Source organism: Azospirillum mesophilum (genome assembly GCF_053470405.2).
Window position 1 is genome coordinate 1 of sequence record NZ_JBPXMQ020000019.1, and the last position, 110533, is coordinate 110533.

The window sequence follows — 110533 nt, forward strand, 5'->3', positions numbered from 1 at the left end:
CGTGGCCGTCACGTGCAAACATCCCAAATCTAGCTCATTAACCACGCACGCTAAATCAATGCTTTAGCGGCAATCCATGTGCAGATATTTTTGTCTACCGACAACTACTGCAGAAATTGGAAAAGCATTTCTGTATTCGAAATAAGGCCGGAACAACGGCGAAGTATTGCGGTGCTTCGTGCGGTGGGTGGAGGTGGCCCGCGACGACGGTCCGCCGAGGGATCGTTTGGAAAGGCGCCGGTGGAGTCGACGCTCCCCCGGTTCCTTCATCCACAGCAAAGGCGCTAAGGCATACACAGATCTCGCAAGCACGGTAAGTAGCTGATCGAGCGCTCAAAAGCCCCTCTCCCTTGAGGGGAGAGGGGTTGGGGTGAGGGTGGCAGCCGGTGAAGCCGGCCGGAACTCATCTTTCCGCCCTCCGGGCGTAACGACCCCTCATCCCAACCCTTCTCCCCCAAGGGGAGAAGGGCCTCTCTTGCGTCCGGCCATTTCCGGTAATGTGAGGGACGGGGTGGAAACAGGTGATTCCAAACGATCCGATCAGCGCAGGAAGAACTGCACGGGGATCAGAAGTTCCACCGGGCTGCGGGGCACCTCGGGCGGTGGTGGGGGCAGGGGGGATGCGCGCTCCACCATCGCCAGCGCTTCCTCGTCCAGGAGGGTGTGGCCGGCGCTCTTCACTAGGCGGGCCGACAGGACCCGGCCCTGCCGGTCGAGCGTGACGTGCAGCTGGGCGACGCCTTCCTGCCGGCGCGCCTGAGCGGTGCGCGGATAGCGCTTGTGCCGTTCCAGATGGCCGAGCACGAGGCCCTGCCAGTTCGGCATGGCGGTGCTGACCGCAGCCGGAGAGGGCGCGGGAGCGGCGGCCGGGGCCGCCGAGGCGGGCGCCGCCGTGGAGGCGGTTTCCGTCACGGGCTTTGTCGCCGGCTGTGGCTTGGGATGCTCGACGTGTTGGAGGGCGGGCTTGGGCGCGTCCTTGGGTTTGGGCTTCGGGGCCGGCTTCGGCGGTTCGGGCAGGGCCACCTCGGCCTTCACCGGCGGCGGTTCGGGCAGGGGTTCCGGCTCGACGATTGGCTCCGGCGGCGATTCCGGTTCCGGGAGCATGGATTCCAGGGGGGGCGGGGGCTCCGGCGCCGGTGTTGGAGCGGGTGCCGGCTCCGGCTTGGGGAGCGGGGCGAGGTCGAGCATGACGGCGGCGGGGGGCGGCGCGCTGGCCTCCTCCATGGGGATGCGCCAGGCCAGCATGCCCGCCGCGACACCCGCGTGCGCGCCTAGCACAAGCAGCAGGCTGCCGCCCCAGCGGATCAGGGACAGGCGGGACGGGAAAAGGCTGGGGCGGTCGTCGAACCCGTCCGCCGCGCTCACGGGGCGGCTCCGCCGTCCAGCCCGACCAGCGCAACCTTCAGGTAGCCGGCGGCGCGAAGGGCGTTCATCACCTCGGTCAGGGCGCCGTAGTCGACGCTGCGGTCGGCGCGCAGGAAGACCCGCGCCGTCCTGTCGCCGCCAGTCACGCCGTCGAGCGCCCCGGCCAGCGCCTCGCGCGCCACCGGCTCCTCCCCGACGGCGAGCGTCTTGTCGGCGCGGACGGTCAGGAACAGCGGCTTGTCCGGGCGCGGCTGCGGCTGGGCGGTGGAGGCGGGCAGGTCCACCGGCACGTCCACCGTCGCCAGAGGCGCCGCCACCATGAAGATGATAAGGAGGACCAGCATCACGTCGATGAAGGGCGTGACGTTGATCTCGTGGCTTTCGGCGAGATCGTCGCCGTCGTCGAGCCGCGCGGCCATGCCCGTTACTCCGCCGCGGCCTTGCTGCCGGCGCGCGGCAGCGCCTGCCGATCCATGTCGCGGCTCAGCAGCCGCAGCACCGCCGCCGAGGCATCGCCCAGCTGCGCCCGGTAGCCGCCGATGGACCGCGCGAAGGCGTTGTAGACGACCACTGCGGGGATGGCCGCGACCAGACCGATGGCGGTCGCCAGCAGAGCCTCCGCGATGCCCGGCGCCACCACGGCGAGGTTGGTCGTCTGCGTCCGGGCGATGCCGATGAAGCTGGTCATGATGCCCCAGACCGTGCCGAACAGGCCGATGAAGGGCGCCGTGGAGCCGATGGTGGCGAGGATGCCGGTGCCGCGCATCATGCGCCGCCCGGCCGCCGCCTCGATCCGTTCCAGCCGGGAGGCGGCGCGCTCCTTCAGCCCGTCGCGGAGCGGCGCGTCGGCCGACTGGTGCGCCTCCGCGATCACCGCGCGCAGCATGGCGACGGCCGGGCCCTGGCCGAAGCCGACCTGTTCCGCCGCCTGGGTCAGGGACCGGACCTGCTCCAGATCCTTCAGCGCCAGGGCGGCCTTGCGCTTGGCCGTGGACAGTTCCAGCGATTTGGCGAGGAAGATCGTCCAAGTGGTGACCGAGGCCAGCGCCAGCCCCACCATCACCGCCTGCACGACGGGGCTCGCCGCCAGGAACATGCCCCAGGGGGACAGGTCATGCGGCAGCGTGCCTGTGGCGGCGGCCGCCTGGGCGCTCTCCTGGGCCAGAGCAGTGCCCGCCGTAAAGAGGGCGCCCGCGCTGGCGATCGAGGTGGCGGCCAGAGCGGCAGGCCGCGGATGAAGCGCGTTCAGCATCGGCAAGGAACTCCCCCGGCTTTGGTGTCGTCGAGCGACCATACTGCAAATGACTCGCAATCGCACTTATAAAGCGCAGGCCGGCCCCGAAACGGGTGCCGGCTTGCGCTGCGCGATTTAGAACTTGGTGTTGAGGGACACGAGGAAAGTGCGCGGCGCGCCCGGCGAGATGTTGTTGTTGCCGCTGGCCGTCGCGTAGTACTTGCGGTCGAACAGGTTCTGCACGTTCAGCTGGGCGCGCACGTTGTCCATGACGTTGGCGTAGACCGCCGCGTCGAACCGCGTGAAGCCCGGCAGGACGACCGCGTTGTCCACGGCGGCGTACATGCTGGTCTGGTGGATCACGCCGACGCCGGCGCCCCACACCGGCGTGAACTGATACTTGTTCCACAGCGAGAAGGTCTGGCGCGGCACCAGCGCCACAGAGGCCCCGGCGGCGGCGGCGGAGGTCTGGCTGGTGATCTCCGCGTCCTGCAGGGCGTAGCCGCCGGCGATCTGCCAGTCGTCCGTGATGTTGCCGCTGATGCCGACCTCGAGCCCGCGGGTGCGCTGCTTGCCGGTCTGCACGGTGAAGCCCGGGTTGTTCGGGTCCGGGGCCGCCGTGTTGGAGCGCTCAAGCTGGAACAGGGCGGTGGTCAGGTACAGGTTGGGCTGCACCTCCCACTTGGCGCCGACCTCCAGATTCTCGAACTTCTCCGGCTTCAGGTTCGTGGTCGTCGTGGTCAGGGAGGAGAACTGGTCGCCCGAACTCGGCAGGTAGGACACGCTGTAGCTGGCGTAGAGCGACAGCGGCTTGATCGGCTTGAACACCAGCCCCACGCGCGGCGACAGCAGATTGTCCCGCCGGTCCAGATCCTGGCCGTTGCGGTTGTTGTGGAAGTCGATGTCGAAGCTGTCGAAGCGCAGGCCGCCGATGACCTGCCACTGCTCGTTCAGCTCGATCTGGTCCTGGACGTAGGCCGCCGCCACAGTGCCGATGGTGCGGGCGTTCGCGTCTGTGGCGCTCTGCCGGAAGGTCACCGGCGCGAAGGAGACCGGGTTGGCGATCGGAACGGTCAGCGACGTCGCGTTGCCGGCGAAGAAGGCCGTGTTGCGGAAGCTGTCCGTCTCCTGGCGGCCAAGCTCCACGCCCGTCAGCAGCGTGTGCTTCACCGGCCCGGTGGTCAGCTTGGTGATCAGGTCGGTCTGGTTGAAGAGGTTCGTCCGCTCCATGGAATTGTTGTAGCCGGAGAGCGCGACGGTGGTGCCGGCCGCGTTGACCGCGCCGGGGAAGATGTTCTGGTAGAACTTGTCGTAATGGGCGAAGCGGCTGCGGTTGCGCAGCGTGACGCTGTCGCTGATGTCGTGTTCGATCAGCCCGTCGACGGCGTGGGCGTCCACCTCGGCGTTGCTGAGCTTCGGGTTGCCGAAGAAGGTGGAGATGTCGGTGTCGAGCGGCCGGCCGCGGTAGGACGGCACGCCGCGGTCGGCGGTCCGCTCGTCGCGGAAATATTCGTAGCCGAGCTTGATCCGCGTCTTGTCCGTGGGCGTGAAGGACAGCGTGGGGTTGATGCCCATGCGCTCCAGCTTGCCGTAGTCGCGGAAGGTCTTGGAATTCTCGTACATCGCGTTCAGGCGGGCCGCGAAATCGGCGGTGAGGGCCTGACCCAGGTCCACCGTGGCGCGCTTGTTCTCGAAGGAGCCGGCCTGGACGCCGATCTCGCGGATCGTGGAGCCGTCGGCCTCCTTCAGCGCGCGGTTGACCACGCCGCCCCCGCCGCCACGGCCGAAGATCATCGCGTTGGAGCCCTTCAGCACCTCGACCCGGTCGACGTTGTAGAGGTCGCGGAAATACTGGGCGTCGTCGCGCACGCCGTCGACGAAGAAGTCGGCCGTGGTGCTGTTGCCGCGGATGACCAGCTGGTCGCGGTTGTTCTCGCCCTGGCTGGCGGTGACGCCCGGCACGTAGCGGACCACGTCGGCGATCCCCTGCATGGCCTGATCCTTGATCAGAGCCTCCGGCACGACGGTGATCGACTGCGGCACGTCGGTCAGCGGCGTGTCCGTCTTGGTGGCCGTCGTCGTGCGCTTGGCGGCGTAGCCCTCCGTCGCGGCGGCGGGAGCGGCGCTGCCCTGGACCGACACCGGCCCCAGCGTGAGCGGAGCACCCTGCGTGTCGTCCGCCCGCGCGGCGGTGCCCAGGCAGAGGGTGACCAGCGCCGTCGCCACCGTCGTCGCCACCGTCGTCGCCAACGTGGTCGTCAGCGCCGTCGTTGCCCGCAGGCTCGCCGCGCGGCGCCCTTCCATGGTCGCTTGGTTGCGATGCCCGCCAGCCCCGCCGAAATAGCCTTTCATGCCCAGCCCCTTGTTCCGTCGTCAGCACATGACCGTTCGCCGAAAGCCCTCCCGCGGTGTCCGGCCGGAACCGGTCCGCAGGCAGAGCTTGAGAATGCGAACGATTCTCAATATGACGGTGTGCTTACGGCATAAGGGGGGACGAACGCAACCTTTTTTGCGAATAATTCTCAACCGCAAATGTGGCGGGTGCGGAAGGATGCGGTCCTGCGGGGGAACGGCGATCGCCGGCGGCCGGGGGCTTCTGGAGATGTCAGCTCACCCTTCCTCCAATTCCCTATCCATTGATCAAACCGAACCGGTTTGCAGAATGGCGATGAGTTCGGATTCGACCTCGCCCGGCAACGCGAGGGTCCGAAGCTTTTCCACCGTGGCTTCAACCGGATACCGGAACGACCGCAGCTCGAAGCGGCCGTCCTGCCAGACGGCGTAGCTGGCGAGCGGGGCGCCGGTCCGGGGCTGTCCGAGGCTTCCCGGGTTCAGCACCAGCTTGTCGCCGATCCTGTGGAGGAATGGCGCGTGGGTGTGGCCGACAAGAAGGACGTCGGCCGAAAGCGCGTCGAGTTCCGCGGCCCACCCCTCCGCCGACTGTCGGCCATAGAGCGGGTCCGAAGGCGTCGCGTGCGTCAGGTGGAACCTGAGGCCGTCGCGCTCGGCCTGCGCCTGCAAGGGAAGACCGCGGAGGTAGGCTTTCTGCGCGTCGCTGAGGACGGAGGACGTGTACCGCCGGGTCGCTTCCGCTATGGGGCGATAGCGCGGGCTCCAGCGTGAATCGTCGTCGTACGCCACCGCGTTGTCGTGGTTGCCTTGCACGACCAGCGTGGCCTTCTCCATCACCTCCACGACGACCTCCCTCGGCTGCGGCCCGTAGTTGACGAGATCGCCGAGCACCCAGAGTTCGTCGTAGTCCTCCGGCAGGGCGCGCAAGGCGTCGTGGTTGCCGTGGATGTCGGAGATGATCACCAGCTTCATCATGGCCTCCGGGCGCTACAGGCGGATCAGAACGACGCCCAGGATCAGGGCAACTGCGCCAGCCAGCCGGGAAGGGCTGACCGGGTGATGGGGAAGCCCGAGCAGACCGAAGTGGTCGAAGGCGAGCGAGCCGAGCATCTGACCGACGACGATCAAGGCGAGAACCGTCGCGGCGCCGAGGCGAGGGACCATGAGAATGGCGGTCCCGATGAACAGCGCGCCGAAAAGCCCCCCGGTCCACGACAGCCACGAGGTGGACCCAAGGAGCGTGTCGGACAGCCGTGGCCCCGGGGACGTCAACGCGACCGCCAGCATCGCCAGCATGCCGACCGTATAGCTGACGAAGCCAGCCCACCAGGGCGACCCGAGTTCGGCCCGCAGGTTGGCGTTCAGAACCTGTTGCAGGGCGACGCTGACCCCGGCGCCGACCACCAGAAGGTATGAGAATGCGGTCCAGGCTGCGGTCATGCCATGCTCCCCAAATAGCTCCTGGCCGTATGGATAGCAGGCGTGGGCCGCCGCGGTCTGGAACGGATGTGACCGACCCCGCCCGTTATCGACCGCCCCGGTACCGCCCCGGAGTGACGCCGAACGCGCGCCGGAAGCAGCGGCCCAGATGGCTCTGGTCGGAGAAGCCGGTCTCCGCGGCAACCGCCGCGATGGTCTCGCCCGCCCGCAGCAGTCGCCGGGCGTCATTCAGCCTCTCCAGCAGCCAGAAGGCGTGCGGCGGCATGCCGTGACGCCGGCTGAATCGGCGGGAAAAGCCTTCGCGGCTCATTCCGGCCCGTTGCGCCGCCTGGCCCACCGTCTCCCACGCTGCGCCGTCCGTCGGCTCACCCGCCGGGCTCGCGATGGTCTCGGTGCATTGCCTGTGATCTTCGGCAATGATCGAGAGGTCATGCCAGCGGATTTGCCCCGACCTGCGCCAATGGCTGGCCAGACTGGCGATCAATTCATCCGCCGCGTGCGCTCCCGATGGCGTGTACAGATTGATGCAGATGACCGCCGACGGCTCGGATAGCGAGCCGTGGGGCGTCCCGGCGGGGATGTGGATGCCGTGGCCGGGGGCGACGTGGAACACGTCATCGCCCATGACGAAGCGTCGTCTCCCCGACAGGACGAACGTCACCTGGTCTTCTTCATGGAAATGCGTTGGCAACGCCACATCGAGACCGTGCACCGTTCCCAGTTCGACGACGCTGCCGCCGGATGGCCGCCAATATTCCCAAATCCCCTGCGACGTCGCGGCGGGATGTGGCTTCATCGGGAACAGAAGCGGTGCCATCAGCGCGTTGCCCCGTATCGTTCAAAGCCCGAAAACGAGAAGGGCGAGCCCTGCGCGGCCCCGCCCCGTTTCATTGTGTGTGCGCCAAGACATGTGGTTCAACCCATAACGTGGGACTTGACGTTCCGCAAATCCTTCCTATTCGAAGCGGATGTGACGGAAAACGTGAGATTTGGTTCTCCCATAACCCGAGAACAACACCATCTGTGCAGCCATTACCTGAGATTATCGCGAAACACCCCCTTTGCAATTCGGAATGTGAGCGGGGCGTTTGGCCAACAGGAAGTCGCTCGTTCGAAGGCCGCTTGAACAACCATTTGAAACACCAACGCTTTTTCATCTGATCGCTCCCATATTCAGACGGAGCTATGCGGGAAAGCGGGTGATGACGGTCTGAAGAAGGCGGCGTATTGAGGCGGGTAACAAGCCAACCCAGGCCCTTCCGAAAGAGCGGTACGCCACGAACGGGGACAGCAACGCTGTCGAACTCCGCCGTTCACAAAGCGGTCAGCCCGATGACGATCAGCACGCCCCCGGCGGCACGCGAGAGACGGTGCAGGCCCGGGACGTACATTTCCGCCAAGCTGTACAGCGTGAAGGCGGCCATCCACGCGACACTCATGGCGCCAACGCCGACCATGAAGACCATCAGTGGCCAGCAGCAGCCCACACAGTACAGCCCGTGCCGTGCGCCCATCGTCACCGCACCCCACGCGCCGTCCCGCCAGTGCGACAGGAAGTAGGTGGCGGGCGATTCGCAGTGCTTCAGGCAGGACTCCTTCAGAGGGCTCCACTGGTAGGCGCCCACCAGCAAAAACAGGGCAGCGCGCACCGGCCCGTCTTCCAGGATCAGAGACGGCGCCAGCAGGCCCGACGCGGCAAGGCCCCCTTGCACCGCCGTGGCGCCCGCCGCGAACAGCAGCCATGTGGCAAAGTAGCCGGAGAGGAAAACCAGCGCCATCCGGCCGGACCCGATCCGGGCGAAAGCGCGCGCCCAGGGGAGCGCCACCGGCACCATCATGGCGACCATCATCACCATCCACATGGACAGCGCCCCCCAGACCGCAAAGCCCCCAATAGAGTCTCCCGTGGAGCCGGCCCCGTGGTGATGCGCGGCAACCTCCACCCCCGGCGCGGCGATCTCCGCGTAGGTAGTGAGGCAGAGGACAACCCAGACGACCACCGCCGCCCCCACCAGCGCCGCCCGGAACGCCGGCAGCCACGGGTTCGCCCCGCCGGGAAACATCGGTCGCACGCTCATGGTCAGAGCCGCCCGCGCCAGGAAAAGTCGGAATGCAGCGCGTGCGTGTTTGTCGTGGTCAAGGCGTAGGGCGCGTCCGTGTATTCGGTGCTGCCCATGTCCAGCACCTGCGTGGCGTTGTGGATCTGGTTGTAGGAATTCTCCAGCCGCACCGTGCCGTCGCGGTCGCGGCCCTTCAGCCAGGATATGGCGCTTTTGAAGAAAGTGCCGGCCGTCAGGGTCTTGACCTTGCCCTGGTCCTCGAAAGCGATGGGGACCAGCCGTGTCGGCTTCCGCTCCGTCACGAACTGGGCGAGGATCTTCCAAGGGCCATTGGCCTCGCCGCTGATGATCCGCTCGATGGCGGCTTGCTGGCGCGGGGTCGCCCGGTCGTCGATGTAGGTCGTGAGGATCCAGTTCCCCGACGCCATGTGCCGGGGCGTGTCGTAGATGATGATGGCGTGCCGCCCGGCCAGGGATTCGCCCGCGAACACGCCGTCGTGAAAGTTGATGCCCCAATAGCCGATGCAGCGCTCGTGCGTGCACAGCTGGGTGAAGTGGAAGTGACCGGGGCAGACGATCTGGCAGTTGCAGTTCTCGAACAGAAGGCCCTTCGCCCACCAGTCGGTCTCGCTGTCCGATGTCATCGGGACTTGGGCGGGGATTTGGGCGGGGCTCTGCGAATGGTGGTTCGGCACCGGCGGCTCCATGGTGCAAATGGGGGGGTGCAAATGGGGGGTGCAAATGGCTGTGGCCGCCAGTGTTCAAGAAGGCCGAACCCCTGACAAACGGGATAAATTCGCCCTTGGGTGAATTCAATTCACTCACGCGGCGTCGGCGAGCGCTCCCCGGATCCAGGCATTGAAGGCGGCGACCTCCGGCCGGGCCAGGAAGTCCGGGCTGGTGACCAGCCAATAACCGGTTGCGCAGCGGACCGGCGGGCCGAACAGCGGCACGAGGCGGCCGGCGGCAAGGTCCGCCGCCGCCACGGGCAGGCGGCCGATGGCGACGCCCAACCCCTGGGCGGCGCTCTCCAGCGCCATGTTGACCGTGTCGAACCGCAAGCCCCGGTCGAGGTCCACCTCTGCCACCCCGGCCAGCCGCGCCCAGGCCGCCCAGTCCTCCGACACCTCGACCACATGCAGCAGGGTGGCCTCCGCGAGGTCTTCCGGCGCGCGCAGCGACGCGGCGAGGGACGGCGCGCACACCGGCACCAGCTCCTCCACGGCCAGGCAGGCGGCGTGCAGCCCCGGCCAGTCGCCGCGCCCCATGCGGACCGCCACGTCGACGCCGTCCTGCGGGAAGCGGACGTGGTGGTGCCCGGTGTCGACGGTGACCGCAATGTCCGGATGCTTTCGGTTGAAGGCCGGCAGGTTCGGGATCAGCCAGCGCAGGCCGAAGGTCGGCGGCACGCTGACCGCCAGACGCCCGCCCGGCCGCCGTCCGGGAAGCGTTTCGGTGGCGAGCGCCAGCCGGTCAATTGCCTCGTGGACGTGGCGCAGATACAGGGCGCCGGTTTCGGTCAGGGCCAGGCTGCGGTGGCTGCGCTGGAACAGCGCAAGCCCCAGCCACTCCTCCAGCGACTGAATGCCGTGGCTGACCGCGCTGGGCGTCAGGTTCAACTCCTCGGCGGCCCGCTTGAAGCTCAGATGCCGGCCCGCCGCTTCGAACAGGCGCAGCGAATTCAGGGGCGGCAGTCGGTAGGCCATGGCAAGGCGGGTCCCGGCATCGGTGGAGCGCCCCAGAGTACGCCGGACCATCACCACGCCCATAGCGTGTTCGACGGCTCTTGACCGGTATCGGGAAAACGAATATTCCATAAACATGGAAATATGAAAATGGCTGCGCATCGACACCGCGCGCCTTTCCAAGGAGTCCCGATGGAGAAGAAGGCCGTCCTGTCTGCGCTCGCGGCCCTGTCGCAGGAGACCCGGCTGGACATCTTCCGTCTGCTGGTCCAGGCTGGCCCTGAAGGGCTTGCGGCGGGGGCAATCGCCGAAAGCCTCGGCGTGGCGCCCGCGACACTGTCCTTTCATCTGTCGAACCTCAGCCACGCCGGGCTGATCGCGCAACGGCGCGAGAGCCGTTCGCTCATCTACTCCGCCGACTACGACCGCATGAACGCCTTGATGGCCTTCATGACCGAGAACTGCTGCGGTCGTCCCGTCAATGCCGCCGTATGCGCGCCGGTCTGCGCACCGACCCCAGGCGCGGCCAACAGCGAAGCCCCCAGTATCGAAAATCAGGGAGAAGCCAGCCATGAAGCGTCTGCACGTCCATGTCGCGGTTGCTGACCTCCGGCAATCCGTCCAATTTTATTCGACCCTGTTCGCCGCCGAACCGACGGTCCTCAAGGACGACTATGCCAAGTGGATGCTGGAGGACCCGCGCGTGAACTTCGCCATCTCCGCGCGCGGCGCCTCGGTGGGCATCGAACACCTTGGCATCCAGGTCGAGGACGAGACTGAGCTGGCCGAGGTCTACGGCCGTCTCCAGCAGGCCGAGGGGCCGGTTCTCGACGAAGGTGCCACCACCTGCTGCTACGCCCAGTCGACCAAGTCCTGGATCTCCGATCCGACGGGCATCGCCTGGGAGGCGTTCCTGACCACCGGCGAGCACACGACCTACGGCGACAGCGCCCTCATCAAGCGCCCCGAAACCGGCCGCCCCGAAACCGGCCGCCCCGAAACCGGCGAGGTCACCGCCTGCTGCGGTCCCAAGCCCGACTTCACCGCGGTGAAGACCGCCGAACCGGCCGCGAAGCCCTGCTGCGGCTGAGCGGCGGTCGTCCATGACCGGGCTGCCTGATATCTCCCGGGCAGCCCATTCCCGCCGATCTCCGGAGCGAAGAATGGCCGAAGAGCGTGTCTACCACGTGCTGTTCCTGTGCACGCACAACAGCGCGCGCAGCGTCATGGCGGAATGCCTGCTGAACCGCGAGGGAAAGGGCCGCTTTCGCGCCTACAGCGCGGGCAGCCAGCCGTCCGGCCGGATCAACCCCTACGTTCACAACCTGCTGGACCGGCTGGGGTTTTCCACCGCCGGTCTGCGCTCCAAGACCTGGGATGAGTTCGCCGCGCCGGACGCCCCCCGCATGGATTTTGTGTTTACCGTCTGCGACAACGCCGCCGGTGAAGTCTGCCCGGTCTGGCCGGGGCAGCCGGTGTCGGCCCACTGGGGCTTCCCCGACCCGTCGTCCGCGGCGGGGACCGACGCCCAGAAGGCGGCCTTCACCGCCGACGTGTTCCGGCAAATCCAGCACCGCATCCAGGACTTCGTCGCCCTGCCCATCGCCTCGCTGGACCATCCAACGCTCAAGCGCCGTCTGGCAGAGATGGCCCGGGACGATGGGGAACGGGCATGAGGCCGACCATCACTCCCCTGGCCGACGGTGAACGCCCGTCCCTGGACCGGCTGCTGGCGGCGGAGGGCCTTCCGACCGACGACCTGACCGCGCCGGGGCGGCGCTTCTGGCGCGTGGCGGACGAGCGCGGCCTGCTCGGCTATGGGGGTCTGGAGCCCTACGGAGCGGACGGCTTGTTGCGCTCGGTCGTCGTTCCGCCGGACCGGCGCGGCGGCGGAGCCGGGCGGGCCGTGGTCGAAGCGATGGGTGAGGAGGCCCGCAGGCTGGGCGTCGAACGGCTCTGGCTGCTAACCACCGGTGCCGCCGGTTTCTTCGAACGCCTGGGGTTCCGGCGCACGGAGCGGGCCTCCGCGCCGCCGGACATTGCCTCCGGCGCCCAGTTCGCCGGGCTGTGCCCGAGCAGCGCCACCTGCATGCGCCGCGACCTTCGACCGCCGGTCGAACCCACCGACTCAAAGACGGAAGCCATTACGCCATGACGGCGATCACCATCTATCACAACCCGGCGTGCGGGACGTCCCGCAACACGCTGGCGCTCATCCGCAACTCCGGTGTCGAGCCGACGGTCATCGAGTACCTGACGACGCCGCCCAGCCGCGAGCAGCTGGCCGACCTGATCCGCCGCATGGGCGTGCCGGTGCGCGCCGTGTTGCGCGAGAAGGGCACGCCCTACGCGGATCTCGGGCTCGACGATCCGTCGCTGACCGACGACCGGCTGCTCGACGCCATGATGGCCCACCCCATCCTCATCAACCGGCCCATCGTGGTGACGCCGCTCGGCGTCCGCCTGTGCCGCCCGTCCGAGGCGGTGCTGGACATCCTCCCCGACCCGCAGCGCGGCGCCTTCACCAAGGAAGACGGCGAGCGTGTGGTGGACGAGGCCGGAAACCGCATCGGCAAAGCCTCCCGACAGGACTGAACGACATGACCGCTGACCTCCCCCTTGGAGACCCCATTGGAGACGAGGGGGCCGCCCAAGCGGCCCGCCCGGCCATGGGCACCTTCGAGCGCTACCTGAGCGTCTGGGTGGCACTGTGCATCGTGGCCGGCATCGCGCTGGGCCACTGGATTCCGGGCTTCTTCCACGTCGTCGCGGCGGCCGAGGTGGCCAAGGTCAACCTGCCGGTGGCGGTGCTGATCTGGCTGATGATCGTGCCGATGCTGCTGAAGATCGACCTCGGCGCCCTCGGGCAGGTCAAGGAGCACTGGCGCGGCGTCGGCGTGACGCTGTTCATCAACTGGGCGGTCAAGCCCTTCTCCATGGCCCTGCTCGGCACCCTGTTCGTCGGCCACCTGTTCGCGCCACTGCTGCCGCAGGACCAGATCCCGTCCTACATCGCCGGGCTGATCCTGCTGGCCGCCGCCCCCTGCACGGCCATGGTCTTCGTCTGGTCGAACCTGTGCGAGGGGGAGCCGCACTACACGCTGAGCCAGGTGGCGCTGAACGACATCATCATGGTCTTCGCCTTCGCGCCGCTGGTCGGCCTGCTGCTGGGTGTGGCGTCGATCACCGTGCCGTGGGACACGCTCCTGCTGTCGGTGGTGCTCTACATCGTCATTCCCGTGGTTGCGGCCCAGCTCTGGCGCCGCCGCCTGCTGGCCTCCGGCGGCGAGGCCGCGCTGACGTGGACTCTGGGCGTGCTCCAGCCGGTTTCGTTGATGGCGCTGCTGGCGACCTTGGTGCTGCTGTTCGGCTTCCAGGGCGGACAAATCCTGGCGCAGCCGCTGGTCATCCTGCTGCTGGCGGTTCCCATCCTGATCCAGGTCTATTTCAACGCCGGGCTGGCCTACTGGCTGTCGCGCCGGTTCGGCGTGGCCTGGTGCGTGGCCGCCCCGGCGGCGCTGATCGGCGCCAGCAATTTCTTCGAACTGGCCGTCGCCGCGGCGATCAGCCTGTTCGGCCTGAGCTCCGGCGCCGCCCTGGCCACGGTGGTCGGCGTGCTGGTCGAGGTGCCGGTGATGCTGTCCGTCGTACGCATCGTCAAGGCAACAAAGCCCTGGTACGAGCGGCGGCCCGTGTAACTGAGCTGATGTGGTGGACAGCCCTTCCACCTTCTTGAAACGGTGGCAAGCTGAGGTCGTCGAAGAAACCATGTGTGGACGGCCCCTCCGGCGCAAGAGGGAAATCCGCACTGACTGGCCGAGAAGGATGCATCCATGTGTCCGGCCTGTTGCTGCAGCCGCTGGCTGCTGGCCTTGATGAATTCTGCGGATCGACGCCCAAATCAGCTCATCGCGCTCGGTGGCGCTTGGTCCCCGTGGGTTTGGCCGATCCCCGGCCCTGCCGGTTCGTCATCACGTCTCACCACCCTTGCCCATCCGCCCCGCCGAGCCATCCGACGCCGGCGAGGCGAACGCGGTCTACGCCGCGCTCGGCGCCGCGTAGGTCACTCCCCGCGTCATCACCACCCACGCGATGCGCGCGGTCTTGTTGGCCAGAGCCACGGCGGCCAGCTTTGCCGGTTTGCGCTCCAGCAGCTTCGTCGCCCAACTGCGGCTGGCGTTGTCCTTGCGGGCCAGCCGCATGACCGCCGTGGCGCCGACGACGAGCAAGCGCCGAAGGTAGCCGTCGCCCTGCTTGCTGATGCCGACGTGGCGTTCCTTGCCGCCGCTGCTGTGGGCTTTCGGTGTCAGACCGAGCCATGCGGCGAACTGCCGGCCGGAACGGAACAGCGTGCCGTCCGGCACGGCCGCCGCGATGGCGCTCGCGGTGATCGGTCCAATGCCGGGAATGGTCGCCAAGCGCCGGCTGACCTCGCTGGCCCGATGCCAAGCGAGGATGCGCTTCTCCAGCCGGTCGATTTCGGCCTCAAGCTGCCGAAGTTGATCGACGATGCCGTGCAGCGCCAAGCGCGCCAGTTCGGGCAGACGATCCTGTGCTTCATGGAGGGCTGCGGTCACCGCCTTCACGCCTTCTGGCCCTTTGGCCGCGATGATTCCGAATTCCGCCAAGTGCCCGCGCAACCCGTTGATCAGCATCGTTCGCTGCCGTACCAGCAGGTCGCGGGTCTTGTGCAGCATCAGCGCGGCCTGCTGGTCCACCGTCTTGATGGCGACGAAACGCATGGTCGGGCGGGTGACCGCTTCGCAGATGGCCTCGGCATCGGCGGCGTCGGTCTTGCCCCGCTTCACGTAGGGTTTGACATAGGCGGGCGGCATCAGCTTCACCGTATGCCCCAGGGCCGCGATTTCCCGCGCCCAGTAATGCGCTGTGCCGCAGGCCTCCAATCCGACCAGACACGGCGGCACGCTCTGGAAGAACTTCAAAACCTCGCCTCGACGCAGTTGCCGACAGACAAGAACCTTCCCATCCGCGGCAATCCCATGGACTTGGAAAACGTTCTTCGCCAAGTCCAGACCGATCGTCACCACCTCTCCCATGGACGGCCCCTCTGAGCTGGTTTCTTCGACGACCTCAGCTTGCCACCGTTTCAAGAAGGTGGAAGGGCCGTCCACCACATCAGCTCAGGTGGCAAGTGTAGTTCGACGAGTGGTCTCCGCTCCAGATCCAGAATAGGAGGAGCTGAGCTGTAAAAGTATGCACTTGATCAGGCGAAAACCGGGGCTCGCTAGGCGTCCCGAAATTCAGCGACTGTCCCGCGAGCTCTTTTTCCTTCTGCGGAGAATCGAACGACCAGCATAAGAAATGGGCGGGGCCTCGCGACCCCGCCCAGCCCCATTTTATGTGTCCCGAGTCTCACGTTATGAGGCGAACCACGCGAACCACAATCACACGTCCAGGTTCGCCACCTTGAGCGCGTTTTCCTGGATGAACTCGCGGCGGGGTTCCACGATGTCGCCCATCAGGGTGGAGAAAACCTCCTCCGCCTGGTCAGCGTGGTTGACCTTCACCTGCAGCAGCGAGCGCTTGGTCGGGTCCAGCGTGGTTTCCCAGAGCTGGTCGGGGTTCATTTCGCCCAGCCCCTTGTAGCGCTGGATGGTCACGCCGCGGCGACCCAGTTCCATCACCGTGTCGAACAGGGCGACGGGGCCGGTCAGGCTGCGGGTTTCCTTCTGCTTCTCGAACGCACGGCCCGGTTCGGCGAAGACGCGCTTCAGGTCGGCGGCGATGGCGTCCAGCTTTCGGGCTTCGACGCTCTTCAGCAGGTCGGTGTCGAGGGTGTGGCGGTGGGTCACGCCGCGGCGGGTGCGCACCAGCGCGTAGCCGCCCTGCGGCAGCGACTCGCCGCGCCAGCCGCCTTCCGGGTCCAGCGCGTTCAGCCGCTCCGCCACGGTCTGCGCGGCCTGGAGCGCCTGGGCGGGGTCGTTGGCCAGGGCCGGGGACAGGCCGCCGGTCACCGCCGCCTGTTCCGCCACGTTCAGGCTGCCGGCCTTGCGGGCGAGCGCCTCGATCTGCTGGCGGGCGGTGCGGGATTGCTCGACCAGATCCTTCAACGGGGCGCCGGTCAGCAGGGAGCCATCGGACAGCCGGACCGTCAGGTCGCCCAGCGCCGCCTCGATCAGGTATTCCTCCAGCGCCCGGTCGTCCTTCAGGTACCGTTCCTTGGCGTTGCCGCGCTTGATGCGGTAGAGCGGCGGCTGGGCGATGTAGAGGTAGCCGCGCTCGATCAGCTCCGGCATCTGCCGGAAGAAGAAGGTCAGCAGCAGTGTGCGGATGTGGCTGCCGTCCACGTCCGCGTCGGTCATGATGATGATCTTGTGGTAGCGCGTCTTGTCCGGGTTGAACTCGTCGCGCCCGATGCCGGTGCCCAGCGCCGCGATCAGCGTGCCGATTTCGGCCGAGGACAGCATCTTGTCGAAGCGCGCGCGCTCCACGTTCAGGATCTTGCCGCGCAGCGGCAGGATGGCCTGGAACTGGCGGGATCGGCCCTGCTTGGCCGAACCACCGGCCGAGTCGCCCTCCACGATGAACAGCTCGGACAGGGCGGGGTCACGCTCCTGGCAGTCGGCCAGCTTGCCGGGCAGGGAGGCGATGTCGAGCGCGCCCTTGCGCCGGGTCAGCTCGCGCGCCTTGCGCGCGGCCTCACGGGCGGCGGCGGCTTCGACCACCTTCTGCACGACGCGCTTGGCGTCGGCCGGATGCTCCTCGAAATACTGGGCGAGGGCTTCGCCCACCACCGCCTCGACCACCGGGCGGACTTCGGAGGAGACCAGCTTGTCCTTGGTCTGGCTGGAGAATTTCGGGTCGGGGACCTTCACCGACAGCACGCAGGTCAGCCCCTCGCGCGCGTCGTCGCCGGAGAGGTTGACCTTTTCCTTCTTCGCGATGCCCGACTCGGTGGCGTAGTTGTTGATCGCCCGCGTCAGCGCCGCGCGGAAGCCGGCGAGGTGCGTGCCGCCGTCCTTCTGCGGGATGTTGTTCGTGAAGCAGAGCGTCGTCTCGTGGTAGCTGTCGTTCCACTGGAGCGAGCATTCCACGGTGACCGTGCCGCCATGCTCCGTCGGGCGCTCCGCCTTGATGGCGATGGCCGGCTTGTGCAGCGCCACCTTGGAGCGGTCGAGCCAGTTCACGAAGGCCTCAAGCCCGCCTTCGTAATGCAGGTCGTGCACCTTCGGCTCCACGCCGCGCGCGTCGGTCAGGACAAGGCGCACACCGGAGTTCAGGAAGGCCAGCTCGCGCAGCCGGTGTTCCAGCGTCGCGAAGTCGAATTCCGTGTTGGTGAAGGTCTCCTTGGACGGCAGGAAGGTGACCTCGGTGCCGCTCAGCAGCTTCTGACCGCCCTGGTTGTCGTCCACCATCGGGGCGGCGCCGACGTCGGCGAGGCCGGCCTCCGGCACGCCGTGGCGGAAGCGCATGAACCATTCGCGGCCGTTGCGCCAGATGCGCAGCTCCAGCGTCTCCGACAGGGCGTTCACCACCGACACGCCCACGCCATGCAGGCCGCCGGACACCTTGTAGGAGTTCTGGTTGAACTTGCCGCCCGCGTGCAGCTGGGTCATCACGACCTCGGCCGCCGAGACGCCTTCCTCCGGATGGATGTCCGTGGGGATGCCGCGCCCGTTGTCGCGCACGGTCACCGAGCCGTCGGCGTTCAGCTGAACCACGACCTTGTCGCAGTAGCCGGCCAGCGCCTCGTCGATCGCGTTGTCCACGACCTCGTAGACCATGTGGTGCAGGCCCGAGCCGTCATCGGTGTCGCCGATGTACATGCCGGGACGCTTGCGCACGGCGTCCAGCCCGCGCAAGACGGTGATCGATTCCGCGCCGTAGTCCTGCTGCGGGAGGTCGTTCTTCAGTGCTTCCTGTGCCATGCTTCGACTATAACAGACTGCGTTGCGGTTTCGGCGGATTACCGTGCTGCGGTATGCGTTTTTTTGGGCATTTCTAGGCCGGAGTCACGGTCGCGTCCTCGATGTGGAAGCGTTTCGTGGCCGACCCCAGCGGAGCGAAAACGCTGTCGTCGGTTCCGGTCATCCAGGCCTGGGCGCCCAGCGCCAGAATCTCGTCGAACAGGGCCTCGCGCCGGTGCGGATCCAAGTGCGCCGCGACCTCGTCCAGCAGCAGGAGCGGGGCGGCACCCCGTTCGGCCGCCAGCAGGCGCGCGTTGGCCAGCATGATAGCGATCAGCAGCGCCTTCTGTTCGCCGGTGGAGCAGAGTGCGGCCGGCATGTCCTTCTGGGTGTGGCGGACCACCAGATCGCTCTTGTGCGGGCCGACGGCGGCCCCGCCCGTGTCCGAATCGAGGCGGCGGCTGTCGCGCAAGGACCGGCGCAGCGCGTCCTCGGCGGCCAGCGCGGGGCTCTCGTCCAGCCAGCGCTCCACCGTGCCCTGGACGGTCAAATCGGCGCCGGGGAAAGGCCCCACAGCGCGGCCGCAGGCGGCGCGCAGGCGCTGCACCACGTCGCGGCGGGCGGCGGCCACGGCGATGCCGGTGGTCGCCATCTGGTCCTCCAGCCCGGACAGCCAGCCATCGTCGGCGCCCCAACTTCTCTGGCCGTCGCGCAGGACACGCGCGCGTTCGCGCAATGCGTGCTCGTAGCGGCTGAGGCGGCCGGCGTGGGCCGGGTCGAAACCGAAGACGAGGCGGTCGAGGAAGCGGCGGCGCCCGCTGGAGCCTTCCAGGAACAGCCGGTCCATCTGCGGGGTCAGCCAGACGATGGCGACATGCTCGGCCAGCACGGTCTGGCCCTTGGCCGGGTGGCCGTCCACGCGGACGACGCGGCGGTCGCGTTCGTTGTTGCCGGATCCGTTGGTGCCAACTTCACGGCCCGTGCCGATCTCCACGGGGCCGGTCGGCGTGTCCACGACGGCGGCGACGGCCCAGCCGGACCCGGACGGGGCGCCGATGCGCTCCACCTCCGACAGCTTGGCGCCGCGCAGGCCGCGGCCGGGGGCGAGGAAGCTGACGGCCTCCAGCAGGTTGGTCTTGCCGGCGCCGTTCGGACCGGTCAGCACCACCGGCCGGTGGTCGGGCTCCAGGCGCGCGCTGTCATAGCCGCGAAAGCGGGTCAGGGTCAGGCGCGTCACCGCCAGGGCTTCCGGCGTGCTGGAACCGGCGGTCAGGGGAGCGTGGGTCTGTCTGGCTTCGAGCAACTTGTCCGTTCCGAGTTGCAGGGGAACATCCCCTGCACCCCACCCCGGGGCTGTCCAAGGGGGGCCGTCAGGCCCCTGGACGGCGTCCACGGGGCCGGTCACACACGCATCGGCATCAACACGTAGAGCGCGGTTGCGTCGGCGACGTCGCGGATGATGGTCGGGGACGCCGCGTCGGCCAACGAGAAGCGGGCGCCTTCGCCCTCGATCTGCTGCGTGATATCAAGGAGATAGCGAGAGTTGAACCCGATTTCCAGGGGGCCTTCCTGGTAATTGACCTCCAGCTCCTCGGTGGCGCTGCCGGCCTCGGGGCTGGTGGCGGACAGGGTCAGCGTGCCGCGCGTCAGCGACAGCTTCACCGCCCGGCTCTTCTCCGTGGAGATGGTGGCGACGCGGTCCACGGCGGCGGCGAACAGCTTGGCGTCCACCTCCATGGTCTTGTCGTTACCGACCGGGATCACGCGTTCGTAATCCGGGAAGGTGCCGTCGATCAGCTTGGAAGTCACGACCACCGAATCGAAGGCGAAGCGGATCTTGTTGTCGGACATCGACAGCTCGATGCGGTCGGCGGCCTCGTCGATCAGCTTGCGGATCTCGTTCACCGTCTTGCGCGGCACGATCACGCCCGGAATGCCGGAGGCGCCGTCGGGCAGCGGCATTTCCACACGCGCCAGCCGGTGGCCGTCGGTCGCCACGGCGCGCAGCACCGGCAGCTCCGCCCCGCCGGCCTTGGCCTTGGCGGCGTGCAGGTAGATGCCGTTCAGGTAATAGCGCGTCTCTTCGGTCGAGATGGCGAAGCGCGTGCGGTCCACCAGCGCGCGCAGGTCGCTGGCCGCCAGATCGAAGCGGTGCGGCAGGTCGCCGCCGGACAGCTGCGGGAAATCCTCCACGGGCAGGCAGGACAGCTTGAACTGCGACCGGCCGGCGCGCAGCGTCAGGATCGTGCCGTCGCCGCCGATGTCCAGCTCCACCTGGCTGCCGTCGGGCAGCTTGCGGACGATGTCGTACAGCGTGTGGGCCGGGGCGGTGGTGCCGCCCGCACGGCCGACGGTCGCCGGCACCGTCTCCACGATCTCCAGGTCCATGTCGGTGGCGGCCAGCGACAGTTCGCCGTCACTCGCCTTCAGCAGGACGTTGGAGAGAATCGGAATGGTGTTCCTGCGCTCCACCACACTCTGCACGTGACCCAGGGACCGAAGGAGGGCGGCGCGTTCGATGATGATGTTCATGCTGGTCGTCGTCTCGGCAGGTCGTTTTTTTGGTGCGATTCGCAGGACTTCCTTTGCCGATCCGGCCGCAAGGCACGACGCGGAACGGGGTCGCATGATACCACAACACCGCTTTTGCCGAACCAAATTCGTGCGGCGAGTGGGAAAAGGGCCCGGATTACCGCTCCCGCGATTCGTACAGCTCCAGAATGGCGACCAGTTCGGCGCTCCGCCAGTGGCGGGAGCGGCCCAGCTCCTTGCGTACGGCCTCGATGAAGGCGTCGATGACGGCTTGGGGCCCCGGCGCGATGGACTCGACCACGTCCAGGTGATGTTCCACGACTCGGTGCAGGCCCTGGCTGAGCGGGCTGATCCACGGGCCGATGCCCTCGCCGACGGCGGCCAGCAGCCGGTCGATGCGCAGCAGGTGGTCCATGCGGCGGGGTACGTCCTCCTCGTCGAAGACCTTGGTCGCCTGGAGGAAGGCGGTGTGCCCGTCGTCCAGCAGGCGGGTGCGCAGCGCCTGCAATTCGGGGTTGGCGTAGCCGACGCCGTTCAGGATGGCGCCCCAGCGGACGACGAACTCCAGCAGCCAGACCACGTCCCCATGGTCGGGTGCCGGCCCGCCGCGGGCGTTCATGGCGGCCTGCGCGCGCTCCGCCGCCGCGGGCATGGCGACGGCGGTCAGGACGCGGCTGACCTCGGCCAGCATGGTGCGCAGGCGCGGGCCGGTCTGGCGGCTGGCCAGCATGCCGGTGCCGGACAGGGCGGCGAGCGAGCCGCCGAAGCGGGCGACGGCACCGTCCAGAAGGTCGCGCACGGGCCGTTGCAAACTCAGCGCGCCGCCCTCCAGCCCGGCGCCGTCGCCCAGCGCGGAGCGGAAGACCTGGACGATGGTGGTGCAGCAGGCCGTGAAATGGCCGAACAGGGCCTCCTGCACGGGGTGGTGCTCGTCGATCAGCGGGCCGCCATACTCCCGCACGTAGCGCAGCACGACATCGTAGCGTTGCTTGATGTTCAGCGCGCACAACGCCGGCAGCCACGCCACGGGGTCCGCCGAATCGCGGCCGGGGCAGGCGGCGCGCAGGTCCCGCCCGTAGCCGACCAGCATGGCGGCCTGCCCGTCCACCTCCGCGTCGCGGAGCGCGCCGGCCGCGGCGGTGGCGGCGATGTCCTGGCGCAGCGCCTCGCCCAGCGGCAGGAGGGCGGCGCTGTCCTCCAGGATCGCCTGGACGAAGGCCAGCACCTTCAGGTCGACGGGGGCCTTGGCGGTCAGGTAGGGCGCGCGCTGGCGGGCGTCCTTCAGGGACTCGCGGTTGGCGATCAGCAGGAACTCCTCCGCGGCCCGCCGGCTGCGCGGAAGCTGGGCCAGGAAGCGCGCCGCCTCCGCCCGCATGGCGTCGCGCATCGCCATGGCCTCCGGCCCGTTCAGCACCTGGTCGAGGATGGCGTCCTGCGACAGCTCGTCCAGACGGTTCTGCACGTCCATGGCCAGCGTCGGGAATCCCAGGCGCGACAGGGCCTGCCAGATGCCGCCCATGTCCACGCGCTGGATCAGGCCCGGCACCGTCTCCCGCGCGCGGTAGAGCACGGGATCGTCGACCAGGAACGGCTCGAACAGGCTGGTGAACAGGCGCCGCGCCTTCATCGGACGCAGGCGGTTGAAATGCTCCACCAGCGCCTCGCGCAGGTGGCGGGCGCGCTCGCCGTTGGCGGTGCTGGTGTTGTCGATCTCGTCGATCACCGCGCGGATGGCGTGGCGCGGCACGCGGGCGACCAGCTCGTCCACCCGTCGCCGCAACGCCATGGGGTCCGCCGTGGAACTGGGGCCACTGGACCCGCTTCCACCCTCGGCCGTTTCATCCGGATACCGCGACATTTCCTCCCCGGACCCTCCCGGCCCCTCCCCGGCGCGCCATGGCATCGGGCCGGGCGCTTGGCGATTATCAGTTCGGATCATTATGGGGCACAACCGGACCGAAAGTGACCGGGCGTTTGGTCGCAGATTGCTCGGATCGGGATGTTTTGTTGCGTCAATAAGCCGCTTGGCGCGGCGGGGTGCCCCATCTACAGTTTCAGCGCAAGCGGAGCGGCGTGAGGAGGCCGGGTTGGAGGCCGACATGGGGGGCGGATTCGACGAGGCGTGGAGCGACGTCTGGGGCCTCGGCCACGCAGAGATCGACGCGGAGCACCGCAAGCTGTTCGACCTCTGCACCGCCATCCGCGCGTCGCTGGAGCGCGGGCAGCAGCCCGACTGCGACCTGCGCACCGTGTGCAAGGACCTGATCGCCGACACGGCCGAGCATTTCCGCCGTGAGGAGGCGATGATGGAGGCCGCCGACTACCCCGACCGCGAGGCGCACCGGAAGCTGCACCAGTCCTTCATGAGCCAGATGGACGAGATCTGGACCTTCGTGCGCGAAGGCGACGACCCCGACGACTATCTGGGCCGCTTCCTGGTGCTGGGCTTCGTCGGCAAATGGCTGTCGATGCACATCGCGGTGGTGGACCGGAAGTTCGCCGACTTTCTGAAGATGCAGACTCCTGGGGCGTGACCGCGGGGGCGTGATCAGCGGGGCTTTTCCGCCGCCCGCTGGGCCTCCAGGCCGGCGCGGTAATCCGGGTGTTTCAGCACCACGCCGAGCTGGCGCTTGATGCGGTCGTTCTTCACGCGGCGACAATCGGCGTAGAAGCTGGCGGCCATCGGCGACAGGTCGGCCTGTTCAAAGGGCACCAGCGGCGGCGGCTCCACCCCCAGCAGGCGGCAGGCGTACTCCACCACCTCGTGCGAGGGGGAGGGGAGGTCGTCGGCCACGTTGTAGACCGCCCCCAGATTGGGCTGCGCCATGGAGGCGCGCAGGGTGCCCGCTATGTCCTCCACATGGATGCGGCTGAAGACCTGTCCGGGCTTGTCCACCCGTTTGGCGGTGCCGTCGCGCACGTTGTCCAGCGCGCTGCGGCCGGGGCCGTAGATGCCGGCCAGCCGGAAGACGTGCACCGGCACGCCATACTGCCGGTACAGGTTCAGCCAGCCGCGCTCCGCCTCCACGCGGCGCTTCTGCCGGTCGCCGGTCGGGCGCAGCCAGGCGGCCTCGCCCACCCATTCGCCCTTGGTGTCGCCGTAAACGCCGGTGGTGGACAGATAGCCGGCCCAGTCCAGCGTGCGCAGGTCGGCCAGATCCATCGCGTGCTGGTCCAGCACCACGTCGCCCTTCCCGTCCGGCGGGATGCTGACCAGCAGGTGGGTCGTGCCCTCCAGCGCCGCCTTCGCGTCGGCCAGCGGCCGGCCGCGGTCGAACAGGAAAGCCTCGATCCCCTCCGCCTCCAGGGCTGCGCGCTTGTCCTCGCTGCGGCAGGTGGCGGCGATCCGCCAGCCTTCGGCCCTCAGCGCGTCGGCGAACACGCGGGCGGTGAAGCCCAGGCCGAAGACGAACAGACGGGGTGCGGTCATCTCTCTGCGATCCTTGCGTCGGAAGCGGCAATGGCGGAGTGTAGGGCTGTCATGACCCAAAGCAACGCCTACGTTCTTGTGACCGTGCTCGCGCTTCTGTCCGCGGGACCGGCTCACGCCGCCACCATCGACCACAACAAGGAATTCCGGGCCTGCCTGACGCTCGCCGAGCAGAAGCCGGCCGAGGCCTTCGAAAGCGCGCTGACCTGGCAGGACCGGGGCGGCGGCGATCCCGCCCGGCTGTGCCAGGCGATGGCGCTGTTTCACAAGGGCGACTTCAAGGCGGCCGGCGCGCGGCTGGAGGAGCTGGCCCCCGTGCTGGGCAAGGACGACCCGAAGGCGGAGGCCTCAATCCTCGGGCGGGCGGGCTGGGCGTGGCTGCGCGCCGGCGACGACGCGCGGGCGGAGCGGCTTTACAGCCAGGCGCTGCAACGCCAGCCGGACGATGTGGACCTGTACATCGACCGCGCCTTTGCGCGCGGCGAGGCGGAGCGCTACTGGGACGCCATCGCCGACCTGGACACGGCGCTGGCCAAGGACCCGAAGCGGGCGGACGCCTACCTGTACCGGGCCGGCGCGCACAAGGCGCTGGCCAACGACCGGCAGGCCATCGCCGATATCGACCGCGCGCTGCAATTGAAACCGAACGACCCGGACGCGCTCCTGCTGCGCGGCAACATCAAGGCGCAGGTCGGCAACCTTCCGGGCGCCAAGGAGGACTGGTCGCTGGTGCAGCGCCTCGCCCCCGAGACTCCGGCGGCGCGGACTGCTCAGGGGAACCTGGACCGCGCGGCGAAGCTGGAGGCGGCGACCGGGCCAAAGGCCAGCAAGCTTCCGGAATCCAAGGGCGCGGGGGACGCGCCGAAGCGGTGAGGGGACGCGGAGCCGCGCGTCAGCGCGGCTGCGTGGTGAGCGTCGCCAGGATCAGCTCGATCTTCCGGTTCAGTTCGGCGTGATTTTTGTTCATCACGGCGATGATCGACTGCTGTCCGACCTCAAGGCTTTCCTGTCCGGCTTCGAGTTTCCTCTGACCGGCTTCAAGGTTCTTCTGCCCGACCTCAAGGTTGTCGAGGCGCCGCTCCATGGACTCCTGCCGGCCTTCCATGGAGGTCATCCGCTGTTCGAGCGCCTTTTGCCCAGCTTCCAGCGCCTTCTGGCCTTGCTTCAGGTCCTCCTGACCTTCCTCAAGCTTCACGAGGCGGCGGTCGATGGAGTGGCCGAGCGTGCCGATGGCCTCGATCACCGCGTCCTTGGACGCGTATTCGGTTTCCCGGCCGGCCGGGGCGGCCGGCTTGCGGGGAGGCGTCGAGGGGCGGTGGGGCGTGAAGGGCATGCATGCACCCCGTTGGACGGGCGGTGAGCGGGTGAACTTGAGCGGGTGAACTCTGTACGGTTGTATGCCGGGAGGGCTTAGAAGTCCAGATCCGCGTAGTGCCGGGGCGGCGGGCAGCCGGGGATGCTGTCCGCCAGCAGGGACCGGAAACTCGGGCGCGACTTGATGCGGGCGTACCAGTCCTTGGCTTCGGGGATCTTGTCCCAGGGCACGTTGTCCACGTAATCGACGCAGGACAGCGCCGCCGCCGCCGCGATGTCGGCCACGGTGAAGTGGGGGCCGGCGAGCCACGGGCGCCGTTCCGACAGGAAGGCGATGTATTCCATGTGGTAGGAGATGTTCGCCAAGCCCGCGCGGATCGCCGGGGCGTAGGGATGGCCCTGGCCGGACAGGCGCTTGATCAGCTTCTCCCCAACCAGATTTTCCACGACCTCGCGTTCGAACTTCTGCGTGAACCACGCGACGACCCGGCGCACTTCGGCGCGCGCGGCGATCTCGCGCGGCATCAGCGGGATGTCCGGATAGGCCTCCTCCAGATATTCAAGCACGGGGTAGCCGCCGGCCACGACGGTGCCGTCCTCCTCCACCAGGACCGGCGGTTCGCCGGCGGGGGTGAGGGCCAGGAAATCCTCGCGCCGTTCCCACGGCTTTTCGATCACCGCGTCGAAGGGAAGACCCTTCTCGGCCAGCATCACCCGCGCGACGCGGGACAAGGAGTGCAGGGGGTGGTGAAAGAGTATCCGCATGCCGGGCCGGACTGTAGCGCAAGGAAAGCCCGGAAAACAGTCTGCGCTTCGGCCGGTGCCTATTCCCCTTCGGCTGGGGAAGCACCCCGGCCGAGGGAGGCTATAGCGCGGATTTGCGATAGACGACCAGGGGCTCGCTCTCGCTGCCCCGCCCGGCCCCGGGCACGGGCGTCCAGCCGTGATGCTCGTAGAAGGCGCGCGCCGCCGCGTTCCGGGCGGCACAGGTGAGTTGGGCCGAGCCTTGCAGCAGGGCCAGCGCCTCCTGCAGCAGCGCGGTGCCGATCCCCCGGCCGCGCCAGACCGGGTCGATGAACAGGTTGTGGATGAAGCGTTCCGGCAGGTCGATGGAGATGAAGCCGACCACGGCGCCGTTCATCTCGGCCACCAGCACCTCCTCACCCTCGACGCAGTCGTAGTAATCGTCCAGGCCGAAGCGGTCCTCAGGCTGCCATGGAAAGGCGTTGCGGCGCCCGTGCAGGAAGATCTCGGCGCAGCACGGCCCGTCGGCCGGGCTGGCGAACCGGATCCTGATGCGCAAGCCGCCTTCTGCCGGCATGACACCCTCCCTTCTGGCTGCGGATGCCTCCAGGCCGTCCTGACAACCATCCACTCCAAAAATATTCCGAGACGCCCGTTCTGGATAGGACGTCCGTGCAACAGCCGGGACAAAAACAACCGGCCGGCAGGCGCTATTCCTAAACGAAAACGGCGGCCCGGATGATCCGGACCGCCGTTCGTGTGCGCACAGACTGGAACCGTTACTCAGCCGGGATGGCCTTGGGCAGGGTCACCGGGACCTCCAGGCGGCTCAGCATCTCCTTCGGGACGATCTGCCAGAACTTGGTCGCCTCGCGCGCCCAGTCGTTGAGGATCTCGGCGGCGAAGCGGCTCTGCGTCTCGGCCACATGCTCCTCGATCAGGCTCTTCAGCTGGTGCTCGTAGTGGGCGACTTCGATGCGCTGGAAGATGACGCTCTCGTCGTTGATGTGCAGCGGCAGGCTGTCTTCCGGATCGTAGACGTAGGCCATGCCCCCGGTCATGCCGGCGGCGAAGTTGTCGCCGACCTTGCCCAGGATGACCGCCGTGCCGCCGGTCATGTACTCGCAGCCGTTGGAGCCGCAGCCCTCGATCACGACCGTGGCGCCGGAGTTGCGGACGGCGAACCGCTCGCCGGCCTGACCCGCGGCGAACAGCTTGCCGGCCGTCGCACCGTAGAGGACCGTGTTGCCGATGATCGTGTTCTTGTTCGTCTCCAGCGGGCTGGAGGTGGTCGGCCGCACCACGATGGTGCCGCCGGACAGGCCCTTGCCGACATAGTCGTTGGCGTCGCCCATCACCTCAAGCTTGATGCCCTGCACCGCGAAGGCGCCCAGCGACTGGCCGGCCGTGCCGCGCAGGCGGACGGTGATGTGGCCGGGCTGGAGCCCGAACATGCCGAACTTGCGCGTCACCATCGAGGACAGCCGCGTGCCGATGGCACGCTGCGTGTTGCGGGCGTTGTAGGCGAGCTGCATCTTCTCGCCCTCCTCGAACAGCGGGCGGGCGTCCGCGACGATGCGGGCGTCCAGCGTGTCCGGCACCTCGTTGCGGCCCTGCAGCGTGCAGTAGCGCGCGTTCTCGCCCGGATCGACCTGCGCCAGCAGCGGGTTCAGATCGAGGTCGTCGAGGTGTTCCGCACCGCGGCTGACCTGGTGCAGCAGGTCGGTGCGGCCGATCACCTCGTTCAGCGAGCGGAAGCCCAGGCCGGCCAGGATCTCGCGAACCTCTTCGGCCAGGAAGGTGAACAGGTTGACGACCTTCTCCGGCGAGCCGACGAACTTCTCGCGCAGCTTCGGATCCTGCACGCAGACGCCGACCGGGCAGGTGTTGCTGTGGCACTGGCGCACCATGATGCAGCCCATGGCGATCAGGCTGGCGGTGCCGATGCCGAACTCCTCAGCGCCCAGCATGGCGGCGATCACGATGTCGCGGCCGGTCTTCAGGCCGCCGTCGGTGCGCAGCCGCACGCGGTGGCGCAGGCGGTTCAGCGTCAGGACCTGATGCACCTCCGACAGGCCCATTTCCCACGGCAGGCCGGCGAACTTGATCGAAGTCTGCGGGGACGCACCCGTGCCGCCGCTGTGGCCGGAGATCAGGATCACGTCGGCGTTGGCCTTCGCCACACCGGCGGCGATGGTGCCGATGCCCGACCGGCTGACCAGCTTCACCGTCACTTTCGCATCCGGATTGATCTGCTTCAGGTCATAGATGAGCTGCGCCAGATCCTCGATCGAGTAGATGTCGTGGTGCGGCGGCGGGCTGATGAGCATCACGCCCGGCGTCGAGTGACGCAGCCGCGCGATCATCTCCGTCACCTTGAAGCCGGGGAGCTGGCCGCCCTCGCCGGGCTTGGCGCCCTGGGCGACTTTGATCTCCAGCTCACGGCACTGGTTCAGGTACTCGGCGGTGACGCCGAAGCGGCCCGACGCCACCTGCTTGATGGCGGAGTTCCAGTTGTCGCCGTTCTTATCCGGGCGGAAGCGCGCCGGATCCTCGCCGCCCTCGCCCGAGTCGGACTTGGCGCCGATGCGGTTCATGGCGACGTTCAGCGTGCCGTGCGCCTCGGGCGACAGGGCGCCCATGGACATGCCCGGCGTGATGAAGCGCTTGCGGATGGAGGTGATGCTCTCCACCTCGTCCACCGGCACCGGTGCCTTGGTCGAGCGCAGCTCCAGCAGGTCGCGCAGCTGCATCGGCGGGCGCTTGTTCACCTGCTCGGTGTACTTCTTGAAGGTGGTGTAGCTGTCGTTGGTCACCGCCTGCTGGAGCGTGTGGATCACGCCACCCTCCCAGCCGTGGCGGTCGCCCGACTTGCGGAACCGGTAGAAGCCGCCGACCGGCAGGGCCACGACTTCCTCGTTGTAGGCGGTCGCGTGCTGCTCCAGCACCTTCTTCTGGATGCCGTTCAGGCCGATGCCGGAGATGCGGCTGACCATGGCCGGGAAATGCTCGGCGACCAGGGCGCGCGACAGGCCGATGGCCTCGAAGTTGCCGCCGCCGCGGTAGCTGCTGATGACCGAGATGCCCATCTTGGACATGATCTTCAGCAGGCCGTCGTCGATGGCCTTCTTGTAGTTGGCCATGCCCTTTTCCAGCGGCAGCGAGCCGAACAGGCCGCGGCGGTGGCGGTCGGCGACCGCTTCCTGCGCCAGATAGGCGTTGACCGTGGTGGCGCCGACGCCGATCAGCACGGCGAAGTAATGGACGTCCAGACCCTCCGCCGTGCGCACGTTCAGCGAGGTGAAGGTGCGCAGGTTGGAGCGGATCAGGTGCGTGTGCACCGCACCGGTGGCGAGGATCGCCGGGATGGCGGCGCGCTTCAGCCCCATCGCCTCGTCGGTCAGGATGACGTGGTTGGCGCCGCCGCGCACCGCGTCCTCCGCCTCCTGGCGGATGCGGCGCAGGGCATCGCGCAGGGCGTCGGGGCCGCCGTCCACCGGGAAGGTGGCGTCGATCTCGGCCGCCGTGTCGCCCATGTAGTCGCGCATGGCGCGGAATTCGGCGGTCGTCAGGACCGGCGATTCGAGCTGCAGCAGGCGCGTCTGGCCCTCGTCCTCCTCCAGGATGTTGCCGAGGTTGCCGAGCCGCGTCTTCAGGCTCATCACCCGGCGCTCACGGAGGGAGTCGATGGGCGGGTTGGTGACCTGGGAGAAGTTCTGGCGGAAGAAGTGGTGCAGGCCGCGGTACTTGTCCGACAGCACGGCGATGGGGCTGTCGTCGCCCATCGAGCCGATGGCCTCCTTCCCGTCCTCCACCATCGGGTGAAGGATCAGCTCCATGTCTTCCATGGTGATGCCGAAGGCCATCTGGCGGCGGCGCAGCTCGGCCTTCTCCATGTCCGACGGCTCGCCCTTCTGCGAGGCGGTCTTGACCAGCTCGTCCAGGTGCGTGGTGTTCTTGACCCACTTGCCCCACGGCTTCAGCGTGGCGAGGTGGTCCTTCAGCTCGCGGTCGTGGAACAGCTTGCCGGCCTGGAGGTCGACGGCGATCATCTCGCCCGGGCCGAGGCGGCCCTTCTCGACAACCTGCGTCTCGTCGATCTTCACCATGCCCGTCTCGGAGCCGGCGATGATCAGGCCGTCCGTGGTGATGGTGTAGCGCATCGGGCGCAGGCCGTTGCGGTCCATGCCGCCGACGACCCAGCGGCCGTCGGTCATGGCGAGTGCGGCCGGGCCGTCCCACGGCTCCATGACGGAGTTGCAGTACTGGATCAGCGCCTTGTGGTTTTCCGGCGTGGTCTGCGAGCTGGTCAGTGCCTGCGGCACCAGCATCATCTTGACCATCGGGGCCGTGCGGCCGGCGCGGACCATCACCTCGAACACGGTGTCGAGCGCGCCCGAGTCCGACAGGCCGACGCCGATGACCGGCTTCAGGTCCGCCATGTGGACGCCGAAGGCCGGATGCTCCATCCGGGTCTCATGCGCCTTCATCCAGTTGACGTTGCCCTTCAGCGTGTTGATCTCGCCGTTGTGGGCGAGCATGCGGAAGGGCTGGGCCAGCGGCCAGGTCGGGAAGGTGTTGGTCGAATAGCGCTGGTGGTAGATGGCGAAGTCGGATTCGAACCGCTCGTCCAGCAGGTCCGGGTAGAAGGTCGTGAGCTGTTCGGCGAGGAACATGCCCTTGTAGATGATCGAGCGCGCGGACAGGGAGCAGATGTAGAAGTCGTTGATCTGCTCGCCCTTCACCGCCTTTTCGATGCGGCGGCGGATGACGTACAGGTCCAGCTCGAACTGCTCGTCGGACACGCCCTTGCTGTTGCCGATGATGATCTGCTCGATCTCCGGCCGGGTGGCGTTGGCCTTCTCGCCGATGATGTCGACGTTGATCGGCACCTGACGCCAGCCGTAGATGTAATAGCCGAAAGACAGGATCTCCGTCTCGACGATGCAGCGGCAGGCTTCCTGCGCGTCCAGGCTGATGCGCGGCAGGAACACCTGACCGACGGCCAGCTTGTTGTCCGGCGCACGGTGGCCGATGACCTTGACGTGGTCCTTGAAGAACTTCTGCGGGACCGCGACGTGGATGCCCGCACCGTCACCCGTCTTGCCGTCGGCGTCCACCGCACCACGGTGCCAGACGGCCTTCAGCGCCTCGATGCCTTTTTCCACCACCGAGCGGCGGGGCTTGCCGTCGATCGCGGCGATGAAACCGACGCCGCAGGCGTCATGCTCATCCTCCGGGTTGTAGGCGTTGGCAGTGGTCAGCGCCGCGGCGTTGGCGCGGTATTCTGCGACGAACTGCTCACCCTGGTTCAACTCGGTGGTCATCGGTGGACCCTTTCCGTCTCGCTGGACTGACGTAGGTTGGGCCAAACGCAGTGCGGCCCAACATCTCGCGTATCGGTGTCGGGCCGCGCTGCGCTTGGCCCAACCTGCAAAATTCGGCTGATTACTCGGCCGCTTCGGCGAAGCTGTTGGCCTTCGCCTTGGCGTAGGCGTGCATCGCGTCCGCCGCGTCGCGGCCGTCGCGGATGGCCCACACGACCAGCGAGGCGCCGCGCACGATGTCGCCGGCGGCGAAGACGCCGTCCAGGTTGGTCATCTTGGTGCGGTGGTCGACCAGCAGCGTGCCCCAGCGGGTGACCTTCAGCTCCGGCTCCTTGAAGAGCGACGGCAGCTCCTCCGGCTCGAAGCCCAGGGCCTTGATGACCAGATCGGCCTCGACCGTGAACTCCGACCCCTCGATCACCTGCGGGGTCTGGCGGCCGGTGGCGTCGGCCACGCCCAGGTGGATGCGCACGGCGCGGACGCCGGTCACCACCGTATCACCGTTGAAGCCCTCGGGAGCCGCCTGCCAGACGAACTCCACGCCCTCTTCTTCGGCGTGGGCGACCTCGCGCTGCGAGCCCGGCATGTTCTTGCGGTCGCGACGGTAGAGGCACTTGACCGACTTGGCGCCCTGGCGGATGGCGGTGCGCACGCAATCCATGGCGGTGTCGCCGCCGCCCAGCACCACGACGTTCTTGCCGGCGGCGTTGAGCGAGCCGTTCTCGAACGCCTCGACCGTGTCGCCCAGGCTGACCTTGTTGGAGGTGGTCAGGTAGTCCAGCGCGGCCACGATGTTGCCCAGGCCGCAGCCCGGCGCCTGGATGTCGCGGGCCTTGTAGACGCCGGTGGCGACCAGGACGGCGACGTGCTTGCGGCGCAGCTCCGGCAGGGTGGCGTCGCGGCCGACCTCGAAGTTCGGGTGGAAGACCACGCCCGCGTCGGCCAGCAGCTGTACGCGGCGCTCCACGACCGTCTTCTCCAGCTTGAAGCCGGGGATGCCGTAGACCAGCAAGCCGCCCATGCGGTCGTAGCGGTCGTAGACGTGCACCTCGTAGCCCTTGGCGCGCAGTTCCTCGGCGGCGGCGAGGCCGGCCGGGCCGGCGCCGATGATGCCGACCGACAGGCCCAGCTCCCGCGACGGCGTGCGCGGCTTGACCCAGCCGTTATCCCAGGCGGTGTCGTTGATGTACTTCTCGACCGAGCCGATGGTGACGGCGCCGTGGGTCGACTGCTCGATGACGCAGTTGCCCTCGCACAGGCGGTCCTGCGGGCAGATGCGGCCGCAGATTTCCGGGAAGTTGTTGGTGGCCTGGGAGACCTCGTACGCCTCTTCCAGCCGGCCTTCCGACGTCAGCTTCAGCCAGTCGGGGATGTTGTTGGAGACCGGGCAGTGCACCTGGCAGAAGGGAACGCCGCACTGCGAGCAGCGGTTGGCCTGCTCGTTGGCGCGCTCGTCGGAGAAGCGGGCGTAGATTTCGGCGAAATCCTGGCGGCGCTCCGTGGCCGGGCGCTTGTCGGGCATCCGCTGCGCGGTGTGCACGAAGCCCAACATCCTCTGGTTCGCCATAACGCCTGCTCCTTCTTCGCGTGTCCCCATGCGTTCGGGGGACGGTGCCGGCGGCCAGGCGTCCGAAAGGGCGTGGCCGCGGTGGAAAACGATGGTCCGCGGTCACGCGGTCGGAAAGTCATATACCGCATGGGATCAGGGCTGGCGAGCAAAATTTGTCCGTTGGGTCACGGATGCTGACCTAACTGTGACGGGGTGTCACAGGGGTCTCTCCGGACGCGAGGAGGCGTCGAAAAACGGAAAGAAAATTAGTCTCGTTTCGGTACTATATCGCGAATCGGGGTATCGCCCCTTGTCCCTTCGCCTTCGCACAATGGCCCTGCTATAAGCCGGCCATAGAGCCCGCACATTGTCAGAGGCCTCGGCACCGCATGTTCATCGACCAATACCTCGACGCGATTCTGCTCGGCCTGATCGAAGGGCTGACGGAGTTCCTGCCGGTGTCCTCCACCGGTCACCTCATCATCCTGGACGAGCTTCTGGGCTTCCAGGGCCCCCCCGGCAAGGTGTTCGAGGTGGTGATCCAGCTCGGCGCCATCCTGGCGATCTGCGCCGTCTATTTCGCGCGGCTGTGGCGCGTGGTGACCGGGCTGAAGGACGATCCCGGTGCCCGGCACTTCGCGATGGCCGTGATCCTGGCCTTCCTGCCCGCCATGGTGCTGGGCGCCGGTCTGCACGGCATCATCAAGAGCGTGCTGTTCAACCCGACCGTGGTCAGCTTCGCCCTGATCGTCGGCGGGATCGCGATCCTGATGATCGAGCGGCTCGTCCCCGCCCCGCGCTATCACCAGATCGAACGCTTCCCGGCGCCGCTCGCGCTGAAGATCGGGCTGTGCCAGTGCCTGGCGCTGGTTCCGGGCGTGTCGCGCTCCGGCGCCACGATCCTCGGGTCGCTGCTGATGGGGGTGGACCGCCGCACCGCCGCGGAGTTCTCCTTCTTCCTGGCGATCCCGACCATGGCCGGCGCGACGGTCTACGACCTGTACAAGAACTGGCACGGGATGACCTTCGACTCCGGCGCGCTGATCGCGGTCGGCTTCGTCACCGCCTTCATCGCGGCGGCGCTGGTGGTCAAGACGCTGGTGGACTTCGTCGGCCGCTACGGCTTCGCGCCCTTCGGCTGGTACCGCATCGCCGTCGGCACCGGGATGCTGGCGTTCCTCTATCTGTAAGGTCTTGCGCGAGCGCGCCTACGCCCGTTGGGGCACGGCGCGGCTCGACGCCACGGCGATGACGAGCGCCAGCGCGGCGATCAGGGCGAAGGAAAAGCCCACCGTGCTGGCCTCCGCCACGAAGCCCAGCAGCGCCGGGCCGGTCAGCACCCCGGCATAGCCGAGCGTCGCCACCGCCGCGATGGACGAGGCGGCGGTCCCATCCTCCCCCGCGCCGGCGGTGCTGAACAGCACCGGCACCACGTTCGACAGGCCGAGCCCGGTCAGCCCGAACCCAACCACCGCCACGGCGGGCGCGCCGCCCAGCAGCGCGACGGCCAGCCCGCCGAAGGCCAGCATCGCACCCGTGCGCACCAGCGTGACGCCGCCGAAGCGCTGCCGCAGCCGGTCGCCGCAGAAGCGGCCCACCGCCATGGCGCCGGAGAACACCGCGAATCCCAGCCCGGCCACCGACGCCGCCCCGCCGAGATCCTCGCGCAGGTAGATGGCGCTCCAGTCCAGAATGGCGCCCTCGCTCATGAAGGACAGGAAGGTCAGCGCGCCGAGCAGAAGCGTGCGGCGGCTGGGCAGGGCGAGCCCGGACGATCCCGCGCCGGCGTCGGACCCGCCCGGCAGCAGCCGGTGCTGCACGGCCAGGAACAGCGCCAGCAGGGCGCCGGCGATCACGCCGCCGACCGTCGGCGGAGGCATCAGCGGGAGCAGCAGCCCGCCGGCCCCGGCGCCGACCAGACCGCCGAGGCTCCACATCCCGTGCAGCGACGACATGATGGGTCGGCCGAGCCGCCGCTCGACCAGCGCGCCGTGTGCGTTCATGGCGATGTCCATTGTGCCGCCGGCCGCCCCGAACAGGAACAGCACCGCGCACAGGGCGACGACGCCCGGCATCAGCGCCGGCAGCGGCAGCAGCAATCCGAAGAGCAGGGCGGTGACCCGCACCGCCGGGGCGCTGCCCACGCGGCCCAGCAGCCCGCCGCTGCCGATCATGGCCGTCAGGGCGCCGGCCGCCAGACACAGCAGCGCGATGCCAAGCACCGCCGGGCTGAGGTCCAGGCGGCCCTTGATCACGGGGATCTCAGTTGCCCAAGCCCCGAACACCGTGCCGTTCAGGAAGAAGGCCGCAATGGTCGCCCACCGCGCCGCCGCGGCGCGCGTTGCCGAATCGGTCATGAAATGCCCTTGCCGTGTCTCGTCCTGTCTTCGTGTGACAAGCGCAAGCTGCGTTCCGGCGGGGGCGAATTCAAGGCGCGGGGGCGCCGCGCAGGGCTCCCTTGCGGCACCCGCCGGGCAAAGAAAAAGCCCCGCCGAGGGGCGGGGCTTTTCCGGTCCAGACCGTTTCCGGTGCGTCAGTGCGCGCTCGGGTACTTGTTGAACTTGGCGACGTCGCGGGTCAGCGTGTTGGAACGGCCGCCGACGATGAAGCGCGACAGGTAGGTCGGCAGGATCACCTCGCAGCTGGCCAGCTCGTGGATGCCCAGCTCCTTGAAGCCCGGCGCGCCCGGCTTCGCCACGTTGTCCGTCTTCAGCAGCTCCACCTGATCCCGCGTCAGCGGCGGGGCGATCAGCGGAATCTTCTCGAAGAAGCCGCCCAGCTTTTCCGCGACGCTGTACGGCACCGGCAGCAGCAGGCGCTTGCGGCGGATCTCCTGGAGCATCAGTTCCATCAGCTCCTTGAAGCTGTAGACGCGCGGGCCGCCCAGCTCGAAGGTCTTGCCGGCGGTCTCGTCGTGATAGATGGCACAGGCGATGGCATCGGCCAGATCGCCGACATAGACCGGCTGGAACTTCGTCTTGCCGCCGATCAGCGGCAGAACCGGGGAGATCTGCGCCATCGCGGCGAACTTGTTGAAGAAGGCGTCCTCCGGCCCGAAGACGATGCTCGGGCGGATGATGGTGGCGCCGGGGAAGGCCTGCAGCACCGCCTGCTCGCCGGCCGCCTTGGACCGCGCGTAGGCCGAGGCGGAGCGGGTGTCGGCACCGATCGCGGAGACGTGGACCAGCTTGCGCACCCCGTTCGCCTTGGCGATGCGCGCGATGCGCGACGGGGCGTCGACGTGGACGGTCTGGAAGCTCCAGGGTGCGGTCTCGTACAGCGCGCCGATCAGGTTGATGACGGTGTCGCTGCCCTGGATGGCGCGCGCGACCGACTGGTCGTTGGTCACGTCGGCGGCCATCGGCACGATCTGCCCGACCGAGCCGGCCGTCTTCAGGAAGTTTGCCTGGTTCGGGTGGCGCGACACGACGCGGACGATGGCGCCCGACTTGGCGAGGCGCCGGATCAGATGGCGGCCGATGAAGCCCGAACCGCCGAACACCGTGACCACTTCATAGCGATAGGACATCGACCTTCTCCCGTGCCGTTGGGCTCCCGTGCCGTTGGGCCCGCACTATCATGGAACATCACTGGTCCGGACCGCTCCCAGCCCAGGGCGGGGCCGCCGGATTGCCGGATGCTTATATAGAAACCTCCCCCAAGAGGCTAGTCCGCCGCGCGCCCACGCGATCATTTCGGCCGCCGGTCGGCCACCGGTTCGGCTCGCTGCGCCGCCCTCCGCAAAAAAGTGAAAAAAGCTGTTGACGGGGATCCCTCAGCCGGCTACATAAGCGACCCACACCGAGCCCAGGTGGCGGAATTGGTAGACGCGCAGGTTTCAGGTACCTGTGGCAGAAATGTCGTGGAAGTTCGAGTCTTCTCCTGGGCACCATATCTACCCGGCTGCGCCGCATGCTACGGACCTCCCCTTCCGGGGACGGGAAGGAAGCAGAGCGGCGTTCGTCGTTTCTGGGGTCCGTGGCCGGGGGCCGTGACACGCGGGAAGCCACCCAATGCCCATCGATCTTCATGACGGCGACCTGCCGGACGGTCTCGACCTGAAAGCCCTCGCCCGTGGCGGCGCCGTCGCCATCGACACCGAAACCATGGGGCTGAACCCCCATCGCGACCGGCTCTGCCTCGTGCAGCTGTCGCCCGGCGACGGCACGGTCCACCTCGTGCAGTTTCGCCAGGGCCAATCCCAAAGGGGGCGCTACGACGCGCCGAACCTGAAGCGCCTGCTGACCGACCCCGAGGTTACCAAGCTGTTCCACTTCGCCCGCTTCGACGTGGCGGTGATGCAGGCCTACCTCGGCGTGGTCTGTCAGCCGGTCTACTGCACCAAGGTCGCCTCCAAGCTGGTGCGCACCTTCACCGACAAGCACGGCCTGAAGGACCTCGTGAAGGACCTGCTGGGCGTGGAGCTGTCCAAGCAGCAGCAGTCCTCCGACTGGGGTGCCGACGAGCTGACGCCGGAGCAGATGAAATACGCCGCCTCCGACGTGCTGCACCTGCATGACCTGAAGGACAAGCTGGACGTCATGCTGGCGCGCGAGGGGCGTACCCATCTCGCCAAGGCCTGCTTCGACTTCCTTCCCGCGCGCGGCGCGCTCGACCTGGGCGGTTGGGAGCAGCCGGACATTTTGGCGCACTGACGCCCGACCGCGGTGGAATAGGCCCGTTCACCCGGGCGTTGATTTGACCGAAGGCGCAACGGTGGGCATACTGCCGGCGCCTGTGCATGGCCGTTGGTTCGTATGCCGAACAGCGGGTGCACAACGATGGGCCGGGCGGACGATCCGCCCGCGCCCCCATAGGACAACTGAAGAGGCAGTGCCGCCTTGACCAGCCTGATCGATCGCCCGGCCGCCCGGGAGCAGAGCGAGACGCTCGCCACGGCCGTGCCCGACCGCGACCTCGCCAGCGCCGTGCGCGTCCTGCGGATGGAAGCCGACGCCCTGATGGCGCTGGCCGACAGCCTGGACGGAGCCTTCACCCGCGCGCTCGACACGCTGGCCGGCATCACGGGCCGCGTGGTCGTCACCGGCATGGGCAAGTCGGGCCACGTCGCCCGCAAGATCGCCGCCACGCTGGCCTCCACCGGCACGCCGGCCTTCTTCGTCCATCCGGGCGAGGCGAGCCACGGCGACCTGGGCATGATCGCCCGCAGCGACGCGGTCATCGCCCTGTCCAACTCCGGCGAGACGAGCGAGCTGTCGGACGTCGTCGCCTACACCCGCCGCTTCGCCATCCCGCTGATCGGCGTCACCCGCCGCGCGGGCTCGTCGCTGGCCGAGCAGTCGGATGTGGCGCTGGTCCTGCCGCCGGCCCCGGAGGCCTGCCCCCTGGGTCTGGCGCCGACCACCTCGACCACCATGATGCTGGCGCTGGGTGACGCCCTGGCGGTCGCGCTGTTGGAACGGCGTGGCTTCACGGCCTCCGACTTCAAGGAGCTGCACCCGGGCGGACAGCTCGGCCGGGCGCTGCTGAAGGTCACGGACGTCATGCACAAGGGCGACGGCATGCCGCTGTGCGGCCTGGACACCCCGCTGTCCGACGTGATCCTGGAGATGACGGCCAAGCGGCTCGGCTGCGTCGGCGTGGTGGACGATGCGGGCGCCCTGGCCGGCGTCATCACCGACGGCGACCTGCGCCGCCACCTGAAGCCGGAGCTGCTGGCGGAGCGCGCGGACAGCATCATGTCGCCCCGGCCCAAGACGATCCGCCCCAAGGCGCTGGTCGTCGAGGCGCTGCGGGAGATGAACGAAAAGCAGATCACCACCCTGTTCGTGATCGAGGCGGACCGGCCGCTCGGCGTCGTGCACATCCACGACTGCCTGAGCGCCGGGGCGGCTTGACCGGCGGGCATCGAAAGCGGCGGACCGGATGGACAGCGATTTGATGAGCGCGAACGACCTGCACGCGGAAGACCGGCGCAAGACGGGCGGACAGGCCTCCGCCGGTCCGGCGCCGCTCACGGCCGTGCGGCCGGACGCGCCCGTCCCGCGCGCCCACCGCCGCCGCACGATCAAGCCGGCCAGCCGGGGCTACAGCCGCTTCGTCACGCTGATGAAGTTCTCCCTGCCGGCGCTGGCGCTGGCGGTGATGGCCCTGATCGCCGCGTGGCCGACGCTGAACGAGCTGCCGACCCCGAAGATCACCGCCGACAAGGGCCAGACGGAGATGGTCAAGCCGCGCTATTTCAGCGTGGACCAGCAGTCGAGGCCCTATTCCCTGGTCGCCCAGAAGGCGGACAAGATGGCCGACCAGCCGGACATCGTGCTGCTCGACCAGCCGGAGATGGAGATGACCCAGACGGACGGCGCGTGGGTCACCATCCGCTCCGACAAGGGATGGTACGATCAGAACACGGGCATCCTGAAGATGCGCGGCCACGTCCGCGTGTTGCGCGACGACGGCAACGAGTTTACGACGGAAGAGGCCGAGTCCGACATCCGCAAGGGCACCGCCTGGGGCGATGTCCATGTGGTCGGGCAGGGGCCGCAGGGCGTCATCAACGCGGACGGTTTCCGCCTGTCGGACCGGGGAAAGACCATGGTCTTCCTGAACCAGTCCAAGGCCGACGTCCAGGCCGCCGAACGCCCCGGAGGAAAGAAGCGGTGAGTGCATCCATGCGAACGGCCGCTCTGGCGCTGGCCGGTTTCCTGGCCCTGGCGGCCACCCCGGCCCTGGCCCAGCAGACCCTGCCGGGCGGCGGCGGCCCCAACCCGGTCGAGATCAACGCCGACCAGGCCATCGAATGGCACCAGGACGTGCGCGCCTACGTCGCGCGCGGCAACGCCTCGGCCAAGCGGGGGGAGAGCACCGTCTACGCCGACGTGCTGACCGCCTATTACCGCGAGATCCCCAACAAGGGGAACGAGGTCTTCCAGCTCCTGGCCGAAGGCAACGTGCACATGGTCAGCCCCTCGCAGGAGGTGTTCGGCGACCGCGGCATCTACGACGTCGATAAGAAGGTCGCCGTGGTGACCGGCAAGGCGCTGAAGATGGTCACCAAGACCGACGTGGTCACCGCCCGCGACACGCTGGAATATTACGAGGACAAAAACCTCGCGGTGGCGCGCGGCGACGCGCTGGCGGTGCGCATCGCCAACGGCGACCGGATGCGCGCCGACATCCTGATCGGCCAGCTGAAGAAGATGCCCGACGGCTCCTCGCAGATGGAACGGATCGACGGGTCCGGCAGCGTGGTGGTCACCACCACGACCGACGTGGCCCTGTCCGACAAGCTGGTCTATTCGGTGGCGGACGACACGGCGGTGCTGCTGGGCAACGTCAAGATCACGCGCAACGACAACCAGCTCAACGGCGAAGCCGCCGAGATGAACATGAAGACCAAGATCAACCGGGTCATCGCCGGCCCCGCCACCGGCGGCCGGGTGATGGGCCTGCTGATCCCCGGCCAGGACGGCGGCCCCGGCGGTGGTTCCAACAAATCCGCTGAGGGCAAGCCGGCCGATGGCAAACCGGCCGGCGGCAAGCCCTCCAAACCCTCGAAGCCCTGACCGGCCCGGTAACGAACGCGATGACCATGGATATCGAAAACCGGGATCCCGACGGCCGGGACCGCGAGCGCCGCAACCAGGACCTCGGGAGCCAGGAACTGCGGGTCAACGGCCCGACGGCGGCGCCGGCGGGCGGTTCCGCCACCGCCGCGGCCACGCCGTCGGAAGGGCTGGTCGCCCTCCACCTCGGCAAGACCTACAAGAAGCGCCCCGTCGTCCGCGACGTGACCGTGACGGTCCAGCGCGGCGAGGCGGTGGGGCTGCTGGGGCCGAACGGCGCCGGCAAGACCACCTGCTTCTACATGATCACCGGGCTGATCGCCGCCGATTCGGGCACGATCCTGCTGGACGGCCAGGACATCACGGCGCTGCCCATGTACCGGCGCGCCCGGCTGGGCATCGGCTATCTGCCGCAGGAAGCGTCGATCTTCCGCGGCATGTCGGTGGAGAACAACATCCGCGCCGTGCTGGAGGTGGTCGAGAGCGACCGCGACGCCCGCGAGGCGATGCTGGACGAGCTGCTGGCCGAATTCTCCATCACCCACCTGCGCCGCGCGCCCGCCCTGGCGCTGTCGGGCGGCGAGCGGCGCCGCGTGGAGATCGCCCGCGCGCTGGCCTCCCAGCCGCACTTCGTCCTTCTAGACGAGCCGCTGGCCGGCATCGACCCGATCGCGGTGAACGACATCCGCGAACTGGTCAGCCACCTGCGCGATCGCGGCATCGGGGTGTTGATCACGGATCACAACGTAAGAGAAACGCTGGACCTCGTCGATCGGGCATACATCTTGCACGATGGTATGGTACTAATGGAGGGAGAGCCGTCGGAGATCGTGGCGCACCAGGACGTGCGCCGGGTCTACCTCGGCGACCGGTTCAGCCTCTAGCCTGGTCCTCCCGCCCATGGCGCTCAGCCAACGACTCGATCTTCGCCAGACCCAGTCCCTCGTCATGACCCCCCAGCTGCAGCAGGCGATCAAGCTGCTGCAGCTGTCGAACATCGAACTGTCGGACTTCGTCGACCGCGAGATCGAGCAGAACCCGTTGCTGGAGCGCGACAGCGGTCCGGGGGATTCCGCAGGCGAGGCCGGCGGCGACGGTGGCGGGGACGCCGGCGCGTCCGATCATCTGACCGGCCCCGACATGGCCGCCTTCGACGAGGCTCCGCCGCCCGTCTCGGACGGGCGGACCCGCGACACTGTGGAGATGACCTCGTCGGAAACGCTGGGCTCCTCCTCCGAGGCCCCGCTCGACACCGATTTCGAGAACGTCTACTCGGACGACCGATTCTCCGATGGCGCGGACGGGTCGTCGGACGTCTACGGTTCCTGGCAGGAACGCGGCGGGCGCGGCGGGTTCGAGGACGACGAGGCGAACCTGGAAGCCACGCTGTCCGGCCAGAAGAGCCTGCGCGACCACCTGACCGAACAGCTCAAGATCGACCTGCCGGACCACGGCGACCAGCTGATCGGGCTGGCCCTGATCGACATGCTGGACGAGGCCGGCTGGCTGGTCGGGCTGGAGATGGAGGGGCTTGCCGTCCAGCTCGGCTGCGAGCCGGCGCGGGTGGAGAGGGTGCTGGCCGCCTGCCAGCGCTTCGACCCGCCGGGCATCTTCGCCCGCTCGCTGAAGGAATGCCTGGCGATCCAGCTGCGGGAGAAGAACCGGCTGGACCCGGCCATGGCCGCGCTGCTCGACAACCTGGAACTGCTGGCGGCGCGCAACCTGCCGGCCCTGATGAAGGTCTGCGGGGTGGATGCCGAGGACATCGCCGACATGGTGTCGGAGATCCGCAAGCTGAACCCCAAGCCGGCGCTGGCCTTCGACCACACGCCGGCCCAGCTGGTCACGCCCGACATCCTGATGCGCGCCAACCCCGGCGGCGGCTGGCTGATCGACCTGAACCCGGACACGTTGCCGCGGGTCCTGGTCAACCAGCGCTATTTCGCGCGCATCTCCGGCACGGCCCGCAACAAGGCCGACAAGGAATACATCACCGAGCGGTTCCAGTCGGCCAACTGGCTGGTGAAATCGCTGCACCAGCGCGCGACCACCATTCTGAAGGTCGCCGGCGAGATCATCCGGCAGCAGGATGCCTTCTTCATCCACGGCGTCTCGCACCTGAAGCCGCTGATCCTGCGCGACATCGCCGAGGCCATCGGCATGCACGAGAGCACGGTCAGCCGCGTCACCACCAACAAGTTCATGGCGACTCCGCGAGGCGTGTTCGAGCTGAAGTACTTCTTCACCTCCGCCATCCAGGGTGCGGACGGTCAGGCGGCCCACTCGGCCGAGGCGGTGCGCCACCGAATCAAGACCATGATCGACGCCGAAAAGCCCGAAGACGTGCTGTCGGACGACAAAATTGTCGAAATTCTCCGTGGCGAGGGGATCGACATTGCGCGCAGAACGGTGGCGAAGTATCGTGAAGCGATGCGCATACCATCATCGGTGCAGCGACGCCGTGCCAAGATGTCACGCATGTAGCCGGATGGGGGAAAGGCGGTCGTTCATTGACAGCCTAGGCCTTCGCCACTATGGTCCCGGTCCGCACGTGGCGGCCTACCGTCGTCTTCTGTCCATCGCGGACCAATTTGGAAACCTCCCAAAATGCAACTGACCGTCAAAGGCAAGCAGCTTGACGTTGGCGATGCCCTGCGCACCCACGTCGCGGATAGCCTGAATTCCGTCGTCGGCAAGTATTTCAACAAGCCCATCGAAGCCAACGTCGTTCTGACGCGCGACGCGCACCTGTTCAAGGCCGACATCCAGGTCCATGTCGGTCGCGGAATCGTGCTGCAGAGCGCTTCGGAGGCCACCGAGCCCTATCCGGCCTTCGACACCGCGTGCGAGAAGCTGTCCAAGCGCCTGCGCCGTTACAAGAGCCGCCTGCGCGACCATCACACCGGCGAGACCACCGTTGAGGCCGTGCCGGCCCGCTACCAGATCCTGGAAGCGGAGAAGGACGAGGCCCATGTCGAGGACGGGGCCGCGGCCGAAAAGGTCCAGCCGATGGTCATCGCCGAGATGGAGACCTCCATCGCGTCCCTGACGGTCAGCGAAGCGGTCATGCGCATGGAACTGGCCGACAGCCCGGCCCTGATGTTCCGCAACAGCGCCCACGGCCGTCTGAACCTGGTCTACCGCCGCGCCGATGGCAACATCGGTTGGGTCGACCCGGCGGAGAAGGCCGGCGCCTGATCCCGGGCTCCGTCTCAACAACATTCGACGCGTCATGCTCGATCTCATCACGCCGCACGCCATCCTCCCGAACCTCAAGGCCGGCAACAAAAAGCAGGCCCTGCAGGAGATGGCGCGCAAGGCGGCCGAGCTGACCGGCCAGCAGGAACGGGCGATCTTCGACGTCCTTCTGGAACGCGAGCGGCTGGGCACCACCGGCGTGGGTCATGGCATCGCCATCCCGCACGGCAAGCTGCCCAGCCTCGACCGCGTCCACGGCGTTTTCGCCCGGCTGGAGCGGCCCATCGACTTCGATGCGATCGATGAGCAACCGGTCGATTTGATTTTCCTGCTGTTGGCTCCGGATCATGCCGGTGCCGACCACCTGAAGGCGCTGGCCCGCGTGTCGCGTCTTCTGCGCGACCAGTCCATGTGCGAAAAGCTGCGCGGCTCCGATTCGGCCGACGCGATCTACGCGCTGCTGACCCAGCACGAAGCCAGCCACGCCGCGTAATGCGTTGCGGGAGGGTGCCGAGCCCTCCCGCAAGCTCCCTCCCAATGGTGCGGTGGCGGTCGCGGGCAAGCCGCGTTAATGTTTTTGCATGCCGCCTGTATTCCGCAAGCCGTGGATCTCCCCCGAAGAGTACCTCGCCGCCGAGCGTGTGGCCGAGGTGCCCCACGAGTATGTCGACGGCGAAGTCTTCGCCATGGTCGGGGCGAGCCGAAGGCACAACCAGATCGCCGGAACCATCTACACGGCGATGCGGCAAGTCGCCCGCCGTCGTGGATGTGAAGCCTTCATCGGTGATGTGAAGGTCCGCGTCGAGGCGGCGAACGCCTACTACTATCCCGACGTGGTCGCCACCTGCGCGCGGGGCGACGACGATCCCTATGTCGTGCACGCCCCCACGGTGATCGTGGAAGTGCTGTCCGACAGCACGGAAGCCATTGACCGGCGCGAGAAGCGCGCGAACTACCAGACGATTCCGTCCCTGCGGGAATTCGTCCTGGTCTCCCAGAACGAGCCGCTGGTCGAAATCTACCGCCGCCGTCCCGGCGGCTGGATGGCGGAGGTCGCGACGGAAGGCGAGGTCGTGCTGGAGTCCCTGGATGCCACGCTCAGCCTGGACGACCTGTACGCGTCCTGACCGGCTGTACGCGCGCGGCCTTGTAGCTTAGTAGGTTGGGTTGAGCGGATGCGAAACCCAACAGCGGCTGCATGGAGGCGAGTGTTGGGTTTCGGCTGCGCCTCAACCCAACCTACGAAACTCAACCTACGAAACGGCTCGCTCCGCCCAGCCCATGTAGTTCACGTCCAGGTCCCGCGCGTTCAGGCGGAATTCGTCGGACAGGGGGTTGTACGTCACGCCGGTCAGGTCCTTGATCGCCAGCCCATGCGCGCGTACGGCCGACGCCAGTTCGCTGGGGCGCAGGAACTGGCGCCAGTTGTGGGTGCCGCGCGGCATCCAGCGCAGGATGTACTCCGCCCCCACGATGGCCAGCGCGAAGGACTTCGGCGTGCGGTTCAGGGTTGCCAGGAACAGCACGCCGCCGGGGGCCAGAAGACCGGCGCAGGACTTCACGAACAGGTCCACGTCGGCGACATGCTCGATCACCTCCATCGCCAGCACCACGTCGAATCGCTCGCCGCTCGCGGCCAGGGCCTCGGCGGTGGTGGCGCGGTAGTCCACGGCGGTGCCGGTCTCGGCCGCGTGGGCGGAGGCGGTCTTCACGTTGCGCTCCGCCGCGTCGATGCCGACCACCGTGGCGCCCATGCGGGCGATGGGCTCCGACAGCAGGCCGCCGCCGCAGCCGATGTCCACCACGCGCAGCCCCTTCAGCGGATCCGGCGCCAGCGGGTCGCGGTCGAGCCGCCGGCACACCGTGTCGCGGATGTAGGTCAGGCGCAGCGGATTCAGCCGGTGGAGGGGCCGGAACTTGCCCCTGGGATCCCACCATTCCGCGGCGATGGCGGAAAAGCGGGCGATGTCCTCGGGGTCAACGGTGCCTGCGGTTCCGGCAGTCGCGGTCATGAAGGGAATCCCGTATGCTTGGTTTGCGGAAACAATTGCGGGGCGAACTTGCCTCGCTGTGAGCGACAGAGTATGGATACGCCGCCCCGCGCCGGCAACGGTAGAGCGGGGATCGCGGACGGCCGGATTTTTTCGGCGCAGATATGGTGTGAGGTATGGCGCGGATCGTCCTCAAGTTCGGTGGCACGTCGGTCGGCGACATCGACCGCATCAAGAACGTGGCACGCAAGGTCGAGCAGGAAGTGAAGGCGGGCCATCAGGTGGCCGTCGTCGTGTCGGCGATGTCCGGCGTGACCAACCAGCTCGTCAAATACTGCAACGAGATCGACAAGCTGCACGACGCGCGTGAATACGACGCGGTCGTGGCGTCGGGCGAGCAGGTGACCTCCGGTCTCCTCGCCATCGCGTTGCAGTCCATCGGCATCCCGGCGCGGTCGTGGGCCGGCTGGCAGATCCCGATCACCAGCGACGACACCCACGGCAAGGCGCGCATCGTGTCCATCGACACGGCCTCCCTGGAAAAGAGCATGGAGAGCGGCGAGGTCGCCGTGATCGCCGGCTTCCAGGGCGTGACCGTGGAGGGCCGCATCACCACGCTGGGCCGTGGCGGTTCCGACACCTCGGCGGTGGCGGTCGCGGCGGCGGTGAAGGCCGACCGTTGCGACATCTACACCGACGTGGACGGCGTCTACACGACCGACCCGCGCATCGTCACCAAAGCCCGCAAGCTCTCCAAGATCACCTATGAGGAGATGCTGGAGCTGGCCTCGCAGGGCGCGAAGGTCCTGCAGACCCGCTCGGTCGAGATGGCGATGAACCACCGCGTGCGCGTGCAGGTTCTGTCGAGCTTCGAGGAGGCCGCCGGCAGCGCGCTTCCCGGTACCCTGGTTGTGGACGAGGACGAGATCGTGGAAAAGGAAGTTGTGAGCGGCATCGCCTACAGCCGCGACGAGGCGAAGATCACCCTCATCGGCGTCGCCGACCGTCCGGGCGTGGCGGCCAACATCTTCGGCCCGCTGACCGACGCCGCCGTCAACGTGGACATGATCGTCCAGAACGTGTCCGAGGACGGCAAGTCCACCGACATGACCTTCACCGTCGGCAAGGCTGACCTCGCCCGCGCCGTGAAGGTGCTGGAGGATGCCCAGGCGGAGCTGAACTACAAGCGCATCGTCTCCGACGCCAACGTCGTGAAGGTGTCGGTGATCGGCGTCGGCATGCGCAGTCATGCCGGTGTCGCCCAGCGCATGTTCAAGGCCCTGGCCGACAAGGGCATCAACATCCAGGTTATCTCCACCTCCGAGATCAAGATTTCGGTCCTGATCGCCGAGGAGTACGCGGAGCTGGCGCTGCGCGCCCTGCACACCGCCTACGGCCTGGACGCGGCCTGAGCTTGACGGAAAGGGGAGAGCGGGCCATGACCGACGCCACCATCGACGCGGCGGCACGGGCGCGACTCGACCAACTGTGGGCGCGGGGGCGCGCCTTCCTCGGCACGCGCACCGCCATCATGGGCGGTGCGATGAGCTGGGTGTCGGAGCGCCACCTCGTGTCCGCCATTTCGAACGCTGGCGGTTTCGGCGTGCTGGCCTGCGGGTCGATGACGCCGGACCAGCTGGCGGACGAGATCGCGGGCACCAAGGCCCTGACGTCGCGGCCGTTCGGCGTCAACCTGATCAACATGCACCCCGACCTCGACCGGCTGATCGACGTCGGCCGGGAGCAGGCGGTGAGCCATGTGGTGATCGCCGGCGGCTTCCCGTCCGGCGCCACCCTCAAGCGCATCAAGGACGGCGGCGCCAAGGCCATGGCCTTCGCCCCGACGCTGGTCAGCGGCCGGCGCATGGTGAAGATGGGCGCCGACGCCCTGGTGATCGAGGGCACGGAGGCCGGCGGCCACATCGGCCCCGTCTCCACCACCGTTCTGGCGCAGGAAATCCTGCCCGACCTGCGCGAGGTCCCGGTCTTCGTGGCCGGCGGCATCGGCCGGGGCGAGGCCATCGTGGCCTATCTGGAATTGGGCGCTGCGGGTGTGCAGATCGGCACGCGCTTCGTCTGCGCCAGCGAATCCATCGCGCACCCGCGCTTCAAACAGGCCTTCATCAAGGCCTCGGCCCGCGACGCGCAGGCGTCGGTGCAGATCGACCCGCGCTTCCCGGTGATCCCCGTGCGGGCGCTGGCGAACGCCGGCTCCAAGCGCTTCATGGAATTGCAGCGCGCGGTGATCGCCAAGGTGGACCGGGGCGACATGACCCGCGACGAGGGCCTTCTGGAGATCGAGCATTTCTGGGCCGGCGCTCTCCGCCGCGCGGTGATCGAGGGCGACATCGAGGCCGGCTCCCTGATGGCCGGGCAGAGCGTCGGGTTGGTCACGAAGGAGCAGCCGGTGGCCGAGATCATCGCCGACCTGATCGCACAGGCCGAAGCCTCGCTGGACCGGCGCGCCAGCGCCGCGCCGGTCGCCATCACCCCGGACGCCATCATCCCGGATGTTGAGCGCCCGGCCGTTCTGGGAGCGGCGTGACATGAGCGACGCCGTCGGTGAAGCCCCCGCCCCCGGCTTCGACGGCACCGCTGCGCGCCGGCTGCTCGCGCGGCTGCGCGACGTCATGGCCGGGTCCGGGTCGGGGCAGGAACGTCTCGACAAGATCGTCACGCTGATCGCGGCGGAGATGGGAGCGGACGTCTGCTCCTGCTACGTCATGCGCGCGGGCGAGGTGCTGGAGCTGTTCTCCACCTTCGGTCTGAACCAGACCGCCGTGCACAACACGCGCCTGCGCGTCGGCGAAGGCATCGTCGGCGACATCGCCGGCCACGCCCGGCCCATCGCGCTGGACAACGCGCCCTCGCACCCCAGCTTCGCCTACCGCCCGGAAACGGGCGAGGATCCCTTCCTGTCGCTGGCCGGCGTGCCGATCCTGCGCGGCGGCAAGGTGCGCGGCGTCCTGGTCATCCAGCACAAGGACAGCCGCCGCTTCACGGAGGAGGAGGTCGAAACCCTCCAGACCATCGCCATGGTCGTCGCCGAACTGGTGGCCCAGGGCGAACTGGTCAACCCGCAGGAGGTCGCGACCACCGGCGACCCGGCGCTTCTGCCGGCGCGCCTGTCGGGCACGTCGCTGGCCGGCGGCCTGTCCATGGGTTTGGCCGTCATCCACCGCCCGCAGCTGACCATCCGCCAGATGGTGGCCGAGGACGTGGAGGCGGAGCTGGAGCGGCTGAACACCGCCATCGCCACCATGCACAGCGCCATCGACGACCTGCTGGCGGCGGCGGCCCTGGCGGGGCTGGGCGAGCCGCGGGACATCCTGGAAACCTACCGCATGTTCGCGGAGGACCGCGGCTGGCTCTCCCGCATCCGCGAGGCGGTCCGCATGGGCCTGACGGCGGAGGCCGCGGTGCAGCAGGTGCAGAACGACACCCGCGCCCGCATGAGCCACCTGACGGACCCCTACATCCGCGAACGGCTGCTCGACCTCGAAGACCTGACCAACCGGCTGCTCCAGCACCTCGCGGGGCGCAAGTCGGAGGCCGACGGCAGCACTCTGCCCGACGACATCGTGCTGATCGCGCGCTCCATGGGGCCGGCGGAGCTGCTGGACTACGACCAGCGCCGCCTGCGCGCCGTGGTGCTGGAGGAAGGCTCGCCGTCCAGCCACGTCTGCATCGTGGCGCGCGCGCTGAACATCCCCGTGGTCCAGGCCGGTGACGCGCTGAACCGGATCGAGGCGCTGGACCCCGTCATCGTCGACGGCGACCACGGGCAGGTCTTCGTGCGCCCGGCCGAAGACATCCAGATGGCCTTCGCCGAGAGCGTGGCGCTGCGCACCCGCAAGGAGCAGATGTACGCGGAAACCCGCGCGCTGCCCTCCGTGACGCGCGACGGCGTGCCGATCTCCATCCAGCTGAACTGTGGCCTGCTGATCGACCTGCCGCACCTGAAGGCCAGCGGGGCGGAGGGCATCGGGCTCTACCGCACTGAAATCCCCTTCATGGTGCGCTCCAGCTACCCGGACGTGGGCGCGCAGACCGACCTGTACGCCCGCATCCTGGACGAGGCCGGCGACAAGCCGGTGGTGTTCCGCACGCTGGACGTCGGCGGCGACAAGATGCTGCCCTACATCGCCTCGGGCGAGGAGGAGAACCCGGCGCTCGGCTGGCGGGCGATCCGCATCGGGCTCGACCACCCGTCGCTGCTGCGCCAGCAGCTCCGCTCGCTGCTGCGGGCGGCGGCCGGGCGGCCCCTGTCGGTGATGTTCCCGATGATCGCCGAGGTCGCCGAGTTCGACGCGGCCAAGCGCCTGCTCGACCTGGAGATGAGGCGCCTGGAGGCGCAAGGGGTGGAGCCGCCGAGCCGCCTGCGCGTGGGCACGATGATCGAGGTGCCGTCGCTGCTGTGGCAGCTGCCGGCCTTGCTGCCGCGCGTGGATTTCCTGTCGGTCGGCTCCAACGACCTGACGCAGTACATCTTCGCCAGCGACCGCGGCAACCCGCGCACCGCCACCCGCTACGACCCGCTGTCGCCGGCCATGCTGTGCCTGCTGCGCCGTCTGGTGGAGGCCAGCGGCGACGCGGGCGTGTCGCTCAGCATCTGCGGGGAGATGGCCGGACGGCCGCTCGACGCCATGGCGCTGATCGGGGTGGGCTTCCGCACGCTGTCGATGTCGCCGCCGTCGGTCGGCCCGGTGAAGACCATGCTGCGCTCGCTCGACGTGGCGGCGCTGCGCCAGTATATGGCCGGGCTCTACCAGAAGGGCGACCACAGCCTGCGCGATAAATTGCGCAGCTTCGCCAAGGACCACGGCGTCCTCATCTGAGGTGCTGCGGTCCGGCCCCGTCCACCCCTAAATCGTTGGCCCAAGCAGCGTTTTGTTACAGCGGCTTGGCCGAATGGCGTATACAACGACGCTGCATTGCGGTCATTCCCGGTTGCGCGGCCCCGAAGGCTGGCGTACCCATGCCGGGGTTCAACCGCTTGGTTTCCAGAGCGACGGTACGGCTGACATGATGGGCAAGCGCAAGGCTTTCGACACCCTCGATCCGGCGGCGAACGGGTCCATCCCGGCCGGCCCCAGCGTGTCCGACACCCTGCGCGAGACGCGCGAGAGCCTCGGCTACGACCTGCGCGAGGTGGCGACGATGCTGCGCATCCGCTACCCGTATCTGGTGGCGATCGAGACGGGCCGCTTCGACGAGCTTCCCGGCACCGCCTACGCGGCGGGCTTCCTGCGCTCCTACGCGGAATGCCTGGGCCTCGACCCCGAGGCGATCATCAACCGCTACAAGGAAGAGGCGGCGGGCAAGACCCGCGGCCAGCAGCTCTATTTCCCGACCCCGGTGCCGGAAGGCCGCATCCCCGGCGGCACGGTGCTGCTGGGCACCATGGTGCTGGCCGGCATCGTCTATGGCGGTTGGTACTATCTGTCGGCGACCGACCGGTCGATGGTCGATCTGGTCCCGACGCTGCCGGACCGGCTGGTGTCCCTGCTCGACACGCTGCCCTTCAACGGCTCCGCGCAGCCGACGCAGCCCGCGCCGGCCACCGGCAGCGCCGAGTCGACCACGCCGACCCCGGTCATCGTCCCCAACATGACGGCGGAAGCGCCCTCCGCGACGCCGCCTTCGGCCGGTGGCGCCTCGACGCCCGCTCCGGCCCCGGCAGCCATGGTTCCCGCCACGCCGGCCCCCGTCGCCGCTCCCGCGCCCGCCCCGACGGTGGCGCCGCCCGCCGCGCCGGTTGCCAGCGCTACGGCGCCCACTCCGGGCAAGCGACCCGCGGCAGCATCCGCGCCGCCGACTCCGCCCGCTCCGGCGCCTGCGGCCGCCGCCCCCGCCGCGCCGGCGCCCGCTGGCGTCGTCAGCGTTCCGCCCCCGCCGTCGGAGGACGAGGAGGGCGAGATCACGACCCAGGAGCCGACGCCGCTGTCGCCGGGCGCCTCCACCATCGCCGGCCTGCCGCCGGCCGCTCCGGCGGCGGCACCGCGCGCCCCGGCCGACACGGCGGGCCTGCCGACCAAGGTCTACGGCAGCCAGAACCCGACATCGCGCATCCAGCTCCGCGCCACGCAGGACAGCTGGATCCAGGTCCGCGACGGCAACGGCGAGATCATCTTCACGCGCGTGCTGAAGCCGGGCGATGTCTACCGCGTGCCCGACCGCGCCGGCATCCGCGTGCGCACCGGCAACGCCGGCGGCCTGACCGTCATCACCGACGGGGCGGAAGGGGCGCCGCTGGGCGCCGTCGGCCAGGTGCTGCGCGACGTGTCGCTGGACCAGCAGGCCGGGGCGCAGCGCACCGCTCCCGCCCGGTAAGGCCCCCGCGCCGCAAGTCCGGGGTGCCCCGAACGGGACGCGGGCTTGAATCCGCAGCGCCCGACCGCACTTCAGGCCTGACGCCGGCTGCGCTATAACGGCGCAGCCGTTCCGTTTTTCCGACTCCGATGCCCCGAGGCCGAAGCCCATGAGCAGCGTGCGCGCCTACCGCCAGATCCTCCGCCGCAAGTCCCGCCAGATCCGCGTGGGCAACGTGCTCGTCGGCGGCGACGCGCCGATCTCGGTGCAGACCATGACCAACACCCCCACCGCCGACGTCAAGGCGACGGTGGAGCAGATCCAGTCGGCGGAGCGGGTCGGGGCCGACATCGTGCGCGTGTCCTGCCCCGACCAGGAATCGGCGCTGGCGCTGAAGGACATCGTGCGGCAGGTCAAGGTGCCGATCGTCGCCGACATCCATTTCCACTACAAGCGCGCCATCGAGGCGGCGCAGAGCGGGGCCGCCTGCCTGCGCATCAACCCTGGCAACATCGGGTCGGCCGAGCGCGTGCGCGAGGTGGTGAAGGCGGCGAAGGACCACGGCTGCTCCATGCGCATCGGCGTGAACGCCGGCTCCCTGGAGCACGATTTGCTGGAAAAATACGGGGAGCCCTGCCCGGAAGCCCTGGTCGAAAGCGCGCTGAACCACGCCAAGATCCTGGAAGACCACGATTTCACCGAGTTCAAGATCTCGGTGAAGGCGTCCGACGTTTTCCTGGCCGTCGCCGCCTACCAGGGGCTGGCGGAAGCCTGCGACTACCCCCTGCACATCGGCATCACGGAGGCCGGCGGCCTGCGCGCCGGGACGGTCAAGTCGTCCATCGGGCTGGGCATGCTGCTGTGGTCGGGCATCGGCGACACGCTGCGCGTCTCCCTCTCGGCGGAGCCGGCGGAGGAGGTGCAGGTCGGCTACGAGATGCTGAAGTCGCTGGGCCTGCGCCGGCGCGGCGTCACCGTCATCTCCTGCCCCAGCTGCGCGCGGCAGAACTTCAACGTCATCAAGACGGTGGAGACGCTGGAGGCGCGGCTTTCCCACATCACAACGCCGCTGACGCTGTCGGTGATCGGCTGCGTCGTCAACGGCCCCGGCGAGGCGCGGGAAACCGACATCGGCCTGACCGGCGGCGGCAACAACACGCACCAGGTCTACCTGTCCGGCATGACCGACCACCGTCTGAAGGACCAGGACATCGTCGAGCATCTGGTCGGGCTGGTCGAGAAGAAGGCCGCCGAGATCGAAGCCGCGAAGGCCGCCGAGGACGCTCCGGCGGCCGGATAACGGGATCGACGCGGAATTCACGGATCGGGACACGGATTTCACGGATCCATTTTAAGGGGTCAAGGTCCGTGCCATCCGTGCTTATATTCGTGAAATCCGTGTCAATGTTGTGCGCCGCCCTGCGGCCTGGGCCAGATTCCGCGTGACTTCCTCCTACCTCGTCATCGGCGCCAGCCACCGGACCTGTTCGGGCGCGATCCGCGACCGTCTGACGACGGAAGAGGCGGAAGTGCCCATGATGCTGGAACGGCTGCGCGCCGCCGGCCTTTCGCAGGCCGTGTGGCTCAGCACCTGCGACCGGGTGGAGGTGCAGGCGGTCCACCCGCGCCCGAACGAGGCGGCGCTGGCCATCGCCGAACTGATGGCGGAGCGGGTCGGCCTGTCGGAACCGGACCTCGCCGGGGACCTCTACACCCTGACCGGGCCGGACGCGGTGCGGCACCTGTTCGCCGTCGCCTGCTCGCTCGACAGCCAGATCGTGGGCGAGCCGCACATCCTGGGCCAGCTCAAGGCCGCGCATCGCCACGCCGCCAGCGCCGGGATGACCGGGCCGGCGCTGGAAAGCGTGTTCCAGGCCGCCTACGCCGCCGCCAAGCGCGTGCGCCGGGAAACGCCCATTGCGGAGGGGGCCACGTCGCTGGTCGCCGCCGCGGTCCAGGTGGCGCGCGACCTGCACGGCGATTTGCGGCGCTGCTCCGGCATGCTGATGGGGCTGGGCGACATGGGCGCGCTGGTGCTGGAGGGCCTGCGGGAGGCCGGGCTGGGCCGCCTGACCGTGGCGGCACCGGTGGACCGGCGGGCCGAATCGGCGGCGCGGAGGATGGACAGCCACTTCGTCCCCTGGGCGGATCTCGATTCCGCGCTGGCCGGTGCGGATATCGTGGTGACCGCGGCGGGTCTGGGGCGCTATATCCTCTCACGCCCGGCGTTGGAGGCGGCGTTGAAGCGCCGCCGCCGGCGCCCGGTGTTCGTGGTGGACGCGGCCATCCCGGCCGACGTGGACCCCGACGCCGCCAAGCTGGACGAGGCCTTCGTCTACGACCTTGCCGACCTGGAGCGCGTGGCGCTGCAGGGGCGGGTGGGGCGCGAGGCGGCGACCCAGGCCGCCTGGACCATTGTGGACGAGGCTGTGGCGGCCTTCGCCCGCCACCGTGCCGAACGCGCCGCCGTGCCCGCCGTGGCGGCGCTGCGGTCGCACTTCGAGGCGGAGCGGCGGCGCCTGCTGGACGAGCATCGCGGGCTGGACGCGGCAGCGGCGACGCGGCTGCTGGTCAACCGGCTGCTGCACGGGCCGTCGGAGGCGCTGCGGGCCATGGCGGCGGACGGTGGTGCCGACTCCGGGGGGGCGGGGCTGGCCGAGCGGGCGGCGGCGGAACGGTTGCTGTTCCGGCTGTTCCGGCTGGCGGACGATGATTTGAACGAGGACGAGCGACGTGAGCCTGGACGAGAAGTTCAATAAGGTCGTGGCCCGCCATGACGAGCTGCGGGACGCCATGGCGGCGGGCACGGTGGACGCCGCCGACTTCGCCCGGCTGTCGAAGGAATACGCCGACCTCACCCCCATCGCCGAGGCGATCGCGGAGCTGAAGAAGGCCAAGGCCGAGGCCGCCGACCTCGCCGCCATGGTCGCCGACCCCGGCGGCGACGCGGAGATGAAGGCGCTGGCCGAGGAAGAGTTCGCCGACCTGACCCGCCGCATCCCCGACCTGGAACGCCGCGTGCAGATCGCGCTGCTGCCCAAGGACGAGGCGGACGAGAAGAACGCCATCCTGGAGGTGCGCGCCGGCACCGGCGGCGACGAGGCCGCGCTGTTCGCCGCCGAGCTGTTCGAGATGTACCGCCGCTACGCCGGCCTGCACGGCTGGCGGTTCGAAACGATGGAAATCAGCGAGACCGGCATCGGCGGCTACAAGGAAGCCATCGCCAGCATCACCGGCCGCAACGTCTTCGCCCGGCTGAAGTTCGAATCGGGCGTGCATCGCGTGCAGCGCGTCCCGGCGACCGAGACCCAGGGGCGCATCCACACCTCCGCCGCCACCGTGGCCGTCCTGCCCGAGGCGGAGGAGGTGGACATCCACATCGACGAGAAGGACCTGCGCATCGACGTGTTCCGCTCCAGCGGCCCCGGCGGCCAGTCGGTGAACACGACGGACAGCGCGGTGCGCATCACCCACCTGCCAACCGGCCTCGTGGTCAGCCAGCAGGATGAAAAGAGCCAGCACAAGAACAAGGCCAAGGCCCTGAAGGTGCTGCGCGCCCGCCTGTACGAGCGCGAGCGCGCGGAAAAGGACAAGGCCCGCGCCGCCGACCGCAAGAACCAGGTGGGCTCCGGCGACCGGTCGGAACGCATCCGCACCTACAACTTCCCCCAGGGCCGCGTGACCGACCACCGCATCAACCTGACGCTCTACAAGATCGACAAGGTGATGGCCGGCGAGGCGCTGGACGAACTGATCGAAGCCCTGATCGCCGAAGACGAGGCGGCACGGCTGTCGGAGTTGCAGTAGTCTCGCCTGCGGGTGCCTCAAGCCCCCTCTCCCGCCAAAGGCGGGGGAGGGTTGGGGAGGGGGCCAAGCGCTTCGCGAATCATGAGCGCCACTCCCTCCGGGTTGCCCAGCACGTCATTGTTCCAGAACCGCAGGATCCGCCAGCCGTGCAGCCGCAAATGCCTGTCCCGCGCCGTGTCGTAGGCGGAGTCCGCATGCTGGCCGCCGCCGGCTTCGACGACCAGCATCGCCTCGACACAGGCGAAGTCGGCAATGTAGGGAGGAATGGGGTGCTGGCGGCGAAAGTACCATCCGTTGATCTGGCGGCGCCGGACGATGGACCACAGCTTGCGTTCGGCGTCGGTCGGCTCGCGGCGCATGGATCGCGCCTTCGTTCGAGTCTTTTCCTGGATACGGGGCATCGGCGGCGACCTCCTGCCCCCTCCCTAACCCTCCCCCGCTTTGCGGTGGAGGGGACTAAGCGTCGCATGGGCCATTCTCCCTCTCCCGCCGAAGGCGGGGGAGGGTCGGGGAGGGGGCAGTGACGCAGACTTTGAAACATCTCCGCCGCCTTGCCGAGTCCCGCCTCCGCGGGGCCGGCATCGACACGCCCGAGCTTGACGCGCGGCTGCTGGTGGAGCACGCGCTGGACCTCACCCGCGGCGACCTCTTCACCAAGGCCAACGAGCCCGTCGCCGAGGCCGACGCCGCGCGCGTCATGGCGCTGGTGGAGCGCCGCGCGGCGCATGAGCCGGTGGGGCGCATCCTCGGCCATCGGGAGTTTTGGACGCTCAACCTCGCGCTCAATTCGGACACGCTGGAACCCCGGCCGGACACCGAGACGGTGGTGGAGGCGGTGCTGAAGGCCGTTCCCGACCCGGCCGCGCCGCTGCGGCTGCTGGATCTCGGCACCGGGACGGGATGCATCCTGCTGGCGCTGCTGGCGGAGCTGCCGAACGCCACCGGCCTTGGCGTGGACCTCAGCCCCAACGCGGTTGCGGCGGCCACCGCCAACGCCGTCCGCAACGGGTTGAACGGCCGCGCGCGATTCCAGGCGGGGAACTGGGGCGAGGGCCTGGACGAGGCGTTCGATGTCGTCGTTTCCAACCCGCCCTACATTCCCAGCGCCGACATCGCCACCCTGGCGCCGGAGGTGCGGGAGCATGATCCCCGGCGCGCGCTGGATGGCGGCGCGGACGGGCTGGACGCCTACCGGGCGATCGCCGCGCAACTTCCCGGCCTGCTGAAGCCGGGGGGCGTCACGGCGCTGGAGGTGGGGCAAGGGCAGGCGCAGGATGTGGCCGGGCTGCTGGCGGACGCCGGGCTGGCGGTCGACGGGATTTTCCGCGACCTGGGGGGCATCGACCGGTGCGTGATGGGGCGGCGGTCGCCCTCCGGGGGCAGCTGAATCCGGCTATCCCCCAAAAAAAAGGTTGGATTGCACCGCCGTCCCCTTTAGGGTGCAGGGTACGACGACAACCGTGGGAGACGACAATCCCAGGGTTGCTCCCAGGGCCAACGGAAACTTCGCGCAGTTGGGTGAAAGTCCGTGTGGCCAGCCGGTTTTTTTTAGGCGGGCACGTCGTTTGCTCCCTGCGACCCATCCGTGGAACTTTCCGCGGCGGGCCCGGAGGCCGGGAAGGCCACCGGGACATTCCGGGGATTGCGCTTCTCTTGCATGGGGCCTTAACAGCCAAATGAGACAAGGACCGAACTCCAGGCGCTCGCGCGGTCGTGGCAACGGCGGCGGCGGTGGTGGCGGAGGTGGCGGCGGCGGGGGCGGCGGCAATCGCCGGCAGAACGTCCCCCTGCGTCATCAGACGTTCGACAGCAATGGCCCGGACGTGCGCATTCGCGGCAACGCGTGGCAGGTCCATGAAAAGTACCAGGCGCTGGCGCGCGACGCGGCCTCGTCGGGGGACCGCATCCAGGCGGAAAACTACCTGCAGCACGCGGAGCATTATTTCCGCATCATCAACCAGATCCAGGAATCCGAGAACCGCCAGCGCGGCGGTGGCAACGGCCAGGGTCCGCAGCCGTCCATCGGCGCTCCGGTCGAGGAGGATGAGGTTGGTGGCGAGATCGGCGACGAATCCGACGGCGCGGACGAGCGTGCTTCCCTGAACGCCTGATTCGGGCGCCCGGCCGGTTCTGAGCCCGGCCTATTCGGACCCGGCCTATTCGGACAGCGTGACCGGGTCGCCCACCGCGACCCGGCCGCTTCCCACCACGCGGGCATACACGCCGCACTGCGTGTGGTCGTAGCCGCGCTCCAGAATCGGGAGCGTGTTGAGGTCGCGCGCGCCCGTCGCGGGGTTCACCTCGCTGGACGGGCGGCAGTCCTTGTGGTCGCAGACGCGCAGCGTGGCCCCGCCGATGGTGACCAAGGCGCCGATCCACTGGCGCTCCACCCACGGTTCCAGCCCGTCGATGATCAGGTTGGCGCGGAACCGGCGCGGATCGACCGGCTGCTTGGCGACCCGTTCCTCCAGATCCCGCACGCTGGCGAGGTTGAGGATGGAGATCGCCGCTTCTTCCCGGTCGGTGAAGGCGAAGCCTTTGGCCTCCGCCAGCTTCGGCAGGCCGGGAGCGGCGCCGGCCAGATAGGCGGCGAAGAACTGCTCGATCAGCATGCGGCCCATCGGCTGGTCCAGCCGGCCGCGCGACACCTGCTTTCCGCCGCGCCGGACGATCAGCGACTGGGTCGCCTCGTCGAACTCGGTGTCGAGCAGGGCCAGCTTCTCGTTGCGGTCGAGCGTGAAGAAATCCTCGTTGGGCCGCCAGCCCTCGAAATCCGAATCCAGCGCTGCCGGCCCGTGCAGGATCCCGAAGCGCCGGTCAAAGGGAAGCGGTTGCCCGGTGACGAGGTCAACGGCGGGCAGGTCTTGGCCGCTCAGCCCCTTGACGGGATAGCGGCGGATGGCGGCGACGGTCGCGGTCATTGCGATGCACAATGGTGTGACCGGTTCGATTCTGTCAACCGTCGCAAATGAATTCCGTCACCGCTCGTCCCTTAATCGCCGTCCCTCACCAGCGCTCCGCGAGGGGGCTTCGGCCGAGAAATTCGGAAAGCCGCCGGTGCGTCGCCGGGGAGATGTCCTCCGGCAGGCGGTCGAGCGGGAAGAAGCGCGCCTCCAGGATCTCCACCCCGTCCGCCGTGGGCGTGCCCGACCAGGCGCGCGCCACGAACACGGCCACATGGTCGCTCGCCCCATGGCGGAAGCGGGCGTAGACACCCAGCGGCTGCGGGTCGCTCTCCACCGTCAGCCCGACCTCCTCGCGCACCTCGCGGCGCATGGCCTCGACCAGCGTCTCGCCTTTTCCGACTCCGCCGCCCGGAAAATGCCAGCCGCCGACATAGCTGTGCCGAATCAGCAGAACGGCCCCGCCCTTCTCGTCCAGCCCACCTTTCTCATCCAAAATGATCGCCCGCACCCCCATGGTCAGCGGGCGCGTGATCCGGTGCCAGGCGTTGCGCGCGTGCCAGGCGAGGCGGAGGGCGGAGGACATCAGGGCAAGCGGCAAGGCGGGGCGGCGGGTCGTGGTGGCGATGGCCGTCATGACGATGGGTCTGCGTTGTGGGGCGGAGGGCGGAAGGGGCGAAACCCTAGCCCCATCCGGCCTTCGTGCGATAGACACGCTTTCGGCGCGGGGGTCCCCGAAGGGCTGGAATCGGCGGGATCGCCGCACCAATAACCCCGTGTTCGGGGTGGTCTTGTTTCGGCAAGGCGCTCACCCACATCTACGGCAACACCGAGCATCCTCACGGGATCGCACAGTATACGTGGATCGGACTGACCGGGCTGCCCAGCGGACGGTCGGCAAGATGAAGGAGCACATCATGGACTTCGAAAAATACACCGAGCGCAGCCGGGGCTTCGTGCAGGCGGCGCAGACCCTGGCCTTGCGGCGGGGTCACCAGCGGCTCACGCCGGAACATCTGCTGAAGACCCTTCTGGACGACAAGGAAGGGCTGGCGGCCAACCTGATCCGGGCGGCCGGCGGCGATCCCGCCCTGGCGCTGTCGGGCGTGGACGCCGAACTGGACAAGCAGCCGAAGGTGGAAGGCAGCGGGGCCGGGCAGGTGTACCTGTCGCCGGAACTGTCCCGCGTGTTCGAGCAGGCGGAGAAGATCGCGGAGAAGGCGGGCGACAGCTACGTCACCGCCGAACGCATCCTGCTGGCGCTCGCCATGGCCGACGGCACGCCGTCCGCCACCGTGCTGAAGCGCGCCGGCGTCAACCCGCAATCGCTGAACGCCGCCATCAACGAGATCCGCAAGGGCCGCACCGCCGACACCGCCAGCGCCGAGCAGGGCTACGACGCGCTGAAGAAATACGCCCGCGACCTGACCGAATCGGCGCGGGAGGGCAAGCTCGACCCCGTCATCGGCCGCGACGAGGAAATCCGCCGCACCATCCAGGTGCTGGCCCGCCGCACCAAGAACAACCCGGTGCTGATCGGCGAACCCGGCGTCGGCAAGACCGCCATCGTCGAGGGACTGGCCCAGCGCATCGTCAAGGGCGACGTGCCGGAGGGGCTGAAGAACAAGAAGCTGCTGGCGCTCGACCTCGCGGGCATGGTGGCCGGCGCCAAGTACCGCGGCGAGTTCGAGGAGCGGCTGAAGGCCGTGCTCCAGGAAATCCAGGCGGCGGCCGGCGAGATCATCGTCTTCATCGACGAGCTGCACACGCTGGTCGGGGCCGGCAAGGCGGACGGCGCCATGGACGCCTCCAACATGCTGAAGCCCGCGCTGGCGCGCGGCGAGCTGCACTGCGTCGGCGCCACCACGCTGGACGAGTACCGCAAGCACATCGAGAAGGACGCGGCGCTGGCCCGCCGCTTCCAGCCGGTCTTCGTGCCGGAGCCGACGGTGGAGGACACCATCTCCATCCTGCGCGGCCTGAAGGAACGGTACGAGGTGCACCACGGCGTGCGCATCACCGACAGCGCCATCGTGTCGGCGGCGACGCTGTCCAACCGCTACATCACCGACCGCTTCCTGCCCGACAAGGCCATCGACCTGATCGACGAGGCGGCCAGCCGCCTGCGTATGGCCGTGGACAGCAAGCCGGAGAACATCGACGAGCTGGACCGCCGCATCATCCAGCTGAAGATCGAGCGCGAGGCGCTGAAGCGCGAATCGGACGAGGCGTCGCGCACCCGGCTCGCCAACCTGGAGCAGGAGCTGGCCGACCTGGAGCAGGAATCGGCCGAGCTGACCGCCAAGTGGCAGGCGGAGAAAGACCAGCTCCAGGGCGCCCAAAAGCTGAAGGAGGATCTGGAGAAGGCCCGCACCGAACTGGAGCAGGCCCAGCGCGAGGGCAACTGGACCCGCGCCGGCGAACTGGCCTACGGCGTCATCCCGGAGCTTGAGAAGAAGCTCAAGGCGGCGGAGGAGCATGCGGCCAACCGCATGCTGAACGAGGAGGTGCGCGACACCGACATCGCCTCGGTCGTCAGCCGCTGGACCGGCGTGCCGGTGGACAAGATGCTGGCCGGCGAGCGGGAAAAGCTGTTGGCGATGGAAACCCGCTTGAAGACCCGCGTGGTCGGCCAGGACGAGGCCATCGTGGCGGTGTCCAACGCCATCCGCCGGGCGCGCGCCGGGCTGCAGGATCCGCACCGGCCCATCGGCTCCTTCTTGTTCCTCGGCCCCACCGGCGTGGGCAAGACGGAGCTGACCAAGGCGCTGGCCGAGTTCCTGTTCGACGACGAGACCGCCATGGTCCGGCTCGACATGTCGGAATACATGGAGAAGCACTCCGTCGCCCGCATGATCGGCGCGCCTCCGGGCTATGTCGGCTATGAGGAAGGCGGCGCGCTGACCGAGGCGGTGCGGCGCCGGCCCTATCAAGTCGTGCTGTTCGACGAGGTGGAAAAGGCGCACCCGGACGTCTTCAACGTGCTGCTCCAGGTGCTCGATGACGGGCGCCTGACGGACGGGCAGGGGCGGACGGTGGACTTCCGCAACGTGGTCATCATCATGACCTCGAACCTCGGCTCCGAAATCCTGGCCGCCCAGCCGGAGGGGCAGGACAGCGGCGCGGTGCGCGACGAGGTGATGGAGGTGGTGCGGGCGCACTTCCGGCCGGAATTCCTGAACCGGCTGGACGAGATCCTGCTGTTCCACCGCCTGAACCGCAGCCACATGGGCGGGATCGTCAAGATCCAGCTCGGCCGGCTGGTCCGGATGCTCGCCGACCGCGACATCACGCTGGAGGTGGACGACGCCGCGACCGAATGGCTGGCCGAGGCCGGCTACGACCCGGTCTACGGCGCCCGCCCGCTGAAGCGCGTGATCCAGCGGGAGCTGCAGAACCCGCTCGCCACCATGATCCTGGAAGGCCGTGTCAAGGACGGCCAGACGGTGACGGTGGGGGCCGAAGGCGGCGAGCTGACCATCGACGGCACGCCCGTGTCCGCCCAGGTCCGCAGCGTGGCCACGCAGCCCGTCACGACGGTGCATTGATCGGGAAAGGGGCGAGGGGCTTCCGGGTCCCTCGCCCCGCCCGCCGTCAGCCTTCCTGAAGGAACTCGACCTCGACGAACACGATGTCGGAGCTTCCGTTGTTGATGACGTTGTGGCTGACCCCGGCCTTGCGGAAGTAGGAACGGCCGGGCTCCAGCGGGAACTGGCGCTCGCTGCCGTCCGGATCCACGATGGTGAAGGCCCCGGGCGTGATCGGCACGATCACATAGTCGTAACCGTGGACGTGGGCGCCGGTCTCGGCGCCGGGAATCAAACGCCATTCGGTCACTCGGGTGCGCTCGTTCTCGACGTGCGAGACCGATGTGGCCTGCGGACGGGTCGTCATCACAACTTCCTTTGTGTTTCCAAGTGAATGGTTCGTATTGAACGGTTCGTAGGTTGTGTTGAGCGCAGGCGAAACACAACAGGTTCGACACGGGAGGCGTGTTGGGTTTCGGCTTCGCCTCAGCCCAACCTACGACAACAACGTTGCTTACCCGACCAGCCCGATCCGGTTCAGGCGCAGGGCCTTCAGCCAGCCGGACGGCGTGTCCAGCCGGGCGTTGAAGTCCAGCGAAAAATGGCGCAGGTCGGCGCGGCCGATCAGGTTCTCCGCCGGCACGAAGCCCACACCGCCAAGCTCCGCCGCGACGCGGCTGTCCAGCGAGTTGCTGCGGTTGTCGCCCATCATGAAGTAATGCCCCTCCGGCACGCGGAAGGCTGGCGTGTTGTCCATCGCGCTCAGCAAGCCGTCGTGCAGGATGTGGTGGCGCACGCCGTTGGGCAGGGTTTCCATGTATTGCGGAATGCGCCGGGTGCCCTGGGCGGTGCTTTGCTCGAAATCGGCGATCCGCTCCAGCGCGACCGGGGCGCCGTTGATGTGGAGCAGCCCGCCGATCACCTGGACCGTGTCGCCGGGCAGGCCGATCAGGCGCTTCACATAGGTCTGATCCGGATCCCGCGGCAGGCGGAAGACCACGATGTCGCCGCGTTCGGCCGGATGGCCCAGCACGCGCCCGTCGATCAGCGGCGCGTCGGCCGGCAGGGAGTAGCGGCTGTAGCCGTAGGGGAACTTGCTGGCGAACAGGAAATCGCCGACGAGCAGGGTCGGCTCCATCGACGGCGTCGGGACGTGGAAGGGCTCGGCCACCGCCGTGCGGACGCCGAAGGCCACGAGCACGGCCAGGACGGCGGTCTTCAGGGTGTCAATCCAGGTTGAATTCGGGGACATCCGTCCGCTCCGCTGCCGGAAATGGACGGACATCCTAGCAACAGGGCCGGGCACGCGGCCAGCGGCATTCCGACGCAAAGCCGCGGTTGCGGCGCCTACACGACGAACTCGCGCGCGACGGCGGCGAAGTGGCAGGACGCGGCCACGACGACCAGCGCGTGCCAGACCGGGACGTGGTAGGGCAGGTGCTCCATCGTGTGGATCACGGCGCCCACCGTGTAGACGATGCCCCCGACCGCCAGCAGGACCAGGGTCGCGGGAGCGAGCGACCGCCACAGCGGCTCGGCCACGGACAGGATGGCCCAGCCCAGCGCCAGATAGAGGGCGAGGCCCAGCCGCTCGAACCGCCAGGGGCGGACCAGCTTCATCGCCGCTCCGGCCAGGGCCACCGTCCAGACGGCGATGCCCAGCGTAATGCCGGCTGTGCCCTGCAACCGGTTGAGGGTGAAGGGGGTGTAGCTGCCGGCGATCATCACGAAGATCATCGCGTGATCGATGCGCCGCAACACCGCCTTGCGCGGTCCCGGCCGGGTCAGGTGGTAGGCGGCCGACGCGGTCAGCATGCCGACGAGGCCAACGCCGTAGGCGACCAGCGACAGCATTTCGGTGGCGGACACGCGCCCGGCCGTGGCCGTCAGCAGCCACGCCGCGCCGACGAGGCCGGACGCCACGCCCAGCGCGTGGATCAGCGTGTCCGCCACGCGCTCGCCGGTTGTGAAGACGGGGAATTGGTGGGGGCTCATGCAATCCAGCGTGCCGGAAAGGCATGTAGAAGGACATTGCCCCCACCGGCTTGCGGCGGGCCGCGAAGGCGCTAACTCTTCAGGTAGACCCGGTTGACGTAGGGGTCGTAGCGCCCGCCGGGATTCGGCAGCACGGGCTCCAGCGGGCCGAATCGGTTGCGCAGCAGCGTGTATTCGGTCACCACGATCAGCCGGTCGGTCTGCGTCGGCTGAAGGGCCTTGTGCATCCCGACATTGTCGGCCAGGAAGCAGTCGCCCGCCCGCCCGGTGAGGGCGATGGGGGCGTCCTTGCCGTAGGTTGCCTCCACCTCCTCGTCGGTGTAGTTGCGCCGCTCCACCAGATCCTTGCCGTGCTGGGATCCCGGAACGTAGATGTGCGGCCCGCCGCCGATGTCCGTGTCCGTCAGGTACAGGAACATCTTGAAGTGGCGGACCTGGTTGTAGTCGCGGTGGTAGTTCTGCGTGCTGATGCGCGGGTTCGGGCGGGCCAGCGACCACCAGACCGACATGCCGTCGATGGTCGGCTTGCAGCCGTGGAACGCCTCCGCCACCTCCAGCACCAGCGGGTGGTTGATGGTGTCCAGCAGATGGGGAGCCGCGAGGAACTGCTCCTCCACATAGCGGGCCATCTGGATCTCGGGCGCCGGCACCTTGTCGATGGTGAAGGAGCCGTGTTGGCGATGCCCGCCGTCGAAGCAGGGCTGCGATTCGAAATAGCGCCGCATTTCCGCCACCTGCTCGTCCGTCATCAGGCGGAAGGCGTCGGTGTAGCCGCGGGTTTCCAGTTGGTCCTTCAGCTCCAGCGCGCGTTTCGATGGCCGGAAATACGGCGTGCGCGGCCGGAACGGCGCGACCAGCGACGCGGCGCGCTTGCGCCGGGGTTCGATCTCCAGCTTCGGGATCTGGTGCCAGATCACGTCGTCGATCCACCGGGCCTTGTTGTTGAACGGCGTTTTCACGGGTGCAATCCTCTCGCCCGCAGCTCCAAAAGATTTCGGTACGAAGTATTACGACAAAAGTTGAGGCTTTCCCTATTCCTGGCTGCGACATTTTGCCCGTCGTGGTCCGGCCGCCGGGATCGATTCTGTCCATGTCAGCGCAAGAATGTTGGGGCGGATGGACCTTCCCGAGGGTAAAGTCCGCATCCCCCATAACCTTCCGAATAACGACGCCCGGTCCAACGACGATGACACGCTTGTCCAGCTTTGCCGCGGGCGCCCGCGACACCGTGCCGATGCTGGTGGGTGCGGCGCCCTTCGGCGTGATCTTCGGCACGCTGGTGGCGGCCGGCCCGCTCGTCCTCTGGCAGGGGCAGCTGATGTCCCTGTCCGTCTACGCCGGGTCCAGCCAGTTCATCGCGGTCGGGCTGGTGGCCGGGCACGCGGGGCTGCTGGTGATCTGGCTGACCACGCTGATCGTCAACCTGCGCCACGCGCTCTACGCCGCCACGCTGCTGCCGCACGTTGCCCATCTGCCGGCGCGCTGGCGTTGGGTGCTGGGCTTCTTCCTGACCGACGAGACCTTCGCGGTCATGGCCGGCTATTACGCCCGGCATCCGAAGGCGCCGCTGGGGCACTGGTACTTCCTGGGTTCCTGCCTGTCCATGTACGGCAACTGGCAGCTCTGGACGCTGGTCGGGCTGATCTTCGGCGCGGCCTTTCCGCAGTTGCAGTCGCTTGGCCTCGATTTCGCGATGGTCGCGACCTTCATCGCCATCGTCGTGCCGCAGCTTGCCAGCCTGCCGCACTTCGCCGCCGCGCTGGCGGCAGGGACGGTCGCCTATCTCGGGCAGGACCTGCCCTACAAGCTGGGGCTGATGACGGCGGTGACGGTCGGCGTGGCCGTCGGGCTCACGCTGCTGCGCTGGCGGGCCGGGAGCGCCCCGGACGAGGTTTCGGAGGAGGCGGCGTGATGGACGGAACCCTGACCAACACCATCATGATCCTGGGCATGGCGGCGGTGACGGTCTTCGTGAAGGCCGCGCTGTTCGTGCTGGGCGACCGGGTCGTCTTCCCGCCGCTGCTGAAGCAGGCGCTGGGATTCGTGCCGGTGACCGTGCTGACCGCCATCATCGTGCCGATGATCCTGGCTCCCCACGGCCAGGGCATAGAGCTGACCTGGCGGAACCCGCAGTTGGTGGGCGCGGTCGCGGCCGTGCTGGTCTGCGTGGCGACGGGGCGGCAGTTGCTGACCATCGTCGCGGCGCTGGCGGCCTTCTTCGGCTGGCAGCTCGGCGTGCTTGCTTAAAAAGGCCACAATCCGTGCACAGCCGTCATGCTGCGGCGCGGTGGCGCGGAGGCGCCCCGATCCTGTATGGTCGCGCGATCCAAAGGGCTAATCCAAAGGGTCGGCAATGACTCGGCGTCTGCGTCTGCTTCCTCTGTCTCTGGCCGTCGGTTGCGCGGTGCTGGTCACCGCCTGCGAAACGCGGGACCGGATTCCCCGGCCGCCCGTGGTCCAGACGGCTCCGCCCGCCGCCGGCCCCGGCCTGGATCCGATGTACGGGGATTGGGAGACGGACAAGGGCGCCCAGATGCGCTCCCAGCCGTCGAACAGCGCGCCCCTCGTCGCGTCCTACGGGCCGGGCCAGCCGGTGAAGGTGCTGGGCCGCGCGCGCGGCACCGATTGGGTGGCCGTTCAGGCCGGGGGCTCCACGGCCTACATCCGGATGCACCTGCTGCGCCTGCGCGGCACCGCTCCGCAGACCGTCAAGGGCACGACCACCACGGTCGCCAAGCCGACGGACAACGCCGGCCCGTCCATCAAGGCGGCCCCCCGGCGCAAGATCGAGGCGACCCCCATCGGGAATTGATCGCCTGAAACGCGAAAGGCCCCTCTTCCGGACGGGAAGAGGGGCCTTTCGCGTTGTTGGGACTGGAGCGATCAGAACTCCTTCCAGTCGTCGTCCTCGCTGGTGTTGCGCTTCAGGACGGCGGCCGAGCCCGCGGATTTGGCGACCGGCTTGGCAACGGGCTTGGCGGTGGCGCGAATCGTCCGGCCGGCAGCCGACGGCTTGGCCAGTCCGGCGGTTCGATGGTGGGCGGACGCCGCCGGGGCGGAGGCCGCCATGGCCTGGAGGATCCTCGGGTCCAGCTTAAAGAAGCCGATCAGCGTCTTCAGGTCCGCGGCCTGCCCGGTCATCGCCTGGGCGGCTGCCGTGGTTTCTTCGACGAGCGCCGCGTTCTTCTGGGTCATCTCGTCCATCTGGGCGACGGTGGCGTTGATCTCGTCCAGCGCCGCGGCCTGCTCGCTGGAGGCGGACGCCATCTCGGCGATCAGGCCGGCAACCTGCTGGACGCCGGACACGATGCCGCCCAGGGCGTCGCCGGCCTTCTTGACCAGATCCACACCGTCGCGCACCTGGCTGTCGCTGTCCAGGATCAGGCTCTTGATCTCCTTCGATGCCTGGGCGGAGCGCTGGGCGAGGTTGCGCACCTCCTGCGCCACCACCGCGAAGCCGCGCCCCGCATCGCCGGCCCGCGCCGCCTCCACCGCCGCGTTCAGCGCCAGCAGGTTGGTCTGGAAGGCGATTTCGTCGATCACCCCGATGATGTCGGTGATCTTGCGGCTGGCGTCCTCGATCCGCTTCATCGCCTCGATCGCCGAACCGGCCACAGCGCCGCCCGATTCGGCCGCCGCGCGGGCGTCCACCGCCATGCCGTTGGCGCGCTGGGCATTGTCGGCGTTGGAGCGCACGGTGGCGCCCAGCTCCTCCATGCTCGCCGCCGTCTCCTCCAGCGAGGACGCCTGCTGCTCCGTCCGCTCCGCGAGGTCGCTGGAGCCCAGCGACACTTCGGACGCCGCCGAGGCGATGGTCTCCGCCGCCTGGGTGATCTGCCCGACGATTTCGGAGAGCTTGGTGGAGGTGGCGTTGACGTCGGTCTTGAGGGTCTGGAAGGCGCCCTGGTAATCGCGCTCGACGCGCTTGTTGAGGTCGCCCTGGGCGAGCGCGCTGAGCACGGTGCCGAGGTCGGCGATGACGCTCTCCACCGTGTCGGTCAGGCGGTTGATGCCCGCCGACATGGTCTTGTAGAAGCCGTCCTTGTCCGCGAGATCGAGGCGGCGCGACAGGTCGCCCTTGGACACCGCGTCGATCAGCGTGGCGATCTCCTCGCCGATGGCCTTCTCGCGGGCGCGCTGGGCCTCGTCCTCGCGGCGTTCGGCTTCCAGCCGTTCGCGCTCGGCCTCGTCCATGCGCTTCTTCTCGACGGCGTTGTCCTTGAAGACCTCCACCGCCTTGGCCATCTGGCCGATTTCGTCCTGATTGGACAGCGCCGGGATGGACACCGTCAGGTCGCCGGCCGCCAGGTTGGTCATCGTTCCGGTCATCGCCACCACCGGCTTCACGATCGACCGCGCCACCAGCCAGGCCGCCAGGACGCCGATCAGCACGGCGATGATCGCCAGCGTGATGTCGACGGACATGGTGCGTTCCATGTTCGTCTGCATCTCGTCATGCATGACCTTGCGGGCCTGGGTCTGCATCTCGACCGTCTTGCGGGCGGCATCGCCGAACTCCGCCGCTTCCTTGGCCATGACGTTGAAAGCGAGATCCTGAGCCCCCATCACGGCGGTGGCGACCTGCTCCACGATCTCCACATAGCGGTCGGAGAGCTGGTCGGCCTCCTGCGCCAGCCGCTTGCGCTCGGGGTTGCGCAGCCGTTCGGCCAGCGGGCGGATCAGGGCGTTGAAGGCGTCGTTGCGGGCCTTCACCTCGTCCACCAGCTTCTGGCTCGGCTCGGTCAGGAAGCGCAGGGCGGCGATGCGGGCGGCCATCAGCTTTTCCTGCGCGGCGCCGGTCAGCGCCGCGGCCTCCTGGTCGCCGTCGGCGGCGGCGGTCGCCATGATCCGTTCCAGGTTGGCGGAGGCCTTGGCGCCCGTGGGGTTCAACTGCTCGGCCACCAGCCGGTCGCGCCGTTCGCGCACATCGACCAGCTTGTTGAAGTTGGCCTGATAGCTGGCGAAATATTGGATCATGCGGTCCATATTCGCGCGGCGCCCCGGATCCAGCGTGGCGTCGCGGGCGACGCGCAGTTCCTGGTCCAGCCCCCGCATGATCTCCTTCACCCGGTCGATCGTGGCGTCGTCGCCGGTGAAGGAGTAGCTGACGACATTTCGCCGCATGTCCGCCACCTTGGCCTCCAACTCGGCCACGCGGAGCGAGTTGTCGGAGATGCTGACGTAGCGGTCGAATTCCGCATCGGTGGAGGACAGCGCCCGGACCCCGACGACCACGACGAGGACGAGCAGCGCGAGGACGAACAGGAAGCCCGTGTAGATGCGGGTCCCCACCTTGAAGCGACCGGTAAAGCTGGCGTTCTGCATGATCGGATGAATCCCGGCGTGCGATTTCGCACGGAATGATAGGTCAGGTATGGTTTCAAGTCTGTTTACATTTCCGTCAATACCCTTCGATTGTCGCGGGGATGTGCAGGGCAGCCATGCGGGATGCCCCTGCGGCCCTTTGCGCAAGCGCCCGCCGTACCCAGTTTAGGGCATTCGTCCCCTCCGCTTCCTTCACCGACCGAGACCGTTTCCCATGCGCCGCCGCTCCACATCCGCCAGCCCAGCCCCGACCTTCGCGGAGGCGGCGTCCAGCACCGGCGACATGGCGGCGATGCGGTCGCTGCTGCCCTATCTGTGGCCCAGCGATTCGCTGGAAATCCGGGTGCGCGTGGTGGTGGCGCTGATGCTGCTGGTCGGCGCCAAGGCGGCTAACGTCTATGTGCCGATCTTCTACAAGCGGGCAGTGGACGCGCTGACCGCCGGCAGCGCCGGACCGATGGTGGCGATTCCGCTGGGGCTGATCGTCGCCTACGGCCTTGCGCGGGTGATGTCGCTGGTCTTCGCGGAATTGCGCGACGCGGTCTTCGCCAACGTGGCCCAGCGGACCATCCGGAAGGTGGCGCTGTCCGTCTTCCGGCACCTGCACGCGCTGTCGCTGCGCTTCCACCTGGAGCGGCAGACCGGCGGCCTGACCCGGTCGCTGGAGCGCGGCACGCGCGCCATCGAGGCGCTGCTGCGCTATGCCCTGTTCTCCATCGTGCCGACGCTGGTGGAGATCGGGCTGGTCTGCGTGATCCTGTGGCGGATGTTCAACGGCTGGTTCGCGCTGGCGACCTTCGTCACGGTGTTCGGCTACATCGCCTACACCTTCTTCGTGTCGGAATGGCGCATCCAGTTCCGCCGCGCCCTGAACGACAGCGACAGCAAGGCCAACACCAAGGCTGTCGACAGCCTGCTGAACTACGAGACGGTGAAGTATTTCGGCAACGAGGAGCACGAGGCGCGGCGATACGACGCGGCGCTGGCCTCCTACGAGCGGGCGGCGGTGAAGAGCCAGCGCAGCCTTTCGCTGCTGAACATCGGCCAGTCGGCGATCATTTCGCTGGGACTCGCGGTGGTCATGGGCATGGCGGCGCGCGGCATCGTGAACGGCACGATGACGCTGGGCGACTTCGTGCTGGTCAACACCTACCTGTTGCAGCTCTACCAGCCGCTGAACTTCTTCGGCGTGGTCTACCGCGAGATCAAGCAGGCGCTGACCGACCTGGAATCGATGGTGAAGCTGCTGTCCGTGGACCGCGAGGTGGCGGACGCCCCCGGTTCGCGCCCCCTGTCCGTGACCGGCGGCGAGGTGCGGTTCGAGGGAGTGGAGTTCGGCTACGACCCGCGCCGGCCGATCCTGAAGGGTGTCAGCTTCAGCGTGCCGGCGGGCAAGACCGTGGCCATCGTCGGCCCGTCCGGCGCCGGCAAATCGACCATCGGGCGCCTGCTGTTCCGGTTCTACGACGTGTCGAACGGGCGCATCCTGATCGACGGGCAGGACATCCGCGACGTGACGCAGTCGTCCCTGCGCGCGGCCATTGGCATCGTTCCGCAGGACACGGTGCTGTTCAACGACACGGTCTACTACAACATCGCCTACGGCAGCCCCGGCGCCAGCCCGGCGGAGGTGGAGCAGGCGGCCCGGCTGGCCCACATCCACGACTTCGTCATGGCGCTGCCCGACGGCTACGAGACCACGGTGGGGGAGCGCGGGCTGAAGCTGTCCGGCGGCGAGAAGCAGCGCGTGGCGATCGCCCGCACCATCCTGAAGAACCCCGGCATCCTGCTGTTCGACGAGGCGACCTCCGCGCTGGACACCCACACGGAGCGGGAAATCCAGGCCAACCTGCGCGAGGTCAGCCGGGGGCGCACCACGCTGGTCATCGCGCACCGCCTGTCCACGGTGATCGACGCCGACGAGATCCTGGTGCTGGAGGCCGGGCGGGTGAGCGAGCGCGGCCGGCACGCCGAGCTTCTGGCCCGCGGCGGCGCCTACGCCGCCTTGTGGGCGCGCCAGCAGGAGTCCTCGCAGGGGCCGGAGCCGGTGCCCGAAGTCCTCGCCCCGACCTGAGCCAATCCGTTAGACTTCCTCCACCAATCCCAAGAAGGATGACTCCATGGGACCGGTACGGCAGGCGTTGCGCGCGGCGACGCGGGACATCCATGACCGCCTGGACAAGGCGGCGATCCTGCGCCCCCTGACCAGCCCCGACATCACCGAGGATGGCTACCGCGCCGCGCTGGTCGCTCTGCACGGCTTCAACGCCCCAATTGAGCAAGCGCTGGGCGGTTCCGCCGAGCGGCTGGACCTGCTGCGCGCCGACTTGGCCGACCTTGGCCTGGACGCCGAGTCGCTGCCACTCGCCACCGATTTGCCGGCCCTGGACAGCCACCCGGCGCGGCTGGCCGCCCGCTACGTGCTGGACGGCTCGGCCCATGGCGGGCGGGCCATGCTTCCGAACGTCACGCACCGGCTGGGGTTCGACGCGGAACGCGGCGCGCGCTTCCTGGCGTCGGCGGGCATCGACATGGCCGGGCGGTGGAAGGAACTGCTCGCGCGGCTGGAAAGCGAGCTGGCGGCTCCCGAATCGACCGCGGCGGCCTGCGACGCGGCGGTGGCCCTGTTCGGCGCGCTGGACGTCTGGCTGGCCCGTTGCGTGCGTGAGCCTGTCCGGGGCTGACGGATTCACGTCGTCAAAGCGGGCTTCAACACAGCTTCTCCATAGCCTTTCCATAGGGGGCTTCACCGCGCCGCCCGCGCCCGCTAGGTTCTCACCCCATGACGACCTCTGCCATGACTTCCGCCGCCCACACCCCCGCAGCACTGGCCGACGCGGTGCGCCGTGGTGACCGCCGCGCGCTCGCCCGCGCCATCACGCTCATCGAATCGACCCGCCGCGACCACCGCGCCCAGGCCGACGCGCTGCTGGAGGCGCTGCTGCCGCACACCGGCAACTCGGTGCGGGTCGGCATCTCGGGCGTGCCGGGGGTGGGCAAGTCCACCTTCATCGAGGCGTTTGGGCTGCATGTGATCGGGCAGGGGCACAAGATCGCGGTGCTCGCCATCGATCCGACGTCGCAGCGCACCGGCGGATCGATCCTCGGCGACAAGACGCGCATGGTCGACCTGTCGCGCGAGGCGGACGCCTTCATCCGCCCGTCCCCGGCGGGCTCCACGCTGGGTGGCGTGGCCCGGCGCACGCGCGAGGCGATGCTGATCTGCGAGGCGGCGGGCTTCGACGTGATCGTGGTGGAGACGGTGGGCGTCGGCCAGTCGGAAACGGCCGTCGCCGACATGGTGGACCTGTTCATGCTGCTGCTGCTGCCGGCCGGCGGCGACGAGTTGCAGGGCATCAAGAAGGGCATCGTGGAACTGGCCGACGTGGTGGTCGTCAACAAGGCCGACGGCGACCTTGCCGCCACGGCGCGGCACACGGTCGCCGATTACCGCCACGCGCTGATGCTGCTGCGCCACGGCGACTGGCGCGTGCCGGTGCTGAGCTGCTCCGCCATCCACAAGGGCGGCATCGACAAGGTCTGGGAGACCATCGGCGATCACCGGGCGGCCACCGAGGCCTCCGGCGCCCGCGCCGCCCGCCGCGCCGAGCAGGCCCGCGCCTGGCTGTGGAGCGAGATCCGCGAGACGCTGGTGGAGGCCTTCAAGGGCCACCCGGACGTCCGCGCCGATCTGGCGGCGTGGGAGGCGCGCGTCACCGGCGGCGCCATCACCCCCACCGCCGCGGCCCGCACGCTGCTGGAGCGGTTCCTCGGGCGGCCGGTGGAGTAGGTCCTTCGGCTTATATTGCAACGCAGCATTTTCTGTTGCGCTGCGTCATTCCCGTGCCTATGGTGAATTGGGCGGGAAAGGAGCGCCTTTCTGGCGCTTGGGCGATGGTTTTGCCCGCAGTCTCCTGGGATCTTCGCCGGGGTCGACCTTTCCGACACAGCCCCCTGCGTCGATTCGTTTTCGGGAGACTTTGGGAATGTCCGCCAATTTTCTAGCCATGTTCGCCCCCCTCGGTTCCCTCGCCAAGACTGGGGCCGAGACCCAGGCTGCCCGCTCCGCCCGTCTGGCGGGGGTGGTGCAGGACGGCTATCGCCGCCTGTTCGACACCATGACCACCGGCGTCGGTGAAGCCACCCGCCTCGCCTCCGAGTTTGGCAAGGTCCGCAACGCCGCCGACCTCGCCGCCCTCCAGCGCGAGTGGCTGAGCGTCACCCAGGCCCAAGTCACCGGGCAGGTCCAGACGATGCTGGACGTTTCCTCCAAGATCGCCGCCGAACTGACGGCCGAGCTGATTCCGCAGGCGGCGCCTGTTCCGGCGGCCGCTGCCGCCCCGGCCGCTCCGAAGCCGGCGGCCCCGGCCCCGGTGGCGCCGAAGGCCGAGGCGAAGCCGGAACCGAAGCCCGAGGTGAAGGCCCCGGCGAAGCCGGCCGCCGCCAAGGCCGCCGCTCCCGCTCCCAAGAAGGCACCCGCCGCCAAGGCCGCCCCGAAGGCTGAAGCCCCGAAGGTCGAGGCGCCCAAGGTCGAGGCCCCGAAGGCGGCCGCACCGGCCCCCGCGCCGAAGGTGGAGGCTCCGAAGGCCGCCGCGGCTCCGGCGCCCGCCGCTCCGGCTGCCAAGGCGGACGCCCCGAAGGCCGAGGCTCCCAAGGTCGCGGCGGCCCCTGCCGTCGCAACGCCGAAGGTCGAAGCGGCTCCCAAAGCCGAGGCGCCCAAGGCTGACGTGAAGGCGGAGGACAAGAAGGCCGCGGCCCCCGCCGCCGAGTGATTTCGGGATCGCGGACCCCACCGGCCTGGGGTCCGTTGATCGGGCGCGCGTCCGTCTCTTCCTTTCTTGACGGGCGCGCGCTTGTTCGACTATAACGCCGCCTCCTTCGGGCGGAATGCTGCCCGGGACCGGGTTTCATTTGCTATAAAAAGGATCAGTCCGATGGCACGTCGGTGCTCCGTGACCGGTAAGGGCACGCAGTTTGGCAACAACGTCAGCCACGCCAACAACAAGACCCGCCGCCGTTTCCAGCCGAACCTGCAGGAAACGTCGCTGCTGAGCGACTCTCTGGGTCAGATGGTGCGTCTGCGTCTCTCCACCAACGCGATCCGTTCGATCGAGCACAAGGGTGGTCTCGACGCCTTCCTGCTCGACGCGAAGGACACCGTCCTGAGCGACGATGCGCGCCGTCTGAAGCGCCGCATCGCCAAGGCTCAGGACAAGCAGGCCGTCGCCGCCTGATTGCGGTCGGGAGCCTGTTCCGGCTCCCAGGCCTTCTGGTGTTGCTGCCGCGGAGGGTTCGTCTCCGCGGACGGGCTTGAAAGCCCAAGCCAGGACGACTCCGACTCTCGGTTGCACCGAATCCCGGTTGAGAGTTTCGCGCGCGAGACCACACGGTTTCGCGCGCGTTTTGTCGTTGCGCGGTGCCCCCTCCCTAACCCTCCCCCGCTGCGCGGGAGAGGGGACTAAACTCCCTCTCCTGCGAAGCGGGGGAGGGAAGGGGCCCATGCGCAGCATGGGAAGGGTGCAAGTGCCCTCTCAGAACGACCGCTGCAACCCGAACAGCACCCGGTAGCGCGGCGAATCGGGGCCGAAGCCGACGCCCACGCCGACGCCCAGCGCGGTCTTCTCGGCGACCATGTGGCGCAGGCCGGCCTCGACGAAGTTGTCGGCCTTGCCACGCTCCTGCAATTGCTCGCGCAGCACGTCGACGACGATGGCCGTGGTGGGGGCCACGGCGACATTGACGCCGGCCACCGCCAGGAAGCGGTTGTCCCGCTGGTCGGAGGTCGGGTCGAACAGGTGGCGCCAGCCCAGGTTCACGTGCAGGCGCGGCGCGGTGCTCGACGTGCCCAGCGGCTGCGTCATCCGCGCGGTGATCCCGGCCTCGGTCGCCGTGTCGCCGGAGCCGTAGGGGATGCTCACCAGCGGCTCCACGGTGAAGCCCGGGCGGCCGTCCTTCGGCGCCAGGATGTTGTATTCGGCCGACAGGCGGACGTCGCCCCGTTGCGCGTCGTCGGCGTTGCCGACCCGGTAGCTGGGGTTCGCCTTCAGGGACAGGCCGTCGGCGACTCCGACTTCGATCTCCGGATCGAAGGTCAGGCGGTTGCGCCCGCCATTCTCCTTCACCCGGTCGTAAAAGCCGCGCAGCCGCACGTCCACATTGCCCTTCTCGATGGCCGCGGCGTCCTCGACCGTAACGGGGATTTCGGTGGAGAGCGTCATGTGCTCGTCGTCGGCGCGCGCCTCCGCACAGAATGCCACCGCCGCCAGCATCGCCGCGACCCCCGCGCCGCTTGCCCGCATCGTTCATCCCCCCTCATGTTGCGTGGGGCCTTCAACGCGCGGGTATGGGAATGGGTCCGCCCTCACTCGACCGAATCGGGGTCCTCCGCGTCCACCACGCGTCGGGCGATGTCGTAGGCGAAACCGGCGCGGCCCAGCGCGGCCAGATCCTTGTCGCGGAACTCCGCCCGCTTCTCCGGCAGGCGGTAGGGGCCGAGCCGGCGCCGTCGGGCCAGCGCCAGGGCGGCGGTCAGGTTCAGGTCGCCGTCCACCTCTTCGTCCAGGGTGTCGAGCGCGCGGTCGGCTTCGTCGCGGTCGATGCCCTTGGCGGCCAGCTTCTCGCGGATGGCGCGGGTCGAGGTTCCGCGGCGGTGCAGGCTGGCCGCCCGCATCTCGGCGTAGGCGGCGTCGTTCAGCAGGCCGCTGCGCTGGTAGCGCGCGATCAGCTCCTCCACCCAGCGCGCACCCTCGGCCGGGTCGGTGCCGTGCGCCTGGGCGGAGCGTTCCACCTTGCGCATCAGCACGCGCCGCAGGTTGGCCGAGGAGCTGGCGAAGCGTTGCAGATAGTGGAGCGCCGCGTTCTCCAGATATTGCGGCGTCACGCGCCGGGGGGGCTTGCGGGCCGGGGTCGAGTCGCGCGTCATGGCTGTCTCCCGTCCGGAGGCGGTTGCCGGGACGGGCGGTGCGTCCTAAAGTCCCCGCCGTCCCTGTGATTTGTGATCCGATGACTCATCCTCTTCCTCCCATGCCCCGCACCGTCGGCGCCGTCAACTGGGTCGGCCTGTGGACCCTCTACGCGCGCGAGGTGCGCCGGTTCCTGAAGGTGCACCAGCAGACCGTTTGGGCTCCGGTGGTGACCACGCTGCTGTTCTACGCCGTCTTCGCGCTGGCGCTGGGCGGTGCGGTGCGGATGATCGGGCCGGTGCCGTACCTGGAATTCCTGGCGCCCGGCCTCATTATGATGGCGATGGCGCAGAACTCCTTCGCCAACACCTCCTCCTCGGTCGTGATCGCCAAGGTGCAGGGCAACATCGTCGACATCCTGATGCCGCCCATGGCGCCGCTGGAGTTGGCCTTCGGCTTCGTGATGGGCGGGGTGACGCGCGGCCTGTGCGTCGGGCTGGTTACGGCGCTGGCGATCTGGGCCTTCGTTCCGGTGCATGTGGCGCACCCGGCCTTCGTGATCTACCACGCGGTGATGGCCTGCATGCTGCTGTCCCTGCTGGGGCTGGTCGGCGGCATCTGGTCGGAGAAGTTCGACCACATCGCGGCGGTGACCAACTTCGTGGTGACGCCGCTGTCCTTCCTGTCCGGCACCTTCTATTCGGTGGAGAACCTGCCGTCGACCTTCTGGTGGATCGCCCATTTCGACCCGTTCTTCTACATGATCGACGGCTTCCGCTACGGCTTCATCGGCCGATCGGACGGCACGCTGGGGGTCGGGCTGGTGGTGATGGCGGCGGTGGACGGCGCGCTGTGGTGGCTGGCCTGGCGCATGCTGAAGACGGGCTACAAGCTGAAGGCGTGATTCCACCCGGCCTGCGCCGCCATTCCGTTGACAGAACCGGGCAATCTCTTGATATTTGCCGCTTCCCCGACGGGCAGGGGTGCCCGCCGGGTGTTCCTCATTTGGAGGCTTTTGCCGTGATTCCGGTCGTTATGCCCACGTATGCCCGCGCCGACATCGTGTTCGAGCGGGGCGAAGGTCCGTATCTCTACGCGACCGACGGGCGACGATTCCTGGATTTCCACACCGGAGTGGCGGTGTCGGCGCTCGGCCATGTGCATCCGCATCTGGTCAAGGCTCTGACCGATCAAGCCCACAAGGTCTGGCACACCTCCAACCTGTTCCGGGTGGCGGGGCAGGAAAGCCTCGCCAAGCGCCTGACCGAGGTCACCTTCGCCGACACCGTGTTCTTCACGAACTCGGGCGCGGAGGCGTGGGAGTGCGGCGCCAAGCTGGTGCGCAAGTACCATTACGAGGCCGGCAACAAAAACAAGACCCGCATCATCACCTTCGAGCATGCCTTCCACGGCCGCACGCTGGGCGCCATTTCGGCGGCCAAGCAGGAGAAGCTGATCAAGGGCTTCGGACCGTTGCTCGACGGCTTCGACCTCGTGCCCTTCGGTGACCTGGACGCCGTGCGCGCCGCCATCACCGAGGAGACGGGCGGCATCTGCGTCGAGCCCATCCAGGGCGAGGGCGGCATCCACCCGGCTTCGGTGGAGTTCCTGCGGGGCCTGCGCGCGCTGTGCGACGAGCATGGCCTCCTGCTGTTCCTGGACGAAATCCAGTCCGGCATGGGCCGCACCGGCAAGCTGTTCGCCCATGAATGGGCCGGCATCACGCCGGACGTCATGGCGTCGGCCAAGGGCATCGGCGGTGGTTTCCCGTTCGGCGCCTGCCTCGCCACCCAAAAGGCGGCGTCCGGCATGACGCTCGGCACCCACGGCTCGACCTATGGCGGCAATCCGCTGGCCATGGCGGTCGGCAACGCCGTGCTGGACGTGATGCTGGAGCCGGGCTTCCTTGACGGCGTGCAGCGCATCGCGGGCGTTCTTAAGGCTCGCCTGGCGGATCTCGTCGCCCATCATCCGGCGGTCTTCACCGAGGTGCGGGGCGTGGGCCTGATGCTGGGCCTGAAATGCGGACCGGAACTCGGTTCCGTCATCGCCAAGGCGCGGGACAATGGTCTTCTGGCCGTTCCGGCCGGCGACAACGTCATGCGTCTGCTGCCGCCGCTGATCATCGGCGACGCCGAAATCGAGGAGGCCATCGCCATCCTCTCCAAGACCGCGAAGGAGATGGCGTGATGGCCAACGTTCGGCATTTCCTCGACATCGACCGGCTGGACAGGGCGACGCTGCGGCAGATCCTGGACATGGCCGTCACCATCAAGAAGGACATCCCCGCCTACCGCTCGCTGTTCGCGGGCCGCACGCTGGCGATGATCTTCGAAAAGCCCTCGACCCGCACCCGCGTGTCGTTCGAGGTCGGCATGCGCCAGCTCGGCGGCGACGTGGTCGTCCTGAAGCCCGACGACATGCAGCTCGGCCGCGGGGAGACCATCGGCGACACCGCGCGCGTGCTGTCGCGCTACGTGGACGCGGTGATGGTCCGCACCATGGGCGAGGAGCGCGTGCACGAGCTGGCCGAGTTCGCCTCGATCCCCATCATCAACGGGCTGACCGACCAGTCGCACCCCTGCCAGATCATGGCCGACCTGCTGACCTACGAGGAGCATCGCGGCCCCATCGAGGGCTGCGTGGCGGCCTGGATCGGCGACGCGAACAACGTCGCCGTCAGCTGGGTGCACGCCGCCGTGCGCTTCGGCTTCGAAATCCGCATGGCCTGCCCGTCGGTCTACGGCCCGTCGGCGGCGCTGCTCGACTGGGTGAACCGCGAGGGCGGCCGGATCACGGTGACCGAATCGCCGGAGGAGGCCGTGCGCGGCGCCGACTGCATCATCACCGACGCCTGGGCCTCCATGCACAACACCGACGTGGACGAGCGGGCCGCCGTGCTCGCCCCCTACCAGGTGAACGAGGCGCTGATGGCGCTGGCCCATCCCGACGCGCTGTTCATGCACTGCCTGCCCGCCCACCGCGGGGAGGAGGTGACGGACGGCGTGATCGACGGGCGGCACTCCGTGGTGTGGGACGAGGCGGAAAATCGCCTGCACGCCCAGAAGGCGGTCCTGGCATGGTGCCTCGGAGCCACTATCTAAGAGCATTCTGCCTGTTTGCTCGAAACTTGAGGACATGATGGACGATCCTTCCGTCCAACCGATCAGCGACGACCTCGTTCTGCCGTTCCAGATCGAGGCGTCGCGCCTGCGCGGCCGCATGGTGAAGCTCGGCCCCGCGCTGGACGAAATCCTGACCCGCCACGCCTACCCGGAGCCGGTCGCCCGCTTCCTGGCGGAGACGATGACGCTCGCCATGCTGCTGTCCAGCATGCTGAAGTACGACGGCATCTTCACGCTGCAGACCAAGGGCGACGGGCCGATCAGCTTGATGGTCGCCGACATCACCTCCGTCGGCGACATCCGCGCCTACGCCCAGTTCGACGAGGCCGCGCTGCAGAAGGCCGCCGACGACATCGCCATCGCCCCGGCGCCGGCCCTGCTCGGCAAGGGCCACATCGCCTTCACCGTGGACCAGGGGCCGAACACCGAACGCTATCAGGGCATCGTCGAGCTGTACGGCAAGACGCTGGCCGACTGCGTGCAGCACTACTTCCGCCAGTCGGAGCAGATCGACACCGGCCTGACCGTCTCGGTCGACCAGGAAACCCTGCCGGACGGCAGCAAGGGCGCCTGGCGGGCCGGCGGCATCATGGTGCAGCGTCTGCCCCAGGAGGCGACGGAACAGGTGCTGGGCTCCGGCGACGAGGACGCGTGGCGCCGCGCCATGGTCCTGCTGTCCAGCACCACCGGCGACGAGCTTCTGGATCCGGACCTGCCGGCCAGTGACCTGCTGTTCCGCCTGTTCCACGAGGACGGCGTGCGCGTCTGGCAGCCCAAGGCCCTGCGCTTCGGCTGCCGTTGCTCGCGCGAGCGGGTGTCGGACATGCTGTCCCGCCTGCCGCGGACCGAGGTGCAGACCCTCAAGATCGACGACGGCCGCGTCGAGGTGGTCTGCCAGTTCTGCTCGACCGCCTACCATTTCGACGACGCCGATCTGGACCGGGTCTACGGCAACCCGCAACCCTGACCGCAACCCTGACCGTTGCAGGTTCCGAATGCGCTCCGGGAACGGCGCGGCTATAGTGCCGCGCCGTTTTTTCTTGTCCAACCGGAGCGATCATGCCCTCCCGCCGTTTCGTCCTCGCCGCCGGCTTTGCCGCGCTGGCTCTGTCGGCCTGCCAGAGCACGCCGCCGCGTCCGGCGCCCCGGCCCATCGACTTTTCCAACTTCGGCCCGATCGTGCTGAACGCGGGCAGCATCGACGTGGTCGACGCCCACCGCCCGAGCGGTGGCACCCATGTCGAACAGCGCGCCGCCGTGCCGCCGGCCGAGGCGGTCCGCCGCTGGGCCAGCGAACGGCTTCAGGCCGGGGGCGGTCCGGGCCGCGTGCGCGTCACCATCCGCGACGCCAGCATCATCGAAACGCAGCTGGCGAAGACCGGCGGCGTGAAGGGCTATTTCACCAACGACCAGGCCCAGCGCTACGACGGCCGGATCGAGGTGGAGGTCAGCGGCGAGGTGCCGGGCGAGACCAGCTTCCGCGGCATGACCAAGGCGACGGTGACCCATTCGACCACCGTGCCGGAAAACATCTCGCTCGCCGACCGCGAGGCGACCTTCCAGGAGATCACCCGCCGCATGATGGACGACCTGAACGCGCGGCTGGATGCGGGGATTCGGAAGGATCTGGGGGCGATGGTGCGGCGGTAAGCGTCGGGATGCGCTTGCCCCCACCCTAACCCTCCCCCGCTGCGCGGGAGAGGGGACTACCGCCGCTTTGCCCAAAGCCCCCTCTCCCGCGCAGCGGGGGAGGGTCGGGGAGGGGGCAGAACAGCCCCCAACGCAAAAGGGCCGCCCCGTGGGGCGGCCCTTCGCACATCGGAGGGGGGAGCCGATTAGTAGCGGTAGTGGTCCGGCTTGAACGGGCCTTCGGCCTTCACGCCGATGTACTCGGCCTGCTTGGCCGTCAGCGTGGTCAGCTTGGCGCCGATCTTGTCCAGGTGCAGACGGGCGACCTTCTCGTCCAGGTGCTTCGGCAGCACATAGACCTGGCGCTCGTAGTTCTTATGGTTGTTCCAAAGCTCGATCTGGGCCAGCACCTGGTTGGTGAAGCTGGCGCTCATCACGAAGCTCGGGTGGCCGGTGGCGCAGCCCAGGTTCACCAGGCGGCCCTGGGCCAGGACGATCAGGCGCTTGCCGTCGGGGAAGACGACCTCGTCAACCTGCGGCTTGACCTCTTCCCACTTGTAGTTGCGCAGAGCCTCGATCTGGATCTCGCTGTCGAAGTGGCCGATGTTGCAGACGATGGCGCGGTCCTTCATCTGGCGCATGTGGTCCAGCGTGATGACGTCCACGTTGCCGGTCGCGGTGACGAAGATGTCGCCCAGCGAAGCGGCCTCGTCCATCGTGATGACCTGATAGCCTTCCATGGCAGCCTGGAGGGCGTTGATCGGGTCGATCTCGGTGACCAGGACGCGCGCGCCCTGCGAGCGCAGCGAGGCGGCCGAGCCCTTGCCCACGTCGCCGTAGCCGGCGACCACGGCGACCTTGCCGGCCACCATCACGTCGGTGGCGCGCTTGATGCCGTCGACCAGCGACTCGCGGCAGCCATAGAGGTTGTCGAACTTCGACTTGGTGACGCTGTCGTTGACGTTGATGGCGGGAACCTTGAGGGTGCCCTTCTTCATCATCTCATACAGACGGTGCACGCCGGTGGTGGTCTCCTCCGACAGGCCGCGCACGTCGTTCAGCATCTCCGGATACTTGTCGTGCATGATCTGGGTGACGTCGCCGCCGTCGTCCAGGATCATGTTCGGGGTCCAGCCGTCCGGACCACGCAGGGTCTGCTCGATGCACCACCAGAACTCCTCCTCCGTCTCGCCCTTCCAGGCGAAGACCGGGATGCCGGCGGCGGCGATGGCGGCGGCGGCCTGGTCCTGGGTCGAGAAGATGTTGCACGAGGACCAGCGGACGGTCGCGCCGAGAGCGGTCAGCGTCTCGATCAGCACGGCGGTCTGGATGGTCATGTGCAGGCAGCCGACGATGCGGGCGCCCTTCAGCGGCTTGGCATCGCCGAACTCTTCGCGCAGCGCCATCAGGCCCGGCATCTCGGTCTCGGCGATGGTGATTTCCTTGCGGCCCCACTCGGCGAGGCTGATGTCCTTGACCTTGTAGTCGGTGAAGTTGGCGGGCGCGGCCATGGGGCTTGTCTCCTGGACAGCAAAGACGATTGGGCGGGCACGCCGGCCCGCTTCTGCGGCCATGGTGTAGCAGCGCGTCCGCTTCCGCGCAAGCATAAAGATATCTTTATGTTTGTGGGGTATCCGTTGCGCTAAATCGCCGCCATGATCGCCGCCGTGGGGGGTTCAAACCCGCCCTGCTCATGCCCATACTTCACCTAAGGGTAAAGGCAAGCGAGGCGGGGAGGCCCCATGCTGGCGGTGTTCGGCGGACAAGACCCGGTGATGAGCGTCCGGCAGGTTCTGAGCGAGGGCGACATCGCACGCCTGCGCCGCCGCGCGGCCAACCGTCCGAGGGCTCGGTCGGGGGCCGAAGCATCCGGCGAGCGGGATCCGGTGTGCCCTGGTGGGCCGGATTGCGCGGTTGCGGAGCGGCTTTGGGCGGAACACTGAAAGAGGGGGAGTGTTTCCGGTAAACACAAAGCGCAGAAGATCGAAAGGGAAGGGGAAAAACTTTTCCTTTGATCGTCTGATCTTTTGGCCTTTGTGTTGTTGAGAGGCACTGACCCGTACGGCTGGCAGGGAACGACACGAGCCCCCAATGGTGCGCGAAGGCTTCTGGACCCGGATCGGCCGGCATGAACTGATGCTCCTGATCGGCATGGCGGTCGCTGCCGGGCTGATCCTGTCCTTCGGGCTCCTCGCCGGTGAGGTGATGGAGGGCGAGACCGTCTCCTTCGACCGGGCGATCCTGCTCGCCCTGCGGGTGGCCGGCGACCCGGCGACGCCGCTGGGTCCGGGGTGGCTGCAGAACGCCGCGCGCGACATCACGGCGCTGGGCAGCATCGCGGTCCTGTCCCTGATCACGCTGCTGACGCTGGGGTTCCTGCTGCTGCTGCGCAAACGGGGGGCGGCGCTGCTGGTCTTCCTGGCGGTCGGGGGCGGGATGACGATCAGTTCGCTCCTGAAGAGCGAGTTCGAACGGCCCCGGCCGGACCTCGTGCCGCACGGCGACATCGTGTTCACGGCAAGCTTCCCCAGCGGACATGCGCTGATCTCGGCGGTGGTCTACCTGACGCTGGGCGCCTTGCTGGCGCGGTTGGTCGGCCGGCGCCGGCTGAAGGCCTACGTGCTGGTGGTGGCGATCGGGCTGACGCTGCTGATCGGAAGCAGCCGCGTCTATCTGGGCGTCCATTGGCCGACGGACGTGCTGGCCGGATGGTGCGTCGGTGCCGCCTGGGCGTCGCTGTGCTGGCTGGTTGCACTGTGGCTGCAAAGTCGCGGTGCGGTCGAACAAGGCAGCCCTGCGGAGCCCGAGTCGGATCGGGCTTGACCGAGACTCGCCATACCCGATATCCCGTCGTGATCTCTATCGGACGGCACAGCATATCGATGTCCAAAGGCAGGCTCGACCACGAAACCTTGCAAGCCGTCGGCGTGCTGATGCGCGCCGTCGAGCAGGCGCGGGTGCCCGGCGTGCTGGAATTCCGGCTGCTGACCGACGCGCTCGGCCGGGCCGTGGAATCGGCGCGCGTGCGCGACTTGGAAGACGCCAAGCGCATCTTCGACGCGCTCGACAGCGAATTCCGCGCCCGCATCGTCCTGCGCGCGAACGAGATGGCGCGCGTCGAAGCGAACCTCGGCGAGCGCGTCCCGAAGGCGCCCACGGCAACGGCCGAACCGCCGCGCCGCCGCCTTATGGGCGCGCCGCTCGGGGCCGCCTCGCTTGGTAAGGCGGTGCGCTCGGCGACCGGCTTCCTGGCCGCGCTGAACGGCGCGCGGGGGGCTGCCGCGGCGGAGGCGGAGCCCGACAGCCGCGCCACCGCCAAATCGCGGCTGAAGGCCGCGGTGGAGGAGCGGCGCGAAGCCGAACTCGCCGCCGCGACGCTGCGCGCGGGCGAACCGCTGCCGCGCGCCACCTGGACCTCTTGAGGAAGAACGGCATGACCGAAGCCAAGCGTTGGTTCAAGGTTGGGGATCAGGTGACGGTCAACAACAGCCAGTCCGGGCCGGAGCGGATCGCCACCGTCAAGGCCTTCACCGAAGGCAACCGCTGCATGGTGCTGTCCGACGGGACGGAGTGGCGCGCGGACGGCCGCCGGCCCTGGCGCTTCGGCGGGTCCTTCTACAAAGGTCCGGTGGTGGAGCCGACGCAGCCCGGCGACGTCGACATCGTGGCCAAGCGCCGCGCCATCGGCTTCATCCGCAAGTTCGCCCAGGACCTGTCCATGGACAGCCCGCTGCCGGTCGAGGCGCTGAAGCGCATCGTCGACCTGATCCAGGCGGAGCAGAAAGCCACGCCGGACGAAGAATCCCCATCCGATCCGTCCTGACCCGATCCGTTCTGATTCGGGCGGTCAGGCGCGGCCCAGATAGCGCCGCGCCCAGCCGAGCCCGGCGAGCGTGCCGGCCTTCGGCCGGTATTCGCAGCCGACCCAGCCGCGATAGCCGATCTCGTCCAGCACCCGCAGCAGGTGGTGCGGGTCGCACTCGCCCGTGTCGGGCTCGTGCCGGTCGGGGACGCCGGCGATCTGGACATGGCCGATCAGCGGGGCCAGCCGCCGCAGCCGCGTCGTCAGGTCGCCTTCCATGATCTGCGCGTGGTAGAGGTCGAACTGGAGCTTCAGGTTGGGGCGGTCCACCGCCTCGATCACCTGTGCGGCCTCGTCCGTGGTGCGCAGCAGATAGCCGGGCATGTCGCGGTGGTTCAGCGGCTCGATCACGACGGTGCGGTCGTGGTCGGCGGCGCGGTGGGCGGCGTGGCGCAGCCGCTCCGCATACAGCGCCAGGGCGTCCTTGCGGCTCAGGCCCTCCGGCGGAATGCCGGCCATGACGTGCAGGGTGGGGCAGTCCAGCGCCGCGGCGTAGATCAGCGCACGCTCCACCGATTCCACGAACTCCACCTCCCGGTCGGGCAGGCAGGCGAGGCCCCGCTCGCCCGCGGCCCAGTCGCCGGGGTGCAGGTTGAACAGCGCGACCGAAACGCCGCTGTCCGCCTTGCGGCGGGCGAGGTCGGCTTCCGGGAATTCGTAGGGGAACAGGAACTCCACCGCGCGGAAACCCGCCTCCGCGGCCGCAGTGAAGCGGTCGAGGAACGGAACCTCGGTGAACATCATGGAAAGGTTGGCGGCGAGACGCGCCATGATCGTCACTCCTCCTCTGGCCTTCCCCGGCCTTATGCGAGGATTGAGAAGAGAGAGTGGCGCGAGTGACGGGACTTGAACCCGCGGCCTCCGGCGTGACAGGCCGGCGCTCTAACCAACTGAGCTACACCCGCGTTTTGGCTCCGGATGCTGGACTCGAACCAGCGACACGCGGATTAACAGTCCGCTGCTCTACCGACTGAGCTAATCCGGAACGGAGGCCGGCTTATAAGCCCGTTCCCGGACCCTGGCAAGCGAAATCGAACAGGGGTGACCGGATTTTTTCAGGCGTGCCGGCCGGCCCGTGACAACGGCGTCCACCCCTCGCGCGTCGGTTGACAGGGGCGCCGGCATTCGCTTCCTTCCGCAACCGGTCCCCGTCCTCATTTTTCCGGTCCCAGTCCGCATGTCCAAGGTCGTCCCCTTCGCCGCCGCACGCGAGGCCCTGATCGCCCGCCTCACCGAGCAGCTTCCCCCCTCCACCGAGTGGGCCGGGCGCCTGCTGCTGATGCCCGACGGCGTGCGGACCGAACCGATGGCGGCCGAGGAGGCGGTGGAGGGCCTGCGCGCCTTCCGCGCCGGGCTGGGCGAGGCTATCGGGGCCGCCGCCTGCTCCGTCGGCGGCATGTGGGTGTCGCGGGAGGACTGCCTGGATTGGGACGGGCTGCTGGCCCCGCTGGCGGTCGCCGCCTGCTATGTGGTGAAGGGCGCCACGGGAGGCTCCGGCCTGTCGGTGGAGCTGTTCCGCTGCAAGGCCGCGCTGGCCGGATGGGGCGTGCGGGGCCTGCGCGGGGATGCGTCGGTGGCGCGGGCGGCGGGGTATGCCGTGGTGTCGGTCAGCCGTCGCCCCGACGATCAGGAAATCGTGCTCGACCGGGTCATGGACACCTTCAGCTTCGTCCTGCGCAGCCAGGGCGAGCCGACGCTGGAGGCCGACGATTTGGATGCCCGCCTGGCACGGCGGGCGTGGCCCATGCGCAAGTAGAACACCCGCTCAGCGGATCAGGGCGTCGGCGTTGACGATGCGGTCGAGGGTCTGCGACCGCTGCACGTCCCGCAACTCCAGGATGATGCCGAGGTTCAAGTCTGCCAGGCTTTCGGCCAATGACCGGACCGTGTCCCGCACGCGGTCCAGCGCCCGCATGTCGTAGTCCGATTCGCCGCTGAGCGAACTGACGAAGGCATTGATTTCCAACTGCATTCTCGCCGGGCTCCGCCGTAGGTGGTGGTTGCGTCCTACCTCTGCGTACCCCTTCGGACTCGCTCCCGGCAATGACTCTTGCGCCATATATCGGGCGGTGAAAGTGCCTCGCCCCTAGATATAGCGGGGGCGGAAACGCAGCGTCTCGCCGAAGCCCGGCACGACGAAACGCTTAGAATCTACGGCCAGTTCGGCCATCGCCGCATCGAGGTCCCCGGCCGGCGCGTCGATGGATTCCGGGGTCAGCTGGAAGGTGCCGAAGTGCATCGCGACGCTCTGCCGCGCTTGCAGGTCCCGATGCGCCTGCACGGCGTCCATCGGGTTCATGTGCTGGGCGGCCATGAACCAGCGCGGCTCGTAGGCGCCGATGGGCAGCAGCGCGACATCGATGGGGCCGAAGCGGTCCGCGATCTGCCGGAAATGGGGGCAATAGCCGGTGTCACCCGCGAAATAGACGGTGACGCCCGGCGCCTCGATCACGAATCCGCCCCACAGCGTCCTGCGCCGGTCGAAGGGGCGGCGCGCCGACCAGTGCTGCGCCGGCACGAAGGTGATGCGCGTGCCCTCCGGCCCCTCCAGCCCATCCCACCAGTCCAGCTCGTTTACCGCGTCGAAGCCGGCCCGGCGCATCGCCCGCCCGTTGCCGAGCCCCGTCACCGCCTGCGGCACGCCGCGCTCGCGCGCCAGCCGGCGCAGTGACGGGGCGTCGAGATGGTCGTAGTGATTGTGGCTGAGCAGGACGGCGTCCACCGGCGGCAGGTCGTCCATCCGCACCGCCGGCGCCCGCGCCCGCTTCGGCCCCAACCGCCCGAACGGCCCGGCGTGGTCGGAGAAGACCGGGTCGGTCAGGAAGGTGGCGCCGCCGACCTGGATCAGAAAGGTGACGTGCCCGATGAAGGTCAGTGCCACCTCGCCCACCGCGAGCGACGGAATGGGCGGGACGCCCGGCTGCACCGGTGGGGGCGGCGTCCAGCGCGGGGCCTTCTTCGAGGCCTTGTAGAGGCCCCACAGGTCGCGCAGGCCCTTGTCGGTATCCGCGTGCGGGTTGAAGAAGCGCTTGCCGTCCCAGTGGTCGGACGGGACGGCGGGAAACGGGGTGTGGGAATCGTCGCGGGGCATGGCCGAAAGGTGGGGGTGGACGGGCGCCGTGGCTAGACCTTATCCGTCCGGCGCGTGCGGCCAAATGGCATAAAAGGTTGCGGGGAAAACTGTGCGCAGAACGGAAAGTACGATAATAAAGCATTGAAAGCGTTGCGTTTTTGCCGTGCCGCCATGCAATAACAGCGCATAGGGTATTTGGTATACCAGTGTATAGTCCTCTCATCAGCGAACGATGGAGATCACCATGAACAGCTCGACCTTCTCCCAGATCGGCACCGAACGCGTCCAGCCCGCCGTTGCCCAGCCCACTGCCGCCCAGGTCGTGCGCGAGTTCGTGACCGCCTGGTTCCACGCCACCCCCGTCTATCTGGTCTACAAGGCCATCACCACCCGCTGAGCGGCTGGTCTTACGGAGTGGGGGCGGCCATCCCCGCGATGACCGCGCCGCCCTCCGCCGTCGTCCCTCTTCAGCTTTCCGGCGGAAAATTCCGCCGCCAGACCGGCGCCAGGTCCGGCAGTGACAACACCCGGTCCGCCACCGCCGACAGTCTCTGACAGTTCTCCGCGAACCACGCGCGGCGCGGGCGCCAATGCACCATCGCCCCGACGTAGATGTCGAGCGCCGAGAAGCCTTCCCCCAGCACCCATGGGCCGACCACGGCCACCGCCTCGAACTCCCGCCACAGGCGTTGTCGGTGGGCGAGGGTCGACGCGCGCAGGTCGTCCGGCGCGTTCGCGGCCCAGCGCTCCGGATAGTCGCCGTAGGTGAAGGTTGGGTAGACGTTCGCGACCATCCAAACCAGCCAGCGCAGGAAGCCCGCCCGTTCCCGCGTGCCGGGCGGGGGCGCCAGCCCGGCCTGCGGGTGGCGTTCGGCCAGCAGGAGCGCGATGGCTGCGCTTTCCGTCATCACCGTGCCGTCGGGCAGCACCAGCGCCGGCACTTGGGCCAGTGGGTTCACCGCCACCAGCCGATCGCGCGCCGGGCCGTCGCGGTCGAAGCCGTCCACGTCCTCGAACCGGAACGGCGCGCCGCAGCGGGTCAGCATCGCCTCGACGAGCACGGAGCCCCAGCCGGGAACCCCGTACAGCGTGTAATCCTCAGCCATTCCCCGCCCCCTGGTCGGCTTTGGCGGCCAGCGTCCAGAAGGCCTCCGCCGCCGGGCTCTGGCGGGCGCGGGGGCGGAACAGCCGCACCTCCACGGCGATGTCCCACTCCGGCCCGCCGGCCCGCGCCAGGGCGCCCTGGGCCAGATCCTCGGCGATCAGGCTTTCCGGCAACCACGCCACGCCGCGCCCGTCGCGGGCGAGCGTGCGCAGCACCGCCGCCAGATGGGAGGTGAACACCGTTTCCAGCCGCAACGGCACGGGGAATCCGGCACGCGCCGCCGCGACGATGCGGCCCATGCCGGATTCCGGGCTGTAGGCCAGATGGGGCAGGGCACCGTCGGACAGCCCGTGGAGCGGCCCCCCGTCCGCGCGCACGGCCGTCACCGGAACCAGCACGTCCTCTCCGACGCGGGCGGAGCGGAAGGCGGCACCCTCCAACCGGGAGGGGGCGGCCGGATGGTGGTGGCACAGCAGGAACTGCGTCTGGCCCTGTAGCATCACCTGCTCGCAAGCCTGCATGCTGTCGGAGACGAGGTGGATGGCGCCCAGCCGCGCCTGACCCTCCAGCCGGCGCAGCCATTGCGGGAAGAAGGTCAGCGACAGCGCGTGGGTGGCCGCGAAGCGCAGGGTCGCGGCGGCAACCTCCCCGGCCATGCGGGCCTCCTCCCGTCCTTGCAGGATGCGGCGCACCGTCTCGTCCGCGAAGGGGCGGAAGCGGCGCCCGGCCTCGGTCAGGCCGACCGGCTGCGTCGTCCGATCGAAGAGCGGCGTGCCCACCCAGTCCTCCAGCGCGCGGATGCGGCGGCTGAAGGCCGGCTGCGTCAGGTGGCGCCCCTCCGCCGCGCGGGAAAAGTTCCCGCAGTCGGCGAGCGCCAGGAAGTCTTCAAGCCACGTCAGTTCCACGCCAGATCAGGTCCATCCGTCATGCCGAACGCGCATCACGCGATTTGAAACCGGCATTGGCCGCGCGATGCCGTCCGCCCCTATGGTCCGCCCAAGCATAGAGGGAGGAAACGCCGTGCGCATCGTGGAGATCCGGGAAAAGACTGTTGGCATCAAGTCCGACATCGCCAACGCCTACATCGACTTCAGCCAGATGACCTGCAGCGTCGTCGCTGTGGTGACCGATGTGGTGCGCGACGGCAAGCCGGTGATCGGCTACGGATTCAACTCCAACGGGCGCTATGGGGCCGGCGGGCTGATGCGGGAGCGCTTCATCCCCCGCCTGATGTCCGCCGCCCCCGACAGCCTGATTGACGAGGCCGCCGACAACCTGGACCCGTTCCGGATCTGGGCGCGGCTGATGACCAACGAGAAGCCGGGCGGCCATGGCGAGCGCTCCGTCGCGGTCGGCACCATCGACATGGCGGTGTGGGACGCCGTGGCGAAGATCGCCGGCAAGCCGCTGTATCGCCTGCTCGCCGACCGCTACCGGGGCGGGGTCGCGGACGAGTCGGTGTGGGTCTACGCGGCCGGCGGCTACTACTACCCCGGCAAGGGAGTGGAGGCGCTCCAGGCCGAAATGCGCAGCTACCGCGACCGCGGCTACAAGGTCGTGAAGATGAAGATCGGCGCCACCTCGCTGGACGACGACCTGCGCCGCATCGAGGCGGTGCTGGAGGTGGTCGGCGACGGGCAGAACCTGTGCGTGGACGCCAACGGCCGCTTCGACCTGAAGACCGCCATCGCCTACGCGGAGGCGCTGAAGCCCTACGACCTGTTCTGGTACGAGGAGGCCGGCGACCCGCTGGATTACGCACTCCAGGCGGAACTGGCGAAGCACTACGACAAGCCCATGGCGACCGGCGAGAACCTGTTCAGCCACCAGGACGCCCGCAACCTGATCCGCCACGGCGGCATGCGCCCCGACCGCGACTGGCTGCAATTCGACTGCGCCTTGAGCTACGGCCTCGTGGAGTACCTGCGCACGCTGGACATGCTGGCGGAGAACGGCTGGTCCAGCCGCCGCGTCGTCCCGCACGGCGGGCACCAGATGTCCCTGAACATCGCCGCCGGTCTGCATCTGGGCGGCAACGAGTCCTACCCGGACGTCTTCAAGCCCTTCTGCGGCTTCGCCGACAGCATCGCCGTGGAGGACGGCCGCGTCCGCCTGCCGAACCTTCCGGGCATCGGCTTCGAGGACAAGGCGGAACTGTTCGCCGTCATGCGCGACGCGCTGGAGACCGGCGTCTGACCCCTTGGCGTAATCCTGTACGGGCGGTAGAGGCCGTTGACCGGGTCCCCCGGACCCCACACATGGAGTTCTCGGGTTCAACAAATCGGAAAGGAGGTGATCCAATGTCTCATGGAGCCAAGCCGGTTGCCGCGCTGTTCGGTCTCGCCGCTCTCCTGACGGCTGGGATCGCCCAAGCGGATTGCTCGGCCAACCATGGCCAGAGCGCCAGCACCCAGAAGCCGGCCAGCGACACCGTCGCCACCGGCACGAAGGCGCCGAGCAGCACGCGCGGCTAACACCCGGCCGCCCATGTCCAAAACGCCATGTCCAGAACGGGCCGTTCCCCTTGACGGGGGAGCGGCCCGTTTCTTATGTGCGTCCGGCGTAGGCTTGCCATTGCGTCCTTTGGCCGCAGTTCATCGGATATCCCTTGCGCGGGTGGGGTCGCACGCGGTACACCGCAAATGAGAATAACTCTCATTACTGGATCGTGCCGATGCCAGCCTCCCCGCCGCTCCGTTCCCGCACCCGCTCCATTCTCGTTGCCGGCGTGATGGGCGCCGCGCTGGCCGGCGCCGCGTCCGTGGCGATTTCCGCGCAGCGCGCAGGCGCGCCGGAGGCCGCACCGGCCGATCCCGCCTACTACGCCCGGCCCGCCGCCGTGCCCTTCCCGGTGACGAACGGCTATTCGGCGGCGAAGGCCGCACTGGGCGAGCGACTGTTCCACGACACCGCCCTGTCCGGGGCCGGCGACCGCGCCTGCGCCTCCTGCCACGAGCCGGGCAAGGGCTTCCAGGACGGGCGCGCGCGGGCCGACGGGCTGGACGGCGCGCCGCTCGGCCGTCGCACGCCCTTCGTCGCCGACGCCGCCTGGGGCGAGCGCTTCTTCTGGGACGGCCGCGCCGCCAGCCTGGAGGAACAGGCGCTCGGCCCCGTCCAGAACCCGCGCGAGATGAACCAGACGCTGGACGGCATGGTGAAGGCGATCTCGGCCAAGCCCGACTACGCCCCGCTGTTCGCCGCCGCCTTCCCGGAGGATCCGCGCATCACCGCGGCCAACGCCGGCAAGGCCATCGCCACCTTCGAGCGCACCATCCAGTCCGGCGAGACCGCCTTCGACCGCTGGGTCGCCGGCGACGCCAAGGCGCTGTCCGACGGCGCCAAGCGCGGGTTCGAGCTGTTCACGGGCAAGGCCGGCTGCGCATCCTGCCATTCCGGCTGGGGCTTCACCGACCATGCCTTCCACGACATCGGCCTGCCGGACGAGGACAAGGGCCGTGGCGTCATCCTGAACGAACCCAGCGTCGACCACGCCTTCAAAACGCCAAGCCTGCGCAACGTCGGCCGCCGGGCACCCTACATGCACGACGGCTCAATGGCGACGCTGGAGGCGGTGCTCGACCACTACGCCGGCAAGTATGTAGACCGGCCGACCCTGTCGCCCGACCTGCCGCGCCTGACCCTGACGGCGGAGGAGAAGGCCGACCTGCTGGCCTTCCTGCGCAGCCTGGACGCCACCGGCCCGGCCCCGGCCTTCAAGCCGGAAGCGCCAGCCGCCATTGCGATGGCCTCTGTTGCAATGGCTGCGGCCGCACCAGCGGGCGAGCCGCCGGTGATCGGCCAGAAGGGCAAGCGCTTTAGCATGGCCGAACTGCGGCTGCACCCCGGCCAGACCCTGAAGGTCCAGAACGACGACATCCGCGAGCACAACGTCCGCTACGAGCTGAACGGCAAGGAGTTCAACAGCGGCGTCCAGGATCCGGGGCAGAGCGCGCTGATCCCCTTCCCGGAACCGGGCCGCTATCACGTCTTCTGCGGCATTCACCCGAAGATGAAGCTGGACGTGGATGTCGCGGCAAATTGACGCTGGGGTAATAAGCTTACGAATGACTTGAAAGGATTGGAAGGAAGCGGCGTCTCCCGTGTGAAAATTTTGCAGTGTGGAAAGCTTGCCTCTTGTGACGCGGCGGTTGTGGCGGGAATATGGGTGCCTCTTTCGATAGCGGCACCCGACGCTGCACCAAAAAGCACCGATACAGCGAACAAGAGGCTTCCATGCGTCACGACACCGGCCACGCCCATTCCCATTCCGAAGGCCACGACTGCTGCGGCGCGCCGCAGCACAACTCCCGCCGCTCCTTCCTGAAGATCGCGTCGCTGGGCGCTGGCGCCATGCTGCTGGCCCCAGTGATCCCCGGCAAGGCCCGCGCCGCCGGCAACGTCGAGGCGCTTCTGCTCTCCTGCATGGACTACCGTCTGGTGGACGACATCGTCCGCTACATGGACGGGCGCGGCCTGACCAACAACTACGACCACGTCATCCTGGCCGGCGCCTCGCTGGGCGCCCTGACCGACAAGAAGAAGGCCTGGGGCGAGGCCTTCTGGGACCATGTGGACGTCGCCAAGCAGCTGCACCACATCCACAAGGTGATCGTCATGGATCACCGCGACTGCGGCGCCTACCGCGTCTTCCTGGGCCAGGACCTGAAGGACGACAAGGACAAGGAAACCGCCGTCCACGCGGAGCAGCTGCGCACGCTCGCGGCCATGATCAAGCAGAAGCACCCGGACCTGGAAGTCGAACTGCTGCTGATGTCGCTGGACGGGTCGGTCGAGCCGGTCGCGCTGGCGTAAGTTCGGTTCCCTCTCCCCTCTGGGGAGAGGGTTAGGGTGAGGGGGATCACGGGGGACCGGGGTGTTCGGCAGATGCCGGACCCCCTCACCCCGACCCTCTCCCCAGAGGGGAGAGGGAGTGAGCCTCACTCCGCCGGGTTCACAACCCCGTTCGGCAGAGCCTCCCGCTTCGCCTTCTCCCGCGCCGGACCCTTCACCCGGAACCAGGCGGCGTAGAGCGCCGGCAGGAAGAAGATCGTCAGCACGGTGGCGCCCGTCAGGCCGCCCATGATGGCGACGGCCATGGGACCCCAGAAGGCGCTGCCGGCCAGCGGGATCATGGCGAGGATGGCCGCCGCCGCCGTCAGGGCGATGGGGCGGGCGCGGCGCACGGTCGCCTCGATGATGCCGTCCCAGCGGGACCGGCCCTGGCGCACGTCCTGCTCGATCTGGTCCACCAGGATGACCGAGTTGCGCATGATGATGCCGGCCAGCGCGATGACGCCCAGCATGGCGACGAAGCCGAAGGGCAGGTTGAACAGCAGCAGCGACGCCGTCACCCCGATCAGCCCCAGCGGCGCCGTCAGCAGAACCATGATGACGCGCGAGAAGCTCTGCAGCTGCAGCATCAGCGCCGTCACCATGATCAGCAGCATCAGCGGCAGCATGGCGGCGATGGAGTCCTGGCCCTTGGCGCTTTCCTCGATGGCGCCGCCCATGGCGATGGCGTAGCCGGCCGGCAGCGTGGCGCGCAACGCCGCGAACTCCGCGTCCAGCTGCGTGCTGACCACCGGGGCCTGGATGCCGCCGGTCACGTCGCCCTTGACGGTCATGGTCGTCTCGCGGGCGCGGCGCCACAGCACCGGCTCCTCAAGCTCGTACTTTACGGTCGCGACCTGGGACAGCGGCACGGCGTCGCCGCGGCCGGTGCGGATGGTCAGCTCGCCCAGCCGCGACAGGTCCAGCCGCTCCTCCGGCGTGGTGCGCAGGACGACGCCGATCAGTTCGGTGCCCTCACGGTACTGGGTCAGCGCCATGCCGTTCAGCAGCAGTTGCAGCGCGTTCGACAGGTCCTGCTTGGAGATGCCGAGCGCCCGCGCCTTGGCCGTGTCCACCTCCAGCCGGACGCGCTTGGACAGCTCGTCCCAGTCCAGATGGACGTTCGCCATGTTCGGGTGGGCGCGCATGCGGTCGCGCAGATCGTAGGCGATCCTGCGGATGGTCGCCGGGTCGTCGCCGGTGACGCGGAACTGCACCGGATAGCCGACGGGCGGGCCGTTCTCCAGCCGGCTGATGCGCACGCGCGCCGCCGGGAAGTCGGTCTCCAGACGTTTTTCCAGCGCGGTCAGGACATGCTCACGCTCCTCCAGCCCCTTGGTCATGACCATGAACTGGGCGAAGTTGCTGTTCTGCAACTGCTGGTCCAGCGGCAGGTAGAAGCGCGGGGAGCCGCCGCCCGTGTAGGCCGCCCAGTAATCCACGTTGGGGTCGGCGGCGAGCAGCGCCTCCATCTTGCGCACCTCGGCGCTGGTCGCCTCGAAGGAGGAACCTTCAGCGAGGCGGATGTCCACCAGCAGCTCCGGCCGGCTGGCGCTGGGGAAGAACTGCTGCTGCACGAAGCCGAAGCCGACCAGCGCCGCGAAGAAGGCGCCGACGGTCACGGCGATGGTGACCCAGCGGGCGCGCACGCAGGCCTCCACCATCCGGCGCAGGATGCGGTAGCCGCGCGTGTTGTAGATGTCCAGTTCCTCGCCGTGATGATGGACGTGCTTGGGCTGGGGCAGCAGGATGAAGCCCAGATAGGGCGTGAAGATCACCGCCACGATCCAGGACAGCAGCAGCGACAGACCAACCACCCAGAAGATGGCGTTGGTGTATTCGCCCGCCGCCGACGCGGCGAGGCCCACCGGCACGAAGCCCGCCGCCGTCACGACGGTGCCGGTCAGCATGGGGAAGGCGGTGGAGGTGTAGGCGAAGGCGCCGGCCTTCATCCGGTCCCAGCCCTGCTCCATCTTCACCACCATCATCTCCACCGCGATGATGGCGTCGTCCACCAGCAGGCCCAGCGCGATGATGAGCGCGCCCAGAGAGATGCGGTGCAGGTCGATGCCCAGCACCTGCATGGCGACCAGCGTCAGCGCCAGCACCAGCGGCACGGCCAGCGCCACGACGATGCCGGTGCGCCAGCCCAGGCTGACGAGGCTGACCAGGATGACGATGCCCAACGCCTCCGCCAGCGATTCCATGAACTCGCCGACCGAATGCTCGACCACCTGCGGCTGGTCGGCGATCTGCGCCACGTCCAGCCCGACCGGCAGCGAGCCCTGGATCTTCGCCATCTCGGCCTTCAGCGCCTCGCCCAGATGCAGGACGTTGCCGCCCTTCGCCATGACGACGCCCAGCCCCACCGCCTCGCGCCCCTTGTAGCGCAGCGTGTACTGGCGCGGCTCCACATAGCCGCGCTTCACCTCGGCCACGTCGCCGATGGTCAGCATGCGTCCGCCCGTCTCCACGGGGATGGCGCGCACCTTCTCCGCCGTGTCGAGGCCGAGGTCCACGCGCACGAAGACGCGCTGCGACCCGGTGTCCACGTCGCCCGCCGCCGCGATGGCGTTCTCGCGCTGGAGCGCCTGGATCACCGATTCCACGGGCAGGCCGAAGCTGGCGAGCCGCTGGCTGGAGATCTCGACGAAGACGCGCTCCTCCTGCGGGGCGATCAGCTCCACCTTCTCCACGTCGCGCAGGCGCAGCAGCTTGGCGCGCACGTCCTCCGCGACCTTCTTCAGCTGGGCGGGGGTGAAGTCCTCGCCCATAAAGCCGTAGATGGCGGAATAGACGTCGCCGAACTCGTCGTTGAAGGAGGGGCCGATCACGCCGTCCGGCAGGGTGTAACGGATATCGCCCACCTTCTTGCGGACCTGATACCAGAGGTCGGCGACCTTGCGCGGCGGCGTGCTGTCCTTCAGCTGCAGGAAGATCACCGACTCGCCGGGCTTGGAATAGCTGCGGGCGAAGTCGTAGTAGGGGACCTCCTCCAGCTTCTTCTCGATGCGGTCGGTGACGAACTGCTCCACCTCGCGCGCGGTGGCGCCGGGCCAGGTGGTGCGGATGGTCATCACCTTGAAGGTGAAGGACGGATCCTCCGCCCGGCCCAGATTGACGTAGGCGAGCGCGCCGGCCAGAACGCTGGCCAGGATGAAGAACAGCACCAGCGTGCGGTTCGACAGCGCCCAGGCGGACAGGTTGTTCTTGTGCTTTACATTCATGGTGGGGCCGCTCATCGCGCCGGCTCCGTCCAGATGCGCACCGGCTGCCCGGCGTCCAGCTTGTGCACGCCGGCGGTGACGACGCGCTCCCCGTCCTTCAGCCCGCCCGCGACGACGGCAAGGTCGCCGGCGTAGGCCAGGACGGCGACGGGGCGCAGCTCCAGCCGGTCGCCGGTCTCGCCGGCCACCACCCAGACGGCGGTGTCCTTGTCCCTCTGTGTAACAGCGGTCAGGGGCAAGCGGGCGACCATGCCGCCGCGCTCAAACCGGGTGATGAGGGTCGCGGTCATGCCCAGCTGCACCGACGGCGGCGGGTCCTTCAGCGTGACGCGCGCCTGATAGGTGCGGGTGCCGGGGTCGGCGCTGGGCGCCACTTCGCGCAGGGTTCCGGCGATCTGAAGGCCGGGCTGCGCCCACAACTCGACCGACAGCCGGCGTTGCGGCAGGGTGGCAAGCTGCTGTTCGGGGATGTTGGCGACGGCCTCCACCTCGCCCAGACGGGCGACGCGGAAGGCGGGCTGGCCCTGGGCGACCACCTGTCCGGGCTCTGCCAGCACGGCGGTGACGACGCCGGGGCCGTCGGCCAGCAGGGTCGTGTACTGGACCGAGTTGTTCAGGACGCGCAACTGCGCCTCGATCTCGCGGACCTTGGCCTCGGCCTTGTCCAGGGCGGTCTTGCGGCGGTCGTATTCCTGGCGGGTGGTCCACTCGCCCTGTTTCAGCTTCGAATAGCGCTCGAAGTCGGAGCGCGCGTTGGCGGCATCGGCCTTGGCGGAGGCGAGCTGCGCCTGGGTGGCGCGCGTCTGAAGCTCGATGTCGGCGGGGTCCAGCCGGGCCAGCGGCGTACCGCGCTCCACCCGAGCGCCGACCTCCACCAGACGGGCGACCACCTTGCCGCCGACTCGGAAGCCGACGTCGGCCTCGATTCGCGGGCGGATCACGGCGGGGTAGCGGACAGTCTCGTCGGCCGGTTCCAGCGCCACGGTGGCAACGCGCACCGGCCGTGGTTCGGGCGCCGCGGCGCTGTTGCCTTCCTTGCAGCCGGTCAGCGCCGACGTCCCGAGCAGCAGCGCCAAAACCACGCCGCGCGACCCCAACCGCCGAATCATGACCTCTCTCCCGACTGGACTGGACTGTACCGTACTGATAAACTCCTAGGCCGAGGCCACGGCGCCGTCAAGAGTGAACGATACAGTTCAGTGCAGATGTCCACAGAGCCAATTGCCGCACCCCCGTCCCCGCCGAAGCCGGATCCCAAGACCGACCCCAAAACGGAACGGATCCTGGCCGCGTCGAAGGAGACGTTCCTGGAACTGGGCTACGCCGCGACGTCCATGGATCTCGTGGCGCAACGGGCGCGTGTGTCGAAGACCACACTTTATACCCGTTTTCCCTCCAAGGAGGAGTTGTTCGTCGCCACCATCCACGCGGAGTGCGAACAGCGGGGGATGCGCTTCACGCCCGACGCCTTCGACGGGATGGCGCTGGAGGAGGCGCTGCGCTGCGCCGGCCGCCGGTTCGTCGACCTGATCTGGTCGCGGGAGGCGATGAAGGTTCACCAGATCGTGCTGGGGGAAGCGGCGCGCTTTCCGGAACTGGCGCAGCTCTATTTCCAGGCCGGGCCGGAAAAGGGCATAGATTGCTTCACGGCCCTGTTCGAGCGGCTGGTCCAGCGCGGTCTGGCCGACATCGAGGAGCCGGCCTTCGCCGCCATTCAGTTCCTCGCCGCCTTGCAGGGCGGCTCGCACTGCGCGCTGGAACTGGGCCTGTGCGACTTCCCGCCGGACGAGGAGCGCGACGCCTTCGTGCGCAAGGCCGTCGCCCTGTTCGTGCGCGGGATCGGCCCCGGCCGCTAAGCGGCCGCTCCCCCTACGCCGGGTTCATTGGGGTTGCCGGATCGGCGGGCGGCTCCCGAGGGTCGGCCGGTGCTGCGGGCACCGGTGGCTCGTTCCGTCCTTCGTCCTGATCATCCTCCTCCGGCTGCCGGCCGAGGCAGGAGCCGTCCGGGCGGGCGAAGCCGGTGGAGCGACCGGTGGCGAACCGGACGGTGGAATCGGCCACTGCGGACGGTGTTGTGGGCGGCATGGGCGCTCTCCGGGCTCGGTGCTTTCCCCTCAACCGGCCGGACCGCCAAGCGTCGCGGCCGCCTCAACGGGGCGCCGGATTCCGGAGCCTTGCCTTTCGGCCATGACGGACAAGCTCTTTGCGAAGCGCCGGCCCCGATTGTCCCCGCCTGCATCGTCACACGCGATTTCCGAGACTCCATCAAGGAGGCGGCCCTCAACGGCCGAGAAAAGCATGCGTCGCCATCGCCGCGCCAAAATCGTCGCCACGGTCGGTCCGGCCAGCAACACGCCCGAGATGCTGAAGCGTCTGTTCCTGGCCGGCGTCGACACCTTTCGGCTGAACTTCAGCCACGGAACGCACGACGACCACGCCAAGGTGCACGCCGCCGTCCGCGCGCTGGAGGCCGAGGTCGGTCGGCCCATCGGCATTTTGCAGGATTTGCAGGGGCCGAAGATCCGCGTCGGCACGATCCGGGACGGCAAGATCACCGTCAAGTCCGGCGAGACGATCCGCTTCGTGCTGTCGGGCAACGACGGCGACAAGGACGCCATCCCGCTGCCCCATCCGGAAATCTTCGCGGCGGTCATGCCGGGGCACAACCTGCTGATCGACGACGGGCGCGTGCGCGTGGAGGTCACCGGGCTCGGCGACGACCACATCGACGCGAAGGTTCTCTTCGGCGGCGTGATCTCCAACCGCAAGGGCGTCAACCTGCCCAACACGGTGCTGGAGCTGTCGCCGCTGACCGCGAAGGACCGCGATGATCTGGCTTTCGGGCTCGACCTCGGCGTCGATTGGGTGGCGATGTCCTTCGTGCAGAAGCCGGCCGACCTGCTGGAGGCGCGCGGGCTGATCGGCGACCGCGCCGGCCTGATGTCAAAGATCGAGAAGCCGGCGGCGCTGGACCGCATCGACGACATCATCCGCCTGTCCGACGCGGTGATGGTCGCTCGCGGCGACCTGGGCGTCGAGATCCCGCACGAGGAGGTGCCCGGCCGCCAGAAGGAGCTGGTGCGCGCCTGTCGTCTGGCCGTGAAGCCGGTGATCGTGGCGACGCAGATGCTCGATTCCATGGTCAACGCCCCAACCCCGACGCGGGCCGAGGCGTCGGACGTGGCGACGGCCATCTACGACGGCGCCGACGCGGTCATGCTGTCGGCCGAATCGGCGTCCGGCGCCTATCCGGCGGAGGCGGTGACGATGATGGACCGCATCATCCGCAGCACGGAGCAGCACAAGCTCTACCGCTCGATCATCGACGCCTCCGCGCCGGGGGAGGAGCAGACCGCCGCGCACGCGGTCGCCGCCGCGGCGGCCGATCTGGCGGAGGTCATCCACGCCGCGGCGATCGTGGCCTTCACCTCCAGCGGCACGACGGCGGCGCGCATCGCCCGCAAGCGTCCGCCCGTGCCCATCCTGGCGATTACGCCGCACGGCGCGGTGTCCCGCCGCCTGTGCCTGCTGTGGGGCGCCCACAGCGTCCCGTCGGAGGACATCCACACCTACGAGGAGATGGTGGAGCGCGCCACCCGCATCGCGCAGTCGGAGGGCTTCGCGCAGCCCAACGACTTCATGGTCGTGGTGGCCGGCATCCCCTTCGCCCAGGCGGGGACGACCAACAATCTGCGCGTGATCCAGCTGGGCAAGACCTGAGCCGAGCCCCCGTGAAGTCCCCGGACCTCACGCCCCCTTGAGCTGGTTGAGGCTGGCCGCGGCAACATGCCCAAGCCAGACCGAAATCATGCACAGCACGACGGAGAGCACGACGTTCCACCCCGCCTGGAACCACTCGCCGTCCTGCATCAGCCCAAGCGTCTGGAGCGAGAAGGACGAAAAGGTCGTGTAACCCCCGCAGATGCCGGTCATCACGAAGATCCGGGCGTCCGACGGGACGAAGAGGCGGCCGTCCGGGCCGGTCAGCGTGGCGGTGAAGCCGATGACGAAGCTTCCGGCGACGTTCACCACCAGGGTGCCCCAGGGGAAGGTCTGCCCGACGGCGTTGGCGACCAGACCGGAACACCAGAAGCGGGCAACGCTGCCGATCGCGCCGCCGAGGGCGACCAGGCTGTAGGTCAGGAACATGCTCGTCTCGTGATGGGCGTGGTTGGCCCGGGGTGGTTGGACCGGATGGACGCAGGGCCACGGCAAGAACCGGGAACGGAGGGGTTCAGGCGACTCCCGCCACGGGCATGCGCGGCAGGAGGCGCCATCCCTCGCGGGCGGTGTGGGGAGGGTACACAAGTCCGCCCGGGAATCAACCGCTCGCATAGCTCCGGGTGTGGCGGGTTGAGAGACTGTGAGATGTTGGACGAAGACCTTCCGTCGTCATCCCCGCGAAGGCGGGGATCCAGAAAGCTCCGCACATAAGTGCTTGAACAGACTGGATCCCCGCCTTCGCGGGGATGACGGAATGAGAGAGGAAGGGCTCCGCAAAACCGTATTTGTCAGGTCAGGCGGGTCGGTTCGCGGATGGTTTCCTCCCCATACTGGAGCACCTGGACCTTTTCCAGCGTCACCAGACCGCTCTTCATCATGCCGTCGAGGACCGGCAGGAAGCCGTTCACCTTGTCCTCGCTGTCGACGATCTCGACGACGAGCGGAAGATCCTGGGAAAGCCGGAGGATCTTGGTGGTGTGCACCCGGCTGGAGTGGCCGAACCCCATGGCGCCGCGCAGCACCGTCGCACCGGCGAGGTGCATCTCGCGCGCCTTCATGACGATGCATTCGTAGAGCGGCTTGCCGTCGTGGCGGTCGTCTTCGCCGATGAAGATCCGCAGCAGCACCGCGTTTTTCGGAACGGTCATGGTGGCGCCCTCCCCATTGCCTGAGAGCCTTCCGTCCATATGGGGTCGGCGGCGGCTCAAAGCAGCGTCAGCTGGTCGCCCGGCGCCGGCGGCGGCTTGAAATCAGCGCAGTTCAGGTTGGCGTCGCGGGCGTTGAGGCCGAAGCGCTTGCAAGCCAGCTTGAAGCGCTTCGACAGCAGCTCCGCGACCGGGCCGGAGCCCGTCATGCGGTTGCCGAAGCCGGATTTGTACAGCCCTCCGTCCCGGCACTGGCGGATCAGGCTTAGCACCCGCTCCGCCCGGTTCGGCGCGTGGGCGCGCAGCCATTCCTCGAACAGGTCGCCGATCTCCAGCGGCAGCCGCAGCAAGATATAGTTGGCCTGCGTCGCGCCGGCCTCCGCCGCCGCTTGCAGGATCGCCTCCAGTTCGTGGTCGTTCAGCGCGGGGATCATTGGGCTGGCGAGCGCGGCGACCGGCACGCCGGCCTGCGTCAACTCCCGCATGGCGGTAAGGCGCCGGGGTGGCGTGCTGGCCCGTGGCTCCAGCCGGCGCGCCAGATCGCGGTCGAGCGTCGTGAGGGACATGCCGACGTTGACGAGGCCCTTGGCCGCCATCGGCGCCAGGATGTCGAGGTCGCGCAGCACCAGTGCCGACTTCGTGACGATCATCACCGGTTGGTTGAAGTCGCGGCACACCTCAAGGATGCCGCGCGTGATGCGCTGTTCCCGCTCGACGGGCTGGTAGGGGTCGGTGTTGGCACCCAGCGCCAGGGGTGCGCAGCGGTAGGACTTGGCGCGCAGTTCCGCGGCCAGCAGGTCCGCCGCGTTGGCCTTCCGGAAAATTTTCGTCTCGAAGTCCAGGCCGGGGGAGAGGCCGAGGTAGGCGTGGGTCGGGCGGGCGAAGCAGTAAATGCAGGCGTGCTCGCAACCCTTGTAGGGGTTCACCGAGCGGTCGAAAGGGATGTCGGGGGATTGGTTGCGGGTGATGATGGTGCGGCTGCTGTCCACGGACTGGGTGGTGCGCAGCGGGGGAACATCCTCGTCCTCCCAGGTGCGCCAGCCGTCGTCCACGGCGACGCGCGCCTCGCGCTCGTACCGGCCGCTGCGGTTGCTGACCGCCCCGCGTCCCTTGCGGGGCATGTTTGGGAGCGGCACATCGGGCAGTTCGTCCACCATGGCGCAATTCTGGCACGGCAATAGGAACAGATCAAGAACTTGAGCGCGGCCGTTCCCCTGGCCGATCGGCTACCCCCAAATTGTCTCTGCCCCGCCACGGTTGATCGGTGGAAGAAAGACGCGGCCTCCGGCGTTCATCCGGGTAAGAACCGTTTCTTGGAGCTTCCATGTCGCACATCCGCTTCGCTCCCAAGTCCCTCGCCGTCGCGCTGATGGCTGGTCTGGTCGCCCTTTCCGCCGGCGCCGCGCCGGTCCTGGCCGATCCGCCCGACTGGGCGCCGGCCCACGGCTGGCGCGCGAAGCACGGGCATCACCATCACGGCCGCGAGTATTACGAGGACGACGACGAGGTGGTGATCGTCCGCCGCCCGCCCCCGGTCATCATCCGGCAGGCCCCGCCGGTGGTGCATTACGCCCCGGCCCCGATCGTGGTGGAGGAGGAAGAGCCGCCGGTGATCGTGCAGCGCGCGCCGCGCGTCGTCCATCGGGCGCCCGCTCCGGTCGATTGCGGTGGGCCGCTCGACGGCAGTCCGCTCGGGGGCGATCTGGTCGGTGTGCTTGGCGGGGCGGCGGTCGGCGGTCTGGTCGGCTCGCAGTTCGGCCGTGGCGACGGCAAGCTGGCCGCGACGGCCGCCGGCACGCTCGGCGGCGCCATGCTCGGCGGCGCGATGACCCGTGGCGGGGGCTGCTGATCGTTCTTTTGCTCAGCCCACGCCCCAGCCGCCGGTGTCCGGGAAGGGCACGGGCGGCGGCGGGGCAGTGGCGGAGCCGGGGTAGACCGTGATCCCCTTCGGCAGCGGCGGCGCGTCCGCCGGGGTGGGCAGCAGGCGGGCGGCCTTGACCCACCAGCGCGGCTGTGTGGCCTGGATGGAGCGGGCGGCGGCCGTGGCGTCGTCGGCGCCGGCGTAGAGGCCAAAGCAGGTCGCGCCACTGCCCGACAGGCGAGCCAACAGGCAGGCCGGCGTGGACTCCAGCGCCGCCAGCGCATCGGCGATGACCGGGGCGACGGTCAGGGCCGGCTCGGTCAGGTCGTTGCGGCGCTCCCGCAGCAGGGCGGCGAGCGCGGCGGCATCGGCCGGGACCTCGGTGAAGCGGGCGGGCTGCGAGAAGCCGCCCGTGCGGGCCTTGAAGACGGCGGGGGTCGGCACCGGCACGCCGGGGTTGACCAGCACCACATGGGTTTCCGGCAGGGCGGGGGCCTCGTCCAGCACCTCCCCGATGCCGCCGAAATAGCAGGACCGTCCGGCGAGGCACACCGGCACGTCGGCCCCCAGCGAGGCCCCGACCTCATAGAGCCGCGGGTCGGTCACCGGCACGTCCCACAGGCGGGCGAGCCCGCGCAGCGTCGCCGCCGCGTCCGCGGAGCCGCCACCGATGCCCGAGGCGACCGGCAGCACCTTCTCCAGCACGACCAGCGCGTCGGCCTCGCGCCCGAGCCGGTTCGCCAGCGCGTGGGCCGCGCGGATGACGAGGTTCTGCGCCGGGTTCTCCCCCATCAGCGCCGGCCCGAACGGCCCCGAGATTGCCAGACGCGGCCCGACCGGCGGCAGGTCCACCCCGCGCAGGGCCACCCGCGCCACGCCCGGCTGCACCGACACTTGGTCCGCCACCTCGGCGAAGGCGACGAGGCTGTCCAATTCGTGATAGCCGTCCGCGCGGCGGCCGACCACATGCAGGTAGAGGTTCAGCTTGGCCGGTGCGGACTCGGTGATGGCGGTCATGGCGCGTTCCCCGGAATCGTAAAGCCCCTCTCTCCGCAGGAGAGAAGGGCTTTATCGTGCATGGAACGGGGAAGCGCCAGCGCTTACTGCACCTTGGCCGGGGCGACCTCGGCGGCCTTGCGGTCGGTCAGGCCCTGGTCGAGCTTGACGCGGATCTGGTCCTTCAACGGATCCTCGTCCGCGGTGCGCAGGGCGCGGTTCCACTGGAACCGGGCCTCGACGCGCCGGCCGACCCGCCAGTAGGCGTCGCCCAGATGGTCGTTGATGGTCGCGTCGGTCGGCTTCAGCTCCACCGCGCGCTCCAGCTTGTCCACTGCGCCTTCGAAATCGCCGGTGCGGTAGAGCGCCCAGCCCAGGCTGTCCACGATGTAGCCGTCCTTGGGGCGCAGTTCCACCGCCCGCTCGATCATGCTCCTGGCCTGGTCGAGGTTCACCCCGCGGTCCACGTAGCTGTAGCCGAGATAGTTCAGCAGGAAGGCCTCGTTCGGCTTCAGCGCCAGGGCGGCCTTCAGGTCGCGTTCGGCGTCGGGCCAGCGGTCGAGCTTGTCGTAGGACATGGCGCGGGCGTAGAGCACGACCCAATGCCGGTCCTGCGGCGTGCCGATGCGATCCAGCGCCTTGGTGTAGGCGTCCGCAGCCTCGCCGTAGCGCTTGTCCATGCGGTAGAGGTCGCCAAGGCGGATCATGGCGTCCGTCCGCTCCGGCCGTTCGGCGGAGAGCTTGGACAGCGCGGTGATGGCCTCGTCCGTGTGATCCAGCTTCGCGAGGCTGTCCGCCGCGCGCAGGCGGGCGGTCCAGCCGAGCACCGGGTCGTTTTCCAGCGTCTTGAACTCGGTCAGCGCGTCGGCGAAGTGGTCGCGGCTTTCCATGATGTCGCCGATCATCAGCCGGGCCAGCGGCAGGTCGGGGCGCAGGTGCAGGGCGATGCGGCCGAACAGCAGCGCGGTTTCCTCCGCCCCTTCCTGGTGGATGGCGCTGGCGAGATCGAACAGAGCCTCGGCGAGGCCCTGGCGCCCATCGGATACCACCGGAGCGGCGGTTTTGCCCTCGTTCAGCGCCTTCAGCGCCGGCTCGATCATCAGGCTGTCGGGGTTGTTGGCCTTGAAGGTCTCGTAGAGCTTGCGGGCCTCGTCCTTGCGGCCGGTGCGCTCGTCGAAGCTGCCGACGATCTGGACCACGCGCAGCGGCGCTTCCTTGTCCACCACCTTGGCGTAGCGCTGCGCCGCCTCGTCCTTGCGGCCGCCCAGCTCCAGGATCAGGCCGGCGTGCAGGTCCTGCAGGGCGGCGAAGCCGCTGGCCGTGGACAGGGCGTCCAGCGCCTGCAAGGCCTGGTCGGTCTTGCCGCGCGCGGCCGCCAGCCACGCGTCCAGCAGCGGGCCGATGTACTTCGCCATGCCGTCCTTGGGCATGCGGGCGGCCATCGCCTCCGCCTCGGCCTGCTTGCCGCGGGCGAGATTGTCGGAGGCCAGCAGCGTGAGGGCGAGCTGCGGGTCGCTGTCCTTGTCGATCAGGCGCTTGGCGAGGTCGATGGCGGCGTCCATGTGCCCCTCGCCCAGCTTCAGCAGGTAGGTGCGGCGCAGCAGGGCGAGGTCGCTGGGGTCCGCGGACAGGGCGTGCGCCATGAACAGGGCCGCCGCGCTCCAATCGTCCTGGTGCTGTGCGAAACGCCCGGCCAGATAGCTGCCGGTCGCCGAGGTCAGCGAGGGCCGGTCGGTCGCGCCCTGCGCCGCCGCCGCGCCGGCCGCTGGCAGGAGCCCCACCGTCGAGAGGAGAACAGCGGCCAGAGCCGCCCGCCCGCTTCGGAAATTCGTCATGCCGCGTCCACCTGCACGCCAACCGGGTCCCTGAACACGAGCCTAAGGCTCAAGTCCTTGCCCCATCATTAACCACGACCACCCATTAACCATAAGCGCCATCCATTAACCACAAGCAATCGCCAAGGTGCTACCACCAATCGCGGCTTACCCGTTCGATGATGTCCGGACGAAGGACGTCCGTCGCGTGGGCGTCCATGTGGACGGCCAGGGACTCCGGCATGTCCGGCGACAGGGCCGCCCCCTCCACCGCCCAGCGGGCCATCCATGACAAGGTGCGCAGCCATGTCAGCCGGCGCAAGGGGCGAAGCCACGGCCGCACGGATTGGGCGAGCGCCGGAGGCACGGCGGCGTCCCAGGCGGCGTGGAAGACGGCGACCTCCTCGGGCGACAGCGCCGCCGCGACCTCCCGCTCCCACTTGGTGGAGGTGTAGAGGCTGGCGTGGGCGAGGTCGATGGCCGGGTGTCCGTACTGGAGCTTTTCCAGGTCGGTGAACCACGCCTTGCCGGACGGGTCGATCAGGAAATTGCCGGGGTGAACGTCGCTGCCGACCAGCGTGACGGGCATCGGGGCGCCAATCGGAGGGGTGAGGCGGAAGGCTTGTGCGGCGGCCAGTTCGGCCCGGATGCGCCCCAGCGCCTCGGGCGCCAGACCGGCGCGCTCGAACCAGACGGCCTGCCGCTCGACATGGGCCAGCGTCGCCGCGACCGGGTCGGCGGGGGCGGGCAGGGGCGCGCGGGCTTCCGGCTCGGGCAGGGGCAGGCGGTGCAGGGCGGCCAGGGCGCGGGCGATCGCCGGCATGTCGCCGGGCAGACGCGGGGAGCGGCCGACCACCTCCGTCACGATCAGGGCGCCCATGGGAAGACCCTCGGCGGGCGCGAGCACGGCAACCAGTTCCGGCGTGTGGCCGCTGGGGGCGGCGCGCCGGAAGGCCGCGGCCTGCTGGTTCAGGTTGGCCACGGGGTCGAGGCCCATCTGGCTCCAGCGCGGCACGCGCGCGACCAGACCGCGCCCTTTCAGCCGCACATGGTCATGCGCCACGCCCTTGCGCGGCATGGGCTCCAGCGTGTCCGGCGGGAGAGCGGCAAAGCCCGGCAGGCGGGCGAGGGCGGCGTGGAGGGTGGTCAGCATGAAAGCCTGCTTGCTCCCGCCACCGGAGCGCCCCGCCGCAGCAAGAAATCGTCATCCCCGCGAAGGCGGGGATCCAGGGCCACTCGGGCGCTCGTCGGGATGCCCTGGATCCCCGCTTTCGCGGGGATGACGGGCGTGGGGATGACGGGAATACAAAGGGGGGCCAATTTACGCCTGATGTTCCCGCAGCCGGGGCATCAGCTCGACGAGGTTGCAGGGGCGGTGGCGGTTGTCGAGCTGGAAGACGAGGATGTCGTCCCAGGCGTCGCGGCAGGCACTGGGGGAGCCGGGCAGCGCGAAGATGTAGGTGCCGTTGGCGACGCCGCCGGTGGCGCGGCTTTGGATCGTCGAGGTGCCGACCTTGGCGTAGCTGAGCTGGCGGAACAGCTCGCCGAAGCCGGGGATGGGCTTGTCGAACAGGGCCTCTACCGCTTCCGGCGTCACGTCGCGGCCGGTGACACCGGTGCCGCCGGTGGTCAGCACCACGTCGATCTCCGGGTCGGCGATCCAGGCCTGGACCTGGGCGCGGATGCTCGCCACGTCGTCCTTCACGATGGCGCGGGCGCCCAGCCTGTGGCCGCTCGCGGTCAGCCGTTCGACCAGCGCGTCGCCGGAACGGTCGTCCTCCAGCGTGCGCGTGTCGGACACGGTCATGACGGCGATGTTGACCGGCAGGAAGGGGCGGGATTCGTCAATCTTCGGCATGTTGGGCGACTTCGGTGGACCGGGCGTTGGACCCGGCGGGCGGGTGGGCGTCCACTGCCATATAGAACGGCCATCCGCCGGCCGCAACGGCATCCAGCGATCCGATCTCCTGCCCCAGGCGCAGCCGGTAGAGCCAGAAGTTGGCGAGAACCTTCTCCACATAGTCCCGTGTCTCGGCGTAGGGCAGGCTCTCGATGAACAGAAGCGGGTCCCTGACGTCGGCCAGCGTGTCCCGGCGCCAGCGCATCAGCGTGCCGGGGCCGGCGTTGTAGGCGGCGGCCAGCAGGAACAGGTTGTTGCCGACCTCCGGGCTTCCCAGCAGCTCCGCAAGGTAGCGCTGGCCCAGCTCCATGTTGGTGGCCGGGTCGATCAGGCCGGAGCGGCCGGCGTCGGCCTCGGCGATGTCGGCGTTGCGCTCCTGCACATGCTGGGCGGTGGCAGGCATGATCTGCATGAGGCCCGTCGCCCCGGCGGAGCTGACCAGCTTCGGGTCGAAGCGCGATTCCTGCCGCATCACCGCGAAGACCAGCGCCCGGTCCACCGCGAAGCCGTCGCGCGGCTTCCAGTGCGGCAGCGGGTAGAGGGCCGCCGTGTAGGGCGCGCCGTCCGGCGCGGTCACCGCGTTGCCGACCTGGAGCGCCAGCGCCGGCAGCCCCGCCCGGTCGGCGAGCGCGACCAGCGCCTGCTCCGCAAGGCTGTCGCCGCGCGGGTGGATGCGTTGCAGTTCCAGCTCCGCCAGATCGCGTTGGCCGGCTTGCAGCAGGGCGATGGCGCGGGCGCCGCCGGGCTTCGCCGCAAGGGCCTTCAGGTGCTGGCCGGTCAGGTCCGGCGTCCGCCAATGCAGATCGCCGATCCCGCCCAGCGTCCGGTGTGCCAGCAGCCCGTAGAAGGTGTGCGGGAAGCGCGCCGCGGCGGCGAGGTGGGCGCGCGCCTCCTCGTTGCGGCCCTTCTTGGCGTGTGCCCGCGCCGCCCAAAAGTCGGCGGCGGCGGCCAGCCAGGGGGAGCGCGGGCGGGCCGCGGCCATGGCGTCGAAATGGCGGGCGGCGCGGTCGTGCTGCTTCAGCCGCCACGCGGCGAGGCCGGCGATCCAGTGCGCCTCCACCACCACCTCGCCGGAGCGCGCCGCGCTGGCGGAGGCCAGCGACAGGGCCTGCGACACGTCCCCTTCATAATAGAGAGAGGCGGCGACGCGCGCCCGCGATCGGTCGTACTGCACGGAGTCCAGCTTGCGCCCGACCTCGTCCTGGCTGAGCAGGGCGAGCGCCGCGTTGGGCTTGCCTTCGCGCAGAAGCTCCTGCACGCGGGAAATGGCGGTCTGGTCGCCGCGCGGGCGGTTGGTGGTGCGGCTGCGCGGCGCGACGGTGATCTTTTCCTTTTCGCCCGGCGCGGTGTCCTCGGCCGCTTTTTCGTCGGCCGCTTTCTCGTCGGCCGCTTTCTCGTCGGCCGCTTTTTCGTCGATGGTGGCCACGTCGGTGGCTTCGGCCGCATCGGCGGACGCCGGCTCGGGGTCCGGGATGGGGTCGGGGCGCAGCCCGCCCAGCCGCTCCAGCGATCCGGTCAGCCGTTCCCCGTCGTTGCCGCGCGGCGGCTTCGGGGCGCGCTGGCCGGAGGGCTGGCGGCGCTGGGCGAGGTTGTGGATGCGCTCCGCCCCGGCGAGGTCGCCGTATTGCTGCATCCAGGCCGCCAGCTCGTCGTAGCTGGCCTTGCGGTCGGGGTGCAGATAGCGCTGGCGCAGAACGTGGCCGATCAGGCGCTTGTCGCGCAGCAGGCGGATTTCCCAGTCGGCCGCCTCCCACTCCGCCCGCTCCTGAAGCGCGAAGATGCGGCGGTAGCGATGGGCGTCCTCTTCCGAAAGCTGGACCGACCGCGCCTCGGCGTCGGTCGCCAGAAGCAGGGGCT

Annotated in this window: 105 protein-coding genes and 3 tRNA genes (1 of these 108 cut by a window edge); 55 read left to right on the forward strand and 53 right to left on the reverse strand. The window is 68.7% G+C overall.

From position 1 onward, the window contains the following. Positions 1-540: 540 nt before the first annotated feature. The 10 genes from ACSVC7_RS18655 to gcvA all read right to left on the reverse strand — a co-directional run bounded on the left by ACSVC7_RS18655 (position 541) and on the right by gcvA (position 10208). Positions 541-1365 carry an energy transducer TonB gene (locus ACSVC7_RS18655; RefSeq protein WP_448205994.1) on the reverse strand — a complete coding sequence of 275 codons (825 nt, stop codon included), beginning with the start codon at positions 1363-1365 and terminating at the stop codon, positions 541-543. Then, the gene (gene exbD / locus ACSVC7_RS18660) at positions 1362-1784 is read right to left on the reverse strand and encodes a TonB system transport protein ExbD (RefSeq protein ID WP_448205995.1); all 423 of its coding nucleotides are present in this window, start codon (positions 1782-1784) and stop codon (positions 1362-1364) included. The genes ACSVC7_RS18655 and exbD overlap by 4 nt, the downstream gene beginning before the upstream one ends. Before the next feature lie 5 nt (positions 1785-1789). After that, positions 1790-2617, reverse strand: coding sequence for a tonB-system energizer ExbB (gene exbB, locus ACSVC7_RS18665; protein ID WP_448205996.1), 828 nt, complete (start codon positions 2615-2617; stop codon positions 1790-1792). 117 nt (positions 2618-2734) lie between these two features. After that, entirely contained in the window at positions 2735-4951 is a 2217-nt protein-coding gene (locus ACSVC7_RS18670) for a TonB-dependent receptor (RefSeq protein ID WP_448205997.1), read from the reverse strand. 288 nt (positions 4952-5239) lie between these two features. Then, a complete protein-coding gene (locus ACSVC7_RS18675; protein WP_448205998.1) occupies positions 5240-5926 on the reverse strand; it encodes a metallophosphoesterase family protein in 687 nt (228 codons plus the stop codon). Between the two features lie 12 nt (positions 5927-5938). After that, positions 5939-6391 carry a DMT family transporter gene (locus ACSVC7_RS18680; protein WP_448205999.1) on the reverse strand — a complete coding sequence of 151 codons (453 nt, stop codon included), beginning with the start codon at positions 6389-6391 and terminating at the stop codon, positions 5939-5941. 85 nt (positions 6392-6476) lie between these two features. Further along, on the reverse strand, positions 6477-7208 hold the full coding sequence (locus ACSVC7_RS18685) for an AraC family transcriptional regulator (protein WP_448206000.1): 732 nt from the start codon (positions 7206-7208) through the stop codon (positions 6477-6479). A gap of 496 nt (positions 7209-7704) precedes the next feature. Continuing rightward, positions 7705-8469: a DUF2182 domain-containing protein gene (locus ACSVC7_RS18690; protein ID WP_448206001.1), complete on the reverse strand. Its 765-nt coding sequence runs from the start codon at positions 8467-8469 to the stop codon at positions 7705-7707. Between the two features lie 2 nt (positions 8470-8471). Further along, entirely contained in the window at positions 8472-9095 is a 624-nt protein-coding gene (locus tag ACSVC7_RS18695; RefSeq protein ID WP_483508512.1) for a DUF1326 domain-containing protein, read from the reverse strand. 177 nt (positions 9096-9272) lie between these two features. Next, complete coding sequence (gene gcvA, locus ACSVC7_RS18700) at positions 9273-10208, reverse strand: transcriptional regulator GcvA (protein ID WP_448206003.1); 936 nt, start codon at positions 10206-10208, stop codon at positions 9273-9275. Positions 10209-10328: 120 nt separating this feature from the next. Between gcvA and ACSVC7_RS18705 the strand changes: the two genes are divergently transcribed. The 6 genes from ACSVC7_RS18705 (at position 10329) to arsB (ending at position 13834) form a co-directional block, all read left to right on the forward strand. Further along, entirely contained in the window at positions 10329-10742 is a 414-nt protein-coding gene (locus ACSVC7_RS18705) for an ArsR/SmtB family transcription factor (protein WP_448206004.1), read from the forward strand. Then, positions 10708-11226: an ArsI/CadI family heavy metal resistance metalloenzyme gene (locus ACSVC7_RS18710; protein ID WP_448206005.1), complete on the forward strand. Its 519-nt coding sequence runs from the start codon at positions 10708-10710 to the stop codon at positions 11224-11226. The genes ACSVC7_RS18705 and ACSVC7_RS18710 overlap by 35 nt, the downstream gene beginning before the upstream one ends. Before the next feature lie 73 nt (positions 11227-11299). Then, positions 11300-11812: an arsenate reductase ArsC gene (locus ACSVC7_RS18715; RefSeq protein ID WP_448206006.1), complete on the forward strand. Its 513-nt coding sequence runs from the start codon at positions 11300-11302 to the stop codon at positions 11810-11812. Further along, complete coding sequence (arsN2, locus tag ACSVC7_RS18720) at positions 11809-12291, forward strand: arsenic resistance N-acetyltransferase ArsN2 (protein ID WP_448206007.1); 483 nt, start codon at positions 11809-11811, stop codon at positions 12289-12291. Before ACSVC7_RS18715 ends, arsN2 begins: the two co-directional genes overlap by 4 nt. Next, the gene (gene arsC / locus ACSVC7_RS18725; protein WP_483508515.1) at positions 12288-12731 is read left to right on the forward strand and encodes an arsenate reductase (glutaredoxin); all 444 of its coding nucleotides are present in this window, start codon (positions 12288-12290) and stop codon (positions 12729-12731) included. Before arsN2 ends, arsC begins: the two co-directional genes overlap by 4 nt. A gap of 74 nt (positions 12732-12805) precedes the next feature. Next, positions 12806-13834 carry an ACR3 family arsenite efflux transporter gene (gene arsB / locus ACSVC7_RS18730; protein ID WP_448206094.1) on the forward strand — a complete coding sequence of 343 codons (1029 nt, stop codon included), beginning with the start codon at positions 12806-12808 and terminating at the stop codon, positions 13832-13834. Positions 13835-14173: 339 nt separating this feature from the next. Here arsB and ACSVC7_RS18735 read toward each other — a convergent pair whose 3' ends face one another. From ACSVC7_RS18735 to ACSVC7_RS18755, 5 genes are all read right to left on the reverse strand, one after another. Next, entirely contained in the window at positions 14174-15193 is a 1020-nt protein-coding gene (locus ACSVC7_RS18735; RefSeq protein ID WP_448206009.1) for an IS110 family RNA-guided transposase, read from the reverse strand. 348 nt (positions 15194-15541) lie between these two features. Continuing rightward, positions 15542-18025 (reverse strand): DNA topoisomerase (ATP-hydrolyzing) subunit B, encoded by a 2484-nt coding sequence (gyrB, locus tag ACSVC7_RS18740; RefSeq protein WP_448206010.1) that lies wholly within the window; start codon positions 18023-18025, stop codon positions 15542-15544. A 73-nt stretch (positions 18026-18098) separates the two neighbouring features. Next, positions 18099-19307, reverse strand: coding sequence for a DNA replication/repair protein RecF (gene recF / locus ACSVC7_RS18745; RefSeq protein ID WP_448206011.1), 1209 nt, complete (start codon positions 19305-19307; stop codon positions 18099-18101). Positions 19308-19405: 98 nt separating this feature from the next. Then, positions 19406-20536, reverse strand: a complete 1131-nt coding sequence (gene dnaN, locus ACSVC7_RS18750; RefSeq protein WP_448206012.1) for a DNA polymerase III subunit beta — start codon at positions 20534-20536, stop codon at positions 19406-19408. 157 nt (positions 20537-20693) lie between these two features. Continuing rightward, the gene (locus tag ACSVC7_RS18755; RefSeq protein ID WP_483508517.1) at positions 20694-22322 is read right to left on the reverse strand and encodes a hypothetical protein; all 1629 of its coding nucleotides are present in this window, start codon (positions 22320-22322) and stop codon (positions 20694-20696) included. 313 nt (positions 22323-22635) lie between these two features. Here ACSVC7_RS18755 and ACSVC7_RS18760 point away from each other — a divergent pair, with 313 nt between their 5' ends. Continuing rightward, complete coding sequence (locus ACSVC7_RS18760; RefSeq protein ID WP_448206013.1) at positions 22636-23070, forward strand: bacteriohemerythrin; 435 nt, start codon at positions 22636-22638, stop codon at positions 23068-23070. Between the two features lie 14 nt (positions 23071-23084). On the opposite strand, the gene ACSVC7_RS18765 is transcribed toward ACSVC7_RS18760, so the two are convergent. Beyond that, positions 23085-23966, reverse strand: a complete 882-nt coding sequence (locus ACSVC7_RS18765; protein ID WP_448206014.1) for an SDR family oxidoreductase — start codon at positions 23964-23966, stop codon at positions 23085-23087. A gap of 51 nt (positions 23967-24017) precedes the next feature. Here ACSVC7_RS18765 and ACSVC7_RS18770 point away from each other — a divergent pair, with 51 nt between their 5' ends. Further along, the gene (locus ACSVC7_RS18770; RefSeq protein WP_448206015.1) at positions 24018-24839 is read left to right on the forward strand and encodes a tetratricopeptide repeat protein; all 822 of its coding nucleotides are present in this window, start codon (positions 24018-24020) and stop codon (positions 24837-24839) included. A gap of 19 nt (positions 24840-24858) precedes the next feature. On the opposite strand, the gene ACSVC7_RS18775 is transcribed toward ACSVC7_RS18770, so the two are convergent. The 5 genes from ACSVC7_RS18775 to ACSVC7_RS18795 all read right to left on the reverse strand — a co-directional run bounded on the left by ACSVC7_RS18775 (position 24859) and on the right by ACSVC7_RS18795 (position 32918). Continuing rightward, complete coding sequence (locus ACSVC7_RS18775; RefSeq protein ID WP_448206016.1) at positions 24859-25299, reverse strand: hypothetical protein; 441 nt, start codon at positions 25297-25299, stop codon at positions 24859-24861. 77 nt (positions 25300-25376) lie between these two features. Beyond that, positions 25377-26045 (reverse strand): glutathione S-transferase family protein, encoded by a 669-nt coding sequence (locus ACSVC7_RS18780; protein ID WP_448206017.1) that lies wholly within the window; start codon positions 26043-26045, stop codon positions 25377-25379. Positions 26046-26145: 100 nt separating this feature from the next. Continuing rightward, positions 26146-26601, reverse strand: coding sequence for a GNAT family N-acetyltransferase (locus tag ACSVC7_RS18785; RefSeq protein ID WP_448206018.1), 456 nt, complete (start codon positions 26599-26601; stop codon positions 26146-26148). Positions 26602-26803: 202 nt separating this feature from the next. Next, positions 26804-31351: a glutamate synthase large subunit gene (gltB, locus tag ACSVC7_RS18790; RefSeq protein ID WP_448206019.1), complete on the reverse strand. Its 4548-nt coding sequence runs from the start codon at positions 31349-31351 to the stop codon at positions 26804-26806. A 121-nt stretch (positions 31352-31472) separates the two neighbouring features. Next, a complete protein-coding gene (locus tag ACSVC7_RS18795) occupies positions 31473-32918 on the reverse strand; it encodes an NAD(P)-dependent oxidoreductase (protein WP_448206020.1) in 1446 nt (481 codons plus the stop codon). Positions 32919-33289: 371 nt separating this feature from the next. Between ACSVC7_RS18795 and ACSVC7_RS18800 the strand changes: the two genes are divergently transcribed. Then, entirely contained in the window at positions 33290-34090 is an 801-nt protein-coding gene (locus ACSVC7_RS18800) for an undecaprenyl-diphosphate phosphatase (protein ID WP_448206021.1), read from the forward strand. Between the two features lie 18 nt (positions 34091-34108). Here ACSVC7_RS18800 and ACSVC7_RS18805 read toward each other — a convergent pair whose 3' ends face one another. Beyond that, on the reverse strand, positions 34109-35257 hold the full coding sequence (locus ACSVC7_RS18805; protein ID WP_448206022.1) for an MFS transporter: 1149 nt from the start codon (positions 35255-35257) through the stop codon (positions 34109-34111). A 176-nt stretch (positions 35258-35433) separates the two neighbouring features. Beyond that, positions 35434-36429: a complex I NDUFA9 subunit family protein gene (locus ACSVC7_RS18810; RefSeq protein WP_448206023.1), complete on the reverse strand. Its 996-nt coding sequence runs from the start codon at positions 36427-36429 to the stop codon at positions 35434-35436. A gap of 276 nt (positions 36430-36705) precedes the next feature. Here ACSVC7_RS18810 and ACSVC7_RS18815 point away from each other — a divergent pair. From ACSVC7_RS18815 to ACSVC7_RS18860, 10 genes are all read left to right on the forward strand, one after another. Continuing rightward, a tRNA-Leu gene (locus tag ACSVC7_RS18815) sits at positions 36706-36792 on the forward strand. Between the two features lie 121 nt (positions 36793-36913). After that, positions 36914-37555, forward strand: a complete 642-nt coding sequence (locus ACSVC7_RS18820) for a ribonuclease D (protein WP_448206024.1) — start codon at positions 36914-36916, stop codon at positions 37553-37555. A gap of 195 nt (positions 37556-37750) precedes the next feature. Further along, complete coding sequence (locus ACSVC7_RS18825) at positions 37751-38758, forward strand: KpsF/GutQ family sugar-phosphate isomerase (protein ID WP_448206095.1); 1008 nt, start codon at positions 37751-37753, stop codon at positions 38756-38758. 43 nt (positions 38759-38801) lie between these two features. Next, on the forward strand, positions 38802-39524 hold the full coding sequence (gene lptC / locus ACSVC7_RS18830) for an LPS export ABC transporter periplasmic protein LptC (protein ID WP_448206025.1): 723 nt from the start codon (positions 38802-38804) through the stop codon (positions 39522-39524). 8 nt (positions 39525-39532) lie between these two features. Continuing rightward, positions 39533-40426, forward strand: a complete 894-nt coding sequence (locus tag ACSVC7_RS18835) for an LptA/OstA family protein (protein ID WP_448206026.1) — start codon at positions 39533-39535, stop codon at positions 40424-40426. Positions 40427-40452: 26 nt separating this feature from the next. After that, positions 40453-41310 carry an LPS export ABC transporter ATP-binding protein gene (gene lptB, locus ACSVC7_RS18840; protein WP_448206027.1) on the forward strand — a complete coding sequence of 286 codons (858 nt, stop codon included), beginning with the start codon at positions 40453-40455 and terminating at the stop codon, positions 41308-41310. 16 nt (positions 41311-41326) lie between these two features. After that, positions 41327-42910 carry an RNA polymerase factor sigma-54 gene (gene rpoN, locus ACSVC7_RS18845; protein ID WP_448206028.1) on the forward strand — a complete coding sequence of 528 codons (1584 nt, stop codon included), beginning with the start codon at positions 41327-41329 and terminating at the stop codon, positions 42908-42910. A gap of 123 nt (positions 42911-43033) precedes the next feature. Continuing rightward, complete coding sequence (hpf, locus tag ACSVC7_RS18850) at positions 43034-43624, forward strand: ribosome hibernation-promoting factor, HPF/YfiA family (RefSeq protein ID WP_448206029.1); 591 nt, start codon at positions 43034-43036, stop codon at positions 43622-43624. Positions 43625-43658: 34 nt separating this feature from the next. After that, positions 43659-44117 carry a PTS IIA-like nitrogen regulatory protein PtsN gene (gene ptsN, locus ACSVC7_RS18855; protein WP_448206030.1) on the forward strand — a complete coding sequence of 153 codons (459 nt, stop codon included), beginning with the start codon at positions 43659-43661 and terminating at the stop codon, positions 44115-44117. An 88-nt stretch (positions 44118-44205) separates the two neighbouring features. After that, positions 44206-44751 carry a Uma2 family endonuclease gene (locus ACSVC7_RS18860; protein ID WP_448206031.1) on the forward strand — a complete coding sequence of 182 codons (546 nt, stop codon included), beginning with the start codon at positions 44206-44208 and terminating at the stop codon, positions 44749-44751. A gap of 126 nt (positions 44752-44877) precedes the next feature. Here the strand turns inward: ACSVC7_RS18860 and ubiG are convergent, their stop codons facing one another. After that, entirely contained in the window at positions 44878-45636 is a 759-nt protein-coding gene (gene ubiG / locus ACSVC7_RS18865; protein WP_448206032.1) for a bifunctional 2-polyprenyl-6-hydroxyphenol methylase/3-demethylubiquinol 3-O-methyltransferase UbiG, read from the reverse strand. Positions 45637-45791: 155 nt separating this feature from the next. Between ubiG and ACSVC7_RS18870 the strand changes: the two genes are divergently transcribed. The 7 genes from ACSVC7_RS18870 (at position 45792) to prfA (ending at position 55734) form a co-directional block, all read left to right on the forward strand. Further along, complete coding sequence (locus ACSVC7_RS18870) at positions 45792-47027, forward strand: aspartate kinase (protein WP_448206033.1); 1236 nt, start codon at positions 45792-45794, stop codon at positions 47025-47027. A 26-nt stretch (positions 47028-47053) separates the two neighbouring features. Then, entirely contained in the window at positions 47054-48160 is a 1107-nt protein-coding gene (locus ACSVC7_RS18875) for an NAD(P)H-dependent flavin oxidoreductase (RefSeq protein ID WP_448206034.1), read from the forward strand. A gap of 1 nt (position 48161) precedes the next feature. Then, the gene (gene ptsP / locus ACSVC7_RS18880) at positions 48162-50453 is read left to right on the forward strand and encodes a phosphoenolpyruvate--protein phosphotransferase (protein WP_448206035.1); all 2292 of its coding nucleotides are present in this window, start codon (positions 48162-48164) and stop codon (positions 50451-50453) included. Positions 50454-50640: 187 nt separating this feature from the next. Beyond that, positions 50641-51948 (forward strand): helix-turn-helix domain-containing protein, encoded by a 1308-nt coding sequence (locus ACSVC7_RS18885; RefSeq protein WP_448206036.1) that lies wholly within the window; start codon positions 50641-50643, stop codon positions 51946-51948. A gap of 148 nt (positions 51949-52096) precedes the next feature. After that, complete coding sequence (gene ispG / locus ACSVC7_RS18890; RefSeq protein WP_448206037.1) at positions 52097-53227, forward strand: flavodoxin-dependent (E)-4-hydroxy-3-methylbut-2-enyl-diphosphate synthase; 1131 nt, start codon at positions 52097-52099, stop codon at positions 53225-53227. A gap of 142 nt (positions 53228-53369) precedes the next feature. Further along, positions 53370-54686 carry a glutamyl-tRNA reductase gene (gene hemA, locus ACSVC7_RS18895; RefSeq protein WP_448206038.1) on the forward strand — a complete coding sequence of 439 codons (1317 nt, stop codon included), beginning with the start codon at positions 53370-53372 and terminating at the stop codon, positions 54684-54686. Further along, a complete protein-coding gene (gene prfA, locus ACSVC7_RS18900) occupies positions 54661-55734 on the forward strand; it encodes a peptide chain release factor 1 (RefSeq protein ID WP_448206039.1) in 1074 nt (357 codons plus the stop codon). The genes hemA and prfA overlap by 26 nt, the downstream gene beginning before the upstream one ends. A gap of 17 nt (positions 55735-55751) precedes the next feature. Here the strand turns inward: prfA and ACSVC7_RS18905 are convergent, their stop codons facing one another. Then, on the reverse strand, positions 55752-56135 hold the full coding sequence (locus ACSVC7_RS18905; protein ID WP_448206040.1) for an endonuclease domain-containing protein: 384 nt from the start codon (positions 56133-56135) through the stop codon (positions 55752-55754). 119 nt (positions 56136-56254) lie between these two features. Here ACSVC7_RS18905 and prmC point away from each other — a divergent pair, with 119 nt between their 5' ends. Continuing rightward, entirely contained in the window at positions 56255-57121 is an 867-nt protein-coding gene (gene prmC / locus ACSVC7_RS18910; RefSeq protein ID WP_448206041.1) for a peptide chain release factor N(5)-glutamine methyltransferase, read from the forward strand. 289 nt (positions 57122-57410) lie between these two features. Further along, positions 57411-57845, forward strand: coding sequence for a DUF4167 domain-containing protein (locus ACSVC7_RS18915; RefSeq protein WP_448206042.1), 435 nt, complete (start codon positions 57411-57413; stop codon positions 57843-57845). Positions 57846-57890: 45 nt separating this feature from the next. On the opposite strand, the gene ACSVC7_RS18920 is transcribed toward ACSVC7_RS18915, so the two are convergent. Continuing rightward, on the reverse strand, positions 57891-58655 hold the full coding sequence (locus tag ACSVC7_RS18920; RefSeq protein WP_448206043.1) for an MOSC domain-containing protein: 765 nt from the start codon (positions 58653-58655) through the stop codon (positions 57891-57893). An 85-nt stretch (positions 58656-58740) separates the two neighbouring features. Then, positions 58741-59274 (reverse strand): NUDIX domain-containing protein, encoded by a 534-nt coding sequence (locus tag ACSVC7_RS18925; RefSeq protein ID WP_448206044.1) that lies wholly within the window; start codon positions 59272-59274, stop codon positions 58741-58743. Positions 59275-59554: 280 nt separating this feature from the next. On the opposite strand from ACSVC7_RS18925, the gene clpB reads away from it, so the two are divergent. Beyond that, positions 59555-62185 (forward strand): ATP-dependent chaperone ClpB, encoded by a 2631-nt coding sequence (clpB, locus tag ACSVC7_RS18930; protein ID WP_448206045.1) that lies wholly within the window; start codon positions 59555-59557, stop codon positions 62183-62185. A gap of 46 nt (positions 62186-62231) precedes the next feature. On the opposite strand, the gene ACSVC7_RS18935 is transcribed toward clpB, so the two are convergent. The 4 genes from ACSVC7_RS18935 to ACSVC7_RS18950 all read right to left on the reverse strand — a co-directional run bounded on the left by ACSVC7_RS18935 (position 62232) and on the right by ACSVC7_RS18950 (position 65118). After that, complete coding sequence (locus tag ACSVC7_RS18935) at positions 62232-62531, reverse strand: cupin domain-containing protein (protein ID WP_448206046.1); 300 nt, start codon at positions 62529-62531, stop codon at positions 62232-62234. A gap of 147 nt (positions 62532-62678) precedes the next feature. Continuing rightward, positions 62679-63416 (reverse strand): signal peptidase I, encoded by a 738-nt coding sequence (gene lepB, locus ACSVC7_RS18940; RefSeq protein ID WP_448206047.1) that lies wholly within the window; start codon positions 63414-63416, stop codon positions 62679-62681. Between the two features lie 95 nt (positions 63417-63511). Beyond that, positions 63512-64159: a PAQR family membrane homeostasis protein TrhA gene (gene trhA / locus ACSVC7_RS18945; RefSeq protein WP_448206048.1), complete on the reverse strand. Its 648-nt coding sequence runs from the start codon at positions 64157-64159 to the stop codon at positions 63512-63514. A gap of 71 nt (positions 64160-64230) precedes the next feature. Continuing rightward, positions 64231-65118 (reverse strand): phytanoyl-CoA dioxygenase family protein, encoded by an 888-nt coding sequence (locus tag ACSVC7_RS18950; RefSeq protein ID WP_448206049.1) that lies wholly within the window; start codon positions 65116-65118, stop codon positions 64231-64233. 227 nt (positions 65119-65345) lie between these two features. On the opposite strand from ACSVC7_RS18950, the gene ACSVC7_RS18955 reads away from it, so the two are divergent. The 3 genes from ACSVC7_RS18955 to ACSVC7_RS18965 all read left to right on the forward strand — a co-directional run bounded on the left by ACSVC7_RS18955 (position 65346) and on the right by ACSVC7_RS18965 (position 66971). Further along, positions 65346-66071, forward strand: coding sequence for an AzlC family ABC transporter permease (locus tag ACSVC7_RS18955; RefSeq protein WP_448206050.1), 726 nt, complete (start codon positions 65346-65348; stop codon positions 66069-66071). Beyond that, positions 66071-66406, forward strand: coding sequence for a branched-chain amino acid transport AzlD family protein (locus ACSVC7_RS18960; RefSeq protein ID WP_448206051.1), 336 nt, complete (start codon positions 66071-66073; stop codon positions 66404-66406). The genes ACSVC7_RS18955 and ACSVC7_RS18960 overlap by 1 nt, the downstream gene beginning before the upstream one ends. A gap of 106 nt (positions 66407-66512) precedes the next feature. Then, positions 66513-66971, forward strand: a complete 459-nt coding sequence (locus ACSVC7_RS18965; RefSeq protein WP_448206052.1) for an SH3 domain-containing protein — start codon at positions 66513-66515, stop codon at positions 66969-66971. Between the two features lie 71 nt (positions 66972-67042). On the opposite strand, the gene ACSVC7_RS18970 is transcribed toward ACSVC7_RS18965, so the two are convergent. Beyond that, the gene (locus ACSVC7_RS18970) at positions 67043-69484 is read right to left on the reverse strand and encodes a methyl-accepting chemotaxis protein (RefSeq protein WP_448206053.1); all 2442 of its coding nucleotides are present in this window, start codon (positions 69482-69484) and stop codon (positions 67043-67045) included. Between the two features lie 214 nt (positions 69485-69698). Between ACSVC7_RS18970 and ACSVC7_RS18975 the strand changes: the two genes are divergently transcribed. From ACSVC7_RS18975 to rpmB, 5 genes are all read left to right on the forward strand, one after another. Continuing rightward, positions 69699-71558 carry an ABCB family ABC transporter ATP-binding protein/permease gene (locus ACSVC7_RS18975; RefSeq protein WP_448206054.1) on the forward strand — a complete coding sequence of 620 codons (1860 nt, stop codon included), beginning with the start codon at positions 69699-69701 and terminating at the stop codon, positions 71556-71558. Between the two features lie 46 nt (positions 71559-71604). After that, positions 71605-72168: a biliverdin-producing heme oxygenase gene (locus ACSVC7_RS18980; protein ID WP_448206055.1), complete on the forward strand. Its 564-nt coding sequence runs from the start codon at positions 71605-71607 to the stop codon at positions 72166-72168. 98 nt (positions 72169-72266) lie between these two features. Next, positions 72267-73274 carry a methylmalonyl Co-A mutase-associated GTPase MeaB gene (gene meaB, locus ACSVC7_RS18985; protein WP_448206056.1) on the forward strand — a complete coding sequence of 336 codons (1008 nt, stop codon included), beginning with the start codon at positions 72267-72269 and terminating at the stop codon, positions 73272-73274. A 196-nt stretch (positions 73275-73470) separates the two neighbouring features. Beyond that, a complete protein-coding gene (locus tag ACSVC7_RS18990) occupies positions 73471-74256 on the forward strand; it encodes a phasin family protein (protein WP_448206057.1) in 786 nt (261 codons plus the stop codon). Positions 74257-74418: 162 nt separating this feature from the next. Beyond that, a complete protein-coding gene (gene rpmB / locus ACSVC7_RS18995) occupies positions 74419-74718 on the forward strand; it encodes a 50S ribosomal protein L28 (protein WP_448206058.1) in 300 nt (99 codons plus the stop codon). Between the two features lie 297 nt (positions 74719-75015). On the opposite strand, the gene ACSVC7_RS19000 is transcribed toward rpmB, so the two are convergent. Further along, a complete protein-coding gene (locus tag ACSVC7_RS19000; RefSeq protein WP_448206059.1) occupies positions 75016-75783 on the reverse strand; it encodes a hypothetical protein in 768 nt (255 codons plus the stop codon). Positions 75784-75845: 62 nt separating this feature from the next. Continuing rightward, positions 75846-76406: a regulatory protein RecX gene (locus tag ACSVC7_RS19005; protein ID WP_448206060.1), complete on the reverse strand. Its 561-nt coding sequence runs from the start codon at positions 76404-76406 to the stop codon at positions 75846-75848. An 80-nt stretch (positions 76407-76486) separates the two neighbouring features. Between ACSVC7_RS19005 and ACSVC7_RS19010 the strand changes: the two genes are divergently transcribed. From ACSVC7_RS19010 to ACSVC7_RS19030, 5 genes are all read left to right on the forward strand, one after another. Continuing rightward, on the forward strand, positions 76487-77290 hold the full coding sequence (locus ACSVC7_RS19010; protein ID WP_448206061.1) for an ABC transporter permease: 804 nt from the start codon (positions 76487-76489) through the stop codon (positions 77288-77290). Positions 77291-77421: 131 nt separating this feature from the next. Beyond that, entirely contained in the window at positions 77422-78576 is a 1155-nt protein-coding gene (locus ACSVC7_RS19015) for an aspartate aminotransferase family protein (protein WP_483508522.1), read from the forward strand. Beyond that, positions 78576-79490 (forward strand): ornithine carbamoyltransferase, encoded by a 915-nt coding sequence (gene argF, locus ACSVC7_RS19020; RefSeq protein WP_448206063.1) that lies wholly within the window; start codon positions 78576-78578, stop codon positions 79488-79490. The genes ACSVC7_RS19015 and argF overlap by 1 nt, the downstream gene beginning before the upstream one ends. Positions 79491-79527: 37 nt before the next feature. Then, positions 79528-80478: an Hsp33 family molecular chaperone gene (locus tag ACSVC7_RS19025; RefSeq protein WP_448206096.1), complete on the forward strand. Its 951-nt coding sequence runs from the start codon at positions 79528-79530 to the stop codon at positions 80476-80478. A gap of 92 nt (positions 80479-80570) precedes the next feature. Beyond that, a complete protein-coding gene (locus ACSVC7_RS19030) occupies positions 80571-81161 on the forward strand; it encodes a hypothetical protein (protein WP_448206064.1) in 591 nt (196 codons plus the stop codon). 185 nt (positions 81162-81346) lie between these two features. On the opposite strand, the gene ahcY is transcribed toward ACSVC7_RS19030, so the two are convergent. Beyond that, positions 81347-82651: an adenosylhomocysteinase gene (gene ahcY, locus ACSVC7_RS19035; RefSeq protein WP_448206065.1), complete on the reverse strand. Its 1305-nt coding sequence runs from the start codon at positions 82649-82651 to the stop codon at positions 81347-81349. Between the two features lie 231 nt (positions 82652-82882). On the opposite strand from ahcY, the gene ACSVC7_RS19040 reads away from it, so the two are divergent. From ACSVC7_RS19040 to ACSVC7_RS19055, 4 genes are all read left to right on the forward strand, one after another. Then, the gene (locus ACSVC7_RS19040) at positions 82883-83083 is read left to right on the forward strand and encodes a hypothetical protein (RefSeq protein ID WP_448206066.1); all 201 of its coding nucleotides are present in this window, start codon (positions 82883-82885) and stop codon (positions 83081-83083) included. 148 nt (positions 83084-83231) lie between these two features. Then, positions 83232-83963, forward strand: coding sequence for a phosphatase PAP2 family protein (locus ACSVC7_RS19045; RefSeq protein WP_448206067.1), 732 nt, complete (start codon positions 83232-83234; stop codon positions 83961-83963). A gap of 59 nt (positions 83964-84022) precedes the next feature. Next, positions 84023-84562 (forward strand): hypothetical protein, encoded by a 540-nt coding sequence (locus tag ACSVC7_RS19050; RefSeq protein WP_448206068.1) that lies wholly within the window; start codon positions 84023-84025, stop codon positions 84560-84562. Between the two features lie 11 nt (positions 84563-84573). Next, positions 84574-84963: a hypothetical protein gene (locus tag ACSVC7_RS19055; protein ID WP_448206069.1), complete on the forward strand. Its 390-nt coding sequence runs from the start codon at positions 84574-84576 to the stop codon at positions 84961-84963. Positions 84964-84987: 24 nt separating this feature from the next. Here ACSVC7_RS19055 and otnI read toward each other — a convergent pair whose 3' ends face one another. The 3 genes from otnI to ACSVC7_RS19070 all read right to left on the reverse strand — a co-directional run bounded on the left by otnI (position 84988) and on the right by ACSVC7_RS19070 (position 85987). Next, positions 84988-85773, reverse strand: coding sequence for a 2-oxo-tetronate isomerase (gene otnI / locus ACSVC7_RS19060; RefSeq protein ID WP_448206070.1), 786 nt, complete (start codon positions 85771-85773; stop codon positions 84988-84990). Positions 85774-85830: 57 nt separating this feature from the next. After that, positions 85831-85907, reverse strand: a tRNA-Asp gene (locus ACSVC7_RS19065). Between the two features lie 4 nt (positions 85908-85911). Next, positions 85912-85987 (reverse strand) — tRNA-Asn (locus ACSVC7_RS19070). A gap of 192 nt (positions 85988-86179) precedes the next feature. Between ACSVC7_RS19070 and ACSVC7_RS19075 the strand changes: the two genes are divergently transcribed. Further along, positions 86180-86758, forward strand: a complete 579-nt coding sequence (locus ACSVC7_RS19075) for a hypothetical protein (RefSeq protein ID WP_448206071.1) — start codon at positions 86180-86182, stop codon at positions 86756-86758. Positions 86759-86767: 9 nt separating this feature from the next. Here the strand turns inward: ACSVC7_RS19075 and ACSVC7_RS19080 are convergent, their stop codons facing one another. Both ACSVC7_RS19080 and ACSVC7_RS19085 read right to left on the reverse strand, forming a co-directional pair. Continuing rightward, on the reverse strand, positions 86768-86974 hold the full coding sequence (locus ACSVC7_RS19080; RefSeq protein WP_448206072.1) for a hypothetical protein: 207 nt from the start codon (positions 86972-86974) through the stop codon (positions 86768-86770). A 114-nt stretch (positions 86975-87088) separates the two neighbouring features. Next, positions 87089-88093: an MBL fold metallo-hydrolase gene (locus ACSVC7_RS19085; protein WP_448206073.1), complete on the reverse strand. Its 1005-nt coding sequence runs from the start codon at positions 88091-88093 to the stop codon at positions 87089-87091. 226 nt (positions 88094-88319) lie between these two features. On the opposite strand from ACSVC7_RS19085, the gene ACSVC7_RS19090 reads away from it, so the two are divergent. Next, on the forward strand, positions 88320-88472 hold the full coding sequence (locus ACSVC7_RS19090; RefSeq protein ID WP_448206074.1) for a hypothetical protein: 153 nt from the start codon (positions 88320-88322) through the stop codon (positions 88470-88472). 70 nt (positions 88473-88542) lie between these two features. Here ACSVC7_RS19090 and ACSVC7_RS19095 read toward each other — a convergent pair whose 3' ends face one another. Beyond that, complete coding sequence (locus ACSVC7_RS19095; RefSeq protein ID WP_448206075.1) at positions 88543-89181, reverse strand: glutathione S-transferase family protein; 639 nt, start codon at positions 89179-89181, stop codon at positions 88543-88545. Next, the gene (locus tag ACSVC7_RS19100) at positions 89174-90085 is read right to left on the reverse strand and encodes a LysR family transcriptional regulator (RefSeq protein ID WP_448206076.1); all 912 of its coding nucleotides are present in this window, start codon (positions 90083-90085) and stop codon (positions 89174-89176) included. Before ACSVC7_RS19100 ends, ACSVC7_RS19095 begins: the two co-directional genes overlap by 8 nt. A gap of 115 nt (positions 90086-90200) precedes the next feature. On the opposite strand from ACSVC7_RS19100, the gene ACSVC7_RS19105 reads away from it, so the two are divergent. The 4 genes from ACSVC7_RS19105 (at position 90201) to ACSVC7_RS19120 (ending at position 93992) form a co-directional block, all read left to right on the forward strand. Continuing rightward, positions 90201-91376: a mandelate racemase/muconate lactonizing enzyme family protein gene (locus tag ACSVC7_RS19105; RefSeq protein WP_448206077.1), complete on the forward strand. Its 1176-nt coding sequence runs from the start codon at positions 90201-90203 to the stop codon at positions 91374-91376. Between the two features lie 104 nt (positions 91377-91480). Beyond that, entirely contained in the window at positions 91481-91654 is a 174-nt protein-coding gene (locus tag ACSVC7_RS19110; protein ID WP_448206078.1) for a hypothetical protein, read from the forward strand. Positions 91655-91854: 200 nt separating this feature from the next. Next, positions 91855-93222 (forward strand): cytochrome c peroxidase, encoded by a 1368-nt coding sequence (locus ACSVC7_RS19115; protein ID WP_448206079.1) that lies wholly within the window; start codon positions 91855-91857, stop codon positions 93220-93222. A gap of 191 nt (positions 93223-93413) precedes the next feature. Beyond that, complete coding sequence (locus ACSVC7_RS19120) at positions 93414-93992, forward strand: carbonic anhydrase (protein ID WP_448206080.1); 579 nt, start codon at positions 93414-93416, stop codon at positions 93990-93992. Positions 93993-94117: 125 nt separating this feature from the next. Here ACSVC7_RS19120 and ACSVC7_RS19125 read toward each other — a convergent pair whose 3' ends face one another. Both ACSVC7_RS19125 and ACSVC7_RS19130 read right to left on the reverse strand, forming a co-directional pair. Continuing rightward, positions 94118-97252, reverse strand: a complete 3135-nt coding sequence (locus ACSVC7_RS19125; RefSeq protein ID WP_448206081.1) for an efflux RND transporter permease subunit — start codon at positions 97250-97252, stop codon at positions 94118-94120. Continuing rightward, positions 97249-98346: an efflux RND transporter periplasmic adaptor subunit gene (locus ACSVC7_RS19130; protein ID WP_448206082.1), complete on the reverse strand. Its 1098-nt coding sequence runs from the start codon at positions 98344-98346 to the stop codon at positions 97249-97251. The genes ACSVC7_RS19125 and ACSVC7_RS19130 overlap by 4 nt, the downstream gene beginning before the upstream one ends. Before the next feature lie 96 nt (positions 98347-98442). Here ACSVC7_RS19130 and ACSVC7_RS19135 point away from each other — a divergent pair, with 96 nt between their 5' ends. Next, positions 98443-99093 carry a TetR/AcrR family transcriptional regulator gene (locus tag ACSVC7_RS19135; protein ID WP_448206097.1) on the forward strand — a complete coding sequence of 217 codons (651 nt, stop codon included), beginning with the start codon at positions 98443-98445 and terminating at the stop codon, positions 99091-99093. Between the two features lie 13 nt (positions 99094-99106). On the opposite strand, the gene ACSVC7_RS19140 is transcribed toward ACSVC7_RS19135, so the two are convergent. Beyond that, positions 99107-99322 carry a hypothetical protein gene (locus ACSVC7_RS19140; RefSeq protein ID WP_448206083.1) on the reverse strand — a complete coding sequence of 72 codons (216 nt, stop codon included), beginning with the start codon at positions 99320-99322 and terminating at the stop codon, positions 99107-99109. Positions 99323-99535: 213 nt separating this feature from the next. On the opposite strand from ACSVC7_RS19140, the gene pyk reads away from it, so the two are divergent. After that, positions 99536-100957 (forward strand): pyruvate kinase, encoded by a 1422-nt coding sequence (gene pyk, locus ACSVC7_RS19145; RefSeq protein ID WP_448206084.1) that lies wholly within the window; start codon positions 99536-99538, stop codon positions 100955-100957. A gap of 27 nt (positions 100958-100984) precedes the next feature. Here the strand turns inward: pyk and crcB are convergent, their stop codons facing one another. The 3 genes from crcB to ACSVC7_RS19160 all read right to left on the reverse strand — a co-directional run bounded on the left by crcB (position 100985) and on the right by ACSVC7_RS19160 (position 103262). Continuing rightward, a complete protein-coding gene (gene crcB, locus ACSVC7_RS19150; RefSeq protein WP_448206098.1) occupies positions 100985-101380 on the reverse strand; it encodes a fluoride efflux transporter CrcB in 396 nt (131 codons plus the stop codon). A 368-nt stretch (positions 101381-101748) separates the two neighbouring features. After that, positions 101749-102108, reverse strand: coding sequence for a DUF190 domain-containing protein (locus ACSVC7_RS19155; protein WP_448206085.1), 360 nt, complete (start codon positions 102106-102108; stop codon positions 101749-101751). A gap of 56 nt (positions 102109-102164) precedes the next feature. After that, positions 102165-103262 (reverse strand): PA0069 family radical SAM protein, encoded by a 1098-nt coding sequence (locus ACSVC7_RS19160; RefSeq protein WP_448206086.1) that lies wholly within the window; start codon positions 103260-103262, stop codon positions 102165-102167. Between the two features lie 167 nt (positions 103263-103429). On the opposite strand from ACSVC7_RS19160, the gene ACSVC7_RS19165 reads away from it, so the two are divergent. Then, entirely contained in the window at positions 103430-103954 is a 525-nt protein-coding gene (locus tag ACSVC7_RS19165) for a glycine zipper 2TM domain-containing protein (protein ID WP_448206087.1), read from the forward strand. Positions 103955-103966: 12 nt separating this feature from the next. Here the strand turns inward: ACSVC7_RS19165 and ACSVC7_RS19170 are convergent, their stop codons facing one another. The 5 genes from ACSVC7_RS19170 to ACSVC7_RS19190 all read right to left on the reverse strand — a co-directional run. Then, positions 103967-104983, reverse strand: coding sequence for a 4-(cytidine 5'-diphospho)-2-C-methyl-D-erythritol kinase (locus ACSVC7_RS19170; RefSeq protein ID WP_448206088.1), 1017 nt, complete (start codon positions 104981-104983; stop codon positions 103967-103969). A gap of 83 nt (positions 104984-105066) precedes the next feature. After that, complete coding sequence (locus ACSVC7_RS19175; RefSeq protein ID WP_448206089.1) at positions 105067-106797, reverse strand: tetratricopeptide repeat protein; 1731 nt, start codon at positions 106795-106797, stop codon at positions 105067-105069. A gap of 130 nt (positions 106798-106927) precedes the next feature. After that, positions 106928-107929, reverse strand: a complete 1002-nt coding sequence (locus ACSVC7_RS19180; protein WP_448206090.1) for a phosphotransferase — start codon at positions 107927-107929, stop codon at positions 106928-106930. Positions 107930-108097: 168 nt separating this feature from the next. Further along, a complete protein-coding gene (moaB, locus tag ACSVC7_RS19185; protein WP_448206091.1) occupies positions 108098-108634 on the reverse strand; it encodes a molybdenum cofactor biosynthesis protein B in 537 nt (178 codons plus the stop codon). Continuing rightward, positions 108621-110533, reverse strand: partial view of a lytic transglycosylase domain-containing protein gene (locus ACSVC7_RS19190; RefSeq protein WP_448206092.1) — the 3' portion only. The gene runs 193 nt beyond the window's last position; the window shows 1913 of its 2106 coding nt (coding positions 194-2106); its start codon lies beyond the right edge, outside the window — the gene reads right to left on this strand; the stop codon is at positions 108621-108623. Before ACSVC7_RS19190 ends, moaB begins: the two co-directional genes overlap by 14 nt.

Excerpts from the sequence above, each read along its gene's own strand:
- ACSVC7_RS19055 (WP_448206069.1), top strand. The coding sequence starts at position 84,574 with ATGACCGAAGCCAAGCGTTGGTTCAAGGTTGGGGATCAGGTGACGGTC.
- ACSVC7_RS18860 (WP_448206031.1), top strand. The coding sequence starts at position 44,206 with ATGCCGCCTGTATTCCGCAAGCCGTGGATCTCCCCCGAAGAGTACCTC.
- otnI (WP_448206070.1), bottom strand. The coding sequence starts at position 85,773 with ATGGCGCGTCTCGCCGCCAACCTTTCCATGATGTTCACCGAGGTTCCG.
- argF (WP_448206063.1), top strand. The coding sequence starts at position 78,576 with ATGGCCAACGTTCGGCATTTCCTCGACATCGACCGGCTGGACAGGGCG.
- ACSVC7_RS19175 (WP_448206089.1), bottom strand. The coding sequence starts at position 106,797 with ATGACGAATTTCCGAAGCGGGCGGGCGGCTCTGGCCGCTGTTCTCCTC.
- ACSVC7_RS18780 (WP_448206017.1), bottom strand. The coding sequence starts at position 26,045 with ATGCGGATACTCTTTCACCACCCCCTGCACTCCTTGTCCCGCGTCGCG.
- ACSVC7_RS19010 (WP_448206061.1), top strand. The coding sequence starts at position 76,487 with ATGACTCATCCTCTTCCTCCCATGCCCCGCACCGTCGGCGCCGTCAAC.
- gltB (WP_448206019.1), bottom strand. The coding sequence starts at position 31,351 with ATGACCACCGAGTTGAACCAGGGTGAGCAGTTCGTCGCAGAATACCGC.
- ACSVC7_RS19005 (WP_448206060.1), bottom strand. The coding sequence starts at position 76,406 with ATGACGCGCGACTCGACCCCGGCCCGCAAGCCCCCCCGGCGCGTGACG.
- ACSVC7_RS19165 (WP_448206087.1), top strand. The coding sequence starts at position 103,430 with ATGTCGCACATCCGCTTCGCTCCCAAGTCCCTCGCCGTCGCGCTGATG.
- ACSVC7_RS19015 (WP_483508522.1), top strand. The coding sequence starts at position 77,422 with ATGCCCACGTATGCCCGCGCCGACATCGTGTTCGAGCGGGGCGAAGGT.
- ACSVC7_RS18990 (WP_448206057.1), top strand. The coding sequence starts at position 73,471 with ATGTCCGCCAATTTTCTAGCCATGTTCGCCCCCCTCGGTTCCCTCGCC.
- ACSVC7_RS19045 (WP_448206067.1), top strand. The coding sequence starts at position 83,232 with ATGGTGCGCGAAGGCTTCTGGACCCGGATCGGCCGGCATGAACTGATG.
- ACSVC7_RS18870 (WP_448206033.1), top strand. The coding sequence starts at position 45,792 with ATGGCGCGGATCGTCCTCAAGTTCGGTGGCACGTCGGTCGGCGACATC.
- ACSVC7_RS19160 (WP_448206086.1), bottom strand. The coding sequence starts at position 103,262 with ATGGTGGACGAACTGCCCGATGTGCCGCTCCCAAACATGCCCCGCAAG.
- ACSVC7_RS19050 (WP_448206068.1), top strand. The coding sequence starts at position 84,023 with ATGTCCAAAGGCAGGCTCGACCACGAAACCTTGCAAGCCGTCGGCGTG.
- clpB (WP_448206045.1), top strand. The coding sequence starts at position 59,555 with ATGGACTTCGAAAAATACACCGAGCGCAGCCGGGGCTTCGTGCAGGCG.
- ACSVC7_RS18710 (WP_448206005.1), top strand. The coding sequence starts at position 10,708 with ATGAAGCGTCTGCACGTCCATGTCGCGGTTGCTGACCTCCGGCAATCC.
- ACSVC7_RS18770 (WP_448206015.1), top strand. The coding sequence starts at position 24,018 with ATGACCCAAAGCAACGCCTACGTTCTTGTGACCGTGCTCGCGCTTCTG.
- ACSVC7_RS18795 (WP_448206020.1), bottom strand. The coding sequence starts at position 32,918 with ATGGCGAACCAGAGGATGTTGGGCTTCGTGCACACCGCGCAGCGGATG.
- ACSVC7_RS18705 (WP_448206004.1), top strand. The coding sequence starts at position 10,329 with ATGGAGAAGAAGGCCGTCCTGTCTGCGCTCGCGGCCCTGTCGCAGGAG.
- ACSVC7_RS19095 (WP_448206075.1), bottom strand. The coding sequence starts at position 89,181 with ATGGCTGAGGATTACACGCTGTACGGGGTTCCCGGCTGGGGCTCCGTG.
- ACSVC7_RS18920 (WP_448206043.1), bottom strand. The coding sequence starts at position 58,655 with ATGACCGCGACCGTCGCCGCCATCCGCCGCTATCCCGTCAAGGGGCTG.
- trhA (WP_448206048.1), bottom strand. The coding sequence starts at position 64,159 with ATGAGCCCCCACCAATTCCCCGTCTTCACAACCGGCGAGCGCGTGGCG.
- ACSVC7_RS18980 (WP_448206055.1), top strand. The coding sequence starts at position 71,605 with ATGGGACCGGTACGGCAGGCGTTGCGCGCGGCGACGCGGGACATCCAT.
- arsN2 (WP_448206007.1), top strand. The coding sequence starts at position 11,809 with ATGAGGCCGACCATCACTCCCCTGGCCGACGGTGAACGCCCGTCCCTG.
- exbB (WP_448205996.1), bottom strand. The coding sequence starts at position 2,617 with ATGCTGAACGCGCTTCATCCGCGGCCTGCCGCTCTGGCCGCCACCTCG.
- ACSVC7_RS19120 (WP_448206080.1), top strand. The coding sequence starts at position 93,414 with ATGCGTCACGACACCGGCCACGCCCATTCCCATTCCGAAGGCCACGAC.
- ACSVC7_RS18905 (WP_448206040.1), bottom strand. The coding sequence starts at position 56,135 with ATGCCCCGTATCCAGGAAAAGACTCGAACGAAGGCGCGATCCATGCGC.
- ACSVC7_RS18735 (WP_448206009.1), bottom strand. The coding sequence starts at position 15,193 with ATGGGAGAGGTGGTGACGATCGGTCTGGACTTGGCGAAGAACGTTTTC.
- ACSVC7_RS18715 (WP_448206006.1), top strand. The coding sequence starts at position 11,300 with ATGGCCGAAGAGCGTGTCTACCACGTGCTGTTCCTGTGCACGCACAAC.
- ACSVC7_RS18810 (WP_448206023.1), bottom strand. The coding sequence starts at position 36,429 with ATGTCCTATCGCTATGAAGTGGTCACGGTGTTCGGCGGTTCGGGCTTC.
- ACSVC7_RS18760 (WP_448206013.1), top strand. The coding sequence starts at position 22,636 with ATGGGGGGCGGATTCGACGAGGCGTGGAGCGACGTCTGGGGCCTCGGC.
- ACSVC7_RS19110 (WP_448206078.1), top strand. The coding sequence starts at position 91,481 with ATGTCTCATGGAGCCAAGCCGGTTGCCGCGCTGTTCGGTCTCGCCGCT.
- ACSVC7_RS19025 (WP_448206096.1), top strand. The coding sequence starts at position 79,528 with ATGGACGATCCTTCCGTCCAACCGATCAGCGACGACCTCGTTCTGCCG.
- ptsP (WP_448206035.1), top strand. The coding sequence starts at position 48,162 with ATGAGCGACGCCGTCGGTGAAGCCCCCGCCCCCGGCTTCGACGGCACC.
- ACSVC7_RS19155 (WP_448206085.1), bottom strand. The coding sequence starts at position 102,108 with ATGACCGTTCCGAAAAACGCGGTGCTGCTGCGGATCTTCATCGGCGAA.
- lptC (WP_448206025.1), top strand. The coding sequence starts at position 38,802 with ATGAGCGCGAACGACCTGCACGCGGAAGACCGGCGCAAGACGGGCGGA.
- ACSVC7_RS19135 (WP_448206097.1), top strand. The coding sequence starts at position 98,443 with ATGTCCACAGAGCCAATTGCCGCACCCCCGTCCCCGCCGAAGCCGGAT.
- ptsN (WP_448206030.1), top strand. The coding sequence starts at position 43,659 with ATGCTCGATCTCATCACGCCGCACGCCATCCTCCCGAACCTCAAGGCC.
- gcvA (WP_448206003.1), bottom strand. The coding sequence starts at position 10,208 with ATGGTCCGGCGTACTCTGGGGCGCTCCACCGATGCCGGGACCCGCCTT.
- ACSVC7_RS18960 (WP_448206051.1), top strand. The coding sequence starts at position 66,071 with ATGGACGGAACCCTGACCAACACCATCATGATCCTGGGCATGGCGGCG.
- ACSVC7_RS19130 (WP_448206082.1), bottom strand. The coding sequence starts at position 98,346 with ATGATTCGGCGGTTGGGGTCGCGCGGCGTGGTTTTGGCGCTGCTGCTC.
- arsB (WP_448206094.1), top strand. The coding sequence starts at position 12,806 with ATGGGCACCTTCGAGCGCTACCTGAGCGTCTGGGTGGCACTGTGCATC.
- ACSVC7_RS19170 (WP_448206088.1), bottom strand. The coding sequence starts at position 104,983 with ATGACCGCCATCACCGAGTCCGCACCGGCCAAGCTGAACCTCTACCTG.
- ispG (WP_448206037.1), top strand. The coding sequence starts at position 52,097 with ATGAGCAGCGTGCGCGCCTACCGCCAGATCCTCCGCCGCAAGTCCCGC.
- ACSVC7_RS18685 (WP_448206000.1), bottom strand. The coding sequence starts at position 7,208 with ATGGCACCGCTTCTGTTCCCGATGAAGCCACATCCCGCCGCGACGTCG.
- ACSVC7_RS19140 (WP_448206083.1), bottom strand. The coding sequence starts at position 99,322 with ATGCCGCCCACAACACCGTCCGCAGTGGCCGATTCCACCGTCCGGTTC.
- ACSVC7_RS18820 (WP_448206024.1), top strand. The coding sequence starts at position 36,914 with ATGCCCATCGATCTTCATGACGGCGACCTGCCGGACGGTCTCGACCTG.
- ACSVC7_RS18680 (WP_448205999.1), bottom strand. The coding sequence starts at position 6,391 with ATGACCGCAGCCTGGACCGCATTCTCATACCTTCTGGTGGTCGGCGCC.
- ACSVC7_RS18935 (WP_448206046.1), bottom strand. The coding sequence starts at position 62,531 with ATGACGACCCGTCCGCAGGCCACATCGGTCTCGCACGTCGAGAACGAG.
- ACSVC7_RS18765 (WP_448206014.1), bottom strand. The coding sequence starts at position 23,966 with ATGACCGCACCCCGTCTGTTCGTCTTCGGCCTGGGCTTCACCGCCCGC.
- ACSVC7_RS19075 (WP_448206071.1), top strand. The coding sequence starts at position 86,180 with ATGTCCAAGGTCGTCCCCTTCGCCGCCGCACGCGAGGCCCTGATCGCC.
- ACSVC7_RS18675 (WP_448205998.1), bottom strand. The coding sequence starts at position 5,926 with ATGATGAAGCTGGTGATCATCTCCGACATCCACGGCAACCACGACGCC.
- ACSVC7_RS18965 (WP_448206052.1), top strand. The coding sequence starts at position 66,513 with ATGACTCGGCGTCTGCGTCTGCTTCCTCTGTCTCTGGCCGTCGGTTGC.
- ACSVC7_RS19000 (WP_448206059.1), bottom strand. The coding sequence starts at position 75,783 with ATGCGGGCAAGCGGCGCGGGGGTCGCGGCGATGCTGGCGGCGGTGGCA.
- ACSVC7_RS18755 (WP_483508517.1), bottom strand. The coding sequence starts at position 22,322 with ATGGCGTTGCGGCGACGGGTGGACGAGCTGGTCGCCCGCGTGCCGCGC.
- ACSVC7_RS19080 (WP_448206072.1), bottom strand. The coding sequence starts at position 86,974 with ATGCAGTTGGAAATCAATGCCTTCGTCAGTTCGCTCAGCGGCGAATCG.
- ACSVC7_RS18835 (WP_448206026.1), top strand. The coding sequence starts at position 39,533 with ATGCGAACGGCCGCTCTGGCGCTGGCCGGTTTCCTGGCCCTGGCGGCC.
- ACSVC7_RS18690 (WP_448206001.1), bottom strand. The coding sequence starts at position 8,469 with ATGAGCGTGCGACCGATGTTTCCCGGCGGGGCGAACCCGTGGCTGCCG.
- ACSVC7_RS18925 (WP_448206044.1), bottom strand. The coding sequence starts at position 59,274 with ATGACGGCCATCGCCACCACGACCCGCCGCCCCGCCTTGCCGCTTGCC.
- lepB (WP_448206047.1), bottom strand. The coding sequence starts at position 63,416 with ATGTCCCCGAATTCAACCTGGATTGACACCCTGAAGACCGCCGTCCTG.
- rpmB (WP_448206058.1), top strand. The coding sequence starts at position 74,419 with ATGGCACGTCGGTGCTCCGTGACCGGTAAGGGCACGCAGTTTGGCAAC.
- ACSVC7_RS18885 (WP_448206036.1), top strand. The coding sequence starts at position 50,641 with ATGATGGGCAAGCGCAAGGCTTTCGACACCCTCGATCCGGCGGCGAAC.
- ACSVC7_RS19085 (WP_448206073.1), bottom strand. The coding sequence starts at position 88,093 with ATGCCCCGCGACGATTCCCACACCCCGTTTCCCGCCGTCCCGTCCGAC.
- ACSVC7_RS19030 (WP_448206064.1), top strand. The coding sequence starts at position 80,571 with ATGCCCTCCCGCCGTTTCGTCCTCGCCGCCGGCTTTGCCGCGCTGGCT.
- exbD (WP_448205995.1), bottom strand. The coding sequence starts at position 1,784 with ATGGCCGCGCGGCTCGACGACGGCGACGATCTCGCCGAAAGCCACGAG.
- ACSVC7_RS18915 (WP_448206042.1), top strand. The coding sequence starts at position 57,411 with ATGAGACAAGGACCGAACTCCAGGCGCTCGCGCGGTCGTGGCAACGGC.
- ACSVC7_RS18955 (WP_448206050.1), top strand. The coding sequence starts at position 65,346 with ATGACACGCTTGTCCAGCTTTGCCGCGGGCGCCCGCGACACCGTGCCG.
- ACSVC7_RS18670 (WP_448205997.1), bottom strand. The coding sequence starts at position 4,951 with ATGAAAGGCTATTTCGGCGGGGCTGGCGGGCATCGCAACCAAGCGACC.
- ACSVC7_RS18695 (WP_483508512.1), bottom strand. The coding sequence starts at position 9,095 with ATGACATCGGACAGCGAGACCGACTGGTGGGCGAAGGGCCTTCTGTTC.
- ACSVC7_RS19040 (WP_448206066.1), top strand. The coding sequence starts at position 82,883 with ATGCTGGCGGTGTTCGGCGGACAAGACCCGGTGATGAGCGTCCGGCAG.
- gyrB (WP_448206010.1), bottom strand. The coding sequence starts at position 18,025 with ATGGCACAGGAAGCACTGAAGAACGACCTCCCGCAGCAGGACTACGGC.
- ACSVC7_RS19125 (WP_448206081.1), bottom strand. The coding sequence starts at position 97,252 with ATGAGCGGCCCCACCATGAATGTAAAGCACAAGAACAACCTGTCCGCC.
- rpoN (WP_448206028.1), top strand. The coding sequence starts at position 41,327 with ATGGCGCTCAGCCAACGACTCGATCTTCGCCAGACCCAGTCCCTCGTC.
- ACSVC7_RS18775 (WP_448206016.1), bottom strand. The coding sequence starts at position 25,299 with ATGCCCTTCACGCCCCACCGCCCCTCGACGCCTCCCCGCAAGCCGGCC.
- ACSVC7_RS18805 (WP_448206022.1), bottom strand. The coding sequence starts at position 35,257 with ATGACCGATTCGGCAACGCGCGCCGCGGCGGCGCGGTGGGCGACCATT.
- ACSVC7_RS18785 (WP_448206018.1), bottom strand. The coding sequence starts at position 26,601 with ATGCCGGCAGAAGGCGGCTTGCGCATCAGGATCCGGTTCGCCAGCCCG.
- ACSVC7_RS19115 (WP_448206079.1), top strand. The coding sequence starts at position 91,855 with ATGCCAGCCTCCCCGCCGCTCCGTTCCCGCACCCGCTCCATTCTCGTT.
- ACSVC7_RS19180 (WP_448206090.1), bottom strand. The coding sequence starts at position 107,929 with ATGCTGACCACCCTCCACGCCGCCCTCGCCCGCCTGCCGGGCTTTGCC.
- hpf (WP_448206029.1), top strand. The coding sequence starts at position 43,034 with ATGCAACTGACCGTCAAAGGCAAGCAGCTTGACGTTGGCGATGCCCTG.
- ACSVC7_RS18875 (WP_448206034.1), top strand. The coding sequence starts at position 47,054 with ATGACCGACGCCACCATCGACGCGGCGGCACGGGCGCGACTCGACCAA.
- lptB (WP_448206027.1), top strand. The coding sequence starts at position 40,453 with ATGGATATCGAAAACCGGGATCCCGACGGCCGGGACCGCGAGCGCCGC.
- arsC (WP_483508515.1), top strand. The coding sequence starts at position 12,288 with ATGACGGCGATCACCATCTATCACAACCCGGCGTGCGGGACGTCCCGC.
- moaB (WP_448206091.1), bottom strand. The coding sequence starts at position 108,634 with ATGCCGAAGATTGACGAATCCCGCCCCTTCCTGCCGGTCAACATCGCC.
- ACSVC7_RS18800 (WP_448206021.1), top strand. The coding sequence starts at position 33,290 with ATGTTCATCGACCAATACCTCGACGCGATTCTGCTCGGCCTGATCGAA.
- ACSVC7_RS18975 (WP_448206054.1), top strand. The coding sequence starts at position 69,699 with ATGCGCCGCCGCTCCACATCCGCCAGCCCAGCCCCGACCTTCGCGGAG.
- ACSVC7_RS19090 (WP_448206074.1), top strand. The coding sequence starts at position 88,320 with ATGAACAGCTCGACCTTCTCCCAGATCGGCACCGAACGCGTCCAGCCC.
- meaB (WP_448206056.1), top strand. The coding sequence starts at position 72,267 with ATGACGACCTCTGCCATGACTTCCGCCGCCCACACCCCCGCAGCACTG.
- ACSVC7_RS18970 (WP_448206053.1), bottom strand. The coding sequence starts at position 69,484 with ATGCAGAACGCCAGCTTTACCGGTCGCTTCAAGGTGGGGACCCGCATC.
- pyk (WP_448206084.1), top strand. The coding sequence starts at position 99,536 with ATGCGTCGCCATCGCCGCGCCAAAATCGTCGCCACGGTCGGTCCGGCC.
- ahcY (WP_448206065.1), bottom strand. The coding sequence starts at position 82,651 with ATGGCCGCGCCCGCCAACTTCACCGACTACAAGGTCAAGGACATCAGC.
- dnaN (WP_448206012.1), bottom strand. The coding sequence starts at position 20,536 with ATGAACATCATCATCGAACGCGCCGCCCTCCTTCGGTCCCTGGGTCAC.
- ubiG (WP_448206032.1), bottom strand. The coding sequence starts at position 45,636 with ATGACCGCGACTGCCGGAACCGCAGGCACCGTTGACCCCGAGGACATC.